Origin of the sequence: Pedobacter metabolipauper, from assembly GCF_004362715.1 — a bacterium.
Classification (GTDB): Bacteria; Bacteroidota; Bacteroidia; order Sphingobacteriales; family Sphingobacteriaceae; genus Pedobacter; species Pedobacter metabolipauper.
Genome location: NZ_SNYC01000005.1, coordinates 117,123 through 232,465 on the forward strand (window position 1 = coordinate 117,123; position 115,343 = coordinate 232,465).

Genomic DNA, 115,343 nt, shown 5'->3' on the forward strand with positions numbered 1-115,343 from the left:
TGAGAAGCCTAAGATGCTGCACAATGAAAGTCATAAACACGAGAGTATCTTTACCTCGCTTACGATACAGGAAAACAATTCTATCATGCTTTCTTCTTTAGCCGGAAGTACGCTTGGAGTTTGGGTTTCACATGGCGAGGGCAGGTTCCAGCTTCCATATGCTGAAGATCAGTACCGTATCATTGCAAAGTATGCGTATGAAACTTATCCCGCCAGTCCGAATGGTTCTGACTACAATACCGCAATGATGTGTGATGAATCTGGCCGTCACCTGGTGATGATGCCGCACATTGAGCGTTCATTACTGCAATGGCAATGGGCAAACTATCCACAAGGACGTAATGACGAAGTTTCTCCATGGATGGAAGCTTTTGTTAACGCCAGAAAATGGCTGGAGCAGAAAGAAGCTTAATCAGTTAATTTATATAGTTTATTCTATGAAAAAGGTCCTGGCAAAATTGCCGGGACCTTTTCTATTTATTCGTATTTTCAGCTGCTTAATTTTTTAAAGTATTTGCAGTTAAACTACCGTAATTAGTTTGCTCCGCCGCCCAATGCGCGGTAAAGTTCTACTGATGCCGTTAACTGCGATGTTTTTATGGTGGCCAGTTCCAGCTCACTTTGCAGTGAATTACTTTGCGCAGTAATTACTTCAAGGTACGTTGCCATTCCGTTTCTAAACAATAGATTCGCATTTCTGACGGCCTGCTGTAAAGTACCTACCCTTTTTAAGGAGATGTCATACTGCTGCTGTAGTTTTTCTATTTTAACCAGTTCATCCGACACTTCGGCTACGGCATTCAATACAGACTGCCTGAATTCAAGCACCGTCTTTTCGCGGTCTATTTTAGCCAGTTCGTAATCTGTTTTTAATTGTTTGCGCTGAAATACAGGCTGCGTTACCCCACCAGCAACTACTCCAAATAAAGATGCAGGTATATTAAACCAGTTGCTTGCTTTAAGTGAATTTAATCCGCCGCTAGCCGTAATGGTCAGCGTTGGATACATACTTGCCTTTGCCACACCTACTCTGGCATTGGCAATATTTAAGGCCAGTTCTGCTGTTCTTACATCCGGTCTGCGACTTACCATAGCTGAAGGGAATCCTGAAGACAATCCTACCGGGATCCTGATCCGTTCCAAGCTTGCCAAACGTTCTATTGCCGACGGAAGTTTACCGGTTAATACCCGTAATGCATTTTCCTCGATATTAATGGCCTGTTCCAATTGTGGGATCAGCTGCGCAGCAACCAGCTGCTGTGCTTCTGCCTGTTGAATGGCAAGCGAAGTAAGCTGGCCAGCATCAAACTGCATGTGGATAATCCTTAGCGTACTATCGCTTAATGCAAGGTTCTTCTTAGCGGTTGCCATTTGGGCATCCATCATTAACAACTGATAAAACCCGCGTGCAACGTTGGCAATAATCCGGGTCTGCAATGCTTTCTTAACTTCTGCTGTTTGCAGGTATGTAGCCAATGCAGCTTGTTTTCGGCTTTTGATCTTACCCCAGATATCTGCTTCCCAGCTTAAGCCCAGGTTGGCATTGTAATCTTCAATATGCTTTGTTCCGAGAAATTGACTGGTACTCAATCCGTTTAAACTGTTATCAGACGGACGATTGGAGCTTGCATTTACTTGTAGGTTCAGAACTGGCAGGTTACCGAGTCTGGATTGTTTAAACAACAACTCTGAGGCTTCTATATTTTTAAGTGCGATCTGCATGTCGTAATTGCGAAGCAAAGCCGTATCGATCAGTGCCTGAATTTCCGGCTCTGTAATAAATTCTTTAACGGGCACAGATGCAATGCTGACTGAATCAGCTGATGCTGCATTTCTATAGACTACGGGTGTCGCATTTTGCGGCACTGCAAGGTCTTTAGAGACCTTACATCCGCCGGCCACGACCGCGATCAATAAAAGGATATATAAATAATTATGCGATTTCATGAACAAGTTCTTTATTGTGATTTTCATTGTTTAATACGGCAACAGGCTTGCTGCTAACTTTTTCTTGCAAGTACTGGAATATGATGAACAGTACAGGAATGATAAACAATCCGAGTACAACCCCAAAGATCATTCCGCCGGCAGCACCAATACTGATGGAGTGATTTCCCTGTGCCGATGGCCCCACTGCGTTCATCATCGGGATTAACCCTACAATAAATGCCAGGGAAGTCATAATGATTGGACGAAGACGAAGCTTAGCAGCTTCGATTGCCGATGCAATTAATGATTTACCTGCACGCCTGCGCTGAACGGCAAACTCCACAATTAAGATGGCATTTTTTGCGAGCAGACCGATAAGCATCACCAGAGCTACCTGAACATAGATGTTATTTGCGATACCGGTTAATCCGATAGCCACAAATACACCCAATATACCTGCCGGAATAGACAGGATTACCGATAACGGTAAGATATAACTTTCATATTGGGCTGACAGCAGGAAGTACACAAAGATCAGACACAATCCAAAGATGATCGCGGATTGTCCGCCAGACGACAGCTCTTCTTTGGTTAATCCTGTAAATTCGTAGGTATAACCAGAAGGCAATTGCTGCAAGGCCACTTCTTCTACAGCACGGATGGCATCACCAGAGCTAAAGCCCGGTTTTGGAATGGCATTGATACCAATAGAGTTAAACAGGTTATAACGGGAAACATTTTCCGGTCCATATACGCGTTTTAACTTTACGATGGTACTGATCGGCACCATATCGCCTTGCTTATTTTTAACAAATACCCCATCCATAGATGCCGGATCGGTACGGTCTGCCTTATATGCCTGGATCATTACGCGGTAATACTTACCAAAGCGGTTAAAATCTGAGGCTTGCGCACTACCGAAATAGGCTTGCATAGTTTGTAATACGTCTTTTACGCTTACACCCAGCTGCTCTGCTTTTTCATCATCTACTTCGAGATCCAGCTGCGGATAATCTGCACGGAAAGACGTAAAGGCCATGGCTATTTCAGGACGCTTCATCAGTTCGCCTATAAATTTATTACTCACACCACTGAACTTATCAAGACTGCTGCCGGTACGATCCTGTAATACCATGTCCAATCCGTCTACATTACTGAAACCGGGTACTGTTGGGAAGGTAAACACGAAGAAGTTGGCTCCTTTAATAGTGGCCAGCTTGCCTCTAACCTCACCCATAATCCCGTCAATGTCCCTAATGGCACCCCGCTCTTCAGAAGGTTTTAACAGGATAAACGAGACCCCCATGGATGGACTTGCAGACTGAGATAAAATATTAAAGCCGGATAAGCCCATTAAGGTTTTTTTAGACTCCATGCTGCCCAGAACATTTTCCAGTTCTTTCATCACTTTGGTGGTACGGTCTAATGACGCACCTGCCGGCATAGATAAGGAGATCGCTATAAATCCCTGATCTTCTGACGGAATAAATCCGGATGGTGTTCTCTTAACCAGCACTCCTGTTAATAAGACCACAAGGACTAATCCACCGATACTTACCCATTTATAACGGATTAAGAAACGCAATGAACCCAGGTATTTGTTGGTTAGCTTATCAAAGCCCGTATTAAATCCGATAAAGAACTTCTCTTTAAAGCTTTTCTTAACCTGCGGATCTTCGGCATGGCTGTGGTTTTCTTTTAAAAATAAGGCGGTTAAAGCCGGACTAAGCGTTAATGCATTTACTGCAGAGATGACGATGGCAATGGCCAGCGTGAATGCAAACTGCCTGTAGAATACCCCTGTTGAGCCTTCCATAAAACCAACTGGTAAAAACACGGCCGACATAACCAGGGTGATCGAAATGATAGCTCCGGTAATTTCGCTCATTGCTGATACGGTTGCCGCTTTAGGCGACAAATGCTTATGTTCCATTTTTGCATGGACCGCCTCGACGACGACAATGGCATCATCGACAACAATACCGATGGCGAGTACCAGTGCAAATAACGTAAGTAAGTTGATGGAGAAACCAAACAACTGCATAAAGAAGAACGTTCCAATAATGGCTACAGGAACTGCTATAGCAGGGATCAGCGTAGAACGAAAATCCTGTAAGAAGATATAAACCACGATAAATACCAGGATAAATGCTTCTATCAACGTATGCTTTACCTGGTCTATGGACAGATCCAGTGAATTTTTAGTGTTGTACAAGATCAGGTGCTTTACCCCTCTTGGAAAGTCTTTCGATGCTTTCTGCATCAGCTTATCAATAGCGATCTGAATCTCGTTTGAGTTTGATCCGGCAAGCTGCATTACTGCGATGTTAACGCCTGGTTTTCCATTTACACGGGTAAAGTTACCGTAAGTATATGAGCCAAATTCAACACGTGCTACATCGCGTAACCGTAAAATAGATCCGTCTGCATTAGATTTTATCGCAATATTTTCATAGTCCGCCGGCTTATTCAGTTTCCCTTTGTATTTGATCACATACTCAAAGGATGCCTGACTGCTTTCGCCAAATTTACCGGGAGCTGCTTCCAGACTTTTGTCCTGAATGGCTGCAGTAACTTCTCTTGGTGTCAATTTATAGGTGGCCATTTGTGCAGGGTTTAACCATACACGCATGGAGTAATCTTTACTTCCACCGAAAATGATGGATTGTCCTACTCCTGGAATCCGTTTAATTTCGGGAATGATATTGATCTGGGCATAATTGGCAAGGAACGTTTGATCGTAGTTTTTAAGATCCTCAGAATACATATCTACCACCATGATCAGACTGTTCTGCTGTTTGGCCGTGGTAATACCAGCTTGCACTACCTCTACCGGGAGCTGACTTGTGGCCTGAGCTACCCTGTTCTGCACATTTACCGCAGCCTGATCCGGGTCAGTACCCAATTTAAAATATACCGTGATGACTAATGAACCGTCATTACTGGCAGTTGAGCTCATGTAGCTCATATTTTCTACCCCATTAATTGATTCTTCCAGCGATGGCGCTACGGAACGCAATACGGTTTCTGCATTTGCACCCGGGTAAAGGGCCAATACCTGTACCGCCGGAGGGGCGATATCAGGAAATTGCTGTAAGGGTAATTTTACCAGTCCGAGGATCCCCAGGATAACCAGTAAAACAGATATAACGGTGGCCAGAACCGGCCTTTCAATGAATTTCTTAAACATTATTTCTTAGTATTATTTGGAGATGTTAATTGCAGTAAGATTCTTTTTTTCTTCAGGTTTGATGGCATCTCCGTCTTTAAGGCTTTCCATACCTTTAAATACGATCCGGTCGCCCGATTTTAAACCATCTTTAATCAGGTAATTGGTGCCGCTGGCACCCAATACGGTGATGGGTTGTTTGGTAACTTTATTGTTTTTATCTACAGAAAAGACAAACACTTTATCCTGAATTTCGATTGTTGATTCTTGTGGAACCGCCAATGCATTTTGATGGGTAAGGCTTAGCCTGATCTTCCCTGTGTTTCCGGAACGTAAAACCGCACCCTTGTTAGCGAACGTAGCTCTCAATGTGATCGATCCGGTTTGTTTATCAAACTGACCGTCTATCATGTCTACTTTACCCTGGTTTGGATAAATGGTATTATCTGCTAGCAAGAGCGATACGCCCGGGATATTTTTAATCCTTTCTGCTACTGTTTTTCCAGGATATTTTTCATTGAAGCTGATGAAATCGTCTTCACCTAATGAAAAGTAAACGTGTACTTCATGCGCATCAGACAGTTGTGTTAATGGAATAGGATCTGAAGAACTAACAAGGCTGCCTTGTTTTTTAGGCAAGCGACCCACATATCCGGTAACCGGAGCAGTAATTAACGTATAACCCAGGTTAATCTTTGCCGCAGCTACGCCAGCTTTAGCTTGCTCAACACTGGCCATAGCCATTTGATGTGCTGCTTTGGCACTTTTTAACTGGAAATCTGAAACTACCTTGTTAGCTACCAGCGGGGTTAGCTTATCTACTTCGAGCTGGGCATTTAACGCTGCTGCATTTGCCGATTGTAATAAGGCTTTGGCGTTGTTAAGGTCTTCTTTAAATGGAAGCTCATTAATTTTAAAGAGCGACTGTCCTTTAGTAACAAGAGCGCCTTCATTAACATAGATCTGATCTAAAGATCCTGAAACCTGCGGACGGATCTCAAGGTCTACTGCTCCTTCTATAGATGCAGGATATTCAAGAAATGTAATTTCGGAGCTATTGTTTACAGAGATAACAGGCAAGGTTTGTACAACAGGTGCGCTTACCTGAAGTTTATCATTGGAGCATCCGTAAAGAAATAGTGCAAAAACAAGCGCTGCTGATATAGCAACACGATTAGACCATTTAACAGCGTTAAGTGATTGGGTGTAAGAGGAGATATAATTCATGATATATAAAATTGATTTGTGATTAGGTACTTTGTTATTTGTAGTATTGGTAACGCATTTAAGTCATTTAACAGCGTTAAGTAAATCGTTTAAAAAAAAGCTTAATTAAAAGCTTTGCTTATTTTCGGAATATCCGGAGTCTTATATTGATTAATCATTGATGTATTTAATAATTCCTTTGATGGCATCCTTTAAGATCTGTTCGTTCATTTCCATTCCCCTTCCTTTGTTTACCATATTGATGGAAATGAGCCCGTGTATTACTGACCAAAAGGTATAGTATTTACGGCAGATGAGGTCTTCCGGAGGATCTTCATCTTCCATTACTTCTTTAATTATTTCGAAATACAGTTGATTAGATACTTCTGCTTCCGGCATAATTTTCTTCAACTCGCAGCAGTTCATATCTACACCAAACATCAGCTGGTACAGTTCCCTGTTTTCAAATGCAAAGTCCCAGTAGGCAATCCACATGGCTTCCAGCTGTGCTGCAGGTTCTGATAAACCGTTCATGGCCTTTCTAACCGAAGCCGTTAAAAGAATGTATCCCTTTCGGGTAAGTTCTAAAAGAATTCCCTCTTTATTTGCAAAATACTCATAGATAATTGGAGCGGTATATTCAATCTTATCGGCAATTTTACGCATGCTTAGCGACTGCCATCCTTCGTCTTTGACAATATCAAGTGAAGCATCCAGAATGTTGATTCTGGTTTCTTCTTTTAATCTTGCTATACGTTCTTTACTTCCCATAATATAATTATGACAGGTGTAAATAATCTAACACCGTTAAGCAAATGTAGAACTAAGTTTAATTTCTTACATCATCCTTTTGTCAAATCGAATTAAGTTATTGAAAATGAACACATAAAAAACAATTTTAATGAATAATAAACTCATCAAAGATTCATAAGAATGGATAAAGGAATAATTGCTAATAAAAAATAAATGCATAAAAAAGGGATTGCGACGAGTCACAACCCCTTTAGGATTCATAAGAGCATACGAATAGGGGGTGTTATTGAGTTAAATTAAATGAAAGCGGCATATTGAAACGTACGCGGACATTTTGATTATTTTGTTTACCTGGTTTCCATTTTGGTGATTTTTTAATCACACGTGCGGCTTCTTCATCACACCCTGCCCCGATTCCACGGGTAATGGTTACATTAGAAACAGATCCGTCTTTCTCAACCACGAAGCTGATAAAAACCTTTCCCTGAATTCCTTGTTCCTGTGCCATGTATGGGTATCTCAGGTTTTTAAGTATGAATTTACTCCAGGCTTTCGGTCCTCCTTCAAATTCAGGATAAGCTTGTATATCGGTAATTTCATGAATTGAGTTGTCTGCCACTGCGCCATCACCTGTACCATTGCCTGTTCCTACACCTGTGCCATTGCCTCCTTCTGATACGGTGGCCAAATTGGTTTCTACACCAGCTTGTGTTACCGGACCAATTGCCGCATTTTCTACCTCTTTTAATGTCGGTGGATCCACTATTGCTGCATCCTCAACGGGTACCGGCCGTGATGGCAGTGCTACCGTTTTTACATTTTCCACTTTGGGTGCCGGCTCTATCTTTTCTTCTACCTTCGGCTTTTCAACCGGGGGGACAGGAGGTATATCTATTACTTTTACTACTCTGTCTGCTTCAACTTTTAAAATAACCTCGGGTTTAATAAATTTATAGATCATTGGACCTGCAAAGAGCAGGACAAAAAGTGGAGCAGCAATAAATAATGCCCGCATGGTGGTTCCGGCGGCTTCTGCTCTAAGCACATAAGCACCGTAAGACTGATTTCTGCCTTTGAATACAAGTTTGAGCCACTCAGCGTTGTACAGGTTTGATGAAATGTTTAGCATGGTTTTAAGTATTAGTTCAATTAGAAGATGCAGAATGAAGCGGGATTCCATAATGACATTGTTAAATAAATTTGCGTTCTTCTATTTTTACTATATTAGCCCTTCACCAATCTTCTGATTATGCTCTTAGAAACATTAATATTTATTCTACTTCTTGTCCTTCTATTAATGCTATTCCGTTTTAATGGTACCATAAATCAAAAGGTTGACTTTTTCAGTTTACAAAATGACCGGATATCTAACCAGATTGCCCAGTTGCAGGCTAAAATTGAAAAACTAGCTTTAAAAGAAAATCCTGTCTCGAAAGTTACAGAGGTTAAGAAAGATACTGAACCTGTTGTTGACCCTAATTCGGTTTTAAAACCTGCTCACCTTACATCTTACATTGATGCAGCACCAGACAATCGTACACCTGTTCAGGATGCTGTACCTGCTAAAGAAGAAATTAAACCTGATGTTGCTGTTAGATCTCCCGCAGTTACGGCGGCTTCAGCAGTACCAAACCGCCCGAATATCCCATACATAGAAGCTCCTAAAAAACCGTCCTTCCGCGAACGCAATCCAGATTTGGAAAAATTCATTGGTGAAAACCTGTTCAATAAGATCGGAATTGTGATCCTGGTATTAGGCATGGGATTCTTCCTTAAGTTTGCTATAGATAAAGAATGGATTAATGAGATTGGCAGGGTTTCTATCGGGTTCATTTGTGGAGCAGCATTAATTGGTTTGGCTCATCGCATGAGAAAATCATTCGTAACATTTAGTTCAGTCCTTGTTGGGGGTGGCGTGGCTATTTTATATTTTACAGTGACCATTGCATTTCAGCAATACCAATTATTTAGCCAAACTATTGCCTTTATACTCACTATATTAATTACTGCCTTTACCGTTTTATTGTCTGTAAGTTATGACCGGAAGGAATTGGCTTTATTTGGAATGCTGGGTGGTTTTTGTGCTCCGTTTATGATTAGTACCGGAGAGGGAAATTACATCATACTGTTTAGTTATATCCTGATCCTAAATCTGGGTATGCTGGTATTGGCATATTTTAAAAAGTGGTCAATAATTAATATCGTATGCTATGTGCTTACCATCCTACTATTTGGTAGTTACCTTGGACGAACGCTTATGTCAAAGGCTGATCCAGGTACCTATTTAGGATTACTTATCTTTGCAGCTCTATTTTATCTTGTGTTTCTGCTGATGAATGTAATCAATAACATTAAAGAAAAAACTGCTTTCAAGACATTGGAAATAGGGATACTGATGAGCAATACTTTTCTTTTTTATACTGCAGGAATGCTGATCCTTGAAAACTTAGGAAATGGAGCATTTAAAGGTCTGTTTACCGCTTTACTAGGCCTGGTAAACTTTGGTTTTGCTTATGGTTTGTATATGAATAAAAAGGTAGACAGGAACCTGATCTATCTATTGATCGGGCTTGTACTCACGTTCATTAGCTTAGCCGGGCCTGTGCAACTGGAGGGAAACCAGATCACCTTATTCTGGGCTGCTGAATGTGTATTACTCTTATGGTTATCCCAAAAATCGGGAATTCTGCTGATCCGTCAAACGTCCGTATTGGTATTGATATTGATGACAGGCAGCCTCATTATGGATTGGGAGCAAGTTTATTATTCTTCGGCTATCAAGGACATTGTTCTCCGACCGATCTTAAATCGTGGTTTTATTACCGGTACGGTTAGTTTAATCTGTATTTGCTTATACTCCAGGTTACTTAGGTCAGAGATAAGATCGGTTCTTTTTAAAGAGATCAGTACATCCAGGCTAATCCTCGGTATTTCGGCAATTGTTATTGGCTATATAGTGATCTTTTTAGAACTCAATTTCCAGGCCTATATTTATTTTCCTGAAATTAGGGTTCTTAGCCTGGCAAGCTATAATTACCTGTTCATATACATTTTATTTACCCCTGTCTATAAGCTTAATAATAAACAATTTAACGGCATAATCTCAGGTTTAGCTGCTATTTCTTTATTGGGCTATCTTTTTATTTACAATACAGAAACCATCTTTTTAAGAAATGCTTATTTAAAGGATCAAGGCAGCCTCTCCAATTATTTATTTCATTATCTAATGGTTATTCTATGCGGAATTACGCTGTTTAAATTATATAAAATGATAGCCGGATTTAAAGAATTAATGTTGCTGCGGGCATTCCAAATATTTGCGATCTTTATTATCCTGGTCATTGCGAGTTCTGAGTTGGATCATTTGTTGATGATCTCTCAATATGGGAGTGAAAAAAGCACTTATGATATTTTGGTGATTAGTCACAAGACAGGATACCCTATTCTTTGGGGCTGCTTTGCATTATTATGCATCTATCTGGGAATGAAATGGAAATCAAGGGAGATTCGGGTAATGTCAATTTCTCTTTTAGCCATTACATTAATTAAATTGTTTGTGTTCGACTTAAGGGGCATATCTGAAGGCGGAAAAATAGCGGCTTTTATTTCTTTAGGAATTCTGCTGCTTGTTATTTCCTTTATGTACCAGCGTTTAAAGCGTTTGCTTTTAACCGGTCAGTCGGCTGACGTTGAAATAAATACACACCAGAAAGATGAGGATCATGCAGCTGAATAGTCTAAAGTTTTTTATTTGTGCTTTGTTTATTTGTGTTTGCCATGAAGTCAGGGCCCAGCAATTTAACTGGGAGGCAGGTATTGAAAAGATAGCCTCTAATGGTTATTACAATCTTGAATTAAGCCCGGAGATCCTTGCAAAAACACAGATGGAAAATCTGGAAGATATGCGTGTATACACCAAAAATCAAGAAATTGCACATCTTATACGAACCATATATTCGAATTCAAATGAGATTTCTAAAACACATTTTAAGGTCGGCATCAAACAGCACGAAAAACAGACGGTTATACACATTGCCTTCGATGCGTATTATGTAATCGATCAGTTTGAAATAGGTATAAAAAACAATGGCTTTTACAGAAGGCCTGTATATCTATCTAAACCGAACCTTCCCGTTAAAAACAGCAGAAAAAGAACCCGGTATACCAATATTGAGTATTACACAATTTCATCAATAGAAGAGCCTTGTTTCAAAATTGAAGATGGCATAAGGTTCAAAGATATGTACCTGCGTATTGACAATGAGGATAGTAGCCCCTTAGAAATTCTAAGCATAAACTTTTACCAGCAACAACGTTATCTAACTGCCTTTTTTGAGAGGGATAAAGAATATGTATTTAAAATTGGCAGCAAAGACAACGGCGCGGCTGTTTATGATATTGACTACTTTAGGGACAGCATTCGGACAAAGCTCCCGATAGTTCATCTTAAAGAATTCAAAAGCATTAATATCAACACATACAGGCAGGATTTTCTATTCACAAGCAAGGCCTGGATATGGGCTGCAATACTGATTCTAATTGCACTGATCGGTTATATTACATATCGATTAATAAAAGATATGGACCGGCCTGAGAACGGCACTAAAGCACTTTAAAACCATTGCAATACGTTCCGTATTAGTTTTTTAACTAAAAAAACATGAAATAACTTTGATTATTTATCTACATTCGTATTTTTACAAATAATTCAATAGAAAAACTGAAATAAAAACTTTATTTTTGATAAAATTTTAAACAAATAAATGAAAAGCTTAAGAACAATTGCATTAAAAGAGGCGCAAACAAGAGTTTCACCAGAGGTTAAGTCTCCTTCGACTAAGATTTCTGAGTTTTTTGGCGTTAACGTTTTCGATAAGAGAAAAATGAAAGATTTCTTATCAAAAGAGGTTTATGAGAAACTTGTTTCAGCCATTGATCAGAGTATATTGATTAACCATGAAGATGCCAACCACATTGCAACCGCTATGAAAAGCTGGGCAATGGGTAAAGGTGCCACTCATTATACACACTGGTTCCAGCCTTTAACAGGTACAACTGCTGAAAAACACGATTCATTCTTTGAGCCGAGCAGCGATGGTGCAATTGAAAAATTTGCTGGTAGTGCTTTAGTTCAACAAGAACCAGATGCTTCAAGTTTCCCTAATGGCGGAATCCGTAATACTTTTGAAGCCCGCGGATATACGGCATGGGATCCTTCTTCTCCTGCATTCATCATGGAGAGCAAAGCTGGTAAAACCCTTTGTATCCCAACTGTATTTGTATCTTACACAGGCGAAGCCTTAGATTATAAAGCTCCTTTATTAAAAGCATTAAATGCGATGGATAAAGCTGCTGTTGATGTTTGTCAGTATTTTGATAAAAGCATCACTAAAGTAAATGCTTCTCTAGGTATTGAACAAGAATATTTCTTAGTGGATCTTGCCCTTTATAATGCACGTCCGGATCTGGTATCCACTGGCCGTACCTTATTCGGACACATGTCTGCAAAAGGACAACAATTAGAAGATCATTATTTCGGTTCTATTCCTGAACGTGTGTTCACATTTATGGTAGATTTCGAGAACGAAGCACTTAAATTAGGCATTCCTTTGAAAACAAGACACAACGAGGTTGCTCCTATGCAATTTGAATGTGCTCCTATTTATGAAGAAATCAACCTGGCTATTGACCATAACCAATTGTTAATGGATTTGATGGAGAAAGTTGCTTTAAGACATAAATTTAAAGTATTACTGCATGAGAAACCTTATGCCGGTATCAACGGTTCTGGTAAACATAACAACTGGTCGTTAATTACAGACACGGGTAAAAACCTATTGGCTCCTGGAAAAACGCCTAAAAACAACTTAATGTTCTTAGCGTTCTTTGTGAACACAGTTAAAGCCGTTCATGAGCATGCAGATCTATTGAGAGCATCTATTGCTTCTGTAAGCAACGATCACCGTTTAGGTGCCAACGAAGCTCCTCCTGCAATTATCTCTATTTTCCTTGGTCAGCAGTTGAACGAGGTGTTAGACGAGATCGAGCACTCACGCATCAGCAAAAAAATTAAAGAAGATAATGCGCTGTGGTTAGGTATCCCTAAAATTCCACAAATCTTATTAGATAACACAGACCGTAACCGTACTTCTCCTTTTGCCTTTACCGGTAATAAATTTGAGTTGAGAGCTGTTGGTTCTTCTGCCAACTCTTCTGCCCCTATGACTGTTCTAAATGCAATCGTAGCTGATCAGTTGGTTAAATTTAAAGTTGACGTTGATAAACTGATCAAAAAAGGCGAGAAAAAAGATATCGCGCTATTAACTGTGATCAAAAAATACATCAAAGAATCTAAAGACATCCGTTTTGAAGGAAATGGTTATAGCCAGGAATGGGCTGATGAAGCTGAAAAACGCGGCTTAGCAAACATCAAAACTACTCCTCTTGCTTTAGATGCTTATGTTAGCGAAAAATCTACTGAGTTATTCACTAAAACCAATATCTTCAGCAAACGCGAACTTCATGCCCGTCATGAGATCCTGTTAGAAAACTATTACAAAAAACTTCAGATCGAAGCCAGAGTAATGGGCGATATTACACATAGCATGATCATTCCTGCAGCTATTTCTTATCAAAATTCATTGATCGAAAATGCTCAGGGCCTTAAAGATCTTGGCTTAGGTAAAGATGCTTTAGAAACTCCGCTATCTATCATCAACAAAATATCTGAGCATTTAAGTGTGGTTAAAACCAGCATCGATGCCATGCTTGAACAACGTAAAGTAACTAATGGTATTGAAGACACACGCGAAAAGGCAATTGGTTACGATGAAAAAGTAAAATCTTACTTTGATACCATCCGCTACCATGCTGATAAATTAGAGCAAATTGTTGATGACAGTGTTTGGCCTCTGCCTAAGTTCAGAGAATTATTGTTTTTAAAATAAACCAACCTAAATAACCAACCATTTATTGATGTAATAACCTCTGCTTTAGCTAGCAGGGGTTATTTTTTTGAGATATTATACTTTGTTTCTTTAACATTCGGGTGTTTCGTTATCTTTGCAGCACATGAGTGATAACAGGTACAATCAGCGTGGCGTTTCTGCCTCTAAAGAAGATGTGCATCAAGCCATCAAGAACATAGACAAAGGTATTTTTCCACAGGCTTTCTGTAAGATCATCCCGGATATTTTAGGTAATGACGACGCTTTCTGCAACATCATGCACGCTGATGGTGCCGGTACAAAATCATCCCTTGCTTATGTATATTGGAAAGAAACCGGCGATATTTCCGTTTGGAAAGGTATTGCCCAGGATGCCATCATTATGAACATTGACGACCTTATCTGCGTTGGTGCTACAGACAACATCTTACTATCCTCTACTATTGGCAGAAACAAAAACTTAATTCCTGGTGAAGTAATTGCCGCCATCATCAACGGCACCGAAGAAATTCTGGCCGAACTTAGAGATCAGGGCATTTCCATCTACTCTACCGGTGGCGAAACTGCCGATGTGGGCGACCTTGTGCGTACCATCATCGTAGATTCTACCGTTACCTGTCGTATGGAACGTGATAAAGTGATCAGCAATGATCAGATTCAGGCCGGTGATGTTATCGTTGGTCTTTCTTCCTATGGCCAGGCCAGTTATGAAACGGAATACAATGGTGGTATGGGTTCTAATGGCCTTACCTCAGCCAGGCATGATGTTTTTGACAAATCTGTTGCCAATGCCTATCCGGAAAGTTTTGATCCTGCCGTTCCGTTCGATCTTGTATTTTCTGGTGCTAAAAAATTAACTGATCTTGTTCAGGTTGATGAAAATACACAAATTACTGCTGGTAAACTCGTGCTATCCCCTACCCGTACCTATGCTCCGGTAATTAAAAAGATCCTGGAAAGCCATAGAGATCAAATTAATGGTATTGTACATTGCAGTGGTGGTGCACAAACTAAAGTGCTTCACTTTGTAAATGATAACGTTCACATTATTAAGGATAATTTATTCCCTATTCCTCCGCTATTTAAGCTAATTCAGGAGCAATCTGGTACAGATTGGAAGGAAATGTACAAGGTATTCAATATGGGTCATCGTATGGAGCTTTACATACCTGCAGAGATCGCTGAAGATATCATTGCCATTTCTAAAAGTTTTAATATCGATGCGCAGATCATTGGACGCGTAGAAAGTTATGCCCATAAACAGGTAACGATATTGAGCGAAAAAGGAGAATTCGTTTATTAAGTGATAAATCCAGTGATTTGCTCTAGGGCAGCATTAATTCCGATGAAGAATCGGAAAGAACACCAGGCCCTTCCCAAACACTAAATTTATCCCAAAAATTATCTGCATACTGGGAGGCTATTTTAATGACCATTTTAACCAGTGGATTACATTTTATATATAAGTTCACCATATAATATAGCTAACACCTATATTATTCATGTAACTAATTTTTAGTTACGGATAATTTATATACATTTGTATGAGCAAGATCGAAAAAAGTATTGCTAAAATTTTATTCAAATCCTAAAGATCTTTCCTGGCATGAAGCCATAAAAGTATTAAATCATTATGGGTTCTATGAAATCAGAAATAGTAAAACAGGTGGATCAAGGAGAAAATTCGTAAACCAATCTGATGATGTGATATGTTTACATCATCCACATCCCAGCGTTATTTTAAAGAAATATCAAATAGATTTAATCCAACTAAAACTAATACATTATGAAAAACTATTTTGAGTATAAAGGATACATCGGTTCCGTGGAGTACAGCGCTGATGATCGTGTATTTTTTGGAAAAATACACGGAATAAATGATTTGGTAACCTTCGAAGGTGTTTCAGTTGATGAATTAGAGATGGCCTTTAAGGAGTCAATTACAGATTATCTAACTACCTGCGCAGAACTGGGTAAAAAACCAGATAAACTTTATAAAGGTTCATTTAACGTTAGAGTACCCGAGAAATTGCACTACGATTCTGCATTACTTGCCCAAAAAAAAGGAACAAACCTAAATGAGGTTGTAAAAGCTGCCTTAAGTTATTTAGTGATGCATGAAGAACTATTAGATGCTAAACAGGTTTCTGCTTAGCATCATTATTCCTATTGCTAACTTAATTTATTATTGACGCGGATCAATTCCCCAGCTTTTATTTGGTTTTGAACCCATCTCAAGTTCAAGCTTTCCTCCCGCTACCAACTGTTCATGTGTAAAAAAGGGTGTATTCAACACTTTTCCATTGAATTTTGCACTTTGGATGTATTTGTTGATTACTGAACAATTATTGGCAATCAATTGGAACTGCTTGCCATTAGGCAGATCAATACTTACTTTTTCAAATAAAGGACTCCCTATGGTATATATAGGAGTGCCTGGCGTAACCGGATAAAATCCCATGGAAGAGAAAACTACAAAGGCAGACATACCGCCACCATCTTCATCACCCGGAATTCCAAAAATGTTGTCTTTAAACCAGGTATCTAACAGGAACCGGATCTTCTTCTGTGTTTTCCATGGTGATGAGGTATAATTATACAGGTAAGGAATATGGAAACTGGGTTCATTGCCCATTGAAAACTGTCCAACCATACCTGTTGCATCCGGAAATTTAGCCTGATTCTCATATTTACTGCGTCCAAGTGGTTCACGGAAAAGCTGATCCAGCTTGGCTTCAAAGCTTGCATTGCTTCCAAATAAACCTATTAATCCTTTCACATCGTGCTGTACCTGCCAAAGGTATGTCCAGCCGTTATTTTCATCGTAATAATCACGACCACCCATTCCCCCGTCAAACTTAGGATCTATTTTAATCCAGTTTCCTGCACTGTCTTTAGGCAGGAACATCTGAGCCTTATCATCCCATAGATTTTTGTAATTATTGCTTCTGGCAATGAATTTGGTATAGTCTGGTTCTTTATTCAGGTCTTTAGCGAACTGGGCAAGTGCCCAGTCGTCATAACTGTGCCCAAGCGTAATGGCTACTGCCTGGCGTTTTTCCCAGCTGTGTACACCCGGATCCGTTTCTTTCTCTCCAGGTTTTAATGCAGGATAAAACCCTTTAGCGTAGTAGAAATCTTCCAGCGGACCTTTAGGACCATTTTTCCATGGCGCCATCGTTGCCTGGGTTGCATTTTTAGCCATCCCCTCATAAGCTATCTGTATATCATAATTACGGATTCCTTTACGATAGGCATCTAGAAATGTAATGGTGGAGTGAAAGCCATTCATACAGGCATGATCACCATAGATAACCGGAAAGGTAGGTACCCATCCGCTTTGCTGATACATGTTTACATAAGAATTGAGCATATCCCCCTCCTGATCCGGATTCAGGATCGTTCTCAATGGATGGTGTGCCAGGTACGTATCCCAAACCCAATCGTCTACATAGAATGGACGTGTGGTTTTATGGATCTGTTTATCATATCCGCTATAATAGCTGCCATCTTCTGTGATATCCACCATTCGTTCATAGCAGCGATATAATGCAGTATAAAAAGATCTTTTTTGAGCCTCTGTGCCTCCGGTAGATTTAATTTGATTGATCACTTTAGACCAGGCTTCTTCTCCTTTTTTAACTTGCTGGTCGAAATCAGAAGAACTTTGTTCGTTATCAAAGTTCTTTTTTGCCTGCTCAGCACTGATATATGATATGGCGTATTTAAATTCTATAACTCTGGGTGCCGTCTGTGGAAAGCTTACCCAGGCTTTTAATTCCCTTCCGCTTACTGCACGGTCTGCAGATATCTTGCTGCTCTTTATTGTTCCCACAGTAGCTCCGGCATTAAAAATTCCATACATGTACACTTTGATACCGGTATAGATCTCTATGCCTGTAATTTCGCGATCTGAAATAAATTTAAACTCATTATCTCCAGCATTATACACATTAAACAACAAGTTTTTAGCACTATTAGCCGGAAATTCAAACCGGTAAAGACCTGTTTTTTTACCTGGTGTAAATTCTACTTTGATGTCATCGTCAATCAGATAAGCTGAGTAATACCAGGGTCTTTTAATTTCGAGATCATGATCATAGGTCATTTTCTTTCTCCACTCTTCATTTTCATAAGCACGCACCGTTGGTTTAATGGCAAATACCTGACCCTGACGGTGAGATACTACAGTTAACGGAAAACTGGAGATTTGATCGTCCATATGATCTGTACGCTGTGGAAACATCCGGATCATTTGATTTGGCAGCTGCACGGTTGGCCGTGTTGGTTCCAGCAGCTGGCCAACGTTACCAATGGATGGATCTACGTACTTTAAATTACCAGTTCCCTCATATGGATTTACCTGGGCCGTTACGCCATGCATCAATAATACAGACACGGATAAGGCAGCAATAAATTTAGTGGGCAGAAGATTTTTAAGGATCAGCATAGTAATTAAATTATAAAATTTAAAGTTACTAAATCCTTATAGCAAATCAAGGCACTATCTCCAATGAAAATTCCCAATAAAAAAGCGCTGCACCAAATAGATTGATGCAGCGCTTAAATTACATTTGTATGCGCTTATTTTTTCTTCACTGCTGTCTTAGCAGCTGGGGTATTTTTTCTAAGATCCAGTTCATCGATGATGTTTTTGGCTCCTCCAAGCACATCGATACACCACAACACATAACGGATATCGACACTTATGGTTCTTTTGAATTTCTTGTCGAACGCAATATCACCGCTCATGGCTTCCCAGTTACCGTCAAAGGCCAATCCGATCAGTTCTCCGTTACCATTGATTACCGGCGATCCTGAGTTACCTCCTGTGATATCGTTGTTAGAGATAAAACCAACGGTTAAGGTTCCGTCGTTGCCATATTGTCCGAAGTTCCTTTTGTTATAATTTTCGATCAGGTTTGCAGGTAAATCAAATTCGCCATCTCCGGGTATGTATTTCTGCATTGCACCATCAATGGTTGTTGTTATATTATAGGTAATTCCGTCCTTTGGTGAATAATCCTGAACATTTCCATAGCTCAACCGCATGGTAGAGTTGGCATCAGGATACATTAATTTACCCGGATTACGCTCCAGTGTAGCTTTCAGGTAAAGATGATCCAGTTCTGCTTTTTTGTTTTCAAAATCTGCGACCAAAGATCCGAAATTCGTTTTAATATAATCAGCTGGCAGAAGATTGACTGCGTATTGATAACCAGGATCTTTTTTAAGATCTTCCAGCGTCGCTTTTGAAGCCAGGAATGCCTTTAACTTTTCAGGCTTGATCAGGTTGCTGTTTTCCCATAAGTAATCTGCGTACTTTTGAAACGTAGTTTCCGGGTTACCAGTCCAATATTTTTCAGCAATAGCAGCAAAGAACATTGGCTGTGATTTTACCGGTATATCTTTATAGAAAGATGCAAGTATCTGGGCAAAGATCTTCTTATCTGCAGCTTCAACATAGGTTTCTTCATAAGTAGCTGCCGCTTCGTTCACACTTGTTTTTACCTGCGCTGCAAACGCTTCATCTCCCTTTTTCTGCGCTACTGCCGAATAGGCACGACCTAATGAAATGGCGTTAGGCACCCATCCTGAGGCTAAGAAACCTTCATTAATATAAGTACGCTGAACAGAGATTGGATCAATGCTTTTATAAATGTCAGCATACTGTTCCATTAAACCGGCAAATTCTGACTTTTGGGCTGCCCATTCCGTAAATGCTCTTTCTTCAGTCCGTTTAGAATCGGCTACTTTTAAGCGCTTTAACTGTTCAGTTTGTCCGATGTAATATTTCCAGTAATTGGCAATATTTGCATATTGAGAAGAAAGCTTTAAACGCGTGTCTACGCTTTTATCCATTTCTGTTTTCCATGCCTTTAAACGAATGTCGCGCAGCTTTACAATTGTCGGACTAACTTTGTCTGTTGCTAAGTCTACTCCATAAGAAGTCAGATAACGGTCTGTACGGCCAGGATAACCATAAACCATAGAGAAGTCGCCATTTTTAACTCCTTTCAAAGATACCGGCAGGAATTTTTTAGGTTTATACGGCATATTATCTACTGCATATTTTGCAGATTGATTGCCTTTCGAAGCATATACCCTGAATACTGAGAAATCTCCGGTTTGGCGGGGCCATTCCCAGTTATCGGTGTCACCACCAAATTTACCAATGTTTTGTGGCGGTGCGCCAACCAGACGTACATCATCAAAACGTTCATAAACAAATAGGATGAATTGATTGGATTTATAGAAATCTTTAACATTGGCTTCAATGTTTGGTGCTTTTACCGCTGCCTTAGAGAGGGTATTAAAAATCTCCAGCATTTTTGATGATTTCTCCGCTCCTGTTAATCCTTTTGTAGCGGTATTAACCTGAGCAGTCACATCTTCCATCCGCTGCAGAAAGCGAACAAAAAGACCACCAATCGGTTTTTCTTCGGCATAGCTCTTAGCATAAAAACCGTTATCAAGAATGTTATTTTGAGGTGTTGAGTTTGATGCGATTGCATCATAACCACAGTGGTGATTGGTAAAGATCAGTCCTTTGTCTGAAACGATCTCACCAGTACAAAAGCCACCAAAATGAACAATAGCATCTTTAAGGCTTGAACCATTGGCATTGTACAGATCTTGCGCAGTTAATTTAAATCCCTGCTTTTTCATCTGTTCATAGTTTTTTCCAATCAGCATTGGGATCCACATGCCCTCGTCTGCTTTTACCGTATTGGCAAATGACAATATCAGAACGAATATCATCAGATACAGTTGTTTTCTCATAAAGTATAAATTAGTTAGGGCGGTAAAGTTAATGATTAACCCGGGATCAGCAAATCACATTTGCCGCACTTTGACGCTAATCTAAACGGGCTTTCAATGCTGGTTTTTGAGAACCGTTAGCATTTAACAAAGAAGGTTATTAGTTAGTCTTTAGAATGTACCGGTAAAACAGAAAGGCCTTCCGGAATATTCCGGAAGGCCTTTCTGTTTAGCAATATTTAGATTAGAATTTGATTGACAAACCTGCATTCCAGGTTCTTCCAAATCCTATACTTACGTTATTTCTTGTTCCTGAAGCATTTTTAGTTCCAGGGATAACAAAGTCATACGGGCCGTTACCAAGAGGATTAGTAGTTGCATTAAATACTGATGTGTTGTATAATACGTCAGTATAAGCTTCAGAGATGTAAGATTTATTTAAGATATTATCTACACCTAAACTAATGGTAGTTGAAAGACCTTGTAGTTTAAAATTATAAGATAAGCCACCATCTAACAACTGGTAAGAAGGAAGTTTCCAGGCCTGACGGTTTGGCTCTCCTGCTGCCGGAGCAGTACTTCTGTTCTCAGGCAAGAAACTTGCGTAAAGATCATCAGCCATAAAATAATCAGCACGGATTCTTAAACCTTTAACAACCTGGTAAGAAGCACCAAAGTTAGCTGTAGTTTGTGCAGCATCACCAATTTTTACATCTTTAAGATATAATTTAGTTTCAGCTAAGATAGTACCGTCATCATTGTATGAAGTCGCATTTACATCATTTTTGTATTTCCAGTCACCAACTGAAACCATTGCAGTTAACTCAAGGTTGCTTGTTGGTCTTGCAGAAACTTCTAACTCGATACCTTTGTGTAAGGCGTTGATACCATTGATGTTTGCTGAACCTGGAGTTGCATCAGGCAAAGTAATCGCTCTGCGGTATGATCTGTCGTTCCATTCAGTGCGGTAAACATTTAAGCTTGCATTTACAAATGCAGTTCTTAAACCGTAACCCAACTCAAAACCAAGGATCTTCTCATTTGAAGAAGTTGAATTCTCTACAGCTCTGGTTGCACCATTTCTGTTCGGGAATACAGTATCATAGAATGGAGCTCTGGTGAAATAACCTGCATTACCAAAGAAATTGTGGTTTTCAGTTACCTTAACGTTGATACCACCTTTGGTAGAATATGCACCATAATTGTAGGTTTTAGATTTCTGTGTTCCATTGCTGCCATTAAAGAACATGGTTTCACGGCTGTAACCTGTATTGTTCAATGTTCCCGACACGAAAGCATCAATGATATCATCTGAATATTCCGCAGATACATACCCACCGATTTGATTTACATAACCATTGTAATCGTAATCAAGATGATCTTCATCAGTCACGGCAAAGCTTGGGTTTTCAAAATCGTTGTTGGTATCTCTGTAAGCACTTGCACCTAACAAATCATCAACAGATCTGTAGTGTAAACCTTTATAATATCTCCAGTCTAAACCACCGCTTAATGTAAAGTTGTCAGTTAATTTGTGGGTAAGGTTTACAATTGCACCGAACCAGTTGTGACTGTTTACAGAAGATCTTCGGGTAATACCAGTAGAAGTACCTGAAGCATTTACATACTGGCCAGCATATGGGCCTGTTGCTTCCGGAGCTTTAGCCACACCTGAAGCAAAATCTGTAACCACACCACCAGCATTATATTTTCTGATGTCGTCATAACGGATCAAACTATCAGCAGTTCTTGGAAGTGTATATACGTTTCTTGTACCAATACCACCGTTAGCACCTGTACCACCACCTCTACCAAATGAAGCATAAACTACAGAGTTGATATTGGTTTTATCATTTAATTTCCAGTAATGGTTTAAATTGATTACCGGTTTGTGGTAGTAATTTTTAGACATGTTATACTCTTCACCACCTAAAGTTCCCCAGTTGGCATTATATTTTTCGCCTCTTGGTGTTACACCTTTGTTTAAAGGGTTACCATAATAACTTTGGTAAGGAGTAGTATTGCTATTTTGGTGATGCCATTGAGGAGCACCGGTAGCAGAGAATGTTAAGGTATGTTTATCGTTAATCTGGTAACCTGCAGCAAGGAAGTAGTTCCATCCTTCAAATTCAGTTCCGTCAATATAACCATTACCAACCGTACGTGAACCTAAGAATGAAAAAGCAAGGCCGTTAGCCATTTTACCAGTTGAGTAGCTCAATACATTTTTGAAATATCCATCGTTACCTAAAACTTGTTTAAATGAACCGCCTTTTTCAATTTCCGTAGGTTTGGTTACAATGTTAATGGTACCACCAACAGAACCTGTAGAAAGCTTAGAAGCACCAAGACCTCTTTGTACCTGGATTGAATTGGCTACGTCTGATAAACCAGCCCAGTTAGACCAGTAAACAGTTCCGCCTTCCATATCGTTCACTGGAACACCGTTAACCATAACCGCAGTATTTTTGGTATCAAAACCACGAACGTTGATTCTTGAATCACCAAAACCACCAGAACCTTTAGTTACATAGGTTGAAGGAGTTCTTTTAAGCAATTCAGGAAATTCATTGTTTCCAGCTCTGGCTTCGATATCTGCAGCGCGGATTGTACTCACGGCAACCGGAGTTTTTCTATCAATCGCCAGACCAGCAGAAATAACAACTTCACTCATTGACTGTGAGTTTGATGCCAGTTCAATTGTTCCTAAATTTTCAGTACCACCTGCCTTAGATACACTTACTTCTTTAGTGATAAAACCAATGTAAGAGATAGCAAGGGTTCCTTGTCCGTTTTCATTGATTTTTAAGGTAAATGAACCATCTAATGAAGTTAGAACAGCAAATTTAGTACCTTTTAAAATTACTGATGCTCCTGGCAGCGTTTCACCAGTAACTCCATCAACAACTTTACCTTTAATAATGGTCTGGGCAAATAACCCAAAACTAACCAGCATCAAAGCAATTGATAATAGTAAAGATTTCTTCATACTTTTTTGTTTTTTTATGTAAGACCCAATAGGGGTATGGCGCAAAGGTAAAGATTAGTTTAATCAAGAATTTGGTTTTCCATGTTAAATAATTATTAATAATACAGGTATTTTTCAACATTTAACATGAAAAACATATATCTAACTTTCAGTTTATCAGTTATTTATACTGATTCTACATAAAGTGTAAAAATTACAATATGTCACATGCTAAAATTATGTTACTTAAAAAGCTATACAAAAACCATTATCATCCTTTTTAATGAACATTTTTTTTAATTTTGGCATTTACTTAAGTTAAAATTCCTTTATTTAAAGATATGAACTACGATTTAATTGTAATAGGCAGCGGTCCTGGCGGGTACGTAGCTGCTATCAGGGCTTCTCAGTTAGGTTTAAAAACGGCTATTGTAGAACGCGAATCTTTAGGCGGCATCTGCCTGAACTGGGGCTGTATACCAACTAAAGCGTTACTGAAGAGCGCACAGGTTTTTGAATACATCAACCATGCTGCTGAATATGGTATAAAAACTGCAGAAGCTGAAGCTGATTTTGCAGCAGTCATCAAACGCAGCCGTGGTGTTGCTGATGGTATGAGTAAAGGTGTTCAATTCTTAATGAAGAAGAACAAAATTGACGTGATCATGGGTTCCGGTAAAGTTAAACCCGGAAACAAAGTTGAAGTTAAGGCGGCTGATGGTACTCAAAAAGATTACACAGCTACAAATATTATAGTTGCTACAGGCGGCAGGTCGAGAGAATTACCTAACCTGAAACAAGACGGCAAAAAAGTAATCGGATACAGACAGGCAATGGTGTTGCCGGAGCAGCCTAAATCTATGGTTGTTGTTGGTTCTGGTGCAATAGGCGTTGAATTTGCTTATTTCTATGCAACGCTGGGCACCAAAGTAACCATCGTTGAATTTATGGATACAGTTGTTCCGGTTGAAGACGAAGACATCTCTAAACAATTATTACGCAGCTTTAAGAAATCAGGCATTGAGATCATGACCTCTTCAAGCGTTGAGTCTGTTGATACCAGCGGAACCGGATGTAAAGTGCAGGTTAAAACTGCTTCTGGTATGCAAACCCTGGAATGCGACATCGTACTTTCAGCAGCTGGTGTTGTTGCAAATATTGAAAATATAGGCCTGGAAGAAACAGGTATCAAAACTGAAAAAGGCAAAGTGGTTGTTGACGAGTACTACAACACCTCTGTTAAAGGTTATTATGCCATTGGCGATATTGTATCTGGTCAGGCTTTAGCACACGTAGCTTCTGCAGAAGGAATTATCTGTGTAGAGAAAATTGCCGGCCACAAACCAGAGCCTCTAGACTATAACAACATCCCTGGATGTACCTACTGCAGTCCGGAAATAGCATCTGTGGGTTACACAGAGAAAGCAGCTAAAGCAGCCGGATACGAATTGAAGATCGGTAAATTTCCGTTCTCTGCATCTGGTAAAGCAAGTGCTGCCGGTGCAAAAGATGGTTTTGTTAAATTAATCTTTGATGCTAAATACGGAGAATTATTAGGCGCACACATGATTGGTGCCAACGTTACGGAAATGATCGCTGAAATTGTTGTTGCCCGTAAACTGGAAACAACAGGACATGAGATGATTAAATCAGTACACCCTCACCCTACTATGAGTGAAGCCATTATGGAAGCTGCTGCCGATGCTTACGGCGAAGTAATCCACTTATAAGGATCTGATCCTAAACTGAATTAAAAAACCTGTTGAGCTTTCAACAGGTTTTTTTTTTACATTTACCGCCCTAAGGTTAATCATGCTATGAATTTATATACTATCGAAACAGGCTTATTTAAATTGGATGGCGGCGCTATGTTTGGCGTAGTTCCTAAGTCCATCTGGCAGCGGACCAATCCTGCAGATACCAATAATTTGTGCACCTGGGCCATGCGCTGTATGCTGATTGAAGATGGCGGCCGGTTAATATTAATCGATAATGGAATTGGCAACAAACAGGATGAAAAATTTCTGAGTCATTATTATCTGCATGGCGATGATACCTTAGACCGATCACTGGCGGCCAAAGGGTTTAGCAGGGATGACATTACAGATGTATTCTTAACACATCTTCATTTTGACCATTGCGGTGGCTCTATTGTCCGCGTTGGTGACAAACTCCGTCCCGCATTTAAAAATGCTTTTTACTGGAGCAATGAGAAACATTGGGACTGGGCTGTTAATCCAAATGACCGGGAACGGGCTTCTTTTCTAAAAGACAACATTTTACCCATTCAGGAAAGTGGTCAGCTACGGTTCATTGAAGACAAAGAAGGTGTTCAGTTTCATGATGGTATACACATCCGTTTTGCATACGGGCATACCGATGCAATGATGCTGCCGCAAATAAAGTATAAAGATCAAACCATTGTTTATATGGCAGATCTGCTGCCATCAACCGGACACATCCCCTTACCTTATGTAATGGCTTACGATATGTTTCCGCTAAAGACCCTTACAGAGAAGAAATCCTTTTTGCAGGAAGCTGCTGACAATAAATATATCCTATACCTGGAACATGATCCGCTAAATGAGTGCTGTACGTTACAGCAAACTGAAAAAGGAATCCGGCTTGACCAGACGTTCTCCCTCGGGCATATCTAATTAGGGCAACCACATCAAAAGCTAAGTTTCGCTTTTGCGGTATTCCAGAAGATCTCCAGGCTGACAGTTCAGTACGTCGCAGATTGATTCCAGTGTTTCCAGGCGTACTGCCTTGGCTTTTCCAGTCTTAAGAATGGATAAATTTGACATGGTAATCCCTACCCTTTCACTTAACTCGGTTAAAGACATCTTTCTTCGGGCAAGCATTACATCCAAATTGATAATGATAGGCATACTTATATAGTTAACTCGTGTTCTTGTTTTAATTCGTATCCTTTTTTGAATACATGCATGATCAAAATGGTTACTACACCTACTGTAAACATGAGGTAATTAAAGTCAAACTCATAGCTCACCTGATACTCAGTATGACTAAATATCTCTTTCGCAATGAAAAAGCTGACCAAATCCCAAATAAACAGAGCAACACTTAAGGAAATACAGTAATACCCAATAATTTTTATCCTGTTGATATTTTTTAACGTAAAGATATCTCCCCGGGAGGAATCATCGATAAAATAATACAGATTGCCCAGGATCAATATCCCCAGAACGAGTATAGTTACAGTGAGCGAGAAATTAAATCCTTCTAGAAACGAAATCCTCTGACCGGAATCTTTTAAATTAAAAACATCACCATTAACCCTGTAATCAGCTTTCAATTTATAGATATACCCGTCTTTTCCCGTTATATTCAAAGAATCTGCTCTTGTTGTAATTACATCATCAAATATTACACTATGAAATTCTGATCTTAAAACTATCGGATCATCTGCATCATTCCAGCCTTTTTTAAAAACAGATCCTGACTGATAAATTGTCACGATCAATATCAGTATTCCACCTGCTACCAATACACTTTTTATCCATTTCATAGATTTCAGATCATTTGTCATATCCTGTAAATTAACGCGTTAAGCTTTTTAAAACTATACATTTTTCTTTGTCCTATAATTTGCCCGATCTTACGCTATAAAAGACAGCACTGTTTTCTCAAAATATTGGGACAAAATAATATTAACACTACAAACTTAAATCAATTATTATTAATAAACAAAATATATTTATTGAATTACAATAATAAATAACCACTACTCAATATATGACATATATACTGACAAAAGTATTTTGGAATAATTTTTGCTGTTAAAATATTGTATAAATAACACGTGTAAGGTGTAACGTTTTCAGGAATTTATGTTTTAGAATTACCTTTTAATCATTACTTTTGCACGTTCAAACACATAACCGGTACCAAAGCATATAAATGAGACAACTCAAAATCACGCAATCCATTACCAATCGCGAAAGTCAATCTTTAGATAAATACCTTCACGAAATTGGTAAAGTAGATTTAATTACAGCCGAAGAAGAAGTAATACTAGCAAGAAAGATACGCGAAGGGGATCAGGCCGCATTAGAACGTCTAACTAAGACCAATTTACGTTTCGTGGTTTCTGTAGCAAAGCAATATCAAAATCAGGGTTTAACTCTGGGTGACCTTATAAACGAAGGTAACCTGGGATTGATTAAGGCTGCAAAGCGCTTTGATGAAACTAAAGGTTTCAAGTTTATATCTTATGCCGTTTGGTGGATCCGTCAGTCTATTTTACAGGCTATCGCAGAACAAAGCCGTATTGTACGTTTGCCATTAAACCAGGTAGGTTCATTGAGCAAGATCAGTAAAGCTTTTTCTAAACTTGAACAGGAATTTGAACGCGAGCCTTCTCCGGAAGAACTGGCTGAGATATTAGAAACTACCGTTGATAAGATCTCAGATACACTTAGTAACTCAGGAAGACACGTTTCCATGGATGCTCCTTTTGTTCAGGGTGAAGAAAATACATTACTTGATGTATTGGAAAATCATGAGCCAAACACAGACAGCAGCCTGATCAATGAATCTCTTTCTGAAGAGATCAAACGTTCATTATCCACTTTAACAGAGCGTGAACGTGAAATCATTGTTCTTTTCTTTGGATTAAGCACAAACCATCCATTATCTCTTGAAGAGATTGGTGAGAAGTTTAACTTAACCCGCGAGCGTGTACGCCAGATCAAAGACAAAGCTTTACAACGTCTGCGCCATACTTCAAGAAGCAAAATCTTAAAATCATACCTGGGATAATATTCAATTGACCACCGTGTGATTCATTCAGCATCATGGTATCTGATTAAAGGGATCTGACTAAGATCGTAAATAAACAGGCCAAAATCAGGAATGACAGCAAATTCAAAATAATATCATAAAAAGATTGGGTGTATACCCGATCTTTTTTACTTTTGTGCCATTCTAACCAAATAATCTTCTTGACATGCTAAACAGGTACCAATCCGAGTTCCAAAACTGGATTGAAAAAGAAAAAAAAGCAATTGAACTGATCAACGTTGTTGGACAACTGTGGTTCCAAAGTTCTATCGAACTTGTATTATTCCGTAAGCCCTTATTTGATGTTGGCAGCAGTGAGATCCTCTCGCATCACCAATATGCCAAAGAAATAAGTGGAAAAGACATCAACATTTATGAAACGCTGGAACTGGCAACCGCTATGGGAAAATGCCATATTGCACCCTCGCGAATCGACCTCGGCAGACTTGCGGCAGAATGGCTGGATGAGAGTAATACCTATACTTCCATGCACGACTTTATTATCAGTAAACTCAGCAAGCACATTGGAAAAGACAAGATCAGCTTAAAACCCAAAGACGTGGTATTATTTGGATTTGGCAGAATTGGCAGAATAGCTGCACGTGAACTGATCCTTCAGGCAGGAAAAGGTGAACAACTCCGTTTAAGGGCAATAGTAACACGAACCTATAGCGACGAAGAACTGATTAAAAGAGCAGAACTGTTACGCACAGACTCCATTCACGGTCCATTTAACGGAACAATCGTTGAAGATTTTGAAAATAAGGCGCTAATTATTAATGGCCAAACCATTTACTTTGTACAGGCGCAAGAGCCTGAAGATATAGATTACACCATTTATGGAATTGAAAATGCACTTCTGATTGATAACACCGGGGTATTTAGGGACCGGGAAGCTTTAAGCAGACATTTAAAATCAACAGGTGTTAATAAAGTATTACTTACAGCTCCGGCAAAAGGCGATATTCCAAATATCGTTACCGGAATTAATGATTTACATATTAATTTCGATGCAGAGAGCATTTTATCCAATGCCTCCTGTACTACAAATGCCATTGTACCCATCCTCAAAGTAATTGACGATGCCTTTGGAATTGAGAAAGGTCATATTGAAACCGTCCACTCCTATACCAATGACCAAAACCTGCTGGATAATTACCACAAGAAGTACCGCAGAGGCCGTGCTGCCGCCTTAAATCTGGTCATTACAGAAACCGGCGCAGATAAGGCCGTAGCAAAGGTAATCCCCCATCTTGGAGGTAAGCTTACCGGCAATGCGGTTCGTGTTCCTACACCAAACGTATCACTGGCTATTTTAAACCTATCCCTGGATAAGGTATCTTCTAAAGAAGAAGTAAGCGAAGTACTTAAACAGGCCGCCCTTTTTGGTGATCTTTCTGAACAAATAGAATATTCTATTTCAAATGAGCTGGTAAGTACCGATCTGATCGGAAACAGCCATTCTTCTATTGTCGACGGACCAGCAACAATCATGGCCAGGGACAACAAGTCTGTTGTGCTGTACGTTTGGTATGATAATGAGTATGGCTATACCAGACAGGTAATCCGTTTAGCTAAAAAACTGGCAGGTGTAGTAAGGTTAACCTATTATTAACAGAAGCTGTTAATTTCTCATTTTATAATTACCTTAGTAAAACCTTAAAATCGATATCGATGAAGTCTTACCTGCTCCTGTCCCTCGCTTTTTTCTTAAGCTGCAGCACTGTTAAAAAAACAGATGCACAAGAAGAAACACAATTATTAAAAGATGTTAAGATCTTATCGTCTGATGAATATCAGGGTAGAAAAACAGGTACAAAAGGTGCCGAAATGTCCAGGTCTTACCTGTCAGAACGCTTTAAAAAGATTGGCATAAAACCATTTACTGCATTTCCGGATTACGAACAATCCTTTTCATTTAAAAGGGGAAGTGCAGCAAACACACCTGAAATAGCAGGCAAAAACATGATCGGTTATATCCAGGGTAAAACGGATGACGTAATCGTGATCTCTGCACATTACGATCACGTTGGGGTAATTAAAGAAGAAGTATATAACGGTGCAGATGACAATGCCTCTGGTGTTGCCGGATTATTGCATATCGCAGCCTATTTTGCGAAACACAAACCAAACCATACACTCGTGTTTGCATCATTTGATGCAGAAGAAATGGGATTGCAGGGTGCTAAGGCATTTGTAGCTAAACCTCCTGTAGCCATTGATAAAATTCAAATGAACGTCAATATGGATATGATCAGCCACAACGACAAATCTGAACTTTATGCCTGCGGAACATTTAAATATCCAGAATTAAAAAAGTATTTCATCTTAAAAAGCAACGACATAAAGGTTTTGTTTGGACACGATGATCCGAAACAGGGACATGACGACTGGACCAATCAAAGTGATCAGGGCGCTTTTAATGCAAAGAATATCCCCTTCTTGTACTTTGGCGTAGAAGATCATAAGGATTACCATAAGGCTACCGATGAATATCAGAACATCAATAAAACATTCTTTAACAATGCTGCGACAGCGATATTAGAGATTACCAATAATATTGACAAGGAAATAGATATCCAGAAGATCTTCAAAGAAAACCTGCAGATGAAAAAGCAATAATTGCTAAAGATCTATATCAACAAGACTGTACAATGGAATATGCATCCCGCTTTTAAGCTGGATGTATTTTTCTGTAACCGACCATACCGTAGTAGTTACAGTTCTTAAACCTTCTCTGGTATTGAATGTAATGGAAGCCTTGGACTTGAACTCGTTTCCCAATCGCTGTGCTGAATTTAACTTGTCTCTTAATTCTTCAATATGATTTTGATCAGCTGGAATGATCTTATTGATCTCAATTGATTCTTTTTCTATCGACTCTCCTAACATAATTGTGGGCTCTAGATCTTACTTACCTAAATATGCATTTAATTAGCCTGGAAAACAACATATATTAAAAGAGTTACATTTCTGTGAATTTGGATAGAACTGATAATTAAACCCCATATGGCATAAAAAAACCCGCACTGTGGCGGGTTCCTTATTGACTATTTTTTAATCTTGTACCGGTCTTCGATCATCCCGACAAACTCTTTATCATTTTCAAACTCTGCAAGCAGTTTACCAGGTGTGGTACTGCCTTTACTGTCAGATACGCTCATTACCCGGTTTAAAGAGCCGATAGCGGTTACACCAGGAGCAAGCAGATCAAGTGCTTTTGCAAGGTATCCATCAGATGGGTTACCAAAATCATAATCTCCATAATCTATAAGACCATCAACATCAGGTACAATCCCTGTGTAATAACCACCCTCGCCCATTGAATTTTTAGTTTCAAATAAGGACATATAAACATCATACCGGTTTTCAAGTCGTATCGGGAAAAAGCCTATAGGCTTTCCATAAGTAGTTTTACCTACCAGTTTCACATTCATCTTTGGCTTTAAACTGTTAATAACCAACTCACTTGCTGAAGCAGTTCCGCCACTCACAATAAACACAACATTCTGAATAGAACTCAATCCACCTTTCTTACTGAATAACGCTGTATTTCCCGATACCGAGTAATCTACGTTAGCAAACGTCAGCATCTTGCCATCTGAGCCATAACGAACTTTATCATTCGCATCCAATAAAGGCTGGTTAGATAAAATAGTAGCATCAGAAAGCTTTCTGTTCTTTAATGTATTGTTAAAGTGTTCTACATACATTGTTCCTGTAGCTGATGAAGGTGCAATTAAATTAATCAAATGCTCTGCTGTACTCACATAGCCACCACCATTATACCTTAAATCTATAACCAGATCAGTAACACCTTTAGTCACAAAATCAGCAAAGACCGCATTCAGGGCTGCTACGGAATTCTCTGTATTAGAAAATCTTCCGTATGACAAGTATCCAATTTTTTTAGTCCCCGCAGTCAGCACATTCGTTTTATAAACCGGGCTGCTTTTATAGGATGTCTTATTTAATGTGATACTAAAGGTAGTACCATCAATTTTATAACCTTCCAATGCAAGCGTAGCAGGATCACCATAGATTGTTGAATTAATGGTATTCCGCTCTGTATTGAAATTTGCAACAGAGCCAATACTTACACCATTAATCCTGGTAATATAGGCACCTCTCGTTAACCCAGCGTTTCCTGCAGGAGAATTTTGACTCACAGCAAGAATATAAAGCTTATAAGTAACGTTATCTTTGGTAACCGGACTAATGGCATAAATACCAACGTCATTACCATTACCTTCCAGATCCACAGAAGCCTGCTCGCCAGGCAATGCAGCAATGGCATCAGGATTTCTCAGGGTGATGTCCTGAATGTATGAATATCTTGAACTGGTAGACGAGCTCACATAATCTGCAGAACCCGACACCTTCACGATATTGAACAAGTTTGATTTATAATTCTCAAATGGAGTACTTAAGGTCTTATATTTCCGTGGTTCAAAATCATCATAAGAAGGTAAGGATTCATTCCAGAAATAAATTTCTTTGGCATACAAGAACAAAGAATCATTGGTTAGTTCAGTCCTGTCTGTAGTTGCCGTTTGCTTCGTATTTGAATTGTTTGTTACCGGTGGGGTTACAGGCGCAGTTTTATTCTTTTTACAGGCGCTAAATGTTAGTGGTATTACCAGTGCAGCATATAACGCATAATGCTTAAAATCGTATCTCATGAATCTATGTTTAATAAGTTGTATTTAACTCCATTCTTTACGCACAAAGATCAGTTATTATTTAATCTTCAACACGTTAAGCAATCTATCAACGTAATTAAGCAGGCAATAGTTTGTCTGCTTCTAAAAAATCTACTCCGGCATTCAACGCGCATTCTTTATCCGCATCAGATTTTCCGATAAGTAATACATCAGCTTTGTTTAATTGTTGCTGGTCAAGGATCAGCTGCAATCCTTCAGGCGATGGTTTGGGAGCAGTTTCTGCAGCAAAATAAACTTTAAGATGCTGATCTAAGCCATGCCATTCAATTTGTTTGATCTTGTTAAGCTGCGTATTAAGATCGCCATTCGTAAATAAAACAATCTGTTTTCCTGCAGAAATGATCTCTTTCATAAAGTTCAGCATTTCATTGAAGATAAACAACTTTAAAGGTAACCGTGCACTATAAATTAACAGATCAAAATTAATCCTGTACTTCTCCGGAATATTAAACTGAGCAGCAGTAATATCGAAAACAGCATCAGGGCCTAACTCCAAATAAGTCTCTCTCATGCGCTCAATGATTGCTGACGCATCGATTTGTTCACCATACTCTATAAACTGGGCAAACAAATAGTAAACCTGTAATAAATAATCCTTTTCAGGATAAATTACATCGTCTAATTCAAAAACAAAAACTTGCTTCTGATCCAGGTAGTTATTAAATGACATGATTAAATAGTTATCAGGGATGCTCGAAAGTTGTTAATTGTTTCAAAAATATGAAATAAACCATTTAATTGCTTGTCTTTTCCAATTTTTTCCAAATTTTCTAATGGATTTGACGCAAATCTGAGATTTCCGGCAATAAATATCGCCCAGGCTTGTGCAGGCACAGTTTCAGAACTTAAATATTGAGATAGCTCCTCCATACCTGGCAGTAAGACTAAAATATTAAATTCTTCAAATAATACGCTTGATTTAGCAATCGCTTCTACTTCAAAAAAATGTAGCGGAAGAATGGCATCTATCCCCTCATCCAGGCAATGACTGAGCAGGTTATGGGCAATGATGTCTTCTTTTTTTTCTCCCAGTGAGATAAACTGATACTGAGCAGATGGAAATGAGGGCATATCGCCATAATCAGCCAATACAATCTCATCATCTTTAAATGCCTTTAACAGTTTTAGGGATTGAGCGGATTTACCTCCTGTAATTAATACTCTCATGATAGGATCATTCCATCTTTCATCGTAACTACCCGATTGCTAATCTTTGCAAGGTCCTCGTTATGGGTAACGATCACAAAGGTTTGATTAAAGTTATCACGAAGTGAAATAAAAAACTGATGTAAAGAATTGGCATTGGCAGAATCGAGATTACCAGAAGGCTCATCTGCAAGGATAATAGCCGGATTATTTACAAGGGCTCTTGCAACAGCAATACGCTGCTGCTCGCCGCCAGATAACTGGTTTGGCTTGTGCTGGGCACGATCAGATAACCCAAGTAAACCCAGCAGTTCTTTCGCCCTGTCTTCAGCTTGCTTTTTAGGCTTCTTAGCGATAAAGGCCGGAATACAAATGTTTTCTAATGCAGTGAATTCGGGTAACAAGTGATGGAACTGAAAAACAAATCCAATATTTTGATTACGAAAAACACTTAGAAGTTCTCCGGAAAGCTTATTGATCTTTACGCCATTCAATTCAACTTCGCCCTGATCTGGTTTATCAAGTGTACCTAAGATATGCAGAAGCGTGCTTTTACCTGCTCCCGAAGCACCAATAATACTTACAATCTCTCCCTTTTCAACTTCAAAATCCACCCCTTTCAGTATGGGTAAATTTCCATAAGCTTTCATTATACCTGTGGCTTTTAGCATAAATGCAAACTTAGTGTTTTTAAAACCAATCTGAAATTGTAGATTTGAGCAAATTTTTTCAGCAAATGAATATCCACGAATATCAAGGTAAAGAAATACTTAAAAGTTTTGGTGTAGCCGTACAAGAAGGCATAGTTGCAGATACAGTTGAACAAGCTGTAGAAGCTGCTAAAAAAATGAAAACTGACTACAATTCTGATTGGGTTGTGATTAAAGCACAGATCCACGCAGGCGGAAGAGGTAAGGGTGGTGGCGTAAAACTTGCCAAAAACCTGGATGAAGTTAAACAAAGAGCTACCGACATATTAGGCATGCAATTGATTACCCCTCAAACTGGTCCTGAAGGAAAAAAAGTAAATAAAATTCTTGTTGCACAGGATGTATATTATCCGGGAGCTTCAGAAACTAAAGAATTTTACATTAGCGTGCTTCTAAACCGTGCAACCGGAAGAAATATCGTAATGTATTCTACTGAAGGCGGAATGGATATAGAAGAAGTTGCTGAGCACACTCCTCACTTGATCTTTAAAGAAGAAATTGACCCGAAAGTTGGCTTACAAGGATTTCAGGCACGCAAAATAGCTTTTAACCTCGGTTTAAGCGGTGGCGCATTTAAAGAAATGGTGAAATTTGTAACTGCGCTATATAAAGCATATGACAGCACTGATTCTGCCATGTTCGAGATTAATCCGGTATTAAAAACATCTGATGATAAGATCATTGCTGTTGATGCTAAAGTTGACCTTGATGAGAATGCGTTATTCCGTCATCCTGATTATGCAGCAATGCGTGATAAACTGGAAGAAGATCCTACAGATGTTGAGGCAAGTGAATCTAACCTCAACTATGTGAAACTAGATGGTAACGTTGGCTGTATGGTTAATGGTGCTGGTTTAGCAATGGCTACAATGGACATCATTAAAATTGCCGGTGGCGAACCTGCTAACTTCCTTGATGTTGGTGGTACTGCCAATGCACAAACCGTTAAAGCTGGTTTTAACATCATCCTTAAAGATCCAAATGTTAAAGCCATCCTGATCAATATTTTTGGTGGTATTGTTCGTTGTGACCGTGTTGCTCAGGGTGTTATTGATGCCTATAATGAAATTGGTGATGTTCCGGTTCCAATTATTTGTCGCCTGCAAGGCACCAATGCAGTTGAAGCTAAGAAACTGATCGATGATTCAGGATTGAAAGTTTACTCTGCAATTGCATTAAAAGATGCAGCTGATTTAGTAACTAAAGTATTAGCATAATTTGATTCAATAGAATCCAATCTTAAAATACAAAAGCCAATTGTTCATTCAATTGGCTTTTTTTATGCCAGGAATCTAAAGCTGCAGTTTGATTCGCAATCCGTTGAATTTAGAATCTTTACGAAAGAATAAAAACTTTCTTTACAAAAGATAAAGACCTGATCTAAAATTATGTTTAAAAAGAAAAGGCCTACAACTATCCAGTTGTAGGCCTCTCTAACCAAATATAAATTAAACGAGCAATACAAATATAGATGTTTTTATTAATTATTCATATTTTTTTAAAATAAAATTCATTAATTATTGAAATTATTGAATAATACACCATAAAAACCTAATAACCAATATAAAAAAATAAAATAAACATCAAAAAACAACTACTAACACCTATTATAAAACAAATAATCTTTAAAAAACACCAATAAATCACAATAATTATTCTATAATCATGTATTTATATGAATTAAATATAAAAATCAATCAAAAACACACAATAAACTTCATAAAAATCAATTAAAAATACATCTTAACGAATTTTAGTCTCAAAAAACAAAGCCTTAACGTTTTTTTAGCCAAAAAAAATTACCCTGTTATTTATTACCCCTACTAAAACCTCCGGATGAAAAACTACATCAAACCGATTAAATTCTCATTAAAATCATTAATTTTGAAGCGCTCCACAGAAAAATCATGATTAAAAGAGAAAAAGTAAAAAGTCTTTTAGAGACAACCGAGTTCGATAGAGAAGTAACCGTAATGGGTTGGGTGCGTACATTTCGCAACAACCAGTTTATCGCTATAAACGATGGATCCTGCATGGGAAACATACAAATTGTGGTAGACTTTAATCAAACACCTGAAGAATTACTAAAACGAATTACCACAGGAGCTGCAATTGCTATAAAAGGTACTGTTGTTGAATCACTGGGTAAAGGTCAGAAAGTAGATATCAAAGCCAGCTCAATTGAGATTCTTGGTGATAGTGATGCGGAGAAATTCCCTTTACAACCTAAAAAACATAGCCTTGAATTTTTAAGGGAGATCGCCCACTTACGTTTTCGCACCAATACTTTTAATGCCGTATTTAAAGTACGCCATGCACTGGCCTTTGCCATACACCAGTTTTATAATGAAAGAGGTTTTGTATACATGCATACGCCCGTTATTACCGCATCAGATGCGGAAGGTGCCGGAGAGATGTTCAAAGTTACTACACTTGATTTTGATAATCCACCACGTACTGATGACGGAAAGGTTGATTTTTCAGAAGATTTCTTTGCACGTGCAACCAACTTAACCGTTTCCGGTCAATTGGAAGGTGAGCTTGCAGCCATGGCATTCGGACAGATCTATACATTTGGCCCCACTTTCAGAGCAGAAAATTCAAACACCACACGTCACCTTGCTGAATTCTGGATGATTGAGCCTGAGGTTGCTTTTGCTGATCTGGAAGACAACATGCAGCTTGCGGAAGATATGATGAAATATGTGATCACCTACGCGTTAGAAAACTGTAAGGATGAGATCGATTTCTTAAACAACCGTTTGCTGGAAGAAGAAAAATCAAAACCCCAAAATGAACGTTCTGAACTTTCACTGATCGATAAACTGAAATTCTGTCTGGACAATGAGTTTGAGCGTTTAACGTATACTGAAGCGATCGCAATCCTTAGATCATCCAAGCCAAATCAGAAAAAACAATTTAAATATCTGATTGATAAATGGGGAGCAGACCTGCAGTCAGAACATGAACGTTACCTCGTAGAAAAGCACTTTAAAAAACCGGTTATCCTTACCGACTACCCTGCCGATATTAAATCTTTCTACATGCGCCAAAATGAGCCAGATGCAGAAGGAAGAAAAACAGTTGCCGCTATGGACATCCTGTTCCCCGGAATTGGTGAAATGATTGGTGGTTCACAACGTGAAGAACGCATGGATAAGCTTACCCAACGAATGGACGAATTGAATATCCCACAAGATGAATTGTGGTGGTATTTAGATACCAGACGATTTGGTACCGCACCACATGCTGGTTTTGGACTGGGCTTTGAGCGGCTAATTCTATTTGTAACCGGAATGACCAATATCAGGGATGTAATTGCATTCCCGCGTTTCCCAAAAAACGCAGAGTTTTAACCATATTAAAGTCTTTGGACTGGATGTTAAATCATCCGCCATATTAAAACACTTATATCACAAAAAGGTGCAGTTGATTATGAACTGCACCTTTTTGCATGTTGTCCTAATTATGCTCGTGATCCATTGTATCGGTAAATGAATTTGCATGTGCATAATCTACCAGAGATACCTTATAATCTGTAGGCACAAAACTTGATGAAACGCTCAGTGCCATCCCCAACTCAAACCGAAGCGGATAAGGGCTCTTTAATAAACTGCCTTCCGGAATGTATGGAAAACTCTCCATGTAAGACTGCATCACATTTGGTGCAACTCTCCTGTTCACATAAGCACGGGTTAACTGGTAGGTATGATGTAATCCTGCTGCACCCAGCAGCTCAACAGCACTGCCAACAGTAAGGCGGTGAAAATTAAATACCCTTACCGTCTTATCTTCAACAACCAATCCTTTCATTAAACTCTGATCCTGGGTGGCCACACCTGTCGGACAAGTATTGCTGTTACATTCCAGTGCCTGGATACATCCGAGTGCAAACATCATTCCCCTTGCAGAATTACACAGATCGGCTCCCAGTGCAATATTTTTAACGAGGTCAAATCCTGAGGTTACTTTTCCGGAAGAGATGATCTTGATGTGCTTCTTTAATGCAAAACCTACCAACACGTCATAAACAAACGCAACAGCCTCTCTAAGCGGCATACCCACTGCATTTGAGAACTCCTGCGGAGATGCTCCGGTACCACCTTCTCCCCCGTCAACCGTAATAAAATCAACATAGATCCCGGTTTCGATCATCGCCTTACATATGGCAAAAAACTCACTTCTTCTGCCAATACAGAGCTTAATACCAACGGGTTTACCGCCCGAAAGATCTCTTAATTTCTTTACAAAAGCCATCATCTCCAGTGGAGTTTTAAACACAGAGTGCGATGGCGGAGAAATAACATCAAAGCCCTCTTTCACTAACCTGATCCTGGCAATTTCAGGCGTTACCTTACGGGCAGGCAAAATACCGCCATGTCCCGGTTTAGCGCCCTGAGATAGTTTGATCTCAATCATCTTAACCTGTTCGCTCTTCGACCTTTCAGCGAATGCATCATCATTGAATGAACCATCATGATGCCTGCAGCCAAAATAACCCGTACCTATCTGCCAAATCAGATCACCACCCGGATTGGCGTGATAATCACTTATTCCACCCTCGCCAGTATTGTGTGCAAAATTCCCCATCTTAGCACCGCCATTAAGGGCAAGTATGGCATTTTGACTTAAGGAACCAAAGCTCATAGCAGATATATTGTAGATGCTCGCAGAATAAGGCTGGATGCAATCTGGCCCGCCAACAAGTACCCTCGGACTTTCATCCAGTTCATGATGGCTTATAGCTGCAATACTGTGACTTAGCCACTCGTAACCATTTTCATAAACATCCAGCTGCGTACCAAATGGAATGGTATCATTTTCCATTTTAGCTCTTTGATAGATCAATGAACGGTTTAACCGGCTAAAGGGCTTACCATTGGTGTCACTCTCCACAAAATACTGATAAACTTTAGGACGGAGATCTTCCATAAAATATCTTAATCTGCCCACTACCGGGTAGTTTCTTACAATGCTGTGTTTGGGTTGGTATAGATCATAAATTCCAAGAATAATAATGGGGCCTATAAAAATAAATGCCCAGTAAAAAGGAGGCCAGGCCAGGCTGATCATGATTGTTGCGGAGATCAAAAAGGCCGCAATTGCGATAAATGCTTTTCTCATATATGGCTTAATTTAACAAATTCATGCCAATAGAACAATTAATATCTCATTTCGGATCAAGATTTTGTAAATTTGCACATGCTAATTAAAATCTACCCCGAAAATCCAAACCCTAAAGCAATTGAACAAGCTGTAGAAGTATTGAAAAAGGGAGGCATCATCATTTACCCTACCGATACAGTATATGGGATGGGATGCGACATTACCAATCAGCGTGCCATTGAAAAGATCTGTAAGCTAAGAGGCATTAAGCCCGAAAAGGCAAACTTCTCCTTCATATGCTCCGATCTAAGGCATATTTCTGACTATATTAAACCCATTGACACCACGGTCTTCAGGGTACTGAAAAAAGCATTGCCCGGCCCTTTTACCTTCATCTTTAATGCAAACAATAACGTTCCGAAGCTATTAAGCTCCAATAAAAAGACGGTAGGTATCCGGGTGCCCGACAATAGCATTGCACGTGAAATTGTGCATCAATTGGGAAATCCAATATTATCAACCTCTATTCATGATGATGATGAGTTGGTTGAATATTCAACTGATCCTGAATTGATCCATGAAAAGTATGAGGACAAAGTAGATCTGATCATTGATGGCGGCTATGGAGATAATCTGGCCTCTACGGTGGTTGATTGTACATCAGGCGACTTTGAGATCATCCGTGATGGAAAAGGAAATCTGGAAGACTTTTTATAGAAATAGCCTTATGGTTAATACAATAGCCGAAGCAAGGAAAATGATCTTTACGCTCTTCCGCTTCGGCTATTAAATTTGCATGATATCTTTAAGACAGTTAAGGTCTGAAGGTTTTCATAAAGCTTTGGATACTTAGCTGAAGATCATCTGCCTTAAGGCTTTTTACAAAAGCACTCCCAACAATAGCACCTTTTGCGTATTTACATGCTTTATCAAACGTTTCTCTGCTGCTGATCCCAAATCCGATTATAGTCGGGTTGTTGAGTTTCAATGCTTCAATCCTGGAAAAATAAGCTTCTGTATCTTCTGATACATTTAAATGCTGACCGGTAGTTGCAGATGAAGAAAGCAGGTAAATGAAACCGTTGCTCAATCCGTCAATCTTCCTGATTCTATCCGGTGAGGTTTGAGGGGTAACCAAAAATATATTGCTGATCCCATTTGCCTCAAAAATTGGGGCATATAAGTCTTCATACTCCACCATGGGTAAATCCGGAACAATACATCCATCAACACCCACTTCCGCACATGCCTTACAAAAGTTCTCTACACCAAACTGAAGCATTGGGTTAACATAGCCCATTAATAAAACAGGAATACTGACTGTTTTACGCAGGTCTTTAAGCTGCTCAAATAACAGTTTCAGATCCATACCATTGTCTAATGCCTGCTTGCTGCTGGCCTGAATTACAGGCCCGTCTGCCACAGGATCTGAGTAAGGGAACCCAATTTCAAGCAGATCAGCTCCGCAACGTTCCAGTTCTTCTGCAATGGCTACAGTATCTCCAAGATTAGGATATCCAGCTGTATAATAAATTGACAATATATCTTTCTTCTCTTTAAATAATGTTTTTATCCTATTCATCGTATTATAAACCAAAATATTTCATGTATGTATCCATGTCTTTATCGCCTCTTCCAGACAAACATATCACTACGTTTTCTGCACCGGTAAACGTCATTTTCTCCAGGTAAGCCAATGCATGAGCACTTTCAATAGCAGGAATTATTCCTTCCATTTGTGTCAGCAGCAATCCGGCTTGCAGCGATTCATCGTCAGTAATTGAAACATATTTACCACGGCCGGTTTTAAACAAATGTGCGTGCTGAGGGCCAATACCCGGATAATCCAGGCCAGCAGATACCGAATGCGGTTCTACCACTTGTCCGTCGTGGGTTTGCATTAAGATGCTCCTGCTGCCATGAAGCACACCTTCCTTACCTAAAGTAGTTGTAGCAGCAGAAAAACCACTGTCCACCCCTTTACCAGCTGCTTCAACAGCAATCAGTTTTACATTTTCATCGTCAATAAAATGATAGAACATCCCCATGGCATTACTACCGCCGCCCACACAAGCCAGCACATAATCAGGCTGGTCGTTACCGGTTTGCTCAATCAGTTGCTTCTTCGTTTCTTCAGAGATAATGGATTGAAAAATAGCCACCATATCCGGATACGGATGCGGGCCAACTACAGAACCAATAATGTAATGGGTATCTACCGGATTGTTGATCCAGTCGCGCATGGCTTCATTGGTTGCATCTTTAAGTGTTTTACTGCCAGATGTTGCCGGTACAACCTTAGCCCCCAGCATCTTCATCCTGGCTACGTTGGGAGCTTGTCGTTCAATATCGATCTCGCCCATGTACACCACACATTCCAGCCCGCGCAACGCACAAACTGTAGCAGTAGCCACACCATGCTGCCCGGCACCGGTTTCTGCAATGATCCTTTTTTTACCCAGCCGCTCTGCCAGCAGGATCTGACCAATGGTATTGTTGATCTTATGTGCCCCGGTATGGTTCAGGTCTTCTCTTTTAAGAAAGATATTTGCATTGTACTTTTTAGACAAACGTTTTGCCAGGTATAATGGTGAAGGCCTGCCCACATAATCCTTAAGCAGCTGATGAAATTCCTTCTGGAAATCTGCATCATCAATTATTTTCAAATAATTCTGTCTAAGTTCTTCTACATTAGGATATAACATTTCAGGAATGTAAGCCCCTCCAAAATCTCCGTAATATCCTTTTTCGTTTACAAAATAACTCATAGTCGTATCTTTATTTTTTCGGATGCCGGTTAATACGACATCATGTTCTTAAATTCCATCAATTGATCGGTGTCCTTTAAACCAGGCTCCAGTTCAAACCTGCTGTTCACATCTACAGCATATAACCGCGTATCCTTTATTTTGTTCAATTCATCGATGCTGTTTAAAGATATACCGCCGCTTAAAAAATAAGGTTTGTTTAATGTATATTTTTCAAGGATCAGCCAGTCGAATGTTTTACCGGAGCCACCATGACCGGGTGTTTGTGTATCGAATAAAAAATAATCCACAACATCCATATAGTCCTTTAAAACATCAAAATCAAAGCTGGCACCAACACCAAAAGCTTTAATAAGCTCTGTTTCTGCAGGTAACAGCTGCTTAATGGCCAAACAGTCGGCTACAGTTTCCTTACCATGCAGCTGCACGGCATTTAAACCATATTGTATGGTAAGCGCTGCAACCTGTAAAGGTTCTTCATCAACAAATACGCCTGTCTTTTTAATACCTGCGGGTAAAGACTGCAACACGGCTGCACTTAAATCAGCAACATACCGCTTAGAGCCTTTATAAAATATAAAACCTAAATAATCTGGCTGCAATTCAGCAATAGCTGCAATATTATCAGGGAACTTCATTCCACAGACCTTTAGTTTTATATTCATCATCAAGCAATTAACTTTTTAAATGCATCTAATGCTTTGCTATTTAATAGCGATTCTTCAGCTTCATAATAACAATCGGCAAAAGATTTAGTACTGTCAATGGTATTGATTGCTAAAGCGGCATTGCAAAGCACCACATTTTGCTGGGCATCGGTTGCCGTATTATTCAATACGTTAACAAATATCTCAGCAGAGGATTCGACCGTATCCCCACCTTTGATCAGCGATTCGTCTATCTCAGAAAAGCCCAGGTCTGCAATACTTAGAAGTGCCTCTCCGGTCTTACTAAACGTTTTAAAGTCGCAGGTCATCGAAACCTCATCAAAACCATCAACGGCATGTAATATCGTATAATTCTTATCGGTATCCTGATACAGGTACGCATACAGGCGGGCAAGCTCCAGGCTAAACACACCAACGATCTGATTTTTTGGCTGAGCCGGGTTTACCATTGGCCCAAGCATATTAAAAAAGGTTTTTACACCCAGCTCTTTACGGATCGGGGCAACTGTTTTCATCGCCGGATTAAATAAAGGAGCGTGGATAAAGCAAATTCCAGCGGTATCTAAACTACGCTTCAACGTATCCTGATTATTTGTAAAGGAATAACCCAAATATTCCATCACGTTAGAAGAGCCACATCCGGATGAAACCCCATAGTTACCATGCTTGGCAACCTTATAACCCGCACCAGCTACCACAAAAGAAGCCAGTGTAGAAATGTTAAAGGTGTCTTTGCCATCACCACCGGTTCCGCAAAGATCAACCAGTTCATAATCCGAAAGGTCAACTTTTAAACAGAGATCCAGCATGGCATCACGAAAACCCTGTAACTCAGCTACGGTAATGTTTCTCATTCCATAAGCCGTAATAAAAGCAGCGATCTGCGAGGTATTAAATTCGCCTAAAGCAATAGAAGTTAAGATCCGTTGTGCTTCTTCCCTGCTAAAGGTTTTGTTTTCAAATAGGTGGTTTAGTATTTTCTTCATGTTATTTAACTTCTTAAAAGAAGCTTTTCAAAATCCTGTAAAACAAAAAAGGTTGCCTTAAAGCAACCCTCAAAATATTTTTATGTAAATAAAACGTTCTAAATAGGGTTACACTACGCTATCGCGTTGTGCCACCACCAAATATTAAGTCCGTTTGTTTGTATCATTCTGAAGCAAATATGGAATTGTTTTTGCAAAGCAGCAAATCTTTCCTGAAAAAAAATCATTTTAATTGCGTTTTATAAAATCAATGGAATATTTATAAAGCTTATTCCAGCCAAAGATCATCTGGCTGATCATTCCAACATGCTTCTTATTTTTAATGACGTGCATCTCCGTACGGATCTTATGATCTGTTAATATTTTATTCAGGCGTTCCGACTGGATCTGTATTGCCGGATACGTTTTCTCTCCGTAAAAGATCAAATGTGGATTACGGATATAACTAACATAATTTAAAGGAGATCCTTTTGTCCAGATAGCAGGATCAGCTGAAAATGTGCGGATAAAGTTGTCATAATTTGCATCCTTTTCAGCTTTAGTCAGGTATTCATTCATATCAAGACCAAAAGCATCATCGAGGATCATTCCCTTTATAGGATTAGGCAAACCTGCAGCCTTAAAGTATTTAGGGTCTGCATTGATCAGTTCAGCAAGATGTGCACCAGCAGAGTGCCCCATTAAAAAGATCCTCTTAGGGTTACCGCCATAATTTTTAATGTTGTTCACCGTCCACTTTACTGCAGCTGCGCAATCTGTGGCCATTTGCTCATACTTGTAGTTCGGGGCAAGGCTGTAATTCAGGATCACAGTTACCACACCTTTACGTGCAAAGTTTCTGCCCAGCCACCAATAGGTTTCTTTCTTACCGGTACTCCAGGAACCGCCGTGAATAAAGATGATCACATCCTGGGCCGTATCAACCTTTGTTTTGTGAAACACGTTCAGCTGCGTCCTGATGTTATTTACCTTGCCGGAATAGTCTATGTTCCTTTCTACTTTAACCTTTGCAGATGTGGTAAATGCCTGTCCTAAAAATGCAAGTAATGCGAGTAAAAAGGTAAACTTCATGCAGCTATTTAATTAGGGCGTTCTTCTCCTTTGTAAAATGATTAAACACCAGTTTATCGGCCAGGGCCGGCAATAATTTATTCAACCATACGGTCAGTTTACCTTGCCCGGTAATTACCATCGTGCGCTTTCTGGAGGCTATTCCATCTGCCATTAGGATGGCAACGGCTTCTGCAGTCATCATTTTATCTTCTTCCATACTGGTTTCTCCATGTGCTTCACCATCTTTAGACAGGGCGGCAACACGAATATTGGAAGTTGTAAAACCAGGGCAAGCCACCATCACATGCACACCTGTCTTTAGCAGTTCGGTGCGCAGGGACTCCATAAAACCATTCATCGCAAATTTTGAGGCCGAATAACCGGTTCTGCCGGGTAAACCGCGGTAACCCGCAATAGAAGATACGCCAATTACACTGCCTTTGGTTTTTAAGATCTCAGGCAGCGCATACTTGGTACAATAAACCGTTCCCCAAAAGTTAACATCCATCAGGTTCTTTAGTACAGACAGGTCAACATCATTGAACAGTGCACGCATGGATAAACCAGCATTATTTACCAGGATATCTACTTTGTTAAAAGTAGCCAATGCTTGCTTAACTAAAAATTCACAATCTTCGGCTTTGCTTACATCTGCCTGAACGGCGATGGCCTTAATACCGAAGTTTTTTTCCAGTTCAGCAGTAATTTCACAAAGGGTAACGTACTGTCTTGCCGCAAGTACCAGGTTGGCACCCCGTTTGGCAAATTCTTCAGCACAAGCTTTGCCAATACCGGATGATGCGCCGGTAATAATGATCACTTTATTCTTAAAATCCATTTTGATGAGTTAAATGATGTTATTATTGAAATTGGTTTAAGGATTACCTCATGGCAGTTTCATAGGGTACCCGGGTTACAATAGAACGGCCCAGGGTAATCTCATCTGCATATTCAAGCTCGCCGCCAAATGCTATACCTCTTGCAATTGTAGTAACCGGGATCTGAAAATCTTTGAGTCTTTTATACAGGTAAAAAATGGTAGTATCACCTTCCATGGTTGCACTCAGCGCCAATATAATCTCCTTAACCGGTGTAGTAGCCACCCGCTGAACCAGTGAATCTATAAAAAGGTCTGAAGGGCCAATGCCATCCATAGGAGAAATTAATCCGCCAAGCACGTGGTAAACGCCAAAGTACTGCCCCGTATTTTCCACAGCCATTACATCCCTGGTATCCTCAACCACACAGATGATCTCCTTTTCCCTTTTGCTGGCCGAGCAGATCTCACAAATATTGTGATCAGAAATATTATGACAGATGGTGCAGTGTTTGATCTCTTTTCTCAGCCTCACAATCGCATTTCCAAAATGCTCCACCTCCTCCTGCTCCTTGTTTAATAAGTGTAATACCAACCGAAGGGCAGTCTTTTGTCCAACGCCGGGTAATTTAGCAAACTCACCAACAGCGTCTTCAAGCAGTTTAGAAGAAAAGTTCATTTTACAAACTTAGAGAAATTCTGTAAGCATTTATAAATGCAGTCAAAAATTGAATCTTATTTTAATAATTGTGATAGGATTTGACTTTTAGAAGATGATTTTCTTACATTTAAAAGCTAAAATCAAACTATGAGCCCGGCTATACTTTTATCTTTTTTAATAGGCTATTTTTTGCTGCTGATCGTCATTGCGTTTGCAACATCAAAGAAGTCGTCAGACAATTCTACCTTTTTCATTGCAAACAGGAACTCTAAATGGTATTTAGTGGCCTTTGGAATGATTGGTACCGCACTATCCGGAGTTACCTTTATCTCCGTTCCCGGAGAGGTTGGATCTCCGGCAGGTAACCAGTTCCAATACTTTCAATTTATAATAGGTAACGCGATTGGGTTTATCATTATAGCCACAGTCCTGCTCCCGCTTTATTACCGGATGAAGCTTACTTCCATTTACAGCTATATTGAGCAGCGCCTGGGGTTTTACAGTTACAAAACGGCAGCATCAATATTCCTGATCAGCCGTACTATAGGTTCAGCTTTTAGATTGTACCTGGTGGTTATCGTTTTACAGCGGTTCATATTTGACAGCTATGGCATCCCCTTTTGGGCAACAGTATTGATCTCACTCATTCTGATCTGGTCATACACCTTTAAAGGCGGACTTAAAACGATCATCATTACAGACACCCTGCAAACGTTTTTCCTGGTATTGTCTGTATTCTTAACGCTTTACTTCATTTGCAGCAGCCTGGATCTTGATATTCCAAAAACCTTTGAAACGATAAAAAACAGCGGCTACTCGAAGATCTTCTTTTATGAAGATTTTCTAACGAGCAACTTCCACTTCAGCAAACAGCTGCTTGGCGGAATATTTGTTACCATTGCCATGACCGGTCTCGATCAGGATCTGATGCAGAAGAACCTGAGTATGAAGACCATTGGAGAAGCTCAAAAGAACATGTTTACATTTACTGGTGTATTTGTGGTATTGAACATCTTCTTTTTAAGCGTTGGGGCGTTATTGTATATCTATGCAACAAAGAATGGCATAGAGATTCCATTAGACCACGTGACAGGTAAACCAAGAACCGACTTTCTGTTCCCGGAGATCGCCTTTAACCATTTGAGCCTGATCCCTGGAATTGTGTTCATGCTTGGATTGACCGCTGCTACTTTTGCCACTACCGACTCTGCCCTAACTGCTTTAACCACATCTTTTTGCGTAGACTTTCTGCAAATGGATAAAGGCGAAAATTCCAATTCAAAAGCATCTGTAAACAAAAGGCACCTGGTACATGTTGCATTCTCACTGCTGATGTTCGTGGTGATCATTGTATTTAATGCGCTTAATGATGAGTCTGTAGTAAAGGGAATATTTAAAGTTGCATCCTATACCTACGGCCCGCTGTTGGGGCTATATAGCTTTGGTCTTTTTGTAAAGAACAGGGGCTTACATGATAAATTGGTTCCGTTTGTTTGTGTCATTTCTCCGGCATTATGCTATTTATTGAATGAGAATTCAGTACAATTGTTAGGAGGCTATAAGTTTAGCGTAGAATTGATATTGGTTAACGGACTAATCACCTTTATCGGACTGTTACTGATCAGTAAAAAGACAGATCAGCAAACCAAATTTTAATAGAATATCGAAGATGACAAGTGAAGAGAAAATAAGAAGTGCGTTTGAAAACAAAAACTGGCAGGAAATAAAAGTTACAGATTCCTGGCAGATCTTTAAAATAATGGCCGAGTTTGTTGACGGCTTTGAGAAACTGGCAAAAATAGGACCCTGTGTATCCATATTTGGTTCAGCAAGAACAGCAGAAACCAATCCATATTATGAGATTGCTGTTGAATGCGGTCGTTTGCTTACTGAGCGTGGCTATGGGGTAATTACAGGCGGTGGCCCGGGTATTATGGAAGCAGGTAATAAAGGAGCTCATCTAAACGGCGGTAAATCTGTTGGTCTAAATATCGAACTTCCTTTTGAGCAGTTCCACAACAAATATATTGATCACAATAAGTTACTGGAATTTGACTACTTTTTTATCCGTAAGGTAATGTTCATGAAGTACTCACAAGGATTTATTGTATTACCAGGAGGAATGGGTACAATGGATGAGCTTTTTGAAGCGATCACACTGATCCAAACCGGAAAAATTGCCAGGTTCCCGATCGTACTGGTCGGTAAAGCGTATTGGGGTGGACTGGTAGACTGGATTAAAAGTACCATGCTGCAAAAGGAGCACAACATTCATGAAGAAGATCTGAATCTTTTCAGATTGGTAGATACAGCTGAAGAAGCAACAGAACACATCTTCAGATTCTATGAAAAGTACGTACTGAAACCAAATTTCTAGCTAAAATGGCTCACTCCGCCAGATACAACTAATTTCATGGCATCGGCGGCGCTCATTTCCAGTGGTTTGATCTTTTCGTTCTTCACCACATAGACTTGTCCGGCAAAGGAATACGAAAATGGAAAATATACGATGGATTCGCCCGGCAATCCAATGCCTGATAAATCACTCTGCGTTAAAAAACCAATCCGTTTAAGGTCCCCTTCTACCTCAACCAGAACGGGACTGTTAAATTTCTTCTCATCACCCACAAAAGCTTCAGTAAGATCTTTAATGGAAGAATAGATGAAATTAACAATCGGAAGCCGATCCAATGCACGTTTAAACCAATTGTACATGGGTTCGGTTACAAAGTAGGTAACAAAGATACCGGCAGAAAGAATGATGGATATCACAAGCACCAACCCCAATCCGGGAATATTCCTGCTTGCCCCGGTTTTAGGATCAACACCCAAAATATTGTTTACATTAACCCAGCTATCTACTGTAGTAACTGCCCAGATAACAATAAAAATACTCAGTGCGATGGGCAGCACAATCAATAACCCTTTAATCAGGTAATTTAATAAAGCCCTACCAATTCTATTCATGCTGCAAAACTACTCATAAAAATACACCCGTTTAACCCTTTGCGAGATATTTGTGAGGATCTCATACGGAATGGTATCGATCTGACTGGCTAATTGGGCAATAGTTAGCGTCCCATTAAACACAATAACTTCATCACCAGTGTTAACATCCATACCGGTCACATCAAGCATACACATATCCATGCAGATCACGCCCACAGTAGGAACAGGTTTACCATGAATGAGCATCTGCCCAATACCATTACCAAATTTCCGGTTGTATCCATCAGCATAACCAATTTTTACAGTGGCAATACTCCCGCCATCCGGCAAACTGCCTTTACGGCTATAACCTATGGTCTCATTGGGTTTAATCTGTTTAACCTGCGTCACCGTAGTCTTTAAAACGGCTACCGTCTGCAGGCCTTTATTATTAACCAGGGCGCCATCAAAGCCATATAGGCCAATTCCAATCCTTACCATATCCAACTGTGCATTGGGATGCCTGGAAATGCCAGAGGTATTGGAAATGTGCCTGATGAATGAATATCCCAACCCCTTCTCAATCTGATCAGTGATCACGGCGAACCTATCGATCTGATGTTTTGTAAAATCATCATGAAGTTCATTTTCACTGCCTACCAGGTGAGAAAAGACCGACACGACCTTTACTTTTTTAAGTTCATTTAAATAAGTCAGCAAGTCTGTCAGATCAGATTCTTCAAAACCCAGACGATGCATTCCGGTATCTATTTTAAGATGGACAGGATAATCATATTCATTATCGTTTAAGAACAGGCTAAAGCTTTTTAAGATCTCCAGATTGTATAGCTCAGGTTCCAGATGATGCTTAACAATGGCGTCAAAGGCAGAAGGTTCAGGGCTCATTACCATAATTGGCATGGTAATTCCAGCTTTTCTTAAGGATATGCCTTCATCTGCATAGGCAACGGCAAGGTAATCTACTTTATGATATTGCAGCAGGTTGGCAATTTCAAAGCTACCGCTTCCATAAGAAAAGGCTTTAACCATGGCCATGATCTTAACCTCAGGACGGAGTTTGCTCTTGTAAAACTGCAGGTTCCCGGCCAGCGCATTTAAATCTATTTCCAGAACAGTATCATGGATCTTCTGGGTAATTAATTTGCTGATCCGCTCAAATTCAAACCTCCTGGCTCCTTTAACCAGGATGGTTTCATTCATAAAATGTAACGAAGGAAAATCCGCTATAAAAGATTGGGTGCTTTCAAAAAATGAAGCTTCCATTTCAAAGAATTCTGCACAGGCAGAAATACGGGGACCGATCCCAATTAACCGGTTCAGGTTTTTCTGTTTAAGTAAATCAGCAATTTCATGGTAAAGGATCTCATCATTCTTACCGGTTTCATACAGATCGGACAGGATCAGGGTTTTCTTTGGATGCTGGTTTTGAAGATTTAGAAAATCAAGGGCAATGGCCAAAGAAGAAATATCCGCACTGTACGAATCGTCGATCACAGAACATTGGTTGATGCCATTTTTAAGTTCCAGGCGCATACCGACCAGCGTTAGTTTCTCCAAACGCAAATCGGCCTCTTCAGGTGTATAACCCAGGGCCAGTAAGGTTGCCCAGCAAATGATCCCATTCTCTACAGATGCCCTATCGCGAAAAGGGATGAGGCATTCTATTTCTTGTCCTTTAAAATTTGCACGGATGTAATTTCTGCCATCTATAGGCTCTATGAATAAGATCTGCAGATCAGCTTTTTGTTTCTGGCTCCAGGAGAATTTTAATTTACCGGGTAGGTCATTGATACTAAAACCCTCGGTGTAATCCGGAGAGTAGATCAGCAGTTCTGCATCCTTAAAGAGTTTTAATTTTTCTGTAAGCTTCTCTTTGTGTGAAGAGAACCCTTCCGCATGCGCCTCTCCTATATTGGTCAGTATCCCAATCTCAGGTTTGATAACTGCGGCTAGGCTATCCATTTCGCCATTCTTCGAAATCCCGGCTTCAAAAATACCCATGGTATGTTCAGGCTCAATTTGCCAAACCGATAAGGGTACGCCAATCTGGGAATTGAAGCTTTTCGGACTGCGGATGATGTTAAAATCAGCCGCAAGAAGCTGATAAAGCCACTCCTTAACAATGGTTTTACCATTACTACCGGTAATGGCCAAAACTTTTAAATCGTGCTGTCTGCGTCTGTAGCCAGCTAAGATCTGCAAGGCGGCCAACACATCCGTAACAATCAAAAAATTGGCATCACTGAAAAGCGCTGCATATGAAGGATCACTGATTACAAAATTCCTGATCCCGTTTAAATACGCATCTGCAAGGTAGGTATGTCCGTCTCTTTTTGCCTGTAATGCAAAGAACAAAGATTCTTCCGGATCGATAACGATCCTGCTGTCAATAACCAGCTTTGTAATTACCGGTTCATTTATTCTTAAAACTGGTTTCGCATTTAAGATATCAGCAATCGTTGAAATGGTATACACAGGATGGATCATAGATCAAAATTAACCTTTTGCCGGAAGTGTAGCAAATCTGTATTTATTTAAAGCCAAATATCAACGGAAATATGAAAGTCACAATAATTGTCCATACAAAATAAATCGGCAGATAAGAAGCAATGGCTTTTCCTACGTTGATGACATCTGCTTTTTTCGAAAGCACCTTAAAAAGCTGCGTAGTTACCAAAAGTAGATTGATCAGGATTAAGACGTTGCCCCCCAGAACAGCAGCCCGGTTTGGTGTAATTCCCCATTCTGAGATCCGGAGTATAATCGCAGAAAGTGCAACACTATTAACAATGATGGTAACCACAGAGAGCACAAAAAGAATCCAGATTTGCATATAGCTTTTAGTTGATCTGGATATTTCAGCAACAGAAAAGAAAATAATGGCCATAACACCGATTAACAGCGCGTTAAAAATCATTAGAAAATCCCGGTTGTTGTAAGGGTTCTTACCAGAATAAACAATGGCAATAAGATAAACCACCAGCATGATGAGTACCAGCGGACTGAATAATTTAGCGATTACCGGAGAAACTTTACCTACCAGCTGTGGATTGGTCTGGGTAAGGTAAGTGCCTATAATTGGTGCAGCAGCAAGCCCCATAACAACAATATTCTGGGAATAAAACCTTTCAATATGAAAGCCGATCAGTGAAAACAGGCCAATGGTTATACCAGTCATAATCCCTCCGGCTATGAGGATTAGCGTTGTAATGACCACCAGATCGCCGTTATATTTTAAAAAGCCCAACCGCCTCTCGTCCTTATTTTTCTGATCACCAGTAAATGCAAAACCCAGTACAGACCATAAAAACAACAGTAAATGAACGCAAGATAAGATCAGGGTATCACTTTTCTTAACATCAGGAAGCAAGTTGATAAAAATCAGGCCGGTAAGAACTGCACCGATAGAAAAAGCAATTTTAGGGCTTGATAATTTATTCTTCCAGGCAAAGTAAACGGTCAGCAGCGGAAAAACGACAAAGCCAACATTCCTGGGATAGAAAAAGTCTTCATTTATAGCGAAAATAGACGGCAGCTTTGCAATAAGTCCTGCAATCAGTGCCGCAATGATCACGAATACCAATTCTCTGCCTGTGCCCCAACTGATGCGGTCACTTTCAAAATTTAATCTTTCATGCCAGAAATCAGCAGCAGTGCCGCCCTTAAGTTCCGGATATAACAAATCAAATTCCCGTTTAAAAGACACTTTGTTGGTCCGGTAAATCTTTTCAAGTTGCCCTGGATCATTCAGATGGGCAAATATTTTATCTTTCATGAGTTATATTTTAATCAAAATCTTTAATACAATACGAATCAGACCAATCGGTTAGTCCCACAATGTGCCATCCAATCCTAAAACAGTGCCCAGCCAAAGTGCAATGACGTATACAATCAGACACAATATATTTACCGATATCTTTCTCCAGCCCCCCATGTTGCGCAAAGGGTCCATCAAGTGATAAAATAAAGCGCCCATTGCACCAGCTAACGTAACAATGATCAATGGTCTGATCATCCAGAATTTCGGCCATGCCGGGTTAGGTTCTCCAGCTTGAAGCAAAAAAAATGCAATCAGAATTAAAGCCAGTCCGGCACCCAGCAGAATCCGTTTAGCCAATGAAGCAGAATGAGTCGTTTGTGTTGTTAAATTGTTTGTCCGTGTCATGATAATTTAATTTACAAGTTATAAATGGTTTATGTATTTGGAAGCCCTTTAGATATAAGCATATTAACCACCAGCCAATTGCTTTGCATTATTTGAGCAATTCTGTCAGTTTGATATTTTCAATAAGACCTTCTTATTTTATAGAATAAATAATGAATAACCAGGGCAAGGATAGTCCAGTAAAAAGCAAAACCAATAAGAAAGAATGGAGGAGGTGTATCCGGGTCCTGACGTAAGAATTCAATAAAAGGCAATAGTGGCCCTATCAAAACTATTTTTACAGGAGACAAAATGGTAGATACAGTAGATTTCCAGGCCACTTGTGATTCTGCCCCTATCAAAGCCTCAGGGGATTGGTCTAACAGCAAGTTGGTGCCGAAAATAAAGGCAAATGCAAAAAAGAGGAAGAGCGAAATAAATTTTATTCTTGAAATATTCATAGCTATCGTAGTTAGGTTATTATTAATGTATTCACGGAGAGCATTGATCCTTAGCACACTATTTATTCATATCCATAGGCTTTAAATTTATTCATTCAATATAAAAGTACTTTGAACAACAAAGTTAACAAAAAGTACTTTGCATTTCAAAGCATTTATGTAAAAAAATACAATTAATGTTTATTTTCAACGAGTTACGTGCATGATCTCCCTGATCTATTCAAAAATATTTATAGATTTTAGCAGGTACAACCTTGAAATTAACAATAAAGAGGTGAGGCAAATTGCTTTGTTAATAGCCTAAGAAAATGGCCTGTACGATTGAAAAACAACTTATTTAGAATATATCCATCTTGCCTATTTTTCTTTAATGATGCTTAAAGCTTTGTTAAAAATATCATCTTCGCCATTTATTGCAGCTTTTAATGTTTTCTTCACCTCAATATCAATCTTAACCCCATTTTTTTGGTTTGGTATGTGATCTGTATAATATTCGCCGAATCCAGAAAAGAATGTAGTATAATTTCCAGGCAGCGTTACCGTAACGGCCATGCCATTTGCTCCTGCCGTAGTGCGCCCGATCGTTACAGCTTTAGTAACACCTTGCAGGGCGATGATATTCCATTCACCCTGACTCTGATTCCCTTCATCAACAAGTATATAATATTGCTGATGTTTTAGATTGGGATTAGGCTTTGGCGCTATGACTGAATAATCTATCATCATTTGGCGCTTGCTAAGATTAGGGCCTGTAACAAAAGGAAATTCGTCATAAGAAACGGTATCCGTTTTCGAAGCAATATATGTGGCGAGGTTTGTACCAATGCTGCCGTCCCTTGGATATCCCCGGGCATCAACAATAATTTTCTTACAATCCCTTAATAAATTGGCAAGGCTATCCAACTGATTGGTATAGATCCTGTTCATACGCAGGTAACCTATATTTCCATCAAGTATTCTGCAAACAGGCGGAAAGATCGCAGGTACAGAAACCGGACGAATAACCTTTCCCCATAGATTATAGTAGTCGTTCCGATTTATTCTTTTAAGATTTATATTCTTTTGACGACCATTCCTAACAAGGGTAATTTTAGCTTCGCTATTTACGGCACCAGCTGTCAACCAGGTAGCATAAAGTTCACGTTTAAAACCAGCCGCGTTCGATGCAGGTAGTAGTGGCTCCCATTTATTGATAATAGATCTCACCGGAAGTCCATCAATAGCGATTAACTCATCACCATAATTCAACTGTGATAAAATTGCATGCTGCGCACTGTCGGGCATAATAGAAGTGATGTAAACTTTATCATCAATTTGGTCGCATGCAAAAGGAAGGTTGCCATCCATAAAGCCGCTTGGGGACCGGCCGGTCACGGTATTGATCAGTATCGCATGTCCATCCTTTATCGAAGCTGTTAACTCCATCAATGCCATGAAATATTTATCCTCATGATCAGCAGCTAAAAACTTCGGGATAAAATGGAGCAAAGCAGTGTCCCAGTCCAATGCAATCAGGTTCTTATTGGGCGAAAAAAAATGGATCGTATTCCAAAAGTTAAAAAGTCCCAGCAGTCGCAGGTTTACACCAGGCATACCGTTGGTAGCATATTTATTTGAAGGCTTACGAACAAGTACTGTATTTTCAACGTGTCCATGCTTCAATTTGATAGGCATTTTTAAAAGATTCCCGGCACTTACTACTGATAAAGAATGAAGTGTGGTATCAGATTGTCCTGATATTACCAGATCCGGTGCAGGGCCCAGGGTACCATCTTCATAGATCACTTCAGAGGTTCTGATTTTAGCAACAAGTCCGTCAGGAAGGTTCATATAATAAAATGTGCCGTATAAGTAATCTGGAACCGGCCCATCAAAGACAACAAGACAACGGTTACGATTACGCAATGCCATAATAGCCTTAACAGAATTGATGTTCGTAAACCGGTTAATTATAAAGCAGTATCGGTACGAGCTATAGTTTTCAACATCAACAGGTAGTAAATACGCACCCTCTGAAACATTTCTAAGGCCGTTGTGCACCTGCAGGTGATCAACATTACCATCTTTATCCGGGTCAAAGAGGTTAATATCCTGTGGAAAATCCTGCCGCATTAATCCTTTATAAAAGAAACTGCGTTCGGTAGGAAGTAGCATCATATCGTGAATAATACCGGCAATGAGCGGCTGTACAAACCGTTTATACTGTTTTAAACCGAGATCATTATTTAAGTCCGCATTTCTTAAATCAACGACAATTTTTTGAGAAGGGCTTCTTCTTAAAATAGAGTCCGTATTCAATCCCTTAGCAAAGGCTGTTTGAGGAAGTGCAAGATACAATTGCTTACCTGGCAATAAGTGATACGCATATTGCTTCCTGGCCGTTAATTTCATTTCATCAGTTGAGGTGTATTTTTCAGTAATACTGATCTGCGGATCATGAAGTTCGCCAAGCATCCCAGCAACACTTCGTTTAAAATTAATGGCAGAGGGATTCTCAGGAAGATAAGAGAGGTGCTTTAAAAAAAGACTGTCACCATTTAGCTTTCCTTTCCCCATTTCCGGATGAAAATAATTGATTACTCCCCATACCTTACCATAAGCACTGATCCGCTCTAATCCGACATTATTAATTTGACAAAGCGATCGTAACGGTAAAATAATAATAAAAGAGAATAGAAATACTTTAAGCAGTTTGAGATAAATTGTGGAATTCATACTTGATAATAACATACTCAAAAATACTGGTGCTGTACAGATTGAAATTGTAAAAATCGTGCAGGGTATTATTAAGGTTTTATTACCCAGGCAAGCAGGTGCTGTTCGAGCCGGATGTTTTGATGCAGGGTATTAGGTAATGTGCCAGAGCGCATTTTAAAATCTTTGATAAAATGTGACTGGTCGTAGAACATCGCTTTATAAGTTAATTCTGTTAAGTTTCTACATCGCTGCGCCAATAATAAAGAAAGGGCATTCCTGAACCTTACGGTCTGAATAAAATCTTTCGGGCTTTGTCCCAATGCTGCAGTGAAGGACCGGTAAAGAGTAGATTCGTTTATTTTTAATGAGCGGGCCAGGCTGTAAACAGAAATATCTCCATTACCTTTATAAATATGATCCAGCGCAAACTGTATCCTCGGGTCTTTGCCAGCTGTAGTTAGTCTTTCGGCTAGAAAATCCTCGAGCAAGGCTGCTCTTTCCTGCGGATCGTTGCGCTCAAAAATGTTTTCAAGCAAATAGTTCTGATTGCCGAAAATGCATTCAAATACCTCTCCTTCGTCAAGCAATTCACCGTAGGGTGCTTTGGTAAACGCCCTTAAGCCGCCCGGGTTAAACAATATACAGATCTGATCCAGGGAAGTGGTAATATCGACTTTAAAAGGTTGTTCATGAAATCCAAACAAACGGCTCGAAAATGTACTGCTGCCGGAATCCACCGTGCAAAGATTCACGTTTCGTCTATAGTTTATCTTATTATTCTTGTATATCGTAAGGCAAAGATTAGTATTCGGAAAGGTCTGGTAAGAAAATTGTTTACCGGAACCATGGTTAAAAAAAATGAAATATTGAATATAAGCTTTCAATGCCGGATGCTGAAGAGGAACAATGCTTGTATTCATAAATCAAGATCTTAACTAACGATCAAAGTTAGAACTTATCCCCAACAAAAAAAGCCATCATTTCTGATAGCTTCTTTGTCGATTTTTGCAGTACTCAGAGCGGGAATCGAACCCGCACGACTTTTAAGGTCACAGGATTTTAAGTCCTGCGTGTCTACCAGTTCCACCATCTGAGCAGATTGTTATCCCAATGGGATGGTTAATCCTTTAAAATTAAATGCCTTCATGATAGTTGAAGGCATTTAGAGCGAAAGACGAGATTCGAACTCGCGACCCCGACCTTGGCAAGGTCGTGCTCTACCAACTGAGCTACTTTCGCATGGTTATTTGACATCATCCAATGTCGTTCCAAATCTTGGAAAGGTTTAAAATGTAATCCCTTTCTTTCCGTTTGGGAATGCAAATATAAGCAGATTTATATAGCTGTCAAGTTATTTTTAATAAAAAAATCACTCTTTATGGTAAGTTATTGGATTTCAGCACATCAATTATTAAATTATTTTCAAATCCTTTACTCATTAAGTAGGTAATCAGCTTATATCTCTTTTTGTACGGATCTTTCTCAGTAATTGAACCCAGCTTTTTCTCTGCTGTATACCGTATAGTTTCGAGGTATTCATCATAATCGATCGTATTTAACGCGGTTAATATCATGCGGTCTGTAATCTTTTTTAATTTCAGACCTTGCTTAATTTTAACCTTTCCCCATTTTTTAATCTTAAACTTACCGGAAACGTAAGCACTGGCAAACCTTTCCTCGTTTAAAAAGTTTGTACCGATCAGTTCAGAGATCACCTCCTCTACCTCATTCGGCCACAATCCCCAATCATAAAGTTTATTTCTAACTTCCTGTTGTGAGCGCTCCTGGTAAGCACAATAATGCTCAGCCTTTTTCAAGGCCGTTCTTTTATCTAATTTGACTTTTTTAATAGGTTCCACTCCTGCAATATTACGAATTAAGCCTATCAAACTGGAGCATTTAGGTAAACTGCTCGCTAACAGTTCGTTTATTTAGATAAGTATTTCACAAATTCGACAGATGTGTATTATTAATTCATAAAACGCGAACCATTTGTGGATAAAATTGTTCAACAGTAGGTTCTTTACATGTTAAGTTATTGCTAAAAAGATGTAAATTGGCTTCAAATTAGGAACCACTTAATTGATTGTTCTTCTTATGGCCCAAAAGAAAGTATTAAAAGTCGGATTAGATTCTGCAGCGCCTTTTCCAATGCACTCTGATTACCACTCAGAAACCTTTGAAGGCTTTGAGGTCGACTTAATGAAAGCAATATCTCAACATCTCGACTTTGAGATCCAATACGAAGTCTCGTTATGGTCAAATATTCTTGAACAGCTTTTTAAAGGAGAACTTGATCTCATTTGTTCAGCAGTAACCGTTACCCCATCACGCAGGCACATTCTGGAATTTACCAACCCTTACCTTCACTTTCGCTTATGCGCTGTAGTAAACCAGGAAGATAACCTGAATGGCGTTCACGATCTTAAAAATAAAACCATCGGGATCCGTGAAGCTACTGAAGCCGAAAAATACGTTCATACAAATTTCCCGGCAAACAATATGGTCCATGCAGAAACCAATAAAGATCTTTACAGAAAGTTACAGGCCGGTAAAATTGATCTTTTAATTGATGACTCCCCTATTGCAGGAGGTTTCTTGCAAAAGAATAAGAAACTAAAAATAGGAATGCACCTTCCAGGAACGGATTCTCAATATGCAATAGCCATGAAAAAGGGCGATGTTCAGTTAAAGGAACAATTTAACGAAGTACTTAGCCTGTTAAAAGAAAATGGTGAATATCAGACCATCTATAAAAAGTGGTTTACAGATATTCAATTCTAAAAATTAATCCCTAACCCCTTACCTATCGGTCACTGCGTTCATCCATATTCAAATCTGTATCAAACGGGCTTTTTGTAAATGGATAAATAGACTGCTTAATAAAACCTTTTGGGTACGAACCCTCATGAACGCCTGTTCCTGCAGGCCATTTCTTGCCAGGCAAATAATACGTACCAAACATCATATCTATAAATGGAAATATGGAAGCAAAGTTGTGTCCGTAATATTTTGGATCCTCACAATGGTGCCAATGGTGATACTGAGGCGTAGTAAAAATGTATTTAAGCGGACCAAAGTTAATACGGGTATTTGCATGGATCAATACGGCATGTATGGCTATAAAAATAATGTACACATTAAATACAGTTGATGAGAATCCCAAAACATATAAAGGAATAAACGTCATTGCTCTTGTAAAAAAGATATCAATAAAGTGCGTGCGGCTGCCTGCAAGCCAATCCATGCTTTTTGTAGAGTGATGTATGGAGTGAAAACGCCACAAATAAACACGGGTATGGAAAAAGCGGTGTGCCCAATACTGAAACAGATCAGTGCTAAAGAAAGCCAAAAGCAATGCAAGAATAAATGGCAGGTTTTGAACCCAAAGATGGATTTTATCCAATCCTATCCATCCAAAAAATAACAATGCAGGTTTTTGGGTTATTACTCCGAAAAACTGGATAAACAAATGACTGATCACAAAATACATCAGATCAGTACGCCACTCTTCATGGAATTTCGTCTGACTTTTATTCTTAGGGAAGAACAACTCCAATGGAATGAAGATAAGCGTCATTAGGAACAGGTCTAAGAGCATCCAGTCTAATCCAAAGTGCCAGCTTGCTTTATCTACTGCACGGCCTTCTATGGTAAAGGCACCGAGAGAGATCGCCAAAGCAGATATTCCCGAGCCAATCAATGCCCATTTAAATCGTTTACTGAGCAGAATACTCAATAATGCAAAAAAGAAAGAAGCGATAATAACCCCCATCATGAGTATCTCCATACTTTCTTTAGTATAGATCTCTCTAAACTCTGGAGTAGTTAGTTCTTCAGGGTACCAAAAGCAAAAGATACCCAATAAAGCCAGGGTAGCTAAAAAAATAGAAATATAGCCGCTTATTTGTCCCTGACCAATCTTTAAACGCTTATTTGAGCCCATACAACACCTGATTTATTTTGCTTGATAATTAAGTTTCAGAAGTAAAAGTACCGTTCTAAATCTTAATGATCTGATTTAGTTTATAAAATCGTCTTGATAAGCAAATAAAAAAATTGGTGTTTAAGATATTTTAACTGATTAATTTATAGATTTGTAGTATTAGAATTGTTTCATAATATAACACTTAACAGAAATGCACACAGCACTTTACTGTTTACTGCCACATCATTTGATCTGGTACAATTAACTCTTATGTGTAATTTTTCATGAAACAAAATGAATCTAATAGACTCAAAAATAAATACGTTCTATACCCAAAGTGCTGAAGAATCAAGATTAAAAATGGGGCTTGGCCCGCTTGAGTTTGAACGCAATAAAGACCTGATCAGCCGGCATCTCCCAAAACCTTCATGCACCATTGCCGATGTTGGCGGTGGCCCGGGACATTATTCAGTCTGGTTAGCCATGCTTGGGCACCAGGTTATATTAATCGACCCTGTCCGGAAGCACATAGAACAAGCTGAAAATAGATCCAGGCGATCAAAAAGCGCTTTTCGATGTATCCTCGCAGAAGCCCGTAATTTACCCATCGATGATCAATCCGTTGATGTAGTTATCCTTCACGGACCGCTTTATCACCTTCAGGAAAAATCAGAGAGAATAGCCGTACTTAAAGAAGCGCGTCGCGTATTAAAAATAGGAGGCGTAGTACTCGGGTTTGCCATTACCTATTCAGCATTCACACTCGCTGCGCTTCAAAATGGTTTAATTCACCATGATGATGTCTTTTCGATGTGTAAAGAAGAATTGTCTAGCGGATCGCACAATCCACCAGAAGAGTTCCCTGGTATATTAACACAGGCCTATTTTCACCGGCCGGATACGCTGGTCAATGAATTTGAAAGTGTGGGTTTTAAAACCATTAGCTTGCTGGCCGTTGAAGGGATTGCCTGGATGGATCATAAATATTTCGAAAGCTGGTCAGCATCTGAAAAGAAACAGCGGCTAATGGAGCTGTTGAGAATTACAGAGGCAGACTCTGGGTTACTCGCATTAAGTCCGCATATCATGCTTGCAGCAGAGGTCGATTACCTGACCGTGTAATTCATATCACAACAATAGTATGATATTCATTTATGGATCGGTTCACGGACCGATCCATTATCAAAGAATAAGCGATATTAAAAACAATGCTAATCTTACACAAATATTGTTATCCGATTATCTATAAAACAACATAACCATAACAAAAATTTAAAGTATATCGTCATTTTTAAACGCTGGATTTTTCTCATATTGCATTGTTAATTAATCATTTATCCCTTAAACAATTTTTTATGAACAAATTAAAACTTTCAGCATTGTCTATCCTGGCAGCTGCGTTCTCGCTAACTTCATGCAAGAAACAAGAGATCCAAAACACGGCATTGGTAGCTAAGCCAGAATCCACAATGGCAGTATCGCAACTGGCCAGTTACAGCCTAAACAACTGGATGGGATCACTTCCAAACACGGTCAGCATTGCACAGCTCTCTATTCCCGGAACGCACGATTCCGGCGCCAGAAACGAGCCCATTTCAGGCACCGCAAAATGTCAGAACCTAACCATTGCAGAGCAGCTAAATGCGGGAGTTCGTTATCTGGATATCAGGTGCAGGCATTTAGACAATTCATTCACCATTCATCATGGTGCAATCTATCAAAATCTAAATTTTAATGATGTCTTAAATGCATGCATTGGGTTCCTAAATAGCAATCCAACAGAAACGATCATCATGAGTGTAAAAGAAGAACACACCGCTTCAGGGAATACCCGTACGTTTGAACAGACCTTTGATGCCTATGTACAACAAAACCCATCAAAATGGGATCTAGGAAATGGAATCCCTGCATTAGGTGACGTTCGGGGTAAGATCAAACTGCTTAGAAGATTTGGTGCATCAAGTCCAAAGGGTATAGAAGCTACCAACTGGGCCGACAATACCACTTTTGAGATCAATACCACTGCCGCAAACTTAAAGATCCAGGATTTTTACAACGTGAACGATGTGAATACAAAGTGGACAAGAATTGAAACACTTTTGAATGATGCACATAACGACACTTCAAACAGGCTGTATCTCAATTACGGAAGCGGTTACAAAGCCGGCATTTTCGGCATACCAAATATCAATACGGTTGCCAATTCAGTAAACCCAAAGATTACTACATTCTTTACCAACAATACACATGGTAAATACGGGATTATCCCACTTGATTTTATTGATGCCAATAGAAGTCAGCTGATTGTAAATACCAATTTCTAAATACCTAAAAAGAGGATGTTCAATGGAGAACATCCTCTTTTTTAAATGTCGTAATTCACCCGTATAAATGTCATTTCCACCCCTATTAAGATATATTAAATGATACTAATTTAGTGCAACTTACATCACTCTAAAATAAGTGATAATCATATCCAAAACTTATGAAAGAAAAAGCACTTAAACAATTAGACAATACAAGCCAGCAATTATTAAACGTTCTTTCCGGATTTAGTCCGGCGCAACTCAACACGGTTCCATTTGAAGGAAGCTGGACACCCGCACAGGTAGCAGACCATATTTTAAAATCACAATCTGGTGTTCCCGAATTATTTGATGGCAGTATTATGCCGGCAGACAGGCTCCCCGATCAAAAAATCCAGGCCTTAAGGGAATTGTTTCTTAACTTTAGTTATAAGATGAAATCACCTGATTTTATTCTGCCTACCAATAACAATCTGGAAAAAAATGCATTAATCGATCAGATCAAAGAAAAATCAAAGCAGATCGAAGAAGCCATCATTAAATACGATCTGACCGAAATCTGTCTCGATTTTGAACTACCAGGATTTGGAACCTTAACCCGGCTGGAATTAATCTATTTCATCTTTTTCCATACACAAAGGCATATTTATCAACTGGAAACCATCTATCAAAAATTTAACAATTGAAGCCGCGTTCCGCACCTGATTCCAATATAACCTGCTATTTATTCTTTAGCAAATCTTCCAAAACTTTGATATAAAAGCCACCTACTACACTTCTTGCAGTGAAATTCATGCGTCTTGCATCATTGGTTTCGTGCCAGTCACTCAACGGAACCCGGTCGGGTGTTTCCAGTGCATAGGTATATACTGGTGCAACCAGTGCTTCAAAATCCTTACGGTTATCAGCCAATGAAGCAGTCCATGTAATCCAGTCAGACTTGGTATAGGTTTTACGGCTGTCTAATGGCAAACCGTACTTAGTCTGCTTGGTCAGATAATAATTAACTTCCTTCGCATAAACTTCTTTTGGAAACAGGTCCAGGTGCAGTACTTTATCCCATACCATGTTATATTTCTGGCTCCAGGTATTCTTATTGTCAAATGTCAGTGCATAATGATCACCGGCATCAGCAATCTGCATCCAGCGTTTTGCCATATCCCGGGCCATAGTTGTATATTTCTCAGCTGCTGCTTTTTCACCAAGCATTTTTGCCAGCATCCCGTATCCGCCAAGGGCAACAATTGCTTTTACAGAAAGGTTGGCATTCCTGGCCAGGTGACCTGCAAAATCATCGGTAGACAATTGATTGGCCGGATCGAAGCCTTCTTTACTTAGATATTCTGCCCAGGTACTTAATGTTTTCCAATGTTTTTTAGCGTAATCTGCATTCCCTTCAACTTTTGCAATGGCCGCAGTAAGGATCAGCACATTCCCAGACTCTTCAATGGGCATATCTTCACCATAGGTCTGACCATTTGCAATGGGATAAGTTCCAAGATCATGAGATGAATAAGGCTTTGTCCACTTACCGCTTTCACTAAAGTAAAAGATGCCGTTCAACATCCCTTTTAAAAGATCAGGATTGTAAATAAGAAATAGCGGTGCAGAAGGATAGGTAACATCAACGGTACCAATTGAGCCGTTGCTAAAGTTTTCCTTAGACAGGAATAAGAGCTCACCCTCCGGACTTTTAACAAGTTTATGAGCAGAAATAGCTTGTCTGTATCCCATCACGCATAGCTTAGCATAGGCCTCACCCCCGCTTTTTAATGCATCCGCATACAGTTTCTGATCAAAGGATGCACATTTTTGAAGCACAGACCTTTGATCTTTGGCAGCAAGCTCCAGCTGGTTCTCAATGGTTTCTTTACCGCTGTTATTCCACCATGGTCTGAGGTTCGTTTTAAAATATTGAACAGCATACAAGTCATCGTAACCCAGCATTACAAATTGCTCTTTCACAGCCTTACCAACTTTGCCAACAGGAATAACGGTATTCAGCACCATACGCTCACCTTCAAGGTAAGACAGCATCTTTACGGGCTGGGCTAACAACAAACAATTTAAAGCACCAGCCTGATTGGTAATGGTTTGTACACTTTTGTATGCTGAAGGAACAGCCATGTACATGTAGCCCCAATCAATCCGTACATCATCGCCAGTTCGTTTAAGCATCGGCTGTTCAATAGTACCAGCCTTTAAAATGGAAAGTTTCGGAGTCGTATACTTTGTAGCTACAACCTGCTGGGTAGGGCGATGCACTGCAATATTGGTAGAAGCACCAAAATAAAGCTTTACATCATGGTCTTCCTCATCATTTGACTTTACTTTAGTTGAAATATAACTAACCGGCCTGGATAGCAAGTCGAGATCATTCATGAGCAGTGGCGATGTAAACGTTACCGTAAGATCGACTGCTCCGCATACAAACTGGTAAATCGTCTGTGTGGCATTAAGATCGAGGCCTTTCTGTTTTGCATCCGTGATATGAACAACATCCTTTGCATCAGGCTCCTCAACAATTCCGGCATCTAAATAAGACGGGCCGCCAGTATTAAAGGCATATATGGCTAAAACATTATTTTCTTTTTTCAGGCTTTTCTTTACCGCATCATCAATAGGAATGTAAACGAATTTTCCCTCCAGTTTCTGCTTACTATAGATTCGGATACCATTCAGATAAACAATTGCATTGTCATCATGCCTGATTTGCAGGTACAATTTATTGTTGTTGAACTCGGTCATTTTAAAACTTCTTCTAACCCATATCTCATTTTTACGCCATGGGGTATTTGCCTGTGAAGGCTCACTGCCAGCTGGCCCTAAAGCAGTCTTCCAGCTATCAGTATTGAAGTCCGGACTGATCCATCCATCTCCAGGCAAATCTTCTGTATAAGTGAGTACCTGGGGTTTTTCATCTGCAACAGGCAGAATGGTCTTAAACACCTTTTCTGTTTTCCCCAAAAAGCTGAACAATTTACCATCCACACTGATTAAGCCGGTTAAGGATTGGTTGGCTCCGGTCCAGTGCTTAGTCGTACTGGTATTTAATGAATCTGATGATGACCAGATACTGAAATAAGGATCATGGGTAATTAAAGGATAGGCTGGCGCCTTACGTTCTTGCGCTAAGACAAAAGAAGAACTGAACAAAAAAAGGAGTAAAATTCTTTTCATACTTCGCTAAATCAATTAATGAATTACCAAAATAAGAACTTTATTTAATTATTTGTCATTAAAAAAGAAAAACAATGAGAAAATCTAAACCAATTATACGATTACGATTACCAGAAAAATAACCGTCGGCTTTATTCCCGATTTCCATCCGGGAAATAAGGAATTGCATTGAATACGGGGTTTTCCCGCAAAACTCCATCATACATAAAATATATCAGTCTTAATAATTACCTGAACCGGTTAATTAACTTCTGGTCTTATGAGTAATTACCCCCCGTTAACCAGCAAATAAAATGAATTTTCGGGTGCAGACCAGCTGATCCCGAAAATTCAGTCAAATTAATTAAACAGCATCAATTGCTTCACGCAATGCTTTTGCAGCCGCAGCCGGATCTTCGGCACCATAAATTGCAGCACCTGCAACAGCAACAATAGCCCCTGCTTTGATAACCGCAGCAACATTAGACAGGTTTACACCACCCGCAACAGAAACCGGAACACCTGCACGCGCAGCTTCATCAATCAATACCTGGATAGAATAACCGGCAGTCCACTGCTCGTCTAGTCCAGCATGCAGCTCAACAAATTCAGCACCTAATTTCGTTACTTCCTGAGCACGCTTAACACGGTCAGCCACGCCAATGGTATCTACAACAACACCTTTGTTATGCGCTTTACCTGCTTTTATAGCACCTGCAATTGTAGCATCCCCAGCTGCACCTAAAACGGTAACCAGATCCGCACCAGCTTTAAATGCAATGTCTGCTTCAAGCTCACCCGCATCCATTGTTTTTAGATCGGCAAACACCAGTTTATCCGGATAGGCAGCTTTCATTGCAGTAACCACAGCAAGACCTTCTTGCTTGATCAATGGGGTACCTAATTCAATAATGTCAATGTATGGAGCAATTTTAGCAACCAGTGCCAATGCTTCACTTGTAGATAACAGATCTATTGCGACTTGTAATTTTGCCATGATATTTGTTTATTTATATATAATTGATATTAAAATTCTAAAGATTATTATTCAAGATTGGCATGTCTTTCCCACAGTACTTCGGCAGGTGTTCCTTCAGCCAGCCAAAGCGTCTGAAAAACGGCATCCATTACCAACAGCAAAGCCTGTTCAAATAAGCTCCCTGCATATTGCAGGGAAACAGCTTGCCCGTGATCTTCTTTTTGAGCAGCAGGAAGAATGATCACCAGCACCGAACATGCTGCCAGGGCAGAAACAGTTGTAGTAGATAAGGAAACAACCGCTGCACCGGCCTTAACTGCTTTTTCTGCAGCCTTAACAATGCTGCTGGTTGTACCAGAACCTGAAGCTGCAATTAGCAGATCACCTTTCCGGATTGCAGGTGTGGTCGTCTCTCCAACAACAAATACATTCAGTCCAAAATGCATGAGGCGCATTGCTGCAGCTTTAAGTGACAAGCCCGATCTTCCTGCAGCAACCACAAATACACGGTTAGCAGATTTCAGATGAGGGATCAATAACGCAAGCTGATCAAAGTCAATCTGATCAGCCAGCGAGCGCTGCTCATCCAAAATGATTCTTAAGTTCTGCTTTAAAGCTTCTGCTGTTTCAGCTGGGTTTGTATCGTACATAATCAAATTGTAAAGTCCAAAGGTATCCCTGAAAACCCGGCTAACGGTTAGACTATATGCGCATAGTGTGGGACTATCAGGAAATACACCAGCGATAAGATCATAGTAATGCCATAAAAAAACCAGCTTTAGAAATAAGTACACCACAATGTCCGGATAGTCCAAGGCACTAAATAAGGATCAGTTATCTTTGTGTCCTGTTCATAAATTCAAAACAACTAAAATGAGATCGCATACACCGGAAGCAGCACCCAGAATTGGATTGGAAAAATCACTGATCTACATCAGGAACCTGGAAAACTGTCCGCCAAGCTATCTGAATGATCCCGGCAGAAAAGATTTCTTTGAAATTGTATGGCTGCAGAATGAATATCCGCTGCATGCAATTAAAGAAGAAGAAACACCAGAATTGGGAGATTGGATCTACCTGATCCCCCCGTATCGTGTTCATCAATTGAACAAAGCAGGTAAAAATGGCATCCTGTTATCCTTTAAAAGAGATTTTCTGGAAGAGGAAGACAAAGAGTTTTATCTGGATATTTTCAAGATCTTTAATATTCAGGGAGAGTTCTCCTGTTTACCGCTAACCGCGAAGAATGCCGCTGAACTGGCAAAGGTATTCCAGTTGCTGGATGATGAGTACAAAGAACAAGATCCGAGTTTCTTAATTCTTAAGGCACTGTTAAAAGTTTTCCTGCTCAAACTGATCCAGATCAAAGAACATGTCTTTACCGCACAGGACGTAAACCAGAAAAGGGTTTATGAATTTATGATGCTCCTGGAACAGAATTACCAGCTGGAACGAAATGCCGAATTTTATGCCACATCACTGGGAATCAGCTCCAAGCGCTTAAACCAGGTCCTTAAGGAGAAATTAGATAAAACGGCCATGCAGCTCATCCATGACCGGATCATACTCGAAGCCAAAAGAAAGATCATTCATAGTGAAAATACACTTAAAGAAATTGCATTCGATCTTGGCTTTACTGACCGCCCCTATTTTAGCAGGTTCTTTAAAAAACAAACCGGTTTGCCGCCAGAAGAATTTCAAAGGCAGGCCCATCATCATATTGAGACCAGGTTCAACACCCTGGTCTGATCCCTTAAAACGTCTGATCTAACAAACAATTATTTCATGCCGATGTTATAGGGACATGGAACCATTCAACATTAAAATTGGTTATGGAGAAAAAGAGGTAACTCTAACCATATTACCTACCGATGAAGCTTATTATAAAGTAATTTATTATGGAGCCATTCTTGGCGCTATCCGTTATCAAGCAGATGATTCCTGGGAACTCGTACCTGAAGAAGAAATTATAGCCGGAGATCTGCCCATGTATGTTCACGATTTAAAGGCAGACCGCCTGGATGTTGTTCTAAACGATACCGTTGTTGATGAAATCGGCGAAGAAATTGAAATCATTTTAAAGCTCAACGATTAGATCAGAATAACGCATTAATTATTCCACAACAGGTATTATTCTACAACAGGCAATAAAAAACAAAACCTGCTTCCTTCTCCAATGGCACTTTCCACCCAGATTGTTCCATGCTCTGCCGTAATAAAGTCTTTAGAGATGGCAAGTCCCAGTCCTGAGCCAGACTTGTTATTGCCATCTGCAGGAACTTGAAAATAACGGTCAAACAGCCTTTTTTGATATTGCTCATCAATGCCTCTCCCAAAATCACGTACAGAGAACTCAACCTGGTTTCCAATTTCAATAAGCTGAATAATGATCTTAGACTTTTCAGCACTATACCGCAGGGCATTAGATAAAAAGTTGATCAGTACCCAGGCCGTCTTTTCAATGTCAACATTAACCATCGGCAGGTTATCGCTGCTGATTAGCTCCAGTTCAATGTTTTTTTGTTCCGCCTGGAAACGAACGGCATCCATAGCATACATCACAATTTTTCCGGGATCAGTCTTCACAAAGTTCAGCTGGAGGTTTCCTGTTTCTGCCTGGGCAAGGTTCAGCAGTTCACTGGTAATCTTCAACAGGCGTCCGCAATCTTCAGTAATGTGTTGCACCAGCTGTTTCTGTTCGGTATTCATTTCCCCAACCCGTTCGTCATCCAGTAACTTTAAACTCATTTTAATGGATGAGATTGGTGTTTTCAACTCATGTGATACCGTAGCAATAAAGTTGGTCTTTGCTTCATCAAGCTCTTTATATTGGGTAATGTTTTTAAGGATATACACTTCACCGGCAGCTTTCCCGGTCTTAACTACGGCCTGCTCCTTATCATCTTCAAAATCGGGAACCATGATCTTTCTGCGTTCCAGCTGAAAATACGATTCCTTTTCGTCCGCATAGATCTTCATAGGCTTTTCAGCAGCGGCACCACCGAGGATCTTATTCAAAAGGTCATTCCGCTTTACAAGCGCATCTGCATTTAAACCAATCACATCTTTCTCATTCATATTCAAAAGTCTGGCCGCAACGGTATTCATGAACAGGATTTCATTTTTCTCATTTAAACCAATAATGGCATCCTGCATCTGCTCAATGATCGCTTCAATCCGGAGCTTTTCAGATTGAACTTTGGCCAGGTTACTATTTTCCCATTTATTTAGCTCAGCAGTCATGGCATTAAAAGAGACCGCCAACTCAGAGAACTCGTCATTTCCACTAAATTCCAAACGCTGCTTATAATTTTTGCGGCTAATGGCTTTGATCGCTTCAGAAAACTCACGCAATGGATTGGCAACAAAGCCCGGAAAGCTAACGATAAATGAAAATAGAATAAGAAAACACATAGAGGCCGTAAAGATCAGGTACATCACTGCACGATCAATCTCAAGATGCGCCGCATCGTTCTTCCTGACTATGGCGTTCATGTTAAGCGATTCAATTGTATTCAGCTGAATCCTGATATTTTTTAACGCAGCAAGTTTAGCAGCCATGGACGTAACCGGACTGATCATTACCCGATAGGAAGAATCCAGGTCCTTAACCGCTTCTGCTTCTCCCTTTTCAGTGATGTTATTTTGCTCCAGACTGAGCTGATGCGAAAATTGACGGACCGCAACTGCAGATAATGGCAGATTATGCGCATCGGTAATGGAACGCATTTTACCGGTAAATCCCAGCGTCTCATAATTATCCTTTAAAATATCTTTAGAACTCAAAGAAATATCGTTCATATAGGATAAACAAATTGCACCGAAAAAGATCACAACCACAAATAAGAACCCGAACCCGAGGCGTAACTTGGTTTTAATTTTCATTACCTAGCTGATCTTATATTCTTCCATTTTCCGGTATAAGGTAGTCAGACCAATTTCAAGCAGCCTAGCCGTTTCCGTTTTATTGCCGCGGGTATGTTTAAGTACCTTGTTGATGTGCTGCCGCTCCATGGCTTCCATACTTAAAGAATCAGATTCCTGGGTATCCGTATGAAATTCATAAGGAAGCAGGTTTGCAGTAACCAGGTTACCATCAGCCAGGATCACCACCCGTTCCATTACATTTTTAAGCTCACGAATATTACCTTTCCAGCTGTGTTTAAGCAGCAATTCAGAAAAGCCATCATCCATAACAAATTCAGGCTTGTTTACTTTAGCCGCAAACTCCTTTAAATAATACTTAGCGATCGTTAGAATATCAGTCTTTCGCTGCGATAAGGGAGGAAGTTCTATAGAAAATACGGAGAGCCTGTAGTACAGGTCCAGCCTGAACTTACCGGTTTCAGCTTCTTTTTTGAGATCCCTGTTTGTGGCCGCAATGATCCGCACATTCACCTTACTGGTCTGCGTATCCCCCACCTTTATAAAAGTTTGATTTTCCAAAACCCTTAACAATTTAGATTGAAGATCAAGGTCCATCTCGCCAATTTCATCCAGAAATATCGTTCCATCGTTCGCTTCTTCCAGTAAGCCTTTTTTATCTTTCACAGCACCGGTAAAGGCACCTTCTTTATGGCCAAATAACTCACTCTCTAAAAGTTCATGATTAAACCCACTGCAATTAACAGCAACAAAGGGTTTTAATTTACGCGGACTTTCATAATGAATAGACTGCGCAAAAACTTCTTTACCTGTACCAGTCTCGCCCAGCAGCAGCACAGTAGTATCTGTAACCGAAACCTTTTGGGCCAGGTCCACCGCATCCCTTAATGCCTTCGATTGTCCAAGTATGGCACTGAAGCTGTATTTCTTAACCACCTTATTTTCGAGTTCATTTACACGGAACTGTAATTTAGCCTTATCCATGGCCTTGTAAACCAATGGAATGATCTTATCGTTGTCATCCCCCTTGGTAATGTAATCAAAAGCACCATTCCGCATGGCCATCACGCCGTCCTGGATGGTACCAAAAGCCGTTAAATTAATAACTTCAGCATAAGGCTTTATTTTCTTGATTTCCTTAACGAGCTCAACGCCATTGATATCCGGAAGCTTTACATCGCTGATCACTACGTAAATATCCTGTGCAGCAAGCAGTTTTAAACCTTCTTTTCCGGTATGGGCCTGAAAAACTTTAAAACCTTCTAATTCAATGATCCGGGCCAGCAGGCTGCAGATTTTCTTCTCATCGTCAATAATTAGAACGGTGTATTGCATGGTCTTATAATTTTAACAATATTAATCATTATTCAAGACAAGTAAAGCCCTTAGTTAGATCTGGGCTGATCTGATCTTTAATCATCTCATTGATGGCATACCAGTCAATTAAAATATCAGTCCAGGCAAACATTCAACTTTTTAATTTTTACACAACAACACTTACAAATAAAATGCCCTTTATGGAACAGCTTATAAAAACCATCCTCAATCCTCAAAAAACACGCTTTAAAGCCATTATGGAAATATTTACCCATAAGTAAACCCTTTCATAATGGCAGGATTTTTTTCATTCTGACCACATTCAAGCCATAAAAAAACACCAATTAAAAATATTTTAAAATAAAGTATACTAATTTACTAGACTTTATTTATATTTGTCGTATGGTCATGTGGCCGAGTGGTTAGGTAAGGGTCTGCAAAACCTTTGACGGCGGTTCGAATCCGCCCTTGACGTCTCAGTACAATTTCTATATGGACTGAATTTTTTAGATGTTTGGTTAGATCTAAGTTTTGTTTGAAAAGCCAGGTTGGATGACCTGGCTTTAATTTTACAGCTACTTTTCGTAAAATTCTATAGGCAGCAGATCAGGATCTGCAATAAAAGTAAAACGCTTACCCGTAAACTCATCCACACGGATCGGTTCAGAGGCTACTTCCTTAGCAGTTAACATCTCCACTACGGCATCAAGATCGTTTACTTCAAACGCAAGGTGTCTTAAACCCGCAGCCTCCGGTCTTGAAGGGCGCTTACCAGGAGCTGGAAACGAAAAAAGTTCAATTATATATTCCCTATTTAATGCCAGGTCCAGTTTATAAGAGTACCTTTCTTCACGGTATACTTCTCTGATGATGGTCAGACCCAGTACATCGGTATAAAACAGTTTCGACACTTCGTAGTCGGTACAGATGATCGCAATGTGATGGACTTTATTGAATAGCATGTGTTATTTTTTTGGAACTGAAGTCGCCTTATAGATCTGCCCCTTATTACCGGCAATGAGAATCAGGTTTCCGGACCTGGATTTTTGAATGACATTGAAATTCAATTTAGAAATATTATACCAGCTGATGCCGCCATCTGCAGACAGGTCTGTACCGGATGATCCTGTTGCCAGCAGAACCTGCGGACTAACATAGATAATTCCTGAACGGTATCCATCCACGGGTTTTAACGGCTTCTGCCAGGTCTTCCCGCCATTATTGGTCAGCAGTATATTATTCGGGTTGTCATTATCCTTTAAGTAATTACCCCCGGTTACCACCCCTTTTTTCTTGTCTAAAAACTCCATTGAAAAGGGCCCGGTACTGCTTTCACCCTGTAAAATGGGACATTTATAGACTTCCCAGGTATTTCCATAATTGGATGAAGTGTAAATGTTAGAAACAGAGCCGCCGGTAGCAATCCATACCTTGCCCTTACCCAATGTTTTAATGGTCGTTCCGCTTGCAGCAAAACCAGCTTCACCGGGAGCCATATTTGATTTTAGGTTCCTGGAAATGTTCTGCCAGCTTAACCCGCCATCAGTGGTTTTTAACAGCTGCATTTTATTTTGGATCGGGTCTCCAAAGATCATCCCGTTCTGAGCATCCCAAAAGCCCATACCATCAAGGAAAATTGCAGAATCTGTATTCTTATACGTTTGCTTCCACGTTTTACCCCCATCGGTGGTCAGTAAAATGTAGGCCGGCGAACCTGCATTAACAATGACCGCTTTATTCATATCAAAGGCTTCAATATCCCTAAAGTCCAGCTTTTCATAACCGGCAGGCTTAATCCATTGCCAGGTAATGCCCCCATCCAGTGTTTTACCAACATGTCCGTTACTTCCGCTCACCCAGGCAACCTGGTCAGAAACAACAGACATCCCGCGGATACTTGTACCCGTACCGCTGGTTAACTGCGTTAAGTTATAAGTTTGACCAGTACACAAAAAAGGGAGCAGGAAGAAAAAGCAGATCAGTGACTTCATTATTTAACCCTCGTCCAGGTTTCAGATCTGCCAATTAACGAAATTCCAACATAACCTCTCATATTTAGCTGTCCGTTAGATTTTATGGTCATGTTACAGCTATAGGTCTTGCCAGACTTTGGATCGTAGATGTTTCCATCCGTCCATTTTCCATCCTCATATACAAAATCCTTAAGCATCTCCAATCCAATGATGGGTTTCGATCTTAAACCCGCATCCGGGTTCTTAACATCTGTTTTAACTACACCTTTTTCTTTAGGCTCCTTTAACCAAACGATCTTACCAAAATATTTATCAGACCTTTTGGTGATGTCAATATGTGCCTCACCCGTAGAGTTCATCCATTTACCAAGTATGGCATCTTTGTTCTGTGAAAAACCAGAAAAGGACAATGCAAGGAGTAACAGTAATACACTGATGTGTTTCATAGTATGAATTTTAAGTAGTTAACGCTACAAATTGCAGATTATTCAACAAAAAAGCAATTTATTTATGCATTCTTTTTAATCATTACAATGAACTGTTTCTACTGCTTTGTAAAAACATAATGAATCACTTTCCGGTATAACTCATCCGGAAGAAAGGGTTTTAAAATAAAGTCGTCCATACCTACTTCCTTTACACGCGCAGCGATCTCTTCTGGCAGGTTTGCGGTTAATGCAACAATCGGGATGGTAAAGCCTTTTTCCCTCATCTTTTGGGTAGCCTCATAACCATCCATAACAGGCATGTGTAAATCAATCAGTACCAGCTTATGTTTATGAATATCTAATTTGTTTAACGCCTCCAAACCATTAAAAGCCACATCAATCGTCGCCCCCCATTTCTCCAGGTATTTCTGGGCAACAATTACATTCATCAGGTTATCTTCAACCAATAAGATATGGATTCCTGTAAGTGGTTTGTCTTCTTCCGGCGACTGGTTAATATTTAAATGTTCATGGAGGTTCAGCGTTTTCTCAAAGGTTTGTGTAAAATAGAAAACAGAGCCCTTATGTTCTTCACTTTCCAGGCACAAGTCAGAGTCCTGCAATTCGAGGATTCGTTTGGAAATGGCCAAACCAAGACCAGTTCCGCCAAAACCTCTGGACGTAGAGGAATCTGCCTGGGTAAAGCGTTCAAAGATCACTTTCTGCTTTTCTTCCGAAATACCAATTCCTGTATCTTTAACCAGGATCGTCAATATAACTTCAGTATCGGTTTGACTGCGTACTTCAATACCCACTTCCACGTATCCATCCTGTGTAAATTTAATCGCATTGTGTACCAGGTTACTGATTACCTGGGTTAACCGGGTAGGATCACCCAGCAATTTACTGGTTAAAGCATCATCAACCTTTATATACAGATCAATTCCTTTATCCTGGGCAGAGGTTTGTAAGCCAGATACGATATTCCTTGCAATAGCAGCCACATCCATTGCAATGCGCTCAAATGTAATCTTCCCTGCTTCAATTTTATTGTAATCCAGAATATCGTTTACAATAGACAGCAGGTTATTGGCAGAGAACAGCATCACATCGAGCTGCTCTACCTGGTCTTTCCTCGGATTATTCTTCAGCAGCAAATGGCTCATCCCAATCACCGCATTAAGCGGAGTGCGGATCTCGTGGCTCATGGTACTCAAAAATTCACTCTTGGTAACCAATCCCTGCTCCGCTTCTATCTTTGCCTTTTTTAAGGTAAAAGAAACCCGGTTAGAAAGTATAAGGGATTGCAGAAAGAAGAAACTGACGTAACAAATAAAACTGAGCAGCTGGAATTGAGGAATGATGCCCCAATAATTAAGCAGTGTGATGGCAAAAACAGGCATCAGTGCAAATGAACTCATTAACGTATATATCGCCCCCGGCCTTTCCCTTACAAAAGCCACAGAATACACATAAGGTACATACACCAGGCAGAAAAGCATCACCACCAGGAAGGGATTTAACAACTGCGAAAAGTAAAATGGGGTTAATACAAGAACCAATAAAGAGAAAATCAGGCAGAGCAGGCATATGGTGTATACGATCTTCTTATTGATGTCTTCAGGATATAAATGCCGGGTATACCAGCCAAATAAACCGATTCCTAAAAACAGGCTGATATATTCCAGCCGTGTAGTGATCTGCCAGTTCATGCCCGGAAAGATGCTGTGCAGCACATAGCTGTCAATCCCAAAGATCCTGTAGCTGTAAACAATAGAATATAACGAAAATAATAAAATTGCTTTATCCCGGTTACCCAGCAAATAGAGGCCTAAAAAAAACATCCCGCCCATGAGCAGGCATCCGGTAAGTAAGAGATCAATGGCTTCGGTGCGCTTTCTTTCCAGGGAAATCGTTTCTTTAAGTCCCAGTATAAGCGATTTCTTGATGCCTCCTTTACTATGTGCAAAATTAGTCACCTGTAAAATGACATCCAATGAATCAATGCCGTTTTCAACATCAATTCCTTTATACTCCCAATAGGGTACAAAATTGGCTTTATCGGTACTTACCTTCCCGTTTAATGCAACCAGCTTACCATTGATGAATAGCTTATAAGCACAGTATGCTTCTTTCAGACCAATTCTTAATGGCTCAGTATGCCTGGGCAATAAGACCTTAACCCGGTAAGTGGCATAACCAAATGCAGGATACTGGTTGGAATCGGTCCATAAAAAAGGAAAATCGACAAGCTTACCGGCATGGATTGCGGAATCTCCGGGATTGATAAGCTCATTCCAATAAAAAAACCACGCTCCGTTTAGCGGGATACTATTAACGAAAGACTGCCCGCGAAGATCTATAACCCCATCAACCGCAACAGGGAAGGGAATTTTCCTGGCTGCATGAACAGATGTTAAACAGCAAAAAAAACATATAAATAAACTTAAAGAATATTTTTTAATCTTCATCTAAGCCCGAAATTATCAAAAGAAACCAAGTAATTCAACTTTAATGCATTTTAGTTTTTTATGTTGGTATATTCTATATTTTATGTGTTGGAATTAAGCAAAGCACAGCCAGTTGTACGATCAAAAAATACTTTAAGTTTATGGCATAAGCTCAATGACCGCTTTTAAATTAAATCAAAATAACTGTTTATAGCACGAAACAAAAAAGGTGGTCTTTTGTTGACCACCTTTGTAATAAATTGAGAGATTATTTTATTTCTTAACCTTTCTCAGGTCAGTAAATTCAGCGGCTTTATCCTTTGAAGTCTTCTTCAGCTTAAAAGAATCAAAGATCTCACCAGATGCCTTATAAGCGGTATAGGTCAAATGACCATGATCTACCGAAATGATCTGAAAAAGCTGGGTATCCTCAGCAAAAACATCCATCCATTTAGGGGTCACATCCACTTTGTACATTTTCGGACCAGCAACAGAAACCACATACATGGGCCCGCCTACTTTTCCGGATACGCCTGTCGGAAGATTTTGTCCGCGGCTATACGTATGATCATGGCCCTGCATCAAAATATCTACATGGTACTTATCAAACAGCGGCTTAAACAACTCACGGAATTCTTTATTGTCGCGTCCTTTGGCGGTAGAATAAATCGGATGGTGATACGTGATCATCGTCCACTGCTTCGGGTTATTCTTCAAAACATCTTCCAGCCATACCGCCTGTGCTTTCAATGAAATAGAATCCAGAACGATCATCTGCGAGTTTAGTGAAATGATGCGCACATTTGCATAATCCACAAAATAGGTGGATTCTTCCAAACCTGCCGGACCATTTTCAGGAAGCGTATATTGGGCACGCCAGTGCGGATCCAGGGTTAAGACCTTGTTCTCATCCCTAAAATATTCATGATTTCCAGAGGAAGGGATACTGGGGATCATTCCATTAATAAAACCACCGCCAAAGTGCCATTCTCCCCATTCATTATCGTTATTTGACCTGTTGATCAAATCACCGGCATGAACAATAAAACGGGCATCGCCATGCGTTGCAAAAGCACGCCTGATCACCCTGGACCATTTGGACTTAATGTCATTCTGGGCATCACCAAGGTAAATAAACGAGAAAGGCTTTGTAACCGCAGGAGCAGTTTTAAACTGGAACCATTCGCTCCAGTTGGTGCCATCACCTACCCGGTACGTATAGATCTGATCGGGTTGTAAACCAGTAAAGGTTACGCTATGGTAATTCGCCAGCTCATATTCCTTGCCCTTTAATGAAGTCGTAGCTGCATTGTATTCTTTAGATTCGGGTTTTTCCAGTTTTGGTGAGCTGCCTTCAACAATGATCTGGGCAAAGCTTTTCAGCACGGTACTATCTGTTCTCCAGGTTACGGATTGCGTAGTGGCAGGATCGGCAGACCAGGTAAGGATAATCCGGTCAGGAAATGCAGTAGCTTTGAAATTTTGTGCTTTACCGATCTGAACGATCAGTAAAGCAAGCATACTAAAGATAATTTTCTTAAACATATGTTATAGATTAAAATGGAGTGTATTTGAAGCCAACATTAGCCCATGCAGAGAAGTATTTATGATCATTCGGGCGTCCGTCGCCATAATCAAGAATGGTCTGTGCATTGTTAATATTGCTGATCCCCATAAACAGGGTCACCTTTTTATTGATTTTTTGCGAAGCAGAAAAATCCAGCTGGATCCTTCCTTTTTCCATCAGGTCATTCGCCTGCTCTTCTGCAAGTTCACTGATAAAGGTTTCGTAGAAATTGACAGAGAAACGGCCGGAGAAACCATATTTCTCATAAGACAAAGATGCATTACCCACCTTAGGGCGCATAGAAGGCAAGCGTACCGTACGCTCGCTCACAATACCCGGAACTTTAAATTTCGACTGTATCTGGGTAAAGTTTCCATAGATCCCCAGTCCGTTTAAAAATCCCGGAAGGAAGGTCAGCTGCTGCTGCCATGCAATTTCATAACCATATACATGGGCATTGGCACCGTTTACAGTTTGAGTAACCTGGTACTGGTCAAATTCGCCGCCTTGCTGGGTATAAATGCTTTCATAGATGTAATCGTCAATGTTTTTATAGAATACACCACCAGAAATCAACCCTAAGGATTTCAGATAATGTTCAAAGAGAAAATCAAAATTGGTAGAAGTAGCCTGGTTCAGGTCTGGATTACCCTTTTTCATGCGCTTTCTCCTGGGCTCCACTTCCTGCCATGGCACCAGGTCATAATAACCCGGACGGGATAACGACCGCGTAACGGCTGCCCTCAGGTTTGTCTTTGAATCCAGCGCATACTTTAAGTTCAAACTCGGAAAGAATCCATCAAAAGTTGATTTCGTATCCACCTTATTGGTGCTTAAATATTTACCCTGGTTATCGAAATTAACAATATTTCCATTGTAATTAAAACCAGTTCTTTCATACCTTAAACCGGTAATGATATCCAATTTATCCAGGGTAAGCTTACCCATAACGTATCCTGCACCCATGGTTTCCGTTCCATTATAAGAATCAGGATCCGTATTCTGACGAATATAGGTTTCATCACTCTGGAACAGGCCAAGGTTCTGCTGATAGTATTCTTCCATCAGGTAACCATTAGCAATGGCACCGGAAAGATCGTATTTACCGTTAAAGTATTTCTTTCTGGAATAATCGGACAAGAAATTAGCCATAGATACGTTCCCCGTCTTAAGGGTATACTGGAAGTAATCACGGGTGTGGTCGTCTTCTTTATACTTATAGCGCCCGCCAAATTTGAACATAAATTTATTCTTCTGGCTCAGGTTAAAAACACGCTGTACATTGAATGATCCCTGAAGGTCTTTATCATGCGCAATCTGGTGCCTGTTTACATAGCTTGAGGTCCTGAAATTATCCGGATTGTTCACATCACCACTTGTAAAATTAAACTGCGGGGCACGCGGATCAGAAATATCCAGTCCGGCAGTTAAACCAGAATAGGTAAAATAACCATCGTAATAGATTGGCTGATCGTAAAGGCCGCTAGCAAACGTAACATCCACATCCGCTTTCCAGTTATTCACATTTGTTTTTGCACCCAGTGAGAAACTGATCAGATCACGGTGATAATCCCTCGGAGATCCGGCAGAACCGATGTTAACGCCGGTAACCTGGCTGGCATTTGTATAATCACCAATGCTGTAGCTTTTTGTTCCGCGGGTTTGAAGCTCGTAAAATTTATTGTAAGCACTTCTAAAATAAAGCTGGCTCTTTTCAGTAGGGAAAAAGCTCAGTTCAGCCTGTAAGCCTAAATTTTCCCGATGCAGGTCTGTACCTTCCAGTTCCAGGTTAGAAAGCATCACTTTGTCCGCACCATCAATCTCATAGGTATCATAATCCTTTTGAACACGGTCTTCACCTCTAAAGGTATTGCTGTAATTTGCACCAATCAGGTAAGCCCATTTATTATCACGCTTACCGTAATTAAATGATCCGTCAAAATTCTGCTTACCCAATAAGAAATTATTACCAAATGAACCCTTAACCTGGAATTGCTGATATCCGGCCTTAGGCGTTTTAGAAATGATGTTTACCGAACCTGAAGTACCATCAGCCTCCATGTCGGGTGTTAATGTTTTATTTACCTCAATCGCTTCAACAGTAGACGATAAGATTCCATTTAGATCAATATCACGGGAGTTGGTCTGTGTGGAAGGCAATCTGTTTCCATTCAGCGTAACAGAACCCATACTCTGGTCTAAACCCCTGATGATGATATTTCTTGGCAGTCCATAACTATAATCCATTGCAATACCAGGAACACGCTGCATGGCTTCACCAACGGTAGCATCCGGAAAACGCTCAATCTGCTCTTCAGACAATACATATTTAATGTTGTCCGCATTACGCATATTGCTCAGTGCGATGGCTTCACCCCTTCTAATCCCGGTAATGCTGATGCCCTTCATGTCGTTACTTTGACTTTTAAGCTTCAGTTCAGTTCTCGCAGTTTCCCCATCTTCAACCTTCACTGTAAATTCAGAAGCGGTATAACCGATGTAACTTACCTGAAGTACCACATTACCCGCAGGAAGGTTATTGATCACAAAATAACCGTTCACATCAGTAAGGATCTTCTGATTGGTGCTTTTGATGATGATTGTTGCATAAGGGAGCGTTTGGTTACTTTCGTTGTCTTTAATATACCCAACAACAGAACCGGGTTTAGCCTTAACCTGTACGTTTAGATTTTTTTTAAGCACAACCACCATTCCATTTTCTATAAGGCTCAGGTTATTTTTTAATAAAAATGGGTTCAATACCATCCTTGCCGTTTTAGACTTATCGTCCACTGAAATTAAAGAACCGATAGCCTCTTTATTGGTGTAAACGAAGTTAACCCCGGTTTTCTTCTCAATTTCTTTAAGGAAAGTAGTAAAGGGAACATGCTGTAAGCGGATGTCTATTTTCTGATCCAGACCGCTTTGCCCCTTAACCGAAGATGCATGCACCAGGTTTAAGAAAAGAAGACTGGCTATACTGACTATTAGGCTTGTACGCATAATTATTTTCATAAGGCTGCCTGCCTCATTAATTTTTTTCATAAATTTGAGTTGTTTGAATTCCGTTTAAATAATTTGAACATATAACCGCAGGTTCGTACCCTGCAGGTTAAGATTTAGAGCCGTTCCCCTTACCCGGGAACGGTTTTTTTAGTAGTATTAGTTACATGCAGTTCCTCCTTTTAAAATAATAGTGTGATCAATTTGTTCTGACTGTATGTTCATAACTAACTGTAGGGTCTTTAATACTTCCTGAATGGGTTTATTTTGAAATCTGGCAGTCAGCATACAACCTTTGTAATTGGCTGAGCCCGTTTCAAACCGCACATCATATTTTCTGGACAACGTTTTAAGCACTTCCTCCAAAGGCGTTTGGTCAAAGATCAGATCGCCGTTTATCCACGAATCCACATCCGGATCCGTAATGGTCGTTTTAAGAAAGCTTTTCTGATTGAGATCGTATCGCAGCTTATCCTCCGGCAAAAGAAATACAGCGGACTCATTTCCAGGAGCCGTTACCCCGACTTTACCAGAATTAACAGATACGGTAGCTGAGCTTTCATTTCTATAGGCCCTAACGCTAAAGCTTGTACCATAAACGGTAGTCACCAGGTCGCCGCTCTTCACCACAAAAGGGTGTGAAGGATCATGCTTTACCTCAAAATAAGCTTCACCGGTTAATTTAACAGATCTTGTTTTTTTACTGTTAAAATTCGTGGTAAAGGCCAGTTCAGTACCAGAGTTTAGCCATACTTTAGAGCTATCCGGCAAAACAATTTGAATCACCTTACCCACACCGGCCTTCTTAATTACCCATTCTTCCTTTTGATTGGCAGGTTTATTTGTATTCAGGAAATAGAACAGGCTAAACAGAAAAGCGCCAATCAGGCTGGCCGCAATCCCATACTTCCAAAAACTTAATTTTACGGGTTTAACTTCAACTGAGGATGCAACAAGGATATTTGCCTTAATCGCTTCAAATGAACCTTCATGCTGTTCAGGTTTAATCTTCGCACTAAGCTGCCATAAGAATTTTGCTTCTTTATATTTTTGAACATGGTCCGGACTTTCTTTAAGCCATTCATCCAGGCATGCTTTTGTTAGTTCTGTTTCCGTTTCACTTAATCTTTTGAGAATACAGTTCCATATTTTATCTTCCATTTGCTTCATCTGCTTTCACTATCAAAGACAGAAATAGCCGCATAAAATACGGGTTGGCACGAGTTAAACTTCTGTTAACTTTTCGTAAACTAATTGTCTGGCGTGTTCATGTATGAATTGCATACTTTTAGATAGATGATCTTCAACAGTTCTTACAGAGATTTGCAGGAGATCTGCAATTTCCGCATAACTAAAGCCCTCAAACCGGTACATTTTAAAAACAAGCTTTCTTTTGATGGGCAGCTTTTCGATTACTTTCTGTAAAAACAAAAGCCGTTCAGATTCTTCATTCGTCATTTCAGCATCCAAAGAAAGATCGGAGATGACCACAAGTTCATCCTGATCAGCATAAGATATGGGGCTGTTTCGCTGCTGAACAAGGTAATTTATGGAAGCATTCTTAACAGAACGGAATAAATAGCCTTTCAGGTTATCCGGGTTCTTTTTATTAAACCAAAGGTGAACAAACAGATCATTCACAATACTATTGGCAGCCTCAGGATCCTTCACATAATAAACTGCATAATTCTGAAGTATGCTTCCCCATCGTTGGTAGAGAATTTCAAATTGGGACAAATCAGAATGATTTGCTTCAATTTCGGTGAAACCAGGATCTGCGTTCAAGTACATGATATTGACAACAAAGATTGCTAAAGCATATAAATATTATATTAATTCATCATTATCTTTGGCTTAGGCGACCATAATCAACGCCATTAAGCATTAATAAAACAAACCTTAAACAGGCTGAAAGCTGCACCTTGTACAACTTAAAAGGATCAGGATGGTCATTAAGGATTTCAAAGTTGTTCGTATCAGATAAAATCATCTGTAACATTTTAACCATTTCAACTTAAGTCAGGACACTACAGGTTGCGTTTCCTCTTTATCTTAAGTATTATTGTTGGGTCTGATTGTGCCAAACGGCACATCCATCAAGATTATTCAACCACAAATGTTAAAAAGAACCTATACCTTATTCATTGCCATCAGTTTACTTACCGCTTGCATGAGTAAACAAAAAACAGTCAAAGATCAACCAAATGCTGCGGGTTCAGACCTTGAAAAAGGTTTTATAAATCCTGCACAAACACAAACCAGCATTTATTGGTACTGGATGTCTGATAACATCTCCAGGTCAGGAGTAGTAAAAGACCTTCATGCGATGAAAGAGGCAGGAATAAACCGGGCCTTTATTGGTAATATAGGTTATGATTCTACACCCTATGGAAAAGTAAAACTATTTTCTGATGAATGGTGGGACATTATGCATACGGCATTAAAGACTGCTACAGAACTAAATATAGAAATTGGGATCTTTAACGGCCCGGGATGGAGCCAGTCTGGCGGTCCATGGATCAAGCCGGCACAGTCCATGCGCTACCTTACGGCTGCCAAAACCAATGTAACCGGACCAAAAAAGATCAGCCTGACGTTAAAAAAACCGGATGGGGATTTTCAGGACGTTAAGGTAATCGCATTCAAAACACCAAAAAATTACGGAACCACCCTGCTGGCCTCAAAACCGAAGATCAGTACTTCAATCCCGGTAAATAATATAGAGAACCTGATTGATGGAAAAATGGATACGGAAGTTGCTATGACTACCCCGGAAGCCTTATCTATAGACTTTGAAACTGCCGAAGTATTTACAGCCAGAAGTGTAGTTGTTTATCCGGCACACCGTCCAATACGCGGTCAGGTAGACATCCAGGTTAAAGAAAACGGAACCTATAAGACCATCAGGAGTTTTGAGATCAACCGGACCAATGCCGAACTTAATGTCGGCTTTACACCCTATGGACCAATTGCCATTTCTATTCCTGCAACATCAGCTAAAACATTCCGCCTGGTATTCAATAAATCATTTAACCGCTTTAGTCTAAAGGAAATACAAATATCTGCTGCACCGGTAGTAGGAAATTATATAGAAAAAACACTGGCAAAGATGTTTCAAACCCCATTGCCTTACTGGAACGAATACCAATGGCCGGACCAGCCGGTTGTTGATGATCAGAAACTGGTGATAGATCCGCAACAGGTAATGGACATATCGGCGTACATGGATGCATCCGGAACCTTAAACTGGACCATTCCTGCCGGCGACTGGACCATTATGCGTACCGGAATGCTGCCAACAGGGGTAAAGAACGGACCGGCATCACCTGAAGGAACAGGCTATGAGGTAGATAAAATGAGCAAGGAGCACATAGAAAGTCATTTCAATGCTTTTATGGGTGATTTGATTAAACGAATCCCTGCAGAAGACCGTAAAACCTGGAAAGTAGTGGTGCAGGACAGCTATGAAACCGGCGGTCAAAACTGGACAGACGGCATGGTCAGCAAGTTTAAAACCAATTATGGCTACGATCCCCTCCCGTTCCTGCCCGCAATTATGGGTGAGGTAGTAGGCAGTCAGGAGCAGTCAGACCGGTTCTTGTGGGACTTAAGACGCTTCGTTGCAGACCGCGTGGCCTATGACTATGTAGGCGGATTAAGGGATGTAAGTCATAAACATGGCTTAACCACCTGGCTTGAAAATTACGGACACTGGGGCTTTCCCGGAGAATTTTTACAATATGGCGGACAATCCGACGAAATAGGTGGTGAATTTTGGAGCGAAGGTGAGCTTGGAAACATTGAAAACCGCGCAGCATCATCTGCAGCGCACATTTACGGCAAGACAAAGGTGTCTGCAGAGTCATTTACGGCTGGCGACAGGCCTTACGTTCGCTATCCATACATGATGAAACAAAGGGGCGACCGCTTCTTTACAGAAGGTATAAACAGCACCCTGCTCCACGTCATGATCCAGCAGCCTACAGATGATAAGGTTCCAGGTATTAATGCCAATTTCGGCAACGAGTTTAACCGCCACAATACCTGGTACAGTTACCTCGGTCTTTTTACAGATTACCTTAAGCGCTGTAACTTCATGCTTCAGCAGGGCAAATACGTGGCGGATGTGGCTTATTTTATTGGAGAAGATGCACCAAAAATGACCGGTGTAACCGACCCGGCCCTTCCGGCAGGATATTCTTTTGATTACATCAATGCCGAAGTCATCCATAACCGTGTTAAAGTACAGGATGGCAAGCTCGTATTGCCTGATGGCATGTCTTACCGTTTGCTGGTACTGCCAAAATTAAAAACCATACGGCCAGAGCTGTTAGAAAAAATAAAGGACCTGGTAAAACAAGGTGCAAATATCCTGGGTCCTGCTCCGGAGCGTTCTCCAAGCCTGGAGAACTTTCCAGCAGCAGATGTTAAAGTGAAAAACCTGGCTTCAGAACTTTGGGCCGGTGTGAATGGTACAACCGTAAAATCTGCAAGGTTCGGTAAAGGCCTCGTCATGTCTGGTATGGATATGCAAACCGCATTGAATGAATTGTCAGTTGTACCAGATTTCAGCTTAAAAACGAAAGAACCTGTACTTTACATTCACCGTACTGCTCCGGGGGCTGAGATCTATTTCATCAGCAACCAAAGCGACAAGCAAATCAACATTAATCCGGAATTCAGATTAGCAGAAAAACAGCCTGAACTATGGGATCCGGTAACCGGCAGATTCAGAACGCTGCCCCAGTTTACAGCAACAGGCAAGGCGACCGCCGTTCCGCTAAAGCTGGAACCTCTGCAAAGTGTATTCGTTGTATTCAGAAAAGACGCAGCAAGCGTAGCTCCCGCTGCAGTCAACTTCCCGGAAGATAAATTGCTGAATGAGATTAAAAGCCCATGGCTCGTTACATTCGATCCAAAAATGAGAGGCCCGGAACAACCGGTAACTTTTGATAAACTGGTAGACTGGAGCCAGCGTCCGGAAGAATCCATTAAATACTATTCCGGAACTGCAGTCTATAAGAATACCTTTAAAGGCATACTTCCGAAGGCCAATGAAAGAATCTATTTAAACCTTACCGATGTAAAGGTAATGGCCAAAATAAAGATCAATGGTAAAGATGTGGGCGGTGTGTGGACTGCTCCCTGGAATGCAGACATAACAGATGCGATTAAAAACGGAGAGAATACAATAGAGATCTCTGTGGTCAACACTTGGGTTAACCGGTTAATCGGAGACAGCAAACTCCCGGAAGCAGAACGAAGGACCTGGTCAAATAACAATCCATACCGGCCAGACAGCAGGCTTGCCCCCTCTGGTTTAACAGGTCCGGTTACGATCACCACTAAAACATATAACTAATCCTTACTTAATTAAATGCAGATCTGATTTCTGTTTCAATAAGTATTGATCTTTAGCTTTTATTAACTTTCTATTAACTAAAAGGCTGTACTAAGAATCAATTAATTATCTTCGCGCTCTTTATTTTAACAAAAAGATATGAAACTCGAAGAACAACTGATTCAGAGAAGCGGGAATAAGTGTGAATTGTGCCAGTCTGAAGAAGCGCTAACTGTATATGAAGTACCGCCTCAATCTGTCAGTACGGACGAAAACACCATTTTAATTTGTGAAACCTGTTTATCACAAATTGAAAAAAGGACAGAAATGAACAGCAACCACTGGCGCTGCCTATCATCCTGCATGTGGAGCGAAATACCTGGCGTACAAGTTATTTCCTGGAGAATGTTAAACCGTTTGAATAATGAAAACTGGGCATCTGACAATCTCGACATGATGTACATAGACGATGAGCGTTTGGCCTGGGCAAAAGCAGGCGCAGACGACGAAAGTGATGCCGCAGCTGAATTCCATAAAGATGCCAATGGCAACCTGCTTCAAACCGGTGATTCTGTGGTGCTGACAAAAACATTAGACGTCAAAGGATCTTCATTAAGTGCTAAATTAGGAACGGTGGTAAAGAACATCCGACTGGTAGAAGACAATACCGATCAGATTGAAGGCAGAATTGAAGGCCAGGTCATTGTAATCCTCACAAAATACGTAAGAAGACAAGGTTAATACCAAAAAAATAAGATTAATATCCAAACCGGGATCAATAAATAACTGATACATTATATTGATAATGTTACGATTAAGTAATGTGTTTTATTTCATAAATTGGGCTACACACAAATAAAACCAGTTATGAAAACAAAAACACTTTTAGTCGTACTCGTCATGTACGGACTGTGCGCCAGTGCACAGGAATCTCCAGAGAAAAGGATTCGCTTCGGACTTAAAGCCGGCGTTAACGGCTCACTGTTTACCAAAGCCGTTGATCCATTTGATGACTTTGACCGGAGAGGGCTTTCCTATTTCCGGCGATTCTTCAGGGCATCAGGGTTTGGGGGTGTTACCTTAGATGCTGAACTTTCACCACGCATCAGCATCGGTGCCGAAGGACTCTTTACTTCCAAAGGTATGGCCTACCGGGAGCAAAATGATGCCGTGATCATTATTGATTCAGATGGACAGGAACAACAGGCCTATAACTATTACAATTTCAATGTCGATTATCTTGAATTACCATTAACGATAAACTATAATTTCAGCCAAACTTCCAACTTGTTTTTAACCACCTATGCCGGTTTCGCACCCGCTATTAATATAGCCGCTAAAACAAAGTTAAGATATGAGGGTGATGTGAATGGCGATGGCAGAAAAACAAGAAGTGTAAAGGACAAATTAGACCATGTAAACCACTTTAACAACAGCCTGATTGCGGGATTAAAAGTGGGCGACAGTGTTGCGGATAAGCCCGCCATCTTTTTAGACTTTAGGACAAGCTATCTGCTAAATCCTGTTTTTAACCGCTCCAGATCTGATAATGGAAATAATCTGGATACACATATGCTCAGCTTTTCATTGGGCTTTGGCGTTAAGTTTTAAAATATAAAAACCCAGCCGGTTTAACAGGTAAACCTTAAGCCGGCTGGGTTTATTTGTTACTTCCGCATTCGGATCGCTGAATTTTATAAATTATAAAACGTCTTTGCCTTAACTTTGTTAAAGAATAACCATACCTGATCGATCCATTATTTTAACGCCGATTAATATCCGATGAAAACACCACCACTAAGTTTAACAGAAGTTTTTAACAAGCTGCTGGCCGAACGCTTTGCCGCTGAAAAGAAATATATAAAATCATTTACTGAAATGTCTGATGCTGTACTTACAGATGAACTTCATAAAGCATTATCACCAGAGCAAACAGACCAGGAAAACCACCTATCCAGGTTATCCCTGATCCTGGAATCCCAAAAGTTGAAAGCCGGCAGAATAACAGCTGTTATTGATGATGAACTGCTAAAAATGAGTACCGAAGTTTGCGGGTTCATGAAACAGAAGTCCATTATGAAAGATATCCAGATACTTCACTGTGTTCAGGTCATTGAGCAAATTAAAATCACCAACTATGATGCACTGTACCAAATCGCTTTAGAGCTTAAACTTGAACAGGCCGCAGAGTTACTGGAACAGACGCTTAAGGACAATAAAAACACCCAGGCCTATCTGTCACAGATTGCTCAGAACATCATTTATCCGGCAGCCAACAAATCAACATAAGCAATTGAGCTGACTTATTGTTCAGACATAGTTTATCCGGCAGCCAATAAATCAACCTAAATGGTTAAAGCCAGCCAAGACGACTTGACTAACTATGAATTAGGGCTGCCGACTGATAATTAAGATCGCCTGGCAAATAAATTAAACCAGCTACCAAATGAATGAGGCTGCCTGACAAATAATTATGCCTGACGTGGGGAAAATGATTTCGCCACAAACAATGACCTGTAATTATCCCGGTGATAATAGGCCAGAAACAGAACTCCTAAAAACAGGAATATACCCGCACCTAAACCCTCCGGAGCCATAAATCCATGGACTAACAAAATATTTATCACAATGGGAAAGATCACTACATTGGCCAGTGTAACGAACCGGCCTGTAATAAACCCAATCCCACAAATCAGTTCAGTTATTTTCACCAGGGTCATCAGATAACCTGACGCGGCCATACCTTCATTAAAAATTTTCATATTGCCGGTTAACTCTGGCTGGGGCACTAAATTTAAAAAGTAGCTTACCGAAGCGAATAAAAGAAGTAGTCCGATCAGACTTCGGACAATAATTACTGCAATTTTCATAATAATATGTGTTTGGTTGGTTGATTATTTAATTGGTTGAATGGTGGTTGTTGATTCGTTGTTAGTTAACTGATTGTTAGTTATTGGTTGATTCGTTGTTAGTTAATCGGTTGTTGGTTATTGGTTGTTGTTATTGGTTGATTGACTGATTGATTGGATTATTGAGATACAATGGATCAATCAGACCAAAGTTAATCATACTTAAGGGCATCATAACCCAATAGTCTGCGCCATAACGCCAGCTGGCCAATGCAACTGGCTTCCCGGTAAATCACAAACGTTATAAACTCATACATGGTCATGCGGAAACCCGGCATCATTTCAAATGTACTGTCTAACTTTTCATCAGTGATCTTCAGCAATTCATCTTTCAAGATCGGCGCTATTTTATCCCAGTCCGCTTTAAACTCACTTAATGGCGGATAGGTAACCTGATCATCAATCCCTTTGTTGTTTTCAAAAAGCTGATGAGCACTTTGGCTGGCATCCACACCCAGCATATTTGCAAGTGCATATCTTTGTTCTACCAAACTGCCGGTAAGCCAGGCCGCATGATTTGCTTTCGTATTTAACCGGTTATGCGCATCCGTATCGGTAATATCTACAATTGCCTTTGGGAAAAAACCGGTATGCATGTCGTACAAAACGACAAGAGAACTCATTCGGGTACTGGTTGTATTTGTTTCCATCCTATATGGTTTTATTAAATATATACGAAACTACAGCAATTATGGAACTCTGATGCAGGCATCGTGCGACAATAAAAGGGGGCAATTAAGACATCTTAAGATTCCAGCTTCATCATATATTTATCAAGACCTTTTGCAAACCCATTTGGGATCACTTCAATGGTCTTAAATCCACTTTTCACATAAAAAGCAGCAGTAAATTGAGAGGTATCTACTTTATAAGCAGCATTGGGATATTTTTCCTTCATCAGGTCAATTCTATAACCGGTAAGCATCGTACCGATCCCCTTTTTATGGTGGTCTGCATGGATCATGCCCCAGGAAAGACCGGCCTCATTGCTTTGCTGATCCAGAAAGATACCACCGCATCCAACAATATCTCCATCGGTTTCCACTACAAAGTAGTCTTGCGCAGCATCCTCATCTAAAAAATCTGTAAAAAGCTTCTTCTCAGCAGCATCAAAGAATTTTGGTTGATTACTTTCAAAAATTTCAATACACTTTTCCCTGAAAGCAGGCTCGTATTTAAGTATGTTCATATAACCGGGTAATATTTGGTGAGTACTAATCTATATAAAAATATTGAAATCCTTTAAAAACTGCTAAAATCTTCTATATCCGGTATCATATTTATTTCTTAGTTTAGGAGTCATGAATGCTTATAAAAATGAATGGATAGAAATCCTGTTAAAAAAGGACTTTCCAGGCTGGTTAATTGGTGCTGATAAGAACGATATCATCATCCAAATACCAGATGATCAGGACCTGGACAAGGTTGCTGCAGAATTCTCTTCTATGCTTTCCGAATTGCAAAAAAAGATTAAAAGTAAACCAACAATGACCAGGTTTTTTATCGGAAACAGTAAGGATAGCCGATACTGCGAATTAAACTAAGACCACCGGACGTTAAGATGAATAATTACTAAATTAACAATGCACGTTCCCCTGAACTTCTTTAACTGGTCTTTAAAAAAAGCAATTAACACCTTAGATAACCCTATTCAAAAAGCCCAGATGACGGTATTCGTATACCTCTTCTTTGGCAATTTTCTTAAAATAGGAATCTTTCTTCCGGAATACATCAAACAAAACAGCCTCAGTCAAATCATAGCCAGCATCGTTGGCATCGTGATTACTTTTATTGTATTGAAATTATTGCTGTGGAAACCATACTATTTACAAGGATTGATTTTCTTTGTAATAACCGCGGCAACATTTGGCGTTTGGTACAACCTGGTGGTTGATAAAAATGCGATTAACCTGATCACCTTTCAGGATATCTTTATGATCGTGATGTGGAGTTTTTATGGCCTGTCAGGCAGATGGGGATATATTTATTCGGGCGCGGCAATCCTGCCCATATTGTTTAGCTTTTCACTTGACCCGATTCAGGAAATGGGAATTGGCCTACCAGGTACATCTGTTAATGCATCATTGTTCGTGATTGCGTTTAATTTTGTGGTCATCATCATTGCGCATCACTACTACCGGAGCATTCTTTATCAGACCATCTATTCTTCAGACCGGCTAAATGATGAGCTGGCCAATTCTAACGATTCAAAAAACATGTTCTTTGCAACCATGTCACATGAGCTTAGAACACCCTTAAATTCCGTAATTGGAATGGCAAATCTGTTAATTGAGGACAATCGCGATAAAGAGCAAAAAGAAAATCTGGATATCCTAAAGTTTTCCGCAGAGAGCCTGTTGTCGCTCATCAACGACATTCTTGATTTTAATAAGATCGGATCAGGAAAAATAGACCTGGAACAAATTCCTTTTAACCTCAATACGCTGCTGGAAAATGCATGTGCCGGATTAAGGATCAAGGCCATGGAAAAGAACCTGTATTGCATTACTTCCATGGATTCAGAAATTGCAGAGAATGATGTTATTGGTGATCCTACAAGGTTACTGCAGATTATCTATAACCTGGTGGGCAATTCTATAAAATTCACTAAAAAAGGCGGTGTAGAAATACAGGTCAGGGTTTTAAACCGGGTCAACGATACGCTGTCATTAAGATTTATAGTTCAGGATACCGGACTGGGAATCAGCAAGGAGCAGCAGCAGATCATTTTTGAACCCTTTATACAAGCCGATGTAAATACCACCAGAAAATTTGGAGGAACCGGACTCGGATTATCTATCGTTAAACACTTGCTCACCTTACATCAGAGTACCATCCATGTAGAAAGCGAACTCAATAAAGGAGCAAAATTCTATTTTGATATCGATTACCAGGTAACCAGGAAACACCTGGAACCCATCGCTGAGGTCAGTCCTAAAAAAGATCAGGGTGCCTTTTCAAATTTAAAGATCCTGCTGGCAGAAGATAACCCCATGAACATTTTGTTTATGAAGAAATTATTTGCCAGGTGGAACATTGAAATTGATATTGCTGAAAACGGACAGGAAGTACTTAATTTGCTGCAGGTTAAAGATTACAATCTCATACTTATGGATATTCAAATGCCGGTAATGAATGGTTATGAAGCTGCAGTACAAATCAGGGCAATGAATGACCCGTTAAAGTCAGCCACCCATATCATAGCCCTAACAGCATCAGTGTCAAGCGATGTAAATACGAATGTACTGGAGGCCGGCATGAACGATTCATTAAGTAAACCATTTAAACCGGATGAGCTCTATGCTAAATTAGAAAAGTTGGCGGCACACTCCCCTATACCGTTTTAATAAGCCAATTAGTACACAGGAGTTATGATTTCTAAGCTATAAATTTATAACTTTACGATTTGCATGCACGTTAACCGATGAACAATTCAGATTACCTTTTAAATAACGAACAGCTACTCGAAGTATTTACACTAACCAAAACAGCTACAGCAATTCATGTGTCTGAAGATGCGGTGATACAGACCGCGAACGATGCCATGCTCCGCATTTGGGATAAGGATAAAAGTGTAATTGGGAAATCACTGGCAGATGCGCTGCCCGAATTGAGGGAACAGCCTTTTATCGGTTTATTTAAAAGAGTATGGAATGAAGGCATCACCATCTCTGGAAACGATACCCCTGCGGATATAGCCGTTGACGGGAAACTGCAAACCTTCTATTTTGATTTTGAATACCGGGCCATAAAAAATGACCAGGGTAAAACATTATGCATCCTGCATACGGCAACCGACGTAACTGACCGGTTTTTAAAAAAGGAAGCCATAATCCATGCACGCGAAAAAGAAGAAGCATTACTCAGGGAACAGGAGATCAACGAAGAACTTGCAGCTGCAAATGAAGAGTTAAGCGCCATCAATGAAGAGCTTCAGCAAACCCAGGAAAACCTGTATGAATTAAACAATGAATTGGAAGACCGGATCAGTGAGCGGACGCGCGACCTTTCACAGGCAAACGTTGAGCTCCGGTATAGTGAATTGAAGATCAATGACATCTTAAACCAGCTGCCCTCTCCTGTTGTTGTTTTACGCGGATCAACATTCATCATCGAGATGGTTAATCAGGCAATCCTTTCTTTTTGGAACAAGAGCCATTCAGAGGTAATCGGTAAACCCATGCTGGAAGTATTTCCGGAACTGGCTGCACAAATCTTCCCAACACTATGGAAAAAGGTTCTGGAAACCGGAGAACCGGTATTTAACAGGGAAACCCCAATATACTATGCCGCTGATGATGGCACCAAAAGACAGCATTTTGTCGATTATTTTTATAAACCGTTAACAGAACTCGATGGCACGAGAACCGGGGTTTTAGCAACGTTAATCGATGTTACACATAAAATAGAAGCCAACAAGCAACTGGAAGAAAACCAGGTATCACTTCAAAAACTGAATGAAGAACTGTCGGCCATCAATGAAGAGATGACCGCTTCAAATGAAGAACTTCTGGTTACAAATGAAGCGCTTGCAGACAGCAAAGAGAGCCTCGTTAAAAAAGTAAATGAACTGGCTGCGAGTGAGGCAAGGTTCATTTCTATGGTTACGCAGGCTCCAGTGGCTATAACCGTTCTGAAAACCTCAGATCTAATCATTGACATCGTCAATGAACGCATGCTGGAAATCTGGGGTAAAACGCCTGATATTCAGGGAAAACCCTTAGCACTCGCAATGCCCGAACTGGAAGGTCAGCCATTCCTTCAGATCCTGAGTGATGTACTTAATTCCGGCGAACCCTATTACGGCAGTGAAAGTAAAGCACAGATTGTGCGCAACGGCGAACTTATTCAGGGATATTTTAACTTTATTTGTCAGCCAATTAAAGATGATACCGGTGCGGTAACAAGCGTATTACAAGTGGTAAATGAAATTACCGAGCAGGTAGACATACGGATAGAATTGTTAAAAGCTGAAAAAATGATGGATCTGGCCATTACCGCAGCAAAATTAGGTTCGTGGCACATTCACCCGGTTACAAAAGAACTAAAATACAATGCCATGCTGGCTAAGCTGTTCGGTTATGAAGGTACAGAAAACATGACCTACGCGCAGGCAATAGGACAGGTTGTAGAAGAACACCGCGACAGGATTACCCAGGAGATCAATAATGCAATTAACAATGGAGGGGACTATGACATCACCTATGCACAGCGAAGGTTTAATGACAACGAAGTCATCTGGTTGAGGTCATTGGGTAAGATCACTCCGGGCGACGATGGAAATCTGAGTCTTTTTTCCGGGTTTGTAATGGACATTACAGAGATGAAAAAGGACGAGCAGCGTAAAAATGACTTCATCGGAATGGTGAGTCATGAGCTAAAAACCCCGCTTACTTCACTCAACGGTTACATTCAGATGCTGATGAGTAAGGCGAAAAAATCAGAAGATGTATTTGCCATCAGTGCATTGGATGTAGCCATTAAGCAGGTTAAAAAAATGACCAGTATGATCAATGGCTTCCTGAATATATCAAGACTGGAATCTGGCAAGATCCTGCTGAACAAGAGTCATTTCAGATTGGATGAATTGATCCAGGCCACAGCACAAGAATCGAGGCTGCTGGATCCAGGTCATACCGTTACCATATTTGCAGATCAGGCTGTAGACGTTTTTGCTGATTATGATAAGATCAGCAATGTAGTTTCCAACCTCCTGAGTAACGCAGTAAAATACTCACCAAACAGTCACGAGATTGAAGTTCACTGCATAGTTAAGAAGAATTTGGTGGAGGTTAGTGTTAAGGACTACGGCATCGGCATTGAAACAGAAGATCTTAACCGCTTATTTGAACGTTTTTATCGTGTGGAAAGCAACAACAGCATCTCTGGCTTTGGCATCGGCTTATATTTAAGTGCTGAGATCATAGACCGGCATAATGGAAAGATTTGGGCAGAAAGTGAGCCAGATAAAGGATCAACTTTCTATTTCACCTTACCGCTTTAATCCACATAATTCTTGAATACAACTTCTTAAAATAGGTTTTGGATATGGATTCAAAAACATTCCTGAAAGAGTTCTCTGAAAACGCTTAATTTGAAAACGTTATCTAAAATGCTTTCTAGATATGTTCGATGATCCAAAGCCTAAATTCTTCAACAGAATAAAACAGCCAATCGGGGTTTAATGCCTGCAGTTCTTTGGCGTTCGTGGTGGTTGCCCAGGCCGCAGCGGCAATTGGAATACCAACTTCTTTGCAATACTTAATATCACTTGGAGCGTCACCCACATAAATACTTGTGGTTATATCCGCATTTAACCTGGTAAGTATATTCCGGATGCCGTTAATTTTATTAGGGCCTTCCGGAGATCCGGTTTCCATGACTTCAAAATATGGTTCAAGGTCGAATTGTTTGAGCGACAACCGGGTGCTGCGCAATCCTTTACCGGTAACCATAGCCAGTTGAACACCATTCCCTTTTAAAACTTCCAGCAGCGCTTTAATACCAGGAAATGGGACCGGACAGGTGTGATGAAGTTCTTCATAATGTTTAAGGTAATTTTTAATACCCTCCTGCTCATTGTCAGGGATCAGCTTACGGATGGTACCTTCCTCAGAAGGGCCAAATGTGGCCACAATATCCGCTTCGCTAATTTCGGCATTTAAAAAAGGTTCAATACTTTTCTTAAACGCAGCAATGCACAAAGGCAGCGTATCGGCAATGGTACCATCCAGGTCAAAAATTACAGTTTCAATCTTCATATTCATCAATTATAAACAAATATATCTGAAGAACAAATTTGATCAAGCGCAATATTAATCAGCCATTTCTGAGCAGATCTCGATCAAAAAACCGTTAAGATCTTTAATATAGGCAACTTCCTGTCCCCAGGGTTTTACCTTCATCTGCTCTACGGGGATTCCTCCTTCTTGTACCGCAGTATTAAAAACCTGTTCAACATTTTCTGTTGTAAAGCCAATTTCAATACCAAAAGGTTTGCCATTCGGAGCACTTTCCATAAAGCCATCAGATAAGTTAGACTTTGCGAGCTCTACACTTGCAAAAGATAAGACGGTATCTCCGGTTAATAATTCGCCATAGGAATTATCCGGGGTAATAAATTTTCGCTGAAAGCCGAAAGCTTTCTCATAAAAAAGTATGGATGCCGTTACATCCTGTACATAAAGGATGGTGTATTTAAATTTTACCATGTTTATAAAAGCTAATGATTAATAACAGGACAAATATACAAAGGCACTAATCCATTGGCCTTGTAAAAAAGCGACAAAATTAAAGCTGCGAAGGATTTACACCAGTAAACTTCCTGATCTCATTTGTGAGGTGGGCATGATCGTAATAACCCGATTCATATGCAATCTGCAGCAAACTTCTATTGGAAATATTGTTCCTGATCTTCTTGTAAGTGAATTGATAACGCACCAGGTTGGTAAATTCCTTTGGACTCAACCCAACATGAGATTGAAAATGCCGTTCCAGCTGTCTCGTCGTAGTAAAATGTTTTTTAGCCAGATCAGCCACATTCACACATCCCTTATTTTGATGGATATAATCAATTACTGGTAATAGCGAGTGCTTTGGTTTAGAGAGTTTACTAAGAAAAAATTGGTTCAACTGGGCTATAGTAAGAGAATTAATCTCATGTATATTGGGATACATCCCCTTTTCAAGTTCAATATTTTGATCCGTAAACTCATGGAGGGACTGGAATTTAAAAAAATAAGAGAGGGCTGCAGGTTTAAAACGAATTCCTAAAAGTTTAGCTTCAGCACGGATGATATGCACTTTGAACGTGGTCATGGCACCCGTTAGGTATGCAGTTTCACTTTTCATTAAAAGGATCCCGTCGTTCGTCTTATAGTCGTCTTTTAAATTTAAGATGATATCTACACAACCATCCGGCAGAATTTTGGTCTTGTATAATTTACCATGGGTATACTCAGAAATCCAATACGCATCGATATACAATGCCAGGGCATGATGCGGTTTTATCTCAGTGTATGACATATTAAATATTTGATATAAAAGTAGCCATTTTAAATCTTCTTAAAAAACAGACTGCCATAGGGTTGTCAGTCGACCCTGTTTTCTTTGTATAACAAACCCTTAAAACATTCATTATGACTACAGAAAACATCAACACCGAAACTACTGCATTTCTTTCAGCAGAAGACCTGTTAAATCACTGGCAAGGCCATAGAAGGTTAACAAGACGTGTAATCGAAGCCTTTCCGGATGATAAACTATTTATATACAGCATTGGCGGAATGCGCACATTTGCCGATATGGTTATGGAACTAATTGACATATCAGCACCTGGAGTAGCGGGCATTGTTACCAATGACTGGGGCAATGTAACTGCGTTCAGTAATCATTCAGCAGATGGAAAGGCAAGTACCAAATCGGAACTTTTGGCTTTATGGGATAAGGAAACAGAAGAGATCAACCGTGCTATACCAATGATCCCGGAAGGACGTTTCCAGGAAACTATACTGGCGTTTGGCCAATATGAAGGTGAAGCCTATTCAACGGTACTTTATTTCATTGACAATGAGATTCATCACCGTGCACAAGGAACGGTTTACCTGCGCAGTTTGGGCATTGAGCCGCCTGCATTTTGGAACAGGGATTAATATAGATACCTGCAGTTTTCAGTTTTCGAGACCAGAGGCTGCAGGTATATTATTTTTCAACAAGCACCCCCGGACGTACTTTACTGGTGGCAATCAATGGGGCAACGATCATTCCGGCAACAATTGTAAACTGCCATGTACTGGCCAGCAGCCAGGGCGGGCTAAAGGTTGCCGAATAGGTCAATGGTCCATAGAAAAGGTCCAAACCAACAGTACTCCAGACCACCAAGGCCAGAAAATCCTTTTTGATTGCGCAGATAAGATTGCCCAGACCGCCCCTGTACCAAACAATCAGCAGCAGAAAGGGAAGCATCCAGTAAAAACGCAGAGATGCACTCCATATCCAGCTGCCGCCGTCCAGAGCCATTACATGGTTGACGATAAAGGTAACCGCAATTTGATGCCATAGAATAGCCGCTATAGCTGTTCTGGTTCATGGACACTGAGATATTTATTCCTGAAGCCAGAAGGCGTTTCACCCGTTTTTATAAAAAACAGCCTGCTGAAGTAGGCCGGATCATCATAGCCGAGTGCATAGGCGATTTCCTTTGCCGTTCTGTCGGTATGTACCAGTAGTCTCTTCGCTTCTAGGATGAGCCTATTCTTGATAATATCATTTGGCTGTGGGAGACCGAGGCGCTTGAACCTATGGGTAAGGGTCTTTGGCGCAATCATCAGCAGGTCGGCATAATCGGCAACATTGTGTTTATCCTTATAGTTAGCTTCGACTAGCTGGGTAAATTTCCTGAAAAATTCAAGATCGTTGTTGGGTTTTGTCGCCATTACCCCGTCCAGATGCTGCACTTTCCATAACCTGGTCGATTTGATCAATAGCTGTTTGAGGTAGGTCCTGATCATCTCTTCCAGCGAGACATCTTTCAGTTCAAATTCGTCCCCGATCCCCGAAAACAGGTAGTCGATAAAACTGGCATCCTGCTGCGGTATAACCGTCATGGGCATATTGTTGATGTTATTAAAGAGCAGACCATCACACGCAACCTCTTCGTCATGAAGTTGGATGCAGTAGAAATCTCGGTTGTAAAAAACAAGAAGGCCATTTCGTTCACCTACATGGTCAATGCTCAGCACCTGGTTTGGACTGATAAAAAACAGTGTAGGACCATCTGTTCTGTAAACATTAAAGTCAACCTTTATTTCATATCCACCATAGAGATAAAGTACCTTGATGTATGATTTGTAGGCATCGGAATTAATTGCCTCGATGCTTTCTGGAGCTATTGGCAAAAGCCCAATGGTCTTAAGGCTTGCATCAAAAATATTTTGCTTCATGAGATAACGGATAAAACTCGCCTTAAATTAAATTACTAATCTATTTATAGATTTTGATAGGGACAAATAAAAAAATACCTGCAGTTCTGGTACCGAACCGCAGGTAGCTTAGTTTTTGCTTCCTATTTCTTTGCAAACTTTTCAAGTTCTGCGTTGAACTTATCCATTTCTTCCACAAAAAGTGCGTGTCCGCTATTTTCAAATTTTACGATATATGAATTTTTAAGGCCTTTGTTCAACTGTTCTGCCAGTGAAAAATCAATCAATTGATCTTTTGTGCCCTGAAAGATGGCTACCGGAATGGTGATGTTTTTAAGCACCGGGCGAAGGTCCAGATCTCCAAGTGCAGAGATGGATTCGGTGATTGCGTATGGACTTGCTGACAGGTTGATGTTCTCCAACCATTTTTCAACGTTTTTAGAAAGTGAAGTTCCCTTTGCTGCGAATGCTGCTCCGAAACCGGCAATCAGGTCTTCCCTGCTGGTCATCGTCTGTTTGATCAGTCCGGCTGCATCTGCTTCAGACACTCCATAGTTATAACCACTGCGCTGTTTCCACGATGGCGCAGCTGCGGCAAAAAGGGCAAGTTTGCTCACATGCGCTGCTTTGTATTTGTTTACATAGTGGATGGTAACCGCACCGCCCATCGAGAAACCACCAAGCACGGCATTTTCGATCTTCAATTTTTCAAGCACCACCTTAATATCGTCAGAGAATACGTCGAAGTTGTATTTCCCATAAGGTTTATCCGATTTTCCGAAGCCGCGAAGTGAAATGCCGATTACTCTTAACCCTTTTCTTGAAAAATATTGGTACTGATATTCATACATTTCGTCACTTAACGGCCATCCATGGATCAGTACAAGTGGTTGTCCTTCTCCAAGGTCTGCCACGTGAAGTTTCACGCCAGGTTCAACTTCGATGTATTCCGCCCTTCCTGCAGAAGCTGGGATTCTTTTGGTTTGTGAAAAAGCCGATTGGCTGGCAATTAAAGTCATGATTAAGCTAGTTGTTAGGATTAGATTTTTCATTGTTCTGTTTTTTAAATTATTTGTTTTAAATTCTTGTTGTTTGTTGACACTACAAAGGTGGAGAGAATGCTGGTCCTAAAGAATGGACATATCGACAACAGTCTTGTACATTTTTCCCATCCCTGTTATTTCAACCTGACCATCTTGCTTACTTTGCACAGTATGGGTGCCGAATGGGCTAGAACCAAAAATCGGCCTCTATTTGCATTATGCAACAATTTGAAAATCAGCTAAAAACAAAAATGCCCTTCACGATATCGTGAAGGGCATTGGCTCCCGAGACTGTGTACTTTTCTAGAAATTTGCTTGATGACTTGACTAGAATTTCAAAAATTGGTGAAGATCTTTTCGAATAATATAAGTAATCAACTAAAATGATAAAATTTTGTAAATTACATCATTAGGGAGCTAGACAACGTGCTTTTAAGAAATCAGATTTCTGAGATTTACTAGTTAATTATCCAATAAAACCATTCCTGTATTTCGATAAATTGTCAAAAATCACTACTATCGACAAATATTGACAATGAGAGGAAATTGTAAATTTTTAACAGGGGATTTCCCTAACACCCAAAATTTAATCTTCAAAATTCATAAATTTGCTTGATAACTATGAAATAGATGTTCGAAATTTTTCAAAAATACCTTACTGATAAAATTAAGCTTTCCAATGGTGAATTAGAAATGATACGATCTGTATGTAAAGAGAAAAAGCTCCGAAAAAAGCAGTTTCTTTCCCAAAATGGAGAGGTTTGGCATTACAATGCCTTTATATGTCGCGGCTTGGTAAAAACATTTTCGATTGCTGAGAATGGCACAGAACATATCATCAATTTTGCACCCGATAATTATTGGACAGGCGACCGTGAAAGCCTTATGAACGGAACGCCGTCTCGCCTGAATATCGATGCGATAGAACCGACCGAATTGATCCTAATTGGAAAAATGGATTTCGAAAAACTGTGTTCGGAAATTCCGCAGTTAAATCAATTAGTAAATCAACTTATCCAGAAAAGCTTTATCGTTTCTCAAGGTAGAATTCTAGCTAACATCAGTTTTACAGCAGAAGAAAAGTATGAGAATTTTCTTGTAAAATACCCAAACATTGTCAATAGAATTCCTCAGCATATGATTGCTTCTTATATCGGCATTACCCCGGAAACCCTTACCAGATTGCGCAGAAATATATTTAAGAAGTAGAACCATCCATTTTCATTGACATTTGTTTGGTTTTTTTTCAAGCTTTTATCAATGGAAGATGACCTCCTGCTGAAGCAACTTTGTCTTATTAAATAACAATCAAAATTTAAAAAGATGAATAAGACAGTTTTTATTACGGGAACAAGTACAGGATTTGGTAAACTGACCGCCACAACACTTGCCAATGCTGGCTTTACGGTTATTGCCGGAATGCGTGGCGTCAAAGGAAAGAACGAAACCGCTGCAAAAGAACTCCAGGCAATTCCCAATATCCACGTTATGGAAATAGATGTCACAGACGACCAATCTGTAACAAAAGCTTTTGCAGAAACATTAGAAAAACATGGCAAGATTGATGTGCTGGTCAATAATGCAGCAGTTTCTGGTTTTGGGCTATTGGAGGCTTACAGCCTTGACAAAATACGTCAGATGTTTGAAGTTAATTTTTATGGTGTCATCCGTACCTATCAAGCAGTGTTACCCTCGATGCGCGAGCAGAAAAGCGGCTTGATCATCAACATTACTTCAGGTGCAAGCGCCCATACATCGCCTTTTATGGTTCCGTACTTTGCATCGAAATTTGGAGTCGAGAGCATTACAGAAGGTTTGCAGGATGAACTGAAACAGTTCAATATTGAAAACGTCTCCATTCAGCCCGGCGTTTATCCTACAGAAATGAATACAGGTCAAAAAACCGGAGTAAATGCAGATAAACCTGAAATTGCAAGTCTCTACGATCCTGTCGCGACAGCGCAATTCAATGCCATTGGCGCAGCATTATTCGGTAAGATGAAAGTGTTCAATATGGATCCTCAAACCATTGCAGACGGAATTTTAGAACTCATCCAGATGAAACAAGGTTTCCGTCCATTACGTTTTCCTCTGGACGCCGTTGCTCAGGGAACTGATCTCGAATTTATCAATGCCAGAGCCGAACTAAAAGCTAAATGGCTAGCAAAATACAGTGATTAATTTATTTTAATGATGTTTAAAAAAGGGCTGAAGAATTTATACTTCAGTCCTTTTTTGTTATTGGTTTTTGTTGAGTTTAAAAAATATAGTTTTTAACAAAGTTTCAATTTCATTGACATTTGTTTGTTTTTTTTTCAAGCTTTTGTCAATGGAAGAAGGCAGTGAAATGATAGAAATTTGCTTCATCAAATAACAACAAAAAATTAAATAAGATGAGCAATTTAAAAAAACAAATCAAAGCAACTGCAGTAGCCAGTGCATTATTAATATCAACTTCAGTTTCTAATCTTGAGGCACAAGAGAAAGCAGGAGTTATCGGAGTAGACCATATTGGAATTAATGTTCCCGACATGAATCAGGCAGTTAATTTCTTCACAGACGTTTTTGGTTTTTCTGCTGTAACCACTTTAGGACCTATTCCTTTGGATGCTACCTGGAAGAAAAATAATCGCATGCAGTCCGGAACCGGTGCAGTAACCATCAAGATGGTAAAAGCCGGAACTGGCGCTAATATAGAACTGTTTGAATATAAAGACAATAATGGCAGCAAACAATTCCCTGGCGGAGACGATCTTGGTGCAAGCCATATTGCTTTCTACACAGACGATATCAAACAGAGTGTAACCTTTCTAAAAAGTAAAGGCGTGCAATTTTTTGGCGAACCGTTTTTAATGCCATCAGGTGATACAGAAGGCGAAACCTGGGTTTATTTCTTAACACCCTGGGGAGCTAAAATGGAATTGGTTTCCTATCCCAACGGTAAGGGTTATGAAAAGAAAAAACCTGCAACGATTCTTTGGTCTCCAAAAGATGTTCAGTCATCATCGAACAACGAAAATCAAAAACCACTATCCGAAGCAGAAATTCGCTCATTAGTTGAAACACATCTCGCAATTTGGAATGAAAATGATCTGAAAAAACGCGAAGCCTTAATGAAAAAAGTTTATGCGGAAAATATTGAAATGGTAGATGGCCATTTTATTGCAAAAGGCTTTACTGAAATCAACGGTTTTGTGGAAGATCTGCAGAAAAAAGCACCGGTATCAAAATTCACTCACACCAAAGTTATCGATGTCAATCACAATATTGCTCGCCTTTTCTGGCAAAACGGAACACCAGAAAAACCGGATGGGGTGACAGGAATGGACCTCTTCGTTTTCGAGAACGGAAAAGCTGTTAAACTCTATGTCTTTGTTGACACTAAAAAATAATCTAAATCAATAAAATTTATTCAATACTAACATTTAAAACAATCAATTATGAAAGCATCATTAGTTAACCCAAACTCAAAAAACGAAACATTAATTCGTGAACTTTACAGAATCGCAGAAATTCAGGATACAAAAGGATTTGTTGACCTGTTCGCAGAAGACGGCTATTTCTGGGATGTCTCTGCCGGAACAAAATATTATGGAGAAGACATCGGTAAAACAGTTGATGTGTATGCCACCGCTTTTCCGGATATGCACAGAGAATTATATGACCTGTATGTTTTGGAAGATGAAAATACAGTGGTTGTGGAATTATCTCTGAACGGAACACACAAAGGTCCACTTCAATTGCCATCAGGAACGATTCCAGCAACAGGAAAAACAATGCAGACGCCTTGTTGTGATGTTTTTAAAATCGAAAATGGAAAAATAAAATCTTTCCATTGTTACACTGCGGCAACAATTATGTTGGGACAGTTAGGGCTTTTTTAATTTAACATAATCAGGGTAGATGAATGTTTTTCATTACCCTGATTTAAAACTTTTTTTAAATATGGAAAATATTATAGACCTTTTAAACTGGCGTTATGCTGCAAAAAGAATGACGGGCGAAAAGGTGGAAGATGAAAAAATCAATACCATTCTGGAAGCTGCACATTTGGCGCCTTCAGGAATTGGATTACAACCCTATGAGATCATTGTCATCAGTGATCCCAAAATTAAAAAACAAATCTTACCCATCGCAATGAATCAGTTTGCAGTTACCGAATCATCACATCTTTTGGTTTTTGCAGTTTGGGACGAATACACAACGGAAAGAATTGATCACGTTTTTGACCATCTAATCTCGGTTCGAAATAGTGAATCTGCATCTTATGAAAGACAAAGGCATTTTGCCAAACAGTTCTTTGGAAATATGAGCATCGAAGAGAATTTCCACCACGCTGCAAAACAAGCGAATATTGCTTTAGGGTTGGCAATCACTGCCGCAGCTTCGTTAGAAATTGACACAACACCAATGGAAGGTTTTGATCCTGTAGCTCTTGATGAGTTTCTTGATCTGCATTCTAAAGACTTAAGAAGTTCGATGCTTTTGGCAGTAGGATATCGAGATACAGAAAATGACTGGAATTTAAAAAATGAAAAAGTACGCAAACCGATGGCGGAATTTGTGACCTTTTATAAATAGTAAATCAATAAAATTTTGAAGAAATCAAAATGGAAAATACACCAAAACCAGGAACTTCCAACAGCCACGACAAAACACAAACAACTGGAATCACCGTCAGCGCCTATTACAAAGTTCATCCAGAGGACAGGCAGATTTTTATTGATGCTGTTATTCCAGAAATGACTGCGGCCAATAAAATGGAAGGCTGTGTTTATTATGCATTTTCACAAGATTTAACCGATGAAAATACCTTTCATCTTTTAGAAGGTTGGGCAGATAAAGCCGCATACGAACATCACGAAAATGCAGAAACTTTCTTAACGGCTTTAGGTACTGTTGTAAAAAATGTAAGAATATTGGACCGAGAGGGTGTTCGGTATGATATTTCTAAAATGCATATCGATGATCCGAGAGGAAAAGTATGATTTTAGTTCTAAAATAAATCTTTGAATTAAAGTGATGAATAATTAGTGAACTTATATGGGGCTTACTGATAAAATGCATAATCTTGCGGTGATATGCATGGGCAAACCAACCTTTAAAAATCAATTACCAAAACCATAATCGAAAATCACTAACAATGTTTCATACCACTAAAAAGTTAATCGAAGACTTTAAAGCCAAAGGCACGAATCTTTCAGAAGAAGAAGCAGGAAATATGATGCTAGCAAAACTTGCAATCGCATTGAATTTAACAGCATCGAACCAAAAACCAGAGCGTATATAAATTATAACTTATTCGCTAAGAAGATATTAGTAAAGCAAATTTGACATTTTTAGTGGCTTTACACAGTATGGGTCCCACTGCTGGGCTCGAACCAGCCACCCTCTGATTAACAGCGCTCCAAGCATACTTTGTGATATCTATATTTATCTATAAGTATTATATTTATCAGGTATTTACAGTTTTATTTTTTATTTTGGTTATACGATTTTTTGGGTTGTTGCTAAAATTTCAGTGCAAATTTTGTGTAAATAATTCTGAAGATCAAAAATTTTTGAGATATGAAAAAGCAACAATTTCTATTTACCATGATACCAGAAGAGCATTGGATGATGGACGGTTCCCCGTGAAGCTCCGCGTTTATTATGGAAGGTAAAAGAGGATATTAAAAGTCTGGGGGTACTTACAAATACTCTTTTGGCAACGGTCTGTCCTTTCGTTCTATATCATAAAAACAGCTTAAAACCCAAAACCGGTTACCGTCATAGAATAGTTCAATGCTATCTATGCCACGCCCAATAATTGGTCCGCCAGCGACATAACGCGTTTCATAAGTACTCCATACGTGGTAGAGACTACCAAACTTTTGTACCTTGCTAGCAATTTGCTTTTCGTAGTAGCCTGTTTTAGCCATCGAAGCATCTTCTTCGGTATGAAACTGCTTAATGGTCACCATGCGCATCACGGTCTTACCGCTCTTATCAATTTGCGGGAATCCAACCAATGCACCGGGAAAGTGCAATAAACTATCGCGTTCATAACTAGGCAACTGCCCTTTTTTAACTGACATGCTTGCATAAAATGCTTTAATAATTCCGTTTAGCGTACCTACATCATCGCCGAATTTAGTCTTAGTTTGCGCATATCCACTTAAAGTGAAAACAATAATAAATAAGAGTGCTGTTGGGAAAGTGAATTTGTTCATCTTAATGGCAATCTATATAAAATTATATAAACTATGTAAGAAACGTAGCATAATCATGAAGAATTAAAACCCAATATAACCAAGCGTTGCTTAACCAGCAAATGTTCCGAACGCACCCAATTCATATGACAACCAAGTAGTCAAGCCCATCCACATATACAATCTGACTCTCAAAGGGCAATCATAAACGAAGCTGAACCAGATGAAAATCAACTACCGGGCTTTTTCCGGTAATTCAATTTGAAGAAAGCTACGCACCGATAAGCGATGGTGAAACGCCATAGTTTTGCTTAAAGGCAAATGAAAAATGAGACAGATCTTCAAAGCCCACTTCCAGGTAAACTTCGGTAGCCTTGAGTCCCTTTTCTTTGATGAGGTAATAGGCTTCTTCCAGTCTTTTTCGTTTCAGCCAACGGCTGGGACTAATTTGAAAGATCTTTTCAAAGTCTCTTTTAAAGGTAGTGATGCTCCTGCCGGTAAGCATCGCAAAGCGCTTTAGGTCTACATTGTATTTGAAATGCATATTCATGAACTTCTCCAGATCGATCTTACCCGGCTCACTAAAGTCAAACAAGATCTCCTGAAGCTCAGGGTGAATATTCAACAGGAGTAATAATCCTTCCTCTACTTTTAATTTGAGGATAGACGCAGAAACCTCTTCCTCCTGGTATGCCTGCAGCGACTTAAAATAATTGATCATTAGTCTATTGGCAGACACCGCAGTCACTGTTGACGAACTTGCCCGGTTAACGGTCGACAAAATAGATCTGCTTAGGGAAATATCCTTAAGGGTATTCTGTTCAAAGAATACAACAGTAGATTTAAATTCACCATCATTACCAGGAAATTTAATGGTTTTTGCGAGTTGATTGCGGCTTGCAAAGAAAATATCCCCTTTCTGGTAGGTTCCTTTCTTATCGGGCAATTGGAACTGCAGTGTTCCAGATTCAATATAACAGATAGAATGCTCAGCAATTAAATGCTCTGACGACCTGCTTTTGGTGACATAGCATGAAAATAAAATAGGGACTTGAATGTTTTCTTTAGGATCCATAGCATATCCGGGTTAATAACCGAAGCTAAGGTAGTGCTTAAATTCTTAAATAACTTTGTTGAAAAGCCCAAAGGCACTTTGTTAAAAAGATTTACCGTCTTATTAATAATCTATTTTCTTCCAGCACGCTTCCTGGCTATCTTTAACAACCAACAAACACAGGCAAAAAATAAACCTATAATTAACAAACTCCTATCTCTTTAGATGGTAACAGCATCAATTGGATGGATTGGCGATCAAATTAGGCCCGAAAGGCAGTAGGTTTAAGGTTGCCTTCGGGACCTACTTATAAGCTACAATTTGTAAACACAATCCTTACCATATCCACATAAGGTCACTGACCCTGTTACCACCCTGTGAGCACCCTGTTATAACCCTGTTATCACCCTGTATTGGTACTACCCATCTACTACCTTTATCCTGGCATTCTCCTGTGCAATCCAAGGCCTTAACTACTGTTGGTTATCCAATATACAAATAAAATTCCTGAATAATTTTTAACCTGAAACCGGACTGGGTTTGACAAAAAAGTTTGTATCCAAAATTTCGTTAAACGATTCTTAACATCCAGTTATTTTGTTCAAGGTCCACTTCTCAGTTAAAATCAGAATGTATTTTTTGGGTGACCATTTATAATCGTATGGACAAATACTAAGTTGAACAGGTAATGCTTAGACTTGGTTTATAAGTCGGCGAGATAGATAAGCCGGTTGAATTTAAACAGTAAGAAAAATTTAATAAAAAAATAAATAGATTTATTGTAATATTTAATATATATTTATTAAATAAACAAATCGCTTTCACTATGTTTAAATTAACACCTCACCCAACTTTAAAAATGATTGCTGTGGTTAGTTTGTTTCTGATGATCACAAACTCCTGTAAAAAAGAGCCAATCAGGCAGGAAAATACAAAATCATCTTTTAAAGGGGAAAGATCAAAAGGGTATTCAACAATAGATTCCCAAATTCCCTGCAAGTATTACATCAGCGCAATCGCGGGTATGTTAACAGGGCCAATTTCGAATCCTAATTTTAGTCAGGTAAGAGACTACATAGAAAGTTGGGGGGATGAAGTTTGTAATAGAGGTCACGACAGCCGGGCATTAGCCTTGGCTGCGCTTCACTACTATGAACAAGGTGCTTCTAATTATGCTTTGGGCTACGGATTTAGCTGGACGGGAAACGGACCTCTCCTTGAAGATCCAATAATTGAAGACTGTAATGGAACTTATATACCTCCGGTTCCAAGTGGTGGTCCTGGTAACGTTACTTTACCTCCGTTACCATCGCCTACGGACACGTTAAGTAAAATCATGCTAACCAGTAATTTGTCAGCAGCACAACTTGAAAGTCTAAGATCATTATTAAGCAGGTTTTTATCCGGGGATGGAAATAGTGAATGGGCTTGTATACATAAACAGCTATATCGGCACATGGCAACCAATAACTTAAAATTTGGCTTTGCAATGAACCAAAATATACAGGCTTATCAATCATACAATCCAGTCAGCCAAACTTTTTCTTTCAATAACAACGATTCATTCATATTTACGAATACTTTTGAACATGAATTTTTCCACAGCTATCAGGATATGTCTATTGGAACAGACGGGTATGCTATAGGAACAGTAGCTGGAGGATATCCTGATGGTTATACTAATATCGAATTTGAAACTGCGTTGTTTGGTGATATTTTAAAAAGCAGACCAGAATCTACTGCTTTCGTAAACGCAAATGTTTCGCCGGAATTATTACTTGAATACAATACTTGGCTTAATTCAATTACTATGAATAATACCAAGTACCCTAAAACATTTGAAGATCTTGGCGGCAAATACAATTATTTCTTAAAAAAATTCAAACTCTATTCAGGCTATGCAGATAAAGGAGAAATCTTGCTTAACCTCAAACCAGTATCTTTACTTAATCTATTCTCAACGTCCCCTTGTAAATAAAAAAGTCATGAAAAATATAATCATAGTCGCATTAATATTATTGGCAACAGCATGCAAGGCTCAAGAGCCTATTGCAGCTGGTAACGCCACAAAAATTAAGTCTTCAGGTTTAACATTTAGTGTAGAGCGGACTACCACTGAATTAGGTAATGAATTTATCAATATAATAAACCTGAATAATAAATTAAGCAAAACAAAGCAGGTAACACCTAATCTTATGCAGGGTGTAGAGGTGGTACATTATATAAAATATGATAAAGCCATACTTACAAAAATTTGTGCAAATGCAATCTCATTAAATACGTTAAAAAAAATACCTAAAGATGGTTCATATGACAAGTTACTAATAATGATAAAATATGATACACAAGGTTATCCGTTAGAAATGCAATACACAATTAACCCAAAGTCTTTAATGAACGCTGATGATTTCGCAGAAATAGAAAAAGGAATTAAAAAAAGTCCATTCAGAGTAACGTTCAAAAAAGAGATACAACGATTTATAGTTGGTGCAAATTATTTAAACATTAACGTGATTATAACTTACAAAGAAATGTTAGAATCCATAACGGATAATTAGAATGCACTGAGTAAACCGGTAATCAAATAAGCAATACTTAATCTTCCACTAATTCAACATTTAAACAAACCCCAATCCTCAACTGTTAATACCATAAACTTCTATTATGGAAACGACAATCAACCCGTTACTGGAACTATTAGAAGAACTATATATAGGTTCCAATGATGCACCAACCTGGGTAATTGACAGAAAACCCGGATATGGCTTTACAGCTGCTGTAAAAACATTAACTTCAGAACAAGCATCAACTCCTCTAGTTGACGGAGGCTCTACCGTTGCTGCCCATACCGAACACCTCAGATGGAGCATTTATTACGCTTTGGAATTTTTTAAAGGACAAATGCCTTCCTGGGATTGGAAGGAAAGCTGGAACATTCGTGAGGTCAATGATAACCAATGGGAGAAATTACAAAATGACCTGCTTGTAGGTTATCATCTATTGAAACAGGCAATTGCCGGAACCAAAGATTGGTCAAATCCACATCTGCTTAAGGGAACAATAGCCTTACTACCTCATGCAGCTTATCACCTGGGTGCTATCAAACAATTGATCATCGCTGTGAAAGATAAAGGATGAAAATACAGTAAGAATTTGCAGGATGAAATATTAATTCTCGGCTCTGTAGGTGTTTGAAACTAATTTCCTCGGACGTTTACTTTTAGTTTGAGTGTCTCCATCATTGTTAGCTTGATCATCAGAAGAAGGAAAACGGTTCGGTTTAAATGTTCTTGGTTTCTCTGCCCTGGCTTCATCTGCCAATTTTACAGTGATCTTTCTGCCTTTTAACACCATGCCATTTAACGCAGCAATTGCCCTGTCGGCACCAGCCTGATCTACCATTTCTATAAAGCCATACCCTTTATGTTTATGGGTTACTTTATCGGTCAGTAAATGTATACTATGTATCATTCCATGGATGCTGAATATTTCAATCAGTTCAGAATCCTCAATATCCAGTGGGTAGCCCACTACAAACAATTTAATCATGAAATTTATTTAATTTCCAAATCTACAGTAATTCATCGAATTAAAGAAACTTGTAAAAACAGATTGAGTTACCGGCATCTCTAAAATCATTACAATAATTATATCCGGAACACGAATATACCATTAGGTTTAAGCAAGTTTTTTCGTACTATTGATTTTTCTCAATATGCTTTATGAAACATAAACTTAGGTTTGTTTATACGTTAATATATGCCGTAACACTTTGGTTCGCATTGATTCTCCAGTTCTACATATCTACAAAACTGTATTTAGCCCAAGGCCGAACACTGGAGGGTGCAATTACCCAGATCATCAGCTATTTTACCATTCAAACCAATCTGCTGATTGCAGTGTCACTTGCAGCAATGCTCTTTAAACCTGCGTCTGCCCTGGGAAGATTCTTTTCCAAAACCTCCGTACAAACCGCAATAGCGGTATACATTCTCATTGTAGGGTTAATCTATGCGGTACTGTTAAAAGGACTTTGGAAGCTGGAAGGCTTATTTGTATTAACGGATTTCCTGCTGCATACCTTCAGTCCGATTGCCTATTTATTGTACTGGATTATTTTTGTTCCAAAAGAAAAGATAGATTGGAAAAACTTGTTTTCATGGGCTATCTTTCCACTTTTATACCTATTCTACAGCCTGATTCGCGGAGCGGTTTCCGGATATTACCCCTATCCTTTTGTTGATGCAGCTAAATTTGGCTATTTACAAGTAGTCATCAATTCATTGGGCGTATTGGCTGTATTTCTATTATTCAGTTCAGCCCTGATCATCACATGCCGGTTATTAAAAAGATAAACATACCCCATATCTATCCCTGCTACAGTTAGATACATAAGCAGATCTTTGGTATTAAAAAATAAGACCTGTTAAATTTACAACCTGCTACCAGCATCTTAAGCCCCTCATATGAAATGGCGTAATTATTTTAAACAGGCATAGGGGTGAATCAGCGTTGAGCTGTCATAGATTAAAATAATTTATGAAAAAGTTCTCTTTATGGTATTTATCAGCACTGATTTTCCTAACAACCAATGTCACTGCCCAGGTAAAAAATAAAGCCCAATCTGTTGTTACACAAACCATAAAAGGTACTGTGACCGATAAAAACTCCAAACTGGCAATTGCTGGTGTAAGCATAAGCGTCACATCTATGCAGCCAGTCAAATCCACTGGCACCAATGAAAATGGTTCTTTCCTGCTTCCGGCTGTTCCCGTTGGCCGGCATTCATTAACCATCTCCTATGTAGGTTATCAACCCATGCTGATAACCGACCTGCTGCTTACCTCCGGCAAAGAAGTTGTATTGAACCTGGAACTGGATCCGGTGGGCAGTCAGCTCAATGAAGTTGTAGTAAATGGGGCATCCGGCAAGCAGCCACTCAACCAGATGTCGCTGGCAGGGGGACGCGCCTTCTCTCCCGAAGAAACCAACAGGTATGCCGGTGCATTTTTTGATCCTGCGCGTATGGCCCAAAGCTTTGCCGGTGTAGTTGCCGCGGGCGATAACAATGAGATCATTGTAAGGGGCAATTCACCTAAAAGCCTGCAATGGCGGTTAGAAGGAATAGAAATCGTTAACCCCAATCATTTCGGCACTGAAGGTGCAGCAGGTGGTGCAATCAGCATGATCAATACCACGGTATTGGGAACATCAGATTTTTATACCGGTGCACTGCCTGCAGAATACAACAATGCCAACTCCGGCGTATTCGATTTAAAGTTTAGAAAAGGAAATACCGGAAAACGGGAATATGCATTTAACATCGGGGTACTGGGTGCCGGGGTAACTTTAGAAGGCCCTTTTAAACCGGGTGGTAATGCATCTTACCTGGTCAGCTACAGGTATTCCTCCATGGGTTTACTGCAAAAGATCGGACTGGAAATATCAGATACGGGTGTACCGCAATACCAGGATCTATCGTTCAACTTTGTAATACCTACCAAAAAATCAGGTACATTTTCACTTTTCGGAATTGGCGGCATAGGTAACCTTAGTTCAGATGCGGAGCGGGATGTATCCAAATGGGAAGAAAGACTGGACACTTATGACGTCCGCTCAAATTATCACGCTGGGAGCACCGGACTAAAGCATACCTATATTGCAAACAACCGTTTGTATTTTAACAACATCATCTCCTATTCAAACAGCAGGAGTTCCAGCAAAACAGATAGCCTTACCAACAGTTACCAGGCAAATCTAACCAGCAAAACCCGCTACGAAAATGCTGCATTCAGGTACGCAGGTACACTCAACTACAGGGTTACAGATGCCAACAGCATCAGAACGGGTATTAATGCCAGTTATTTGACCTATGATCTTTTCGCCCTAAATTATAATAAAGAATCAGATGGCTTAAAGGAACTCCTCAATCAAACAGGAAATGCACATACCTTTGATGCCTATATCCAGGACAAGCATGAGTTTGCCAATAAGGTCACGCTGAATACAGGTTTACATGCCAATTATTTTAATTTAAGCCGAACCTGGAGCATAGAGCCCCGGATTGGTGTTAAATGGCAGGCAACACCAGATCAGCAATTCTCTTTTGCTACGGGAATTTACAGTCGACTGGAACCTTTATCTTATTACTTCGCCAGGGATGCATCGGCAACTGCCCCGGCACAAAACACCAATGGCAATCTTTCGCCTACTAAATCTGCACAAGCCGTATTTGGATATGAAAAGCTGTTTTCGGGTAACCTGAAATTTAAAAGCGAAGTGTATTACCAGCATTTATATGATGTTCCCGTTTCTGCGGATAGGGCAGTCAATTTCTCGCTGCTTAATGAAACAGATAATATGGCCATTGGTTCATCAGACTATCGCTCACTGGTCAATAAAGGAACCGGAAAAAACTACGGTTTGGAACTGTCTTTAGAAAAATCGCTAAGCAAAGGTT

The 115,343-nt window shown here is 39.8% G+C and carries 100 protein-coding genes and 3 tRNA genes (2 of these 103 cut by a window edge); 44 read left to right on the forward strand and 59 right to left on the reverse strand.

The features are described from left to right. A protein-coding gene (gene purL / locus ATK78_RS12880) for a phosphoribosylformylglycinamidine synthase (protein ID WP_133576540.1) crosses the window boundary here: on the forward strand, window positions 1–412 show its end. 3,254 nt of this gene lie to the left of the window's left edge; only the last 412 of its 3,666 coding nucleotides appear in the window; its start codon lies off the left edge, out of view; the stop codon is at window positions 410–412. Between the two features lie 122 nt (window positions 413–534). Here the strand turns inward: purL and ATK78_RS12885 are convergent, their stop codons facing one another. The 5 genes from ATK78_RS12885 to ATK78_RS12905 all read right to left on the reverse strand — a co-directional run bounded on the left by ATK78_RS12885 (window position 535) and on the right by ATK78_RS12905 (window position 8,186). Continuing rightward, entirely contained in the window at window positions 535–1,974 is a 1,440-nt protein-coding gene (locus tag ATK78_RS12885) for an efflux transporter outer membrane subunit (RefSeq protein ID WP_243732520.1), read from the reverse strand. Then, window positions 1,934–5,119, reverse strand: coding sequence for an efflux RND transporter permease subunit (locus ATK78_RS12890; RefSeq protein ID WP_133576541.1), 3,186 nt, complete (start codon window positions 5,117–5,119; stop codon window positions 1,934–1,936). Before ATK78_RS12890 ends, ATK78_RS12885 begins: the two co-directional genes overlap by 41 nt. 12 nt (window positions 5,120–5,131) lie before the next feature. Continuing rightward, window positions 5,132–6,325, reverse strand: coding sequence for an efflux RND transporter periplasmic adaptor subunit (locus ATK78_RS12895; protein WP_133576542.1), 1,194 nt, complete (start codon window positions 6,323–6,325; stop codon window positions 5,132–5,134). 150 nt (window positions 6,326–6,475) lie between these two features. Beyond that, window positions 6,476–7,075: a TetR/AcrR family transcriptional regulator gene (locus ATK78_RS12900; RefSeq protein WP_133576543.1), complete on the reverse strand. Its 600-nt coding sequence runs from the start codon at window positions 7,073–7,075 to the stop codon at window positions 6,476–6,478. A gap of 265 nt (window positions 7,076–7,340) precedes the next feature. Beyond that, window positions 7,341–8,186, reverse strand: a complete 846-nt coding sequence (locus ATK78_RS12905) for an energy transducer TonB (protein ID WP_166664877.1) — start codon at window positions 8,184–8,186, stop codon at window positions 7,341–7,343. Between the two features lie 168 nt (window positions 8,187–8,354). On the opposite strand from ATK78_RS12905, the gene ATK78_RS12910 reads away from it, so the two are divergent. The 6 genes from ATK78_RS12910 (at window position 8,355) to ATK78_RS12935 (ending at window position 16,159) form a co-directional block, all read left to right on the forward strand. Beyond that, the gene (locus ATK78_RS12910) at window positions 8,355–10,793 is read left to right on the forward strand and encodes a DUF2339 domain-containing protein (protein ID WP_166664878.1); all 2,439 of its coding nucleotides are present in this window, start codon (window positions 8,355–8,357) and stop codon (window positions 10,791–10,793) included. Continuing rightward, window positions 10,780–11,673, forward strand: coding sequence for a hypothetical protein (locus tag ATK78_RS12915; protein ID WP_133576546.1), 894 nt, complete (start codon window positions 10,780–10,782; stop codon window positions 11,671–11,673). The genes ATK78_RS12910 and ATK78_RS12915 overlap by 14 nt, the downstream gene beginning before the upstream one ends. 147 nt (window positions 11,674–11,820) lie before the next feature. After that, window positions 11,821–14,004 carry a glutamine synthetase III family protein gene (locus ATK78_RS12920; RefSeq protein ID WP_133576547.1) on the forward strand — a complete coding sequence of 728 codons (2,184 nt, stop codon included), beginning with the start codon at window positions 11,821–11,823 and terminating at the stop codon, window positions 14,002–14,004. Between the two features lie 124 nt (window positions 14,005–14,128). After that, the gene (locus tag ATK78_RS12925; protein ID WP_133576548.1) at window positions 14,129–15,307 is read left to right on the forward strand and encodes an AIR synthase related protein; all 1,179 of its coding nucleotides are present in this window, start codon (window positions 14,129–14,131) and stop codon (window positions 15,305–15,307) included. Window positions 15,308–15,570: 263 nt separating this feature from the next. Next, window positions 15,571–15,807: a type II toxin-antitoxin system HicA family toxin gene (locus ATK78_RS23115; RefSeq protein ID WP_133576549.1), complete on the forward strand. Its 237-nt coding sequence runs from the start codon at window positions 15,571–15,573 to the stop codon at window positions 15,805–15,807. Then, on the forward strand, window positions 15,791–16,159 hold the full coding sequence (locus ATK78_RS12935; protein WP_133576550.1) for a type II toxin-antitoxin system HicB family antitoxin: 369 nt from the start codon (window positions 15,791–15,793) through the stop codon (window positions 16,157–16,159). The genes ATK78_RS23115 and ATK78_RS12935 overlap by 17 nt, the downstream gene beginning before the upstream one ends. 30 nt (window positions 16,160–16,189) lie before the next feature. Here the strand turns inward: ATK78_RS12935 and ATK78_RS12940 are convergent, their stop codons facing one another. The 3 genes from ATK78_RS12940 to ATK78_RS12950 form a co-directional block, all read right to left on the reverse strand. Continuing rightward, a complete protein-coding gene (locus ATK78_RS12940; RefSeq protein WP_133576551.1) occupies window positions 16,190–18,454 on the reverse strand; it encodes a GH92 family glycosyl hydrolase in 2,265 nt (754 codons plus the stop codon). Between the two features lie 134 nt (window positions 18,455–18,588). Beyond that, window positions 18,589–20,787 (reverse strand): S46 family peptidase, encoded by a 2,199-nt coding sequence (locus ATK78_RS12945; protein ID WP_133576552.1) that lies wholly within the window; start codon window positions 20,785–20,787, stop codon window positions 18,589–18,591. 223 nt (window positions 20,788–21,010) lie between these two features. After that, window positions 21,011–23,755 (reverse strand): TonB-dependent receptor, encoded by a 2,745-nt coding sequence (locus tag ATK78_RS12950; RefSeq protein ID WP_133576553.1) that lies wholly within the window; start codon window positions 23,753–23,755, stop codon window positions 21,011–21,013. 320 nt (window positions 23,756–24,075) lie between these two features. Here ATK78_RS12950 and lpdA point away from each other — a divergent pair, with 320 nt between their 5' ends. Next, window positions 24,076–25,464 carry a dihydrolipoyl dehydrogenase gene (gene lpdA, locus ATK78_RS12955; RefSeq protein ID WP_133576554.1) on the forward strand — a complete coding sequence of 463 codons (1,389 nt, stop codon included), beginning with the start codon at window positions 24,076–24,078 and terminating at the stop codon, window positions 25,462–25,464. A gap of 87 nt (window positions 25,465–25,551) precedes the next feature. Further along, complete coding sequence (locus ATK78_RS12960; RefSeq protein ID WP_133576555.1) at window positions 25,552–26,391, forward strand: MBL fold metallo-hydrolase; 840 nt, start codon at window positions 25,552–25,554, stop codon at window positions 26,389–26,391. A gap of 21 nt (window positions 26,392–26,412) precedes the next feature. On the opposite strand, the gene ATK78_RS12965 is transcribed toward ATK78_RS12960, so the two are convergent. Then, window positions 26,413–26,625, reverse strand: coding sequence for a helix-turn-helix domain-containing protein (locus tag ATK78_RS12965; protein WP_133576556.1), 213 nt, complete (start codon window positions 26,623–26,625; stop codon window positions 26,413–26,415). Between the two features lie 2 nt (window positions 26,626–26,627). Then, window positions 26,628–27,266: a DUF2975 domain-containing protein gene (locus tag ATK78_RS12970; protein WP_166664879.1), complete on the reverse strand. Its 639-nt coding sequence runs from the start codon at window positions 27,264–27,266 to the stop codon at window positions 26,628–26,630. A 392-nt stretch (window positions 27,267–27,658) separates the two neighbouring features. Here ATK78_RS12970 and ATK78_RS12975 point away from each other — a divergent pair, with 392 nt between their 5' ends. The 3 genes from ATK78_RS12975 (at window position 27,659) to ATK78_RS12985 (ending at window position 31,162) form a co-directional block, all read left to right on the forward strand. Continuing rightward, window positions 27,659–28,519: a sigma-70 family RNA polymerase sigma factor gene (locus tag ATK78_RS12975; protein WP_037444054.1), complete on the forward strand. Its 861-nt coding sequence runs from the start codon at window positions 27,659–27,661 to the stop codon at window positions 28,517–28,519. A gap of 187 nt (window positions 28,520–28,706) precedes the next feature. Next, on the forward strand, window positions 28,707–30,155 hold the full coding sequence (locus tag ATK78_RS12980) for a glyceraldehyde-3-phosphate dehydrogenase (protein WP_133576558.1): 1,449 nt from the start codon (window positions 28,707–28,709) through the stop codon (window positions 30,153–30,155). Window positions 30,156–30,214: 59 nt separating this feature from the next. Next, window positions 30,215–31,162: a M20/M25/M40 family metallo-hydrolase gene (locus ATK78_RS12985; RefSeq protein ID WP_133576559.1), complete on the forward strand. Its 948-nt coding sequence runs from the start codon at window positions 30,215–30,217 to the stop codon at window positions 31,160–31,162. Between the two features lie 3 nt (window positions 31,163–31,165). On the opposite strand, the gene ATK78_RS12990 is transcribed toward ATK78_RS12985, so the two are convergent. From ATK78_RS12990 to ATK78_RS13010, 5 genes are all read right to left on the reverse strand, one after another. Then, window positions 31,166–31,432, reverse strand: coding sequence for a hypothetical protein (locus ATK78_RS12990; protein ID WP_208112365.1), 267 nt, complete (start codon window positions 31,430–31,432; stop codon window positions 31,166–31,168). 158 nt (window positions 31,433–31,590) lie between these two features. Further along, window positions 31,591–33,222 carry a S41 family peptidase gene (locus tag ATK78_RS12995; RefSeq protein ID WP_133576561.1) on the reverse strand — a complete coding sequence of 544 codons (1,632 nt, stop codon included), beginning with the start codon at window positions 33,220–33,222 and terminating at the stop codon, window positions 31,591–31,593. A gap of 97 nt (window positions 33,223–33,319) precedes the next feature. Next, a complete protein-coding gene (locus tag ATK78_RS13000; RefSeq protein WP_133576562.1) occupies window positions 33,320–33,934 on the reverse strand; it encodes an HAD hydrolase-like protein in 615 nt (204 codons plus the stop codon). 2 nt (window positions 33,935–33,936) lie between these two features. After that, window positions 33,937–34,431, reverse strand: a complete 495-nt coding sequence (locus ATK78_RS13005) for an ATP-grasp domain-containing protein (RefSeq protein WP_133576563.1) — start codon at window positions 34,429–34,431, stop codon at window positions 33,937–33,939. Continuing rightward, a complete protein-coding gene (locus ATK78_RS13010; RefSeq protein ID WP_133576564.1) occupies window positions 34,428–35,081 on the reverse strand; it encodes an ABC transporter ATP-binding protein in 654 nt (217 codons plus the stop codon). The genes ATK78_RS13005 and ATK78_RS13010 overlap by 4 nt, the downstream gene beginning before the upstream one ends. Before the next feature lie 65 nt (window positions 35,082–35,146). On the opposite strand from ATK78_RS13010, the gene sucC reads away from it, so the two are divergent. Together sucC and asnS are read left to right on the forward strand one after the other, a co-directional pair. Then, complete coding sequence (gene sucC, locus ATK78_RS13015) at window positions 35,147–36,337, forward strand: ADP-forming succinate--CoA ligase subunit beta (protein ID WP_133576565.1); 1,191 nt, start codon at window positions 35,147–35,149, stop codon at window positions 36,335–36,337. A 690-nt stretch (window positions 36,338–37,027) separates the two neighbouring features. Next, complete coding sequence (gene asnS / locus ATK78_RS13020) at window positions 37,028–38,476, forward strand: asparagine--tRNA ligase (protein ID WP_133576566.1); 1,449 nt, start codon at window positions 37,028–37,030, stop codon at window positions 38,474–38,476. A gap of 106 nt (window positions 38,477–38,582) precedes the next feature. Here the strand turns inward: asnS and ATK78_RS13025 are convergent, their stop codons facing one another. Next, on the reverse strand, window positions 38,583–40,244 hold the full coding sequence (locus tag ATK78_RS13025; protein ID WP_133576567.1) for an FMN-binding glutamate synthase family protein: 1,662 nt from the start codon (window positions 40,242–40,244) through the stop codon (window positions 38,583–38,585). 78 nt (window positions 40,245–40,322) lie between these two features. On the opposite strand from ATK78_RS13025, the gene ATK78_RS13030 reads away from it, so the two are divergent. Continuing rightward, complete coding sequence (locus ATK78_RS13030; RefSeq protein ID WP_133576568.1) at window positions 40,323–40,943, forward strand: L-threonylcarbamoyladenylate synthase; 621 nt, start codon at window positions 40,323–40,325, stop codon at window positions 40,941–40,943. A gap of 97 nt (window positions 40,944–41,040) precedes the next feature. On the opposite strand, the gene trpA is transcribed toward ATK78_RS13030, so the two are convergent. The 7 genes from trpA to recR form a co-directional block, all read right to left on the reverse strand. Continuing rightward, on the reverse strand, window positions 41,041–41,808 hold the full coding sequence (gene trpA, locus ATK78_RS13035) for a tryptophan synthase subunit alpha (RefSeq protein WP_133576569.1): 768 nt from the start codon (window positions 41,806–41,808) through the stop codon (window positions 41,041–41,043). A gap of 4 nt (window positions 41,809–41,812) precedes the next feature. Continuing rightward, entirely contained in the window at window positions 41,813–42,994 is a 1,182-nt protein-coding gene (trpB, locus tag ATK78_RS13040) for a tryptophan synthase subunit beta (protein WP_133576570.1), read from the reverse strand. A gap of 29 nt (window positions 42,995–43,023) precedes the next feature. Next, on the reverse strand, window positions 43,024–43,662 hold the full coding sequence (locus ATK78_RS13045) for a phosphoribosylanthranilate isomerase (RefSeq protein WP_317126208.1): 639 nt from the start codon (window positions 43,660–43,662) through the stop codon (window positions 43,024–43,026). Beyond that, window positions 43,662–44,648: an anthranilate phosphoribosyltransferase gene (gene trpD / locus ATK78_RS13050; RefSeq protein WP_133576571.1), complete on the reverse strand. Its 987-nt coding sequence runs from the start codon at window positions 44,646–44,648 to the stop codon at window positions 43,662–43,664. Before trpD ends, ATK78_RS13045 begins: the two co-directional genes overlap by 1 nt. 228 nt (window positions 44,649–44,876) lie before the next feature. Next, window positions 44,877–45,719, reverse strand: a complete 843-nt coding sequence (locus ATK78_RS13055) for an alpha/beta hydrolase (protein ID WP_133576572.1) — start codon at window positions 45,717–45,719, stop codon at window positions 44,877–44,879. A gap of 4 nt (window positions 45,720–45,723) precedes the next feature. Next, window positions 45,724–46,539, reverse strand: a complete 816-nt coding sequence (locus tag ATK78_RS13060) for an SDR family oxidoreductase (protein WP_133576573.1) — start codon at window positions 46,537–46,539, stop codon at window positions 45,724–45,726. Window positions 46,540–46,582: 43 nt separating this feature from the next. Beyond that, on the reverse strand, window positions 46,583–47,197 hold the full coding sequence (recR, locus tag ATK78_RS13065) for a recombination mediator RecR (RefSeq protein ID WP_133576574.1): 615 nt from the start codon (window positions 47,195–47,197) through the stop codon (window positions 46,583–46,585). A 129-nt stretch (window positions 47,198–47,326) separates the two neighbouring features. Between recR and ATK78_RS13070 the strand changes: the two genes are divergently transcribed. Further along, window positions 47,327–48,835, forward strand: coding sequence for a sodium:solute symporter (locus tag ATK78_RS13070; RefSeq protein WP_133576575.1), 1,509 nt, complete (start codon window positions 47,327–47,329; stop codon window positions 48,833–48,835). A 13-nt stretch (window positions 48,836–48,848) separates the two neighbouring features. Beyond that, window positions 48,849–49,556, forward strand: a complete 708-nt coding sequence (locus tag ATK78_RS13075; protein WP_133576576.1) for an LOG family protein — start codon at window positions 48,849–48,851, stop codon at window positions 49,554–49,556. On the opposite strand, the gene ATK78_RS13080 is transcribed toward ATK78_RS13075, so the two are convergent. The 10 genes from ATK78_RS13080 to ATK78_RS13125 all read right to left on the reverse strand — a co-directional run bounded on the left by ATK78_RS13080 (window position 49,553) and on the right by ATK78_RS13125 (window position 59,289). Then, window positions 49,553–50,146 carry a DUF502 domain-containing protein gene (locus tag ATK78_RS13080; RefSeq protein WP_133576577.1) on the reverse strand — a complete coding sequence of 198 codons (594 nt, stop codon included), beginning with the start codon at window positions 50,144–50,146 and terminating at the stop codon, window positions 49,553–49,555. The two genes, ATK78_RS13075 and ATK78_RS13080, sit on opposite strands and share 4 nt — an antisense overlap. 9 nt (window positions 50,147–50,155) lie before the next feature. After that, window positions 50,156–52,615, reverse strand: coding sequence for a bifunctional UDP-N-acetylmuramoyl-tripeptide:D-alanyl-D-alanine ligase/alanine racemase (locus ATK78_RS13085; RefSeq protein WP_133576578.1), 2,460 nt, complete (start codon window positions 52,613–52,615; stop codon window positions 50,156–50,158). A 43-nt stretch (window positions 52,616–52,658) separates the two neighbouring features. Continuing rightward, window positions 52,659–53,903 carry a DUF4153 domain-containing protein gene (locus ATK78_RS13090; RefSeq protein WP_133576579.1) on the reverse strand — a complete coding sequence of 415 codons (1,245 nt, stop codon included), beginning with the start codon at window positions 53,901–53,903 and terminating at the stop codon, window positions 52,659–52,661. A gap of 51 nt (window positions 53,904–53,954) precedes the next feature. After that, window positions 53,955–54,293: a potassium transporter KefB gene (locus ATK78_RS13095; protein ID WP_133576580.1), complete on the reverse strand. Its 339-nt coding sequence runs from the start codon at window positions 54,291–54,293 to the stop codon at window positions 53,955–53,957. A gap of 119 nt (window positions 54,294–54,412) precedes the next feature. Further along, a complete protein-coding gene (locus tag ATK78_RS13100; protein ID WP_133576581.1) occupies window positions 54,413–54,733 on the reverse strand; it encodes a hypothetical protein in 321 nt (106 codons plus the stop codon). 357 nt (window positions 54,734–55,090) lie between these two features. Beyond that, window positions 55,091–57,448: a S41 family peptidase gene (locus ATK78_RS13105; RefSeq protein WP_166664880.1), complete on the reverse strand. Its 2,358-nt coding sequence runs from the start codon at window positions 57,446–57,448 to the stop codon at window positions 55,091–55,093. Between the two features lie 71 nt (window positions 57,449–57,519). Further along, window positions 57,520–58,350 (reverse strand): helix-turn-helix domain-containing protein, encoded by an 831-nt coding sequence (locus ATK78_RS13110; protein WP_133576583.1) that lies wholly within the window; start codon window positions 58,348–58,350, stop codon window positions 57,520–57,522. A gap of 91 nt (window positions 58,351–58,441) precedes the next feature. Next, window positions 58,442–58,526, reverse strand: a tRNA-Leu gene (locus tag ATK78_RS13115). A gap of 70 nt (window positions 58,527–58,596) precedes the next feature. Continuing rightward, window positions 58,597–58,669 (reverse strand) — tRNA-Gly (locus ATK78_RS13120). A gap of 137 nt (window positions 58,670–58,806) precedes the next feature. Further along, the gene (locus ATK78_RS13125) at window positions 58,807–59,289 is read right to left on the reverse strand and encodes a regulatory protein RecX (protein ID WP_243732521.1); all 483 of its coding nucleotides are present in this window, start codon (window positions 59,287–59,289) and stop codon (window positions 58,807–58,809) included. Window positions 59,290–59,527: 238 nt separating this feature from the next. Between ATK78_RS13125 and ATK78_RS13130 the strand changes: the two genes are divergently transcribed. Beyond that, window positions 59,528–60,214 carry a substrate-binding periplasmic protein gene (locus ATK78_RS13130; protein ID WP_133576584.1) on the forward strand — a complete coding sequence of 229 codons (687 nt, stop codon included), beginning with the start codon at window positions 59,528–59,530 and terminating at the stop codon, window positions 60,212–60,214. A gap of 22 nt (window positions 60,215–60,236) precedes the next feature. Here ATK78_RS13130 and ATK78_RS13135 read toward each other — a convergent pair whose 3' ends face one another. After that, on the reverse strand, window positions 60,237–61,376 hold the full coding sequence (locus ATK78_RS13135; RefSeq protein WP_133576585.1) for a sterol desaturase family protein: 1,140 nt from the start codon (window positions 61,374–61,376) through the stop codon (window positions 60,237–60,239). A gap of 276 nt (window positions 61,377–61,652) precedes the next feature. On the opposite strand from ATK78_RS13135, the gene ATK78_RS13140 reads away from it, so the two are divergent. The 3 genes from ATK78_RS13140 to ATK78_RS13150 all read left to right on the forward strand — a co-directional run bounded on the left by ATK78_RS13140 (window position 61,653) and on the right by ATK78_RS13150 (window position 64,350). After that, the gene (locus ATK78_RS13140) at window positions 61,653–62,480 is read left to right on the forward strand and encodes a class I SAM-dependent methyltransferase (protein ID WP_133576586.1); all 828 of its coding nucleotides are present in this window, start codon (window positions 61,653–61,655) and stop codon (window positions 62,478–62,480) included. Window positions 62,481–62,713: 233 nt separating this feature from the next. Then, entirely contained in the window at window positions 62,714–63,682 is a 969-nt protein-coding gene (locus ATK78_RS13145) for a phosphatidylinositol-specific phospholipase C (protein WP_133576587.1), read from the forward strand. A gap of 161 nt (window positions 63,683–63,843) precedes the next feature. Next, window positions 63,844–64,350, forward strand: coding sequence for a DinB family protein (locus ATK78_RS13150; RefSeq protein ID WP_133576588.1), 507 nt, complete (start codon window positions 63,844–63,846; stop codon window positions 64,348–64,350). Between the two features lie 34 nt (window positions 64,351–64,384). Here ATK78_RS13150 and ATK78_RS13155 read toward each other — a convergent pair whose 3' ends face one another. The 3 genes from ATK78_RS13155 to hxlB all read right to left on the reverse strand — a co-directional run bounded on the left by ATK78_RS13155 (window position 64,385) and on the right by hxlB (window position 68,452). Beyond that, window positions 64,385–66,844 carry a glutaminase family protein gene (locus ATK78_RS13155; RefSeq protein ID WP_133576589.1) on the reverse strand — a complete coding sequence of 820 codons (2,460 nt, stop codon included), beginning with the start codon at window positions 66,842–66,844 and terminating at the stop codon, window positions 64,385–64,387. A 343-nt stretch (window positions 66,845–67,187) separates the two neighbouring features. Then, window positions 67,188–67,820 (reverse strand): 3-hexulose-6-phosphate synthase, encoded by a 633-nt coding sequence (hxlA, locus tag ATK78_RS13160; RefSeq protein ID WP_133576590.1) that lies wholly within the window; start codon window positions 67,818–67,820, stop codon window positions 67,188–67,190. 47 nt (window positions 67,821–67,867) lie between these two features. Beyond that, entirely contained in the window at window positions 67,868–68,452 is a 585-nt protein-coding gene (gene hxlB, locus ATK78_RS13165) for a 6-phospho-3-hexuloisomerase (RefSeq protein WP_133576591.1), read from the reverse strand. Between the two features lie 223 nt (window positions 68,453–68,675). Here hxlB and ATK78_RS13170 point away from each other — a divergent pair, with 223 nt between their 5' ends. Next, window positions 68,676–69,551, forward strand: coding sequence for a helix-turn-helix domain-containing protein (locus ATK78_RS13170; RefSeq protein WP_133576592.1), 876 nt, complete (start codon window positions 68,676–68,678; stop codon window positions 69,549–69,551). A gap of 55 nt (window positions 69,552–69,606) precedes the next feature. Further along, window positions 69,607–69,897 (forward strand): hypothetical protein, encoded by a 291-nt coding sequence (locus ATK78_RS13175; RefSeq protein ID WP_133576593.1) that lies wholly within the window; start codon window positions 69,607–69,609, stop codon window positions 69,895–69,897. A gap of 35 nt (window positions 69,898–69,932) precedes the next feature. On the opposite strand, the gene ATK78_RS13180 is transcribed toward ATK78_RS13175, so the two are convergent. Together ATK78_RS13180 and ATK78_RS13185 are read right to left on the reverse strand one after the other, a co-directional pair. Further along, a complete protein-coding gene (locus tag ATK78_RS13180; RefSeq protein ID WP_133576594.1) occupies window positions 69,933–71,687 on the reverse strand; it encodes a HAMP domain-containing sensor histidine kinase in 1,755 nt (584 codons plus the stop codon). A 3-nt stretch (window positions 71,688–71,690) separates the two neighbouring features. After that, window positions 71,691–73,022, reverse strand: a complete 1,332-nt coding sequence (locus ATK78_RS13185) for a sigma-54-dependent transcriptional regulator (RefSeq protein ID WP_133576595.1) — start codon at window positions 73,020–73,022, stop codon at window positions 71,691–71,693. Between the two features lie 386 nt (window positions 73,023–73,408). Between ATK78_RS13185 and ATK78_RS13190 the strand changes: the two genes are divergently transcribed. Continuing rightward, a tRNA-Cys gene (locus ATK78_RS13190) sits at window positions 73,409–73,479 on the forward strand. A gap of 100 nt (window positions 73,480–73,579) precedes the next feature. Here the strand turns inward: ATK78_RS13190 and gloA2 are convergent. From gloA2 to ATK78_RS13230, 8 genes are all read right to left on the reverse strand, one after another. Further along, window positions 73,580–73,966 carry an SMU1112c/YaeR family gloxylase I-like metalloprotein gene (gene gloA2 / locus ATK78_RS13195; protein WP_133576596.1) on the reverse strand — a complete coding sequence of 129 codons (387 nt, stop codon included), beginning with the start codon at window positions 73,964–73,966 and terminating at the stop codon, window positions 73,580–73,582. 3 nt (window positions 73,967–73,969) lie between these two features. Further along, complete coding sequence (locus tag ATK78_RS13200) at window positions 73,970–74,995, reverse strand: WD40/YVTN/BNR-like repeat-containing protein (RefSeq protein ID WP_133576597.1); 1,026 nt, start codon at window positions 74,993–74,995, stop codon at window positions 73,970–73,972. After that, window positions 74,995–75,423: a DUF2147 domain-containing protein gene (locus ATK78_RS13205; RefSeq protein WP_133576598.1), complete on the reverse strand. Its 429-nt coding sequence runs from the start codon at window positions 75,421–75,423 to the stop codon at window positions 74,995–74,997. The genes ATK78_RS13200 and ATK78_RS13205 overlap by 1 nt, the downstream gene beginning before the upstream one ends. 98 nt (window positions 75,424–75,521) lie before the next feature. Next, window positions 75,522–77,876, reverse strand: a complete 2,355-nt coding sequence (locus ATK78_RS13210; protein ID WP_133576599.1) for an ATP-binding protein — start codon at window positions 77,874–77,876, stop codon at window positions 75,522–75,524. Between the two features lie 252 nt (window positions 77,877–78,128). Next, complete coding sequence (locus tag ATK78_RS13215; RefSeq protein ID WP_133576600.1) at window positions 78,129–79,400, reverse strand: purple acid phosphatase family protein; 1,272 nt, start codon at window positions 79,398–79,400, stop codon at window positions 78,129–78,131. A gap of 10 nt (window positions 79,401–79,410) precedes the next feature. Beyond that, window positions 79,411–82,467 (reverse strand): TonB-dependent receptor, encoded by a 3,057-nt coding sequence (locus ATK78_RS13220; protein WP_133576601.1) that lies wholly within the window; start codon window positions 82,465–82,467, stop codon window positions 79,411–79,413. Window positions 82,468–82,584: 117 nt separating this feature from the next. Then, window positions 82,585–83,586, reverse strand: coding sequence for a FecR family protein (locus tag ATK78_RS13225; RefSeq protein WP_166664881.1), 1,002 nt, complete (start codon window positions 83,584–83,586; stop codon window positions 82,585–82,587). A gap of 63 nt (window positions 83,587–83,649) precedes the next feature. Next, window positions 83,650–84,216, reverse strand: a complete 567-nt coding sequence (locus tag ATK78_RS13230) for a sigma-70 family RNA polymerase sigma factor (RefSeq protein WP_133576603.1) — start codon at window positions 84,214–84,216, stop codon at window positions 83,650–83,652. A gap of 325 nt (window positions 84,217–84,541) precedes the next feature. Here ATK78_RS13230 and ATK78_RS13235 point away from each other — a divergent pair, with 325 nt between their 5' ends. From ATK78_RS13235 to ATK78_RS13250, 4 genes are all read left to right on the forward strand, one after another. Further along, window positions 84,542–87,787: a glycosyl hydrolase gene (locus tag ATK78_RS13235; protein WP_243732522.1), complete on the forward strand. Its 3,246-nt coding sequence runs from the start codon at window positions 84,542–84,544 to the stop codon at window positions 87,785–87,787. Window positions 87,788–87,925: 138 nt separating this feature from the next. Continuing rightward, entirely contained in the window at window positions 87,926–88,507 is a 582-nt protein-coding gene (locus ATK78_RS13240) for a PhnA domain-containing protein (RefSeq protein ID WP_133576604.1), read from the forward strand. Window positions 88,508–88,633: 126 nt separating this feature from the next. Next, the gene (locus ATK78_RS13245; protein ID WP_133576605.1) at window positions 88,634–89,377 is read left to right on the forward strand and encodes a porin family protein; all 744 of its coding nucleotides are present in this window, start codon (window positions 88,634–88,636) and stop codon (window positions 89,375–89,377) included. A 171-nt stretch (window positions 89,378–89,548) separates the two neighbouring features. Next, window positions 89,549–90,055, forward strand: a complete 507-nt coding sequence (locus ATK78_RS13250) for a DUF892 family protein (RefSeq protein WP_133576606.1) — start codon at window positions 89,549–89,551, stop codon at window positions 90,053–90,055. A 182-nt stretch (window positions 90,056–90,237) separates the two neighbouring features. On the opposite strand, the gene ATK78_RS13255 is transcribed toward ATK78_RS13250, so the two are convergent. The 3 genes from ATK78_RS13255 to ATK78_RS13265 form a co-directional block, all read right to left on the reverse strand. Further along, window positions 90,238–90,636: a DoxX family protein gene (locus ATK78_RS13255; RefSeq protein WP_133576607.1), complete on the reverse strand. Its 399-nt coding sequence runs from the start codon at window positions 90,634–90,636 to the stop codon at window positions 90,238–90,240. A gap of 191 nt (window positions 90,637–90,827) precedes the next feature. Next, the gene (locus ATK78_RS13260) at window positions 90,828–91,325 is read right to left on the reverse strand and encodes a DinB family protein (protein ID WP_133576608.1); all 498 of its coding nucleotides are present in this window, start codon (window positions 91,323–91,325) and stop codon (window positions 90,828–90,830) included. A 95-nt stretch (window positions 91,326–91,420) separates the two neighbouring features. Further along, window positions 91,421–91,864 carry a GNAT family N-acetyltransferase gene (locus tag ATK78_RS13265; RefSeq protein WP_133576609.1) on the reverse strand — a complete coding sequence of 148 codons (444 nt, stop codon included), beginning with the start codon at window positions 91,862–91,864 and terminating at the stop codon, window positions 91,421–91,423. A gap of 112 nt (window positions 91,865–91,976) precedes the next feature. Between ATK78_RS13265 and ATK78_RS13270 the strand changes: the two genes are divergently transcribed. The 3 genes from ATK78_RS13270 to ATK78_RS13280 all read left to right on the forward strand — a co-directional run bounded on the left by ATK78_RS13270 (window position 91,977) and on the right by ATK78_RS13280 (window position 96,679). After that, window positions 91,977–92,219, forward strand: coding sequence for a hypothetical protein (locus tag ATK78_RS13270; RefSeq protein ID WP_133576610.1), 243 nt, complete (start codon window positions 91,977–91,979; stop codon window positions 92,217–92,219). Between the two features lie 39 nt (window positions 92,220–92,258). Continuing rightward, window positions 92,259–94,022, forward strand: a complete 1,764-nt coding sequence (locus ATK78_RS13275; protein ID WP_133576611.1) for an ATP-binding protein — start codon at window positions 92,259–92,261, stop codon at window positions 94,020–94,022. A 77-nt stretch (window positions 94,023–94,099) separates the two neighbouring features. Next, window positions 94,100–96,679 carry a PAS domain-containing protein gene (locus ATK78_RS13280; protein WP_133576612.1) on the forward strand — a complete coding sequence of 860 codons (2,580 nt, stop codon included), beginning with the start codon at window positions 94,100–94,102 and terminating at the stop codon, window positions 96,677–96,679. A 115-nt stretch (window positions 96,680–96,794) separates the two neighbouring features. On the opposite strand, the gene ATK78_RS13285 is transcribed toward ATK78_RS13280, so the two are convergent. The 3 genes from ATK78_RS13285 to ATK78_RS13295 form a co-directional block, all read right to left on the reverse strand. Continuing rightward, window positions 96,795–97,436: an HAD family hydrolase gene (locus ATK78_RS13285; RefSeq protein WP_133576613.1), complete on the reverse strand. Its 642-nt coding sequence runs from the start codon at window positions 97,434–97,436 to the stop codon at window positions 96,795–96,797. A 54-nt stretch (window positions 97,437–97,490) separates the two neighbouring features. Further along, on the reverse strand, window positions 97,491–97,886 hold the full coding sequence (locus ATK78_RS13290; RefSeq protein WP_133576614.1) for a VOC family protein: 396 nt from the start codon (window positions 97,884–97,886) through the stop codon (window positions 97,491–97,493). Window positions 97,887–97,965: 79 nt separating this feature from the next. After that, window positions 97,966–98,700 carry a helix-turn-helix domain-containing protein gene (locus ATK78_RS13295; protein WP_133576615.1) on the reverse strand — a complete coding sequence of 245 codons (735 nt, stop codon included), beginning with the start codon at window positions 98,698–98,700 and terminating at the stop codon, window positions 97,966–97,968. Between the two features lie 113 nt (window positions 98,701–98,813). Between ATK78_RS13295 and ATK78_RS13300 the strand changes: the two genes are divergently transcribed. Then, on the forward strand, window positions 98,814–99,326 hold the full coding sequence (locus ATK78_RS13300; protein WP_133576616.1) for a DinB family protein: 513 nt from the start codon (window positions 98,814–98,816) through the stop codon (window positions 99,324–99,326). A gap of 49 nt (window positions 99,327–99,375) precedes the next feature. On the opposite strand, the gene ATK78_RS13305 is transcribed toward ATK78_RS13300, so the two are convergent. From ATK78_RS13305 to ATK78_RS13315, 3 genes are all read right to left on the reverse strand, one after another. Then, complete coding sequence (locus ATK78_RS13305; RefSeq protein ID WP_133576617.1) at window positions 99,376–99,693, reverse strand: multidrug resistance efflux transporter family protein; 318 nt, start codon at window positions 99,691–99,693, stop codon at window positions 99,376–99,378. A gap of 50 nt (window positions 99,694–99,743) precedes the next feature. Next, complete coding sequence (locus tag ATK78_RS13310) at window positions 99,744–100,616, reverse strand: helix-turn-helix domain-containing protein (protein ID WP_133576618.1); 873 nt, start codon at window positions 100,614–100,616, stop codon at window positions 99,744–99,746. 122 nt (window positions 100,617–100,738) lie between these two features. Next, window positions 100,739–101,647, reverse strand: a complete 909-nt coding sequence (locus ATK78_RS13315) for an alpha/beta fold hydrolase (RefSeq protein WP_133576619.1) — start codon at window positions 101,645–101,647, stop codon at window positions 100,739–100,741. A 621-nt stretch (window positions 101,648–102,268) separates the two neighbouring features. On the opposite strand from ATK78_RS13315, the gene ATK78_RS13320 reads away from it, so the two are divergent. The 7 genes from ATK78_RS13320 to ATK78_RS22770 all read left to right on the forward strand — a co-directional run bounded on the left by ATK78_RS13320 (window position 102,269) and on the right by ATK78_RS22770 (window position 106,928). Beyond that, window positions 102,269–102,847, forward strand: coding sequence for a Crp/Fnr family transcriptional regulator (locus tag ATK78_RS13320; protein ID WP_133576620.1), 579 nt, complete (start codon window positions 102,269–102,271; stop codon window positions 102,845–102,847). Between the two features lie 114 nt (window positions 102,848–102,961). Next, the gene (locus ATK78_RS13325) at window positions 102,962–103,819 is read left to right on the forward strand and encodes an SDR family oxidoreductase (protein WP_133576621.1); all 858 of its coding nucleotides are present in this window, start codon (window positions 102,962–102,964) and stop codon (window positions 103,817–103,819) included. Window positions 103,820–104,031: 212 nt separating this feature from the next. Beyond that, complete coding sequence (locus tag ATK78_RS13330; protein WP_133576622.1) at window positions 104,032–105,030, forward strand: VOC family protein; 999 nt, start codon at window positions 104,032–104,034, stop codon at window positions 105,028–105,030. 48 nt (window positions 105,031–105,078) lie between these two features. Then, on the forward strand, window positions 105,079–105,522 hold the full coding sequence (locus ATK78_RS13335; RefSeq protein WP_133576623.1) for a nuclear transport factor 2 family protein: 444 nt from the start codon (window positions 105,079–105,081) through the stop codon (window positions 105,520–105,522). Window positions 105,523–105,583: 61 nt separating this feature from the next. Then, window positions 105,584–106,219: a nitroreductase family protein gene (locus ATK78_RS13340; RefSeq protein WP_133577264.1), complete on the forward strand. Its 636-nt coding sequence runs from the start codon at window positions 105,584–105,586 to the stop codon at window positions 106,217–106,219. Between the two features lie 29 nt (window positions 106,220–106,248). Continuing rightward, a complete protein-coding gene (locus tag ATK78_RS13345; protein WP_133576624.1) occupies window positions 106,249–106,626 on the forward strand; it encodes a putative quinol monooxygenase in 378 nt (125 codons plus the stop codon). A gap of 155 nt (window positions 106,627–106,781) precedes the next feature. After that, window positions 106,782–106,928: a hypothetical protein gene (locus ATK78_RS22770; protein ID WP_166664882.1), complete on the forward strand. Its 147-nt coding sequence runs from the start codon at window positions 106,782–106,784 to the stop codon at window positions 106,926–106,928. A 400-nt stretch (window positions 106,929–107,328) separates the two neighbouring features. Here ATK78_RS22770 and ATK78_RS13350 read toward each other — a convergent pair whose 3' ends face one another. Next, entirely contained in the window at window positions 107,329–107,850 is a 522-nt protein-coding gene (locus tag ATK78_RS13350; protein WP_133576625.1) for a hypothetical protein, read from the reverse strand. Window positions 107,851–108,100: 250 nt separating this feature from the next. Beyond that, window positions 108,101–108,904 (reverse strand): helix-turn-helix domain-containing protein, encoded by an 804-nt coding sequence (locus tag ATK78_RS13355; RefSeq protein ID WP_133576626.1) that lies wholly within the window; start codon window positions 108,902–108,904, stop codon window positions 108,101–108,103. Between the two features lie 805 nt (window positions 108,905–109,709). Between ATK78_RS13355 and ATK78_RS13360 the strand changes: the two genes are divergently transcribed. The 3 genes from ATK78_RS13360 to ATK78_RS13370 all read left to right on the forward strand — a co-directional run bounded on the left by ATK78_RS13360 (window position 109,710) and on the right by ATK78_RS13370 (window position 112,021). Beyond that, on the forward strand, window positions 109,710–110,861 hold the full coding sequence (locus ATK78_RS13360; RefSeq protein ID WP_133576627.1) for a hypothetical protein: 1,152 nt from the start codon (window positions 109,710–109,712) through the stop codon (window positions 110,859–110,861). A gap of 7 nt (window positions 110,862–110,868) precedes the next feature. Then, complete coding sequence (locus ATK78_RS13365; protein ID WP_133576628.1) at window positions 110,869–111,441, forward strand: hypothetical protein; 573 nt, start codon at window positions 110,869–110,871, stop codon at window positions 111,439–111,441. A gap of 106 nt (window positions 111,442–111,547) precedes the next feature. Beyond that, window positions 111,548–112,021 (forward strand): hypothetical protein, encoded by a 474-nt coding sequence (locus ATK78_RS13370; protein ID WP_133576629.1) that lies wholly within the window; start codon window positions 111,548–111,550, stop codon window positions 112,019–112,021. A gap of 30 nt (window positions 112,022–112,051) precedes the next feature. On the opposite strand, the gene ATK78_RS13375 is transcribed toward ATK78_RS13370, so the two are convergent. Then, window positions 112,052–112,432, reverse strand: coding sequence for an RNA recognition motif domain-containing protein (locus ATK78_RS13375; protein WP_133576630.1), 381 nt, complete (start codon window positions 112,430–112,432; stop codon window positions 112,052–112,054). Window positions 112,433–112,605: 173 nt separating this feature from the next. Between ATK78_RS13375 and ATK78_RS13380 the strand changes: the two genes are divergently transcribed. Both ATK78_RS13380 and ATK78_RS13385 read left to right on the forward strand, forming a co-directional pair. Continuing rightward, the gene (locus ATK78_RS13380) at window positions 112,606–113,238 is read left to right on the forward strand and encodes a Pr6Pr family membrane protein (RefSeq protein ID WP_133576631.1); all 633 of its coding nucleotides are present in this window, start codon (window positions 112,606–112,608) and stop codon (window positions 113,236–113,238) included. A 184-nt stretch (window positions 113,239–113,422) separates the two neighbouring features. Next, window positions 113,423–115,343: the 5' portion of a TonB-dependent receptor gene (locus ATK78_RS13385; RefSeq protein WP_133576632.1), read on the forward strand. 470 nt of this gene lie beyond the right edge of the window; the window shows 1,921 of its 2,391 coding nt (coding positions 1–1,921); it begins with the start codon at window positions 113,423–113,425; its stop codon lies off the right edge, out of view.

Excerpts from the sequence above, each read along its gene's own strand:
- ATK78_RS12885 (WP_243732520.1), bottom strand. The coding sequence starts at position 1,974 with ATGAAAATCACAATAAAGAACTTGTTCATGAAATCGCATAATTATTTA.
- ATK78_RS12890 (WP_133576541.1), bottom strand. The coding sequence starts at position 5,119 with ATGTTTAAGAAATTCATTGAAAGGCCGGTTCTGGCCACCGTTATATCT.
- ATK78_RS12895 (WP_133576542.1), bottom strand. The coding sequence starts at position 6,325 with ATGAATTATATCTCCTCTTACACCCAATCACTTAACGCTGTTAAATGG.
- ATK78_RS12900 (WP_133576543.1), bottom strand. The coding sequence starts at position 7,075 with ATGGGAAGTAAAGAACGTATAGCAAGATTAAAAGAAGAAACCAGAATC.
- ATK78_RS12905 (WP_166664877.1), bottom strand. The coding sequence starts at position 8,186 with ATGCTAAACATTTCATCAAACCTGTACAACGCTGAGTGGCTCAAACTT.
- ATK78_RS12910 (WP_166664878.1), top strand. The coding sequence starts at position 8,355 with ATGCTATTCCGTTTTAATGGTACCATAAATCAAAAGGTTGACTTTTTC.
- ATK78_RS12915 (WP_133576546.1), top strand. The coding sequence starts at position 10,780 with ATGCAGCTGAATAGTCTAAAGTTTTTTATTTGTGCTTTGTTTATTTGT.
- ATK78_RS12920 (WP_133576547.1), top strand. The coding sequence starts at position 11,821 with ATGAAAAGCTTAAGAACAATTGCATTAAAAGAGGCGCAAACAAGAGTT.
- ATK78_RS12925 (WP_133576548.1), top strand. The coding sequence starts at position 14,129 with ATGAGTGATAACAGGTACAATCAGCGTGGCGTTTCTGCCTCTAAAGAA.
- ATK78_RS12935 (WP_133576550.1), top strand. The coding sequence starts at position 15,791 with ATGAAAAACTATTTTGAGTATAAAGGATACATCGGTTCCGTGGAGTAC.
- ATK78_RS12940 (WP_133576551.1), bottom strand. The coding sequence starts at position 18,454 with ATGCTGATCCTTAAAAATCTTCTGCCCACTAAATTTATTGCTGCCTTA.
- ATK78_RS12945 (WP_133576552.1), bottom strand. The coding sequence starts at position 20,787 with ATGAGAAAACAACTGTATCTGATGATATTCGTTCTGATATTGTCATTT.
- ATK78_RS12950 (WP_133576553.1), bottom strand. The coding sequence starts at position 23,755 with ATGAAGAAATCTTTACTATTATCAATTGCTTTGATGCTGGTTAGTTTT.
- lpdA (WP_133576554.1), top strand. The coding sequence starts at position 24,076 with ATGAACTACGATTTAATTGTAATAGGCAGCGGTCCTGGCGGGTACGTA.
- ATK78_RS12960 (WP_133576555.1), top strand. The coding sequence starts at position 25,552 with ATGAATTTATATACTATCGAAACAGGCTTATTTAAATTGGATGGCGGC.
- ATK78_RS12965 (WP_133576556.1), bottom strand. The coding sequence starts at position 26,625 with ATGCCTATCATTATCAATTTGGATGTAATGCTTGCCCGAAGAAAGATG.
- ATK78_RS12970 (WP_166664879.1), bottom strand. The coding sequence starts at position 27,266 with ATGAAATGGATAAAAAGTGTATTGGTAGCAGGTGGAATACTGATATTG.
- ATK78_RS12975 (WP_037444054.1), top strand. The coding sequence starts at position 27,659 with ATGAGACAACTCAAAATCACGCAATCCATTACCAATCGCGAAAGTCAA.
- ATK78_RS12980 (WP_133576558.1), top strand. The coding sequence starts at position 28,707 with ATGCTAAACAGGTACCAATCCGAGTTCCAAAACTGGATTGAAAAAGAA.
- ATK78_RS12985 (WP_133576559.1), top strand. The coding sequence starts at position 30,215 with ATGAAGTCTTACCTGCTCCTGTCCCTCGCTTTTTTCTTAAGCTGCAGC.
- ATK78_RS12990 (WP_208112365.1), bottom strand. The coding sequence starts at position 31,432 with ATGTTAGGAGAGTCGATAGAAAAAGAATCAATTGAGATCAATAAGATC.
- ATK78_RS12995 (WP_133576561.1), bottom strand. The coding sequence starts at position 33,222 with ATGAGATACGATTTTAAGCATTATGCGTTATATGCTGCACTGGTAATA.
- ATK78_RS13000 (WP_133576562.1), bottom strand. The coding sequence starts at position 33,934 with ATGTCATTTAATAACTACCTGGATCAGAAGCAAGTTTTTGTTTTTGAA.
- ATK78_RS13005 (WP_133576563.1), bottom strand. The coding sequence starts at position 34,431 with ATGAGAGTATTAATTACAGGAGGTAAATCCGCTCAATCCCTAAAACTG.
- ATK78_RS13010 (WP_133576564.1), bottom strand. The coding sequence starts at position 35,081 with ATGCTAAAAGCCACAGGTATAATGAAAGCTTATGGAAATTTACCCATA.
- sucC (WP_133576565.1), top strand. The coding sequence starts at position 35,147 with ATGAATATCCACGAATATCAAGGTAAAGAAATACTTAAAAGTTTTGGT.
- asnS (WP_133576566.1), top strand. The coding sequence starts at position 37,028 with ATGATTAAAAGAGAAAAAGTAAAAAGTCTTTTAGAGACAACCGAGTTC.
- ATK78_RS13025 (WP_133576567.1), bottom strand. The coding sequence starts at position 40,244 with ATGAGAAAAGCATTTATCGCAATTGCGGCCTTTTTGATCTCCGCAACA.
- ATK78_RS13030 (WP_133576568.1), top strand. The coding sequence starts at position 40,323 with ATGCTAATTAAAATCTACCCCGAAAATCCAAACCCTAAAGCAATTGAA.
- trpA (WP_133576569.1), bottom strand. The coding sequence starts at position 41,808 with ATGAATAGGATAAAAACATTATTTAAAGAGAAGAAAGATATATTGTCA.
- trpB (WP_133576570.1), bottom strand. The coding sequence starts at position 42,994 with ATGAGTTATTTTGTAAACGAAAAAGGATATTACGGAGATTTTGGAGGG.
- ATK78_RS13045 (WP_317126208.1), bottom strand. The coding sequence starts at position 43,662 with ATGATGAATATAAAACTAAAGGTCTGTGGAATGAAGTTCCCTGATAAT.
- trpD (WP_133576571.1), bottom strand. The coding sequence starts at position 44,648 with ATGAAGAAAATACTAAACCACCTATTTGAAAACAAAACCTTTAGCAGG.
- ATK78_RS13055 (WP_133576572.1), bottom strand. The coding sequence starts at position 45,719 with ATGAAGTTTACCTTTTTACTCGCATTACTTGCATTTTTAGGACAGGCA.
- ATK78_RS13060 (WP_133576573.1), bottom strand. The coding sequence starts at position 46,539 with ATGGATTTTAAGAATAAAGTGATCATTATTACCGGCGCATCATCCGGT.
- recR (WP_133576574.1), bottom strand. The coding sequence starts at position 47,197 with ATGAACTTTTCTTCTAAACTGCTTGAAGACGCTGTTGGTGAGTTTGCT.
- ATK78_RS13070 (WP_133576575.1), top strand. The coding sequence starts at position 47,327 with ATGAGCCCGGCTATACTTTTATCTTTTTTAATAGGCTATTTTTTGCTG.
- ATK78_RS13075 (WP_133576576.1), top strand. The coding sequence starts at position 48,849 with ATGACAAGTGAAGAGAAAATAAGAAGTGCGTTTGAAAACAAAAACTGG.
- ATK78_RS13080 (WP_133576577.1), bottom strand. The coding sequence starts at position 50,146 with ATGAATAGAATTGGTAGGGCTTTATTAAATTACCTGATTAAAGGGTTA.
- ATK78_RS13085 (WP_133576578.1), bottom strand. The coding sequence starts at position 52,615 with ATGATCCATCCTGTGTATACCATTTCAACGATTGCTGATATCTTAAAT.
- ATK78_RS13090 (WP_133576579.1), bottom strand. The coding sequence starts at position 53,903 with ATGAAAGATAAAATATTTGCCCATCTGAATGATCCAGGGCAACTTGAA.
- ATK78_RS13095 (WP_133576580.1), bottom strand. The coding sequence starts at position 54,293 with ATGACACGGACAAACAATTTAACAACACAAACGACTCATTCTGCTTCA.
- ATK78_RS13100 (WP_133576581.1), bottom strand. The coding sequence starts at position 54,733 with ATGAATATTTCAAGAATAAAATTTATTTCGCTCTTCCTCTTTTTTGCA.
- ATK78_RS13105 (WP_166664880.1), bottom strand. The coding sequence starts at position 57,448 with ATGAATTCCACAATTTATCTCAAACTGCTTAAAGTATTTCTATTCTCT.
- ATK78_RS13110 (WP_133576583.1), bottom strand. The coding sequence starts at position 58,350 with ATGAATACAAGCATTGTTCCTCTTCAGCATCCGGCATTGAAAGCTTAT.
- ATK78_RS13130 (WP_133576584.1), top strand. The coding sequence starts at position 59,528 with ATGGCCCAAAAGAAAGTATTAAAAGTCGGATTAGATTCTGCAGCGCCT.
- ATK78_RS13135 (WP_133576585.1), bottom strand. The coding sequence starts at position 61,376 with ATGGGCTCAAATAAGCGTTTAAAGATTGGTCAGGGACAAATAAGCGGC.
- ATK78_RS13140 (WP_133576586.1), top strand. The coding sequence starts at position 61,653 with ATGAATCTAATAGACTCAAAAATAAATACGTTCTATACCCAAAGTGCT.
- ATK78_RS13145 (WP_133576587.1), top strand. The coding sequence starts at position 62,714 with ATGAACAAATTAAAACTTTCAGCATTGTCTATCCTGGCAGCTGCGTTC.
- ATK78_RS13150 (WP_133576588.1), top strand. The coding sequence starts at position 63,844 with ATGAAAGAAAAAGCACTTAAACAATTAGACAATACAAGCCAGCAATTA.
- ATK78_RS13155 (WP_133576589.1), bottom strand. The coding sequence starts at position 66,844 with ATGAAAAGAATTTTACTCCTTTTTTTGTTCAGTTCTTCTTTTGTCTTA.
- hxlA (WP_133576590.1), bottom strand. The coding sequence starts at position 67,820 with ATGGCAAAATTACAAGTCGCAATAGATCTGTTATCTACAAGTGAAGCA.
- hxlB (WP_133576591.1), bottom strand. The coding sequence starts at position 68,452 with ATGTACGATACAAACCCAGCTGAAACAGCAGAAGCTTTAAAGCAGAAC.
- ATK78_RS13170 (WP_133576592.1), top strand. The coding sequence starts at position 68,676 with ATGAGATCGCATACACCGGAAGCAGCACCCAGAATTGGATTGGAAAAA.
- ATK78_RS13175 (WP_133576593.1), top strand. The coding sequence starts at position 69,607 with ATGGAACCATTCAACATTAAAATTGGTTATGGAGAAAAAGAGGTAACT.
- ATK78_RS13180 (WP_133576594.1), bottom strand. The coding sequence starts at position 71,687 with ATGAAAATTAAAACCAAGTTACGCCTCGGGTTCGGGTTCTTATTTGTG.
- ATK78_RS13185 (WP_133576595.1), bottom strand. The coding sequence starts at position 73,022 with ATGCAATACACCGTTCTAATTATTGACGATGAGAAGAAAATCTGCAGC.
- gloA2 (WP_133576596.1), bottom strand. The coding sequence starts at position 73,966 with ATGCTATTCAATAAAGTCCATCACATTGCGATCATCTGTACCGACTAC.
- ATK78_RS13200 (WP_133576597.1), bottom strand. The coding sequence starts at position 74,995 with ATGAAGTCACTGATCTGCTTTTTCTTCCTGCTCCCTTTTTTGTGTACT.
- ATK78_RS13205 (WP_133576598.1), bottom strand. The coding sequence starts at position 75,423 with ATGAAACACATCAGTGTATTACTGTTACTCCTTGCATTGTCCTTTTCT.
- ATK78_RS13210 (WP_133576599.1), bottom strand. The coding sequence starts at position 77,876 with ATGAAGATTAAAAAATATTCTTTAAGTTTATTTATATGTTTTTTTTGC.
- ATK78_RS13215 (WP_133576600.1), bottom strand. The coding sequence starts at position 79,400 with ATGTTTAAGAAAATTATCTTTAGTATGCTTGCTTTACTGATCGTTCAG.
- ATK78_RS13220 (WP_133576601.1), bottom strand. The coding sequence starts at position 82,467 with ATGAAAAAAATTAATGAGGCAGGCAGCCTTATGAAAATAATTATGCGT.
- ATK78_RS13225 (WP_166664881.1), bottom strand. The coding sequence starts at position 83,586 with ATGGAAGATAAAATATGGAACTGTATTCTCAAAAGATTAAGTGAAACG.
- ATK78_RS13230 (WP_133576603.1), bottom strand. The coding sequence starts at position 84,216 with ATGTACTTGAACGCAGATCCTGGTTTCACCGAAATTGAAGCAAATCAT.
- ATK78_RS13235 (WP_243732522.1), top strand. The coding sequence starts at position 84,542 with ATGTTAAAAAGAACCTATACCTTATTCATTGCCATCAGTTTACTTACC.
- ATK78_RS13240 (WP_133576604.1), top strand. The coding sequence starts at position 87,926 with ATGAAACTCGAAGAACAACTGATTCAGAGAAGCGGGAATAAGTGTGAA.
- ATK78_RS13245 (WP_133576605.1), top strand. The coding sequence starts at position 88,634 with ATGAAAACAAAAACACTTTTAGTCGTACTCGTCATGTACGGACTGTGC.
- ATK78_RS13250 (WP_133576606.1), top strand. The coding sequence starts at position 89,549 with ATGAAAACACCACCACTAAGTTTAACAGAAGTTTTTAACAAGCTGCTG.
- ATK78_RS13255 (WP_133576607.1), bottom strand. The coding sequence starts at position 90,636 with ATGAAAATTGCAGTAATTATTGTCCGAAGTCTGATCGGACTACTTCTT.
- ATK78_RS13260 (WP_133576608.1), bottom strand. The coding sequence starts at position 91,325 with ATGGAAACAAATACAACCAGTACCCGAATGAGTTCTCTTGTCGTTTTG.
- ATK78_RS13265 (WP_133576609.1), bottom strand. The coding sequence starts at position 91,864 with ATGAACATACTTAAATACGAGCCTGCTTTCAGGGAAAAGTGTATTGAA.
- ATK78_RS13270 (WP_133576610.1), top strand. The coding sequence starts at position 91,977 with ATGAATGCTTATAAAAATGAATGGATAGAAATCCTGTTAAAAAAGGAC.
- ATK78_RS13275 (WP_133576611.1), top strand. The coding sequence starts at position 92,259 with ATGCACGTTCCCCTGAACTTCTTTAACTGGTCTTTAAAAAAAGCAATT.
- ATK78_RS13280 (WP_133576612.1), top strand. The coding sequence starts at position 94,100 with ATGAACAATTCAGATTACCTTTTAAATAACGAACAGCTACTCGAAGTA.
- ATK78_RS13285 (WP_133576613.1), bottom strand. The coding sequence starts at position 97,436 with ATGAAGATTGAAACTGTAATTTTTGACCTGGATGGTACCATTGCCGAT.
- ATK78_RS13290 (WP_133576614.1), bottom strand. The coding sequence starts at position 97,886 with ATGGTAAAATTTAAATACACCATCCTTTATGTACAGGATGTAACGGCA.
- ATK78_RS13295 (WP_133576615.1), bottom strand. The coding sequence starts at position 98,700 with ATGTCATACACTGAGATAAAACCGCATCATGCCCTGGCATTGTATATC.
- ATK78_RS13300 (WP_133576616.1), top strand. The coding sequence starts at position 98,814 with ATGACTACAGAAAACATCAACACCGAAACTACTGCATTTCTTTCAGCA.
- ATK78_RS13305 (WP_133576617.1), bottom strand. The coding sequence starts at position 99,693 with ATGGCTCTGGACGGCGGCAGCTGGATATGGAGTGCATCTCTGCGTTTT.
- ATK78_RS13310 (WP_133576618.1), bottom strand. The coding sequence starts at position 100,616 with ATGAAGCAAAATATTTTTGATGCAAGCCTTAAGACCATTGGGCTTTTG.
- ATK78_RS13315 (WP_133576619.1), bottom strand. The coding sequence starts at position 101,647 with ATGAAAAATCTAATCCTAACAACTAGCTTAATCATGACTTTAATTGCC.
- ATK78_RS13320 (WP_133576620.1), top strand. The coding sequence starts at position 102,269 with ATGTTCGAAATTTTTCAAAAATACCTTACTGATAAAATTAAGCTTTCC.
- ATK78_RS13325 (WP_133576621.1), top strand. The coding sequence starts at position 102,962 with ATGAATAAGACAGTTTTTATTACGGGAACAAGTACAGGATTTGGTAAA.
- ATK78_RS13330 (WP_133576622.1), top strand. The coding sequence starts at position 104,032 with ATGAGCAATTTAAAAAAACAAATCAAAGCAACTGCAGTAGCCAGTGCA.
- ATK78_RS13335 (WP_133576623.1), top strand. The coding sequence starts at position 105,079 with ATGAAAGCATCATTAGTTAACCCAAACTCAAAAAACGAAACATTAATT.
- ATK78_RS13340 (WP_133577264.1), top strand. The coding sequence starts at position 105,584 with ATGGAAAATATTATAGACCTTTTAAACTGGCGTTATGCTGCAAAAAGA.
- ATK78_RS13345 (WP_133576624.1), top strand. The coding sequence starts at position 106,249 with ATGGAAAATACACCAAAACCAGGAACTTCCAACAGCCACGACAAAACA.
- ATK78_RS22770 (WP_166664882.1), top strand. The coding sequence starts at position 106,782 with ATGTTTCATACCACTAAAAAGTTAATCGAAGACTTTAAAGCCAAAGGC.
- ATK78_RS13350 (WP_133576625.1), bottom strand. The coding sequence starts at position 107,850 with ATGAACAAATTCACTTTCCCAACAGCACTCTTATTTATTATTGTTTTC.
- ATK78_RS13355 (WP_133576626.1), bottom strand. The coding sequence starts at position 108,904 with ATGGATCCTAAAGAAAACATTCAAGTCCCTATTTTATTTTCATGCTAT.
- ATK78_RS13360 (WP_133576627.1), top strand. The coding sequence starts at position 109,710 with ATGTTTAAATTAACACCTCACCCAACTTTAAAAATGATTGCTGTGGTT.
- ATK78_RS13365 (WP_133576628.1), top strand. The coding sequence starts at position 110,869 with ATGAAAAATATAATCATAGTCGCATTAATATTATTGGCAACAGCATGC.
- ATK78_RS13370 (WP_133576629.1), top strand. The coding sequence starts at position 111,548 with ATGGAAACGACAATCAACCCGTTACTGGAACTATTAGAAGAACTATAT.
- ATK78_RS13375 (WP_133576630.1), bottom strand. The coding sequence starts at position 112,432 with ATGATTAAATTGTTTGTAGTGGGCTACCCACTGGATATTGAGGATTCT.
- ATK78_RS13380 (WP_133576631.1), top strand. The coding sequence starts at position 112,606 with ATGAAACATAAACTTAGGTTTGTTTATACGTTAATATATGCCGTAACA.